Annotated in this window: 97 protein-coding genes (2 of these 97 cut by a window edge); 40 read left to right on the plus strand and 57 right to left on the minus strand. The window is 49.0% G+C overall.

The window, feature by feature from the left end; translation table 11 throughout:
* The 7 genes from M0L20_RS02920 to M0L20_RS02950 all read right to left on the minus strand — a co-directional run.
* Positions 1–627: the 5' portion of a T9SS type A sorting domain-containing protein gene (locus tag M0L20_RS02920; RefSeq protein ID WP_248475590.1), read on the minus strand. The gene continues 1,341 nt to the left of window position 1, outside the view; the window shows 627 of its 1,968 coding nt (coding positions 1–627); it begins with the start codon at positions 625–627; its stop codon lies off the left edge, out of view.
* A 23-nt stretch (positions 628–650) separates the two neighbouring features.
* A complete protein-coding gene (locus M0L20_RS02925; RefSeq protein WP_232559359.1) occupies positions 651–1,430 on the minus strand; it encodes a PASTA domain-containing protein in 780 nt (259 codons plus the stop codon).
* A 143-nt stretch (positions 1,431–1,573) separates the two neighbouring features.
* Positions 1,574–2,167: a riboflavin synthase gene (locus M0L20_RS02930; RefSeq protein WP_232559360.1), complete on the minus strand. Its 594-nt coding sequence runs from the start codon at positions 2,165–2,167 to the stop codon at positions 1,574–1,576.
* A 44-nt stretch (positions 2,168–2,211) separates the two neighbouring features.
* Positions 2,212–2,988 carry a class I SAM-dependent DNA methyltransferase gene (locus tag M0L20_RS02935; RefSeq protein WP_248475591.1) on the minus strand — a complete coding sequence of 259 codons (777 nt, stop codon included), beginning with the start codon at positions 2,986–2,988 and terminating at the stop codon, positions 2,212–2,214.
* Entirely contained in the window at positions 2,985–3,923 is a 939-nt protein-coding gene (locus M0L20_RS02940) for a glycosyltransferase family 2 protein (RefSeq protein WP_248475592.1), read from the minus strand. The genes M0L20_RS02935 and M0L20_RS02940 overlap by 4 nt, the downstream gene beginning before the upstream one ends.
* Positions 3,924–3,993: 70 nt before the next feature.
* Positions 3,994–5,085 (minus strand): DegT/DnrJ/EryC1/StrS family aminotransferase, encoded by a 1,092-nt coding sequence (locus tag M0L20_RS02945; protein WP_248475594.1) that lies wholly within the window; start codon positions 5,083–5,085, stop codon positions 3,994–3,996.
* The gene (locus tag M0L20_RS02950; RefSeq protein ID WP_232559364.1) at positions 5,082–5,489 is read right to left on the minus strand and encodes a sugar 3,4-ketoisomerase; all 408 of its coding nucleotides are present in this window, start codon (positions 5,487–5,489) and stop codon (positions 5,082–5,084) included. Before M0L20_RS02950 ends, M0L20_RS02945 begins: the two co-directional genes overlap by 4 nt.
* A 191-nt stretch (positions 5,490–5,680) precedes the next feature.
* Here M0L20_RS02950 and M0L20_RS02955 point away from each other — a divergent pair, with 191 nt between their 5' ends.
* The 8 genes from M0L20_RS02955 (at position 5,681) to M0L20_RS02990 (ending at position 14,668) form a co-directional block, all read left to right on the plus strand.
* Positions 5,681–6,316, plus strand: coding sequence for a DUF1684 domain-containing protein (locus M0L20_RS02955; protein ID WP_248475595.1), 636 nt, complete (start codon positions 5,681–5,683; stop codon positions 6,314–6,316).
* A gap of 96 nt (positions 6,317–6,412) precedes the next feature.
* Positions 6,413–8,842: a phenylalanine--tRNA ligase subunit beta gene (pheT, locus tag M0L20_RS02960; protein ID WP_248475596.1), complete on the plus strand. Its 2,430-nt coding sequence runs from the start codon at positions 6,413–6,415 to the stop codon at positions 8,840–8,842.
* Between the two features lie 111 nt (positions 8,843–8,953).
* The gene (locus M0L20_RS02965) at positions 8,954–9,262 is read left to right on the plus strand and encodes a hypothetical protein (protein ID WP_232559367.1); all 309 of its coding nucleotides are present in this window, start codon (positions 8,954–8,956) and stop codon (positions 9,260–9,262) included.
* A 21-nt stretch (positions 9,263–9,283) separates the two neighbouring features.
* Complete coding sequence (locus M0L20_RS02970; RefSeq protein WP_232559368.1) at positions 9,284–9,598, plus strand: cell division protein ZapA; 315 nt, start codon at positions 9,284–9,286, stop codon at positions 9,596–9,598.
* 97 nt (positions 9,599–9,695) lie between these two features.
* A complete protein-coding gene (rny, locus tag M0L20_RS02975) occupies positions 9,696–11,306 on the plus strand; it encodes a ribonuclease Y (protein ID WP_232559369.1) in 1,611 nt (536 codons plus the stop codon).
* A 183-nt stretch (positions 11,307–11,489) separates the two neighbouring features.
* Positions 11,490–12,140 carry a DUF4230 domain-containing protein gene (locus tag M0L20_RS02980; RefSeq protein WP_232559370.1) on the plus strand — a complete coding sequence of 217 codons (651 nt, stop codon included), beginning with the start codon at positions 11,490–11,492 and terminating at the stop codon, positions 12,138–12,140.
* A gap of 54 nt (positions 12,141–12,194) precedes the next feature.
* Entirely contained in the window at positions 12,195–14,195 is a 2,001-nt protein-coding gene (locus M0L20_RS02985) for a M1 family metallopeptidase (RefSeq protein ID WP_248475603.1), read from the plus strand.
* Positions 14,196–14,209: 14 nt separating this feature from the next.
* The gene (locus M0L20_RS02990) at positions 14,210–14,668 is read left to right on the plus strand and encodes a VOC family protein (protein WP_232559372.1); all 459 of its coding nucleotides are present in this window, start codon (positions 14,210–14,212) and stop codon (positions 14,666–14,668) included.
* A 76-nt stretch (positions 14,669–14,744) separates the two neighbouring features.
* Here the strand turns inward: M0L20_RS02990 and M0L20_RS02995 are convergent, their stop codons facing one another.
* Together M0L20_RS02995 and greA are read right to left on the minus strand one after the other, a co-directional pair.
* On the minus strand, positions 14,745–15,134 hold the full coding sequence (locus M0L20_RS02995) for an HIT family protein (protein WP_232559373.1): 390 nt from the start codon (positions 15,132–15,134) through the stop codon (positions 14,745–14,747).
* Positions 15,135–15,217: 83 nt separating this feature from the next.
* Entirely contained in the window at positions 15,218–15,691 is a 474-nt protein-coding gene (gene greA, locus M0L20_RS03000; protein ID WP_232559374.1) for a transcription elongation factor GreA, read from the minus strand.
* 311 nt (positions 15,692–16,002) lie between these two features.
* Here greA and fmt point away from each other — a divergent pair, with 311 nt between their 5' ends.
* On the plus strand, positions 16,003–16,926 hold the full coding sequence (gene fmt, locus M0L20_RS03005) for a methionyl-tRNA formyltransferase (RefSeq protein ID WP_248475605.1): 924 nt from the start codon (positions 16,003–16,005) through the stop codon (positions 16,924–16,926).
* A 105-nt stretch (positions 16,927–17,031) separates the two neighbouring features.
* Positions 17,032–17,553 (plus strand): dihydrofolate reductase, encoded by a 522-nt coding sequence (locus M0L20_RS03010; protein ID WP_248475607.1) that lies wholly within the window; start codon positions 17,032–17,034, stop codon positions 17,551–17,553.
* 43 nt (positions 17,554–17,596) lie between these two features.
* On the opposite strand, the gene M0L20_RS03015 is transcribed toward M0L20_RS03010, so the two are convergent.
* The 5 genes from M0L20_RS03015 to rimP form a co-directional block, all read right to left on the minus strand.
* Entirely contained in the window at positions 17,597–19,684 is a 2,088-nt protein-coding gene (locus M0L20_RS03015) for a BatA domain-containing protein (RefSeq protein WP_248475615.1), read from the minus strand.
* Positions 19,685–19,770: 86 nt separating this feature from the next.
* Positions 19,771–20,475 (minus strand): metallophosphoesterase, encoded by a 705-nt coding sequence (locus tag M0L20_RS03020; protein WP_248475617.1) that lies wholly within the window; start codon positions 20,473–20,475, stop codon positions 19,771–19,773.
* Positions 20,476–20,672: 197 nt separating this feature from the next.
* Complete coding sequence (infB, locus tag M0L20_RS03025) at positions 20,673–24,083, minus strand: translation initiation factor IF-2 (RefSeq protein WP_248475619.1); 3,411 nt, start codon at positions 24,081–24,083, stop codon at positions 20,673–20,675.
* 168 nt (positions 24,084–24,251) lie between these two features.
* Positions 24,252–25,496, minus strand: coding sequence for a transcription termination factor NusA (gene nusA, locus M0L20_RS03030; protein ID WP_232559380.1), 1,245 nt, complete (start codon positions 25,494–25,496; stop codon positions 24,252–24,254).
* Between the two features lie 77 nt (positions 25,497–25,573).
* Positions 25,574–26,086: a ribosome maturation factor RimP gene (rimP, locus tag M0L20_RS03035; RefSeq protein WP_248475621.1), complete on the minus strand. Its 513-nt coding sequence runs from the start codon at positions 26,084–26,086 to the stop codon at positions 25,574–25,576.
* Positions 26,087–26,272: 186 nt separating this feature from the next.
* Between rimP and M0L20_RS03040 the strand changes: the two genes are divergently transcribed.
* Positions 26,273–27,403, plus strand: coding sequence for an endonuclease/exonuclease/phosphatase family protein (locus M0L20_RS03040; protein ID WP_248475622.1), 1,131 nt, complete (start codon positions 26,273–26,275; stop codon positions 27,401–27,403).
* 22 nt (positions 27,404–27,425) lie between these two features.
* Here M0L20_RS03040 and M0L20_RS03045 read toward each other — a convergent pair whose 3' ends face one another.
* From M0L20_RS03045 to M0L20_RS03065, 5 genes are all read right to left on the minus strand, one after another.
* On the minus strand, positions 27,426–27,836 hold the full coding sequence (locus tag M0L20_RS03045; RefSeq protein WP_232559383.1) for a molybdenum cofactor biosynthesis protein MoaE: 411 nt from the start codon (positions 27,834–27,836) through the stop codon (positions 27,426–27,428).
* A 55-nt stretch (positions 27,837–27,891) separates the two neighbouring features.
* A complete protein-coding gene (locus M0L20_RS03050; RefSeq protein ID WP_248475623.1) occupies positions 27,892–28,140 on the minus strand; it encodes a MoaD/ThiS family protein in 249 nt (82 codons plus the stop codon).
* 150 nt (positions 28,141–28,290) lie between these two features.
* Positions 28,291–28,572 carry a hypothetical protein gene (locus tag M0L20_RS03055; RefSeq protein ID WP_232559385.1) on the minus strand — a complete coding sequence of 94 codons (282 nt, stop codon included), beginning with the start codon at positions 28,570–28,572 and terminating at the stop codon, positions 28,291–28,293.
* Between the two features lie 66 nt (positions 28,573–28,638).
* Positions 28,639–29,661 (minus strand): S1C family serine protease, encoded by a 1,023-nt coding sequence (locus tag M0L20_RS03060; protein WP_232559386.1) that lies wholly within the window; start codon positions 29,659–29,661, stop codon positions 28,639–28,641.
* Between the two features lie 49 nt (positions 29,662–29,710).
* Positions 29,711–30,301 carry an RNA polymerase sigma factor gene (locus tag M0L20_RS03065; RefSeq protein WP_232559387.1) on the minus strand — a complete coding sequence of 197 codons (591 nt, stop codon included), beginning with the start codon at positions 30,299–30,301 and terminating at the stop codon, positions 29,711–29,713.
* A gap of 144 nt (positions 30,302–30,445) precedes the next feature.
* Between M0L20_RS03065 and M0L20_RS03070 the strand changes: the two genes are divergently transcribed.
* The gene (locus tag M0L20_RS03070) at positions 30,446–30,649 is read left to right on the plus strand and encodes a hypothetical protein (protein WP_232559388.1); all 204 of its coding nucleotides are present in this window, start codon (positions 30,446–30,448) and stop codon (positions 30,647–30,649) included.
* Between the two features lie 385 nt (positions 30,650–31,034).
* Here the strand turns inward: M0L20_RS03070 and M0L20_RS03075 are convergent, their stop codons facing one another.
* From M0L20_RS03075 to M0L20_RS03085, 3 genes are all read right to left on the minus strand, one after another.
* Positions 31,035–31,292, minus strand: a complete 258-nt coding sequence (locus tag M0L20_RS03075) for a hypothetical protein (protein ID WP_232559389.1) — start codon at positions 31,290–31,292, stop codon at positions 31,035–31,037.
* A gap of 117 nt (positions 31,293–31,409) precedes the next feature.
* Positions 31,410–33,164 (minus strand): RagB/SusD family nutrient uptake outer membrane protein, encoded by a 1,755-nt coding sequence (locus M0L20_RS03080; RefSeq protein ID WP_248475625.1) that lies wholly within the window; start codon positions 33,162–33,164, stop codon positions 31,410–31,412.
* 64 nt (positions 33,165–33,228) lie between these two features.
* Positions 33,229–36,516: a SusC/RagA family TonB-linked outer membrane protein gene (locus M0L20_RS03085; protein WP_248475627.1), complete on the minus strand. Its 3,288-nt coding sequence runs from the start codon at positions 36,514–36,516 to the stop codon at positions 33,229–33,231.
* A 329-nt stretch (positions 36,517–36,845) separates the two neighbouring features.
* Between M0L20_RS03085 and M0L20_RS03090 the strand changes: the two genes are divergently transcribed.
* The 3 genes from M0L20_RS03090 (at position 36,846) to M0L20_RS03100 (ending at position 43,844) form a co-directional block, all read left to right on the plus strand.
* Positions 36,846–40,457 carry a CRTAC1 family protein gene (locus M0L20_RS03090; protein ID WP_248475629.1) on the plus strand — a complete coding sequence of 1,204 codons (3,612 nt, stop codon included), beginning with the start codon at positions 36,846–36,848 and terminating at the stop codon, positions 40,455–40,457.
* A gap of 104 nt (positions 40,458–40,561) precedes the next feature.
* Positions 40,562–42,109 carry an FG-GAP repeat domain-containing protein gene (locus M0L20_RS03095; protein WP_248475631.1) on the plus strand — a complete coding sequence of 516 codons (1,548 nt, stop codon included), beginning with the start codon at positions 40,562–40,564 and terminating at the stop codon, positions 42,107–42,109.
* Positions 42,110–42,176: 67 nt separating this feature from the next.
* Positions 42,177–43,844: an NFACT RNA binding domain-containing protein gene (locus tag M0L20_RS03100; RefSeq protein ID WP_248475633.1), complete on the plus strand. Its 1,668-nt coding sequence runs from the start codon at positions 42,177–42,179 to the stop codon at positions 43,842–43,844.
* 40 nt (positions 43,845–43,884) lie between these two features.
* Here M0L20_RS03100 and M0L20_RS03105 read toward each other — a convergent pair whose 3' ends face one another.
* The 4 genes from M0L20_RS03105 to M0L20_RS03120 form a co-directional block, all read right to left on the minus strand.
* Positions 43,885–45,099 carry a glycosyltransferase family 1 protein gene (locus tag M0L20_RS03105; protein WP_232559395.1) on the minus strand — a complete coding sequence of 405 codons (1,215 nt, stop codon included), beginning with the start codon at positions 45,097–45,099 and terminating at the stop codon, positions 43,885–43,887.
* Positions 45,100–45,245: 146 nt separating this feature from the next.
* Positions 45,246–46,844 carry a sensor histidine kinase gene (locus M0L20_RS03110; RefSeq protein ID WP_248475635.1) on the minus strand — a complete coding sequence of 533 codons (1,599 nt, stop codon included), beginning with the start codon at positions 46,842–46,844 and terminating at the stop codon, positions 45,246–45,248.
* Between the two features lie 326 nt (positions 46,845–47,170).
* Positions 47,171–48,268, minus strand: coding sequence for a glycoside hydrolase family 5 protein (locus M0L20_RS03115; RefSeq protein ID WP_248475637.1), 1,098 nt, complete (start codon positions 48,266–48,268; stop codon positions 47,171–47,173).
* 107 nt (positions 48,269–48,375) lie between these two features.
* Positions 48,376–51,093, minus strand: coding sequence for a DUF5686 and carboxypeptidase regulatory-like domain-containing protein (locus M0L20_RS03120; protein ID WP_248475638.1), 2,718 nt, complete (start codon positions 51,091–51,093; stop codon positions 48,376–48,378).
* Positions 51,094–51,310: 217 nt separating this feature from the next.
* Here M0L20_RS03120 and M0L20_RS03125 point away from each other — a divergent pair, with 217 nt between their 5' ends.
* Complete coding sequence (locus M0L20_RS03125) at positions 51,311–52,678, plus strand: M24 family metallopeptidase (RefSeq protein ID WP_248475651.1); 1,368 nt, start codon at positions 51,311–51,313, stop codon at positions 52,676–52,678.
* Between the two features lie 52 nt (positions 52,679–52,730).
* Here the strand turns inward: M0L20_RS03125 and M0L20_RS03130 are convergent, their stop codons facing one another.
* Both M0L20_RS03130 and M0L20_RS03135 read right to left on the minus strand, forming a co-directional pair.
* On the minus strand, positions 52,731–53,858 hold the full coding sequence (locus M0L20_RS03130; protein WP_232559400.1) for an efflux RND transporter periplasmic adaptor subunit: 1,128 nt from the start codon (positions 53,856–53,858) through the stop codon (positions 52,731–52,733).
* Complete coding sequence (locus M0L20_RS03135) at positions 53,842–57,159, minus strand: efflux RND transporter permease subunit (protein ID WP_248475653.1); 3,318 nt, start codon at positions 57,157–57,159, stop codon at positions 53,842–53,844. The genes M0L20_RS03130 and M0L20_RS03135 overlap by 17 nt, the downstream gene beginning before the upstream one ends.
* Before the next feature lie 439 nt (positions 57,160–57,598).
* Here M0L20_RS03135 and M0L20_RS03140 point away from each other — a divergent pair, with 439 nt between their 5' ends.
* A complete protein-coding gene (locus tag M0L20_RS03140) occupies positions 57,599–58,186 on the plus strand; it encodes a hypothetical protein (protein WP_248475654.1) in 588 nt (195 codons plus the stop codon).
* A gap of 75 nt (positions 58,187–58,261) precedes the next feature.
* On the opposite strand, the gene fbaA is transcribed toward M0L20_RS03140, so the two are convergent.
* Positions 58,262–59,341 (minus strand): class II fructose-bisphosphate aldolase, encoded by a 1,080-nt coding sequence (gene fbaA / locus M0L20_RS03145; RefSeq protein WP_248475656.1) that lies wholly within the window; start codon positions 59,339–59,341, stop codon positions 58,262–58,264.
* Between the two features lie 142 nt (positions 59,342–59,483).
* On the opposite strand from fbaA, the gene M0L20_RS03150 reads away from it, so the two are divergent.
* From M0L20_RS03150 to M0L20_RS03160, 3 genes are all read left to right on the plus strand, one after another.
* Positions 59,484–60,131: a hypothetical protein gene (locus M0L20_RS03150; protein ID WP_248475658.1), complete on the plus strand. Its 648-nt coding sequence runs from the start codon at positions 59,484–59,486 to the stop codon at positions 60,129–60,131.
* 61 nt (positions 60,132–60,192) lie between these two features.
* Complete coding sequence (locus M0L20_RS03155; protein ID WP_248475660.1) at positions 60,193–60,999, plus strand: sugar phosphate isomerase/epimerase family protein; 807 nt, start codon at positions 60,193–60,195, stop codon at positions 60,997–60,999.
* 98 nt (positions 61,000–61,097) lie between these two features.
* Entirely contained in the window at positions 61,098–62,660 is a 1,563-nt protein-coding gene (locus M0L20_RS03160) for a hypothetical protein (protein ID WP_248475662.1), read from the plus strand.
* Here M0L20_RS03160 and M0L20_RS03165 read toward each other — a convergent pair.
* A complete protein-coding gene (locus tag M0L20_RS03165; RefSeq protein WP_248475663.1) occupies positions 62,629–62,859 on the minus strand; it encodes a DUF2905 domain-containing protein in 231 nt (76 codons plus the stop codon). The two genes, M0L20_RS03160 and M0L20_RS03165, sit on opposite strands and share 32 nt — an antisense overlap.
* Before the next feature lie 530 nt (positions 62,860–63,389).
* Here M0L20_RS03165 and M0L20_RS03170 point away from each other — a divergent pair.
* Positions 63,390–65,432, plus strand: coding sequence for a DEAD/DEAH box helicase (locus tag M0L20_RS03170; RefSeq protein WP_232559408.1), 2,043 nt, complete (start codon positions 63,390–63,392; stop codon positions 65,430–65,432).
* Between the two features lie 58 nt (positions 65,433–65,490).
* On the opposite strand, the gene M0L20_RS03175 is transcribed toward M0L20_RS03170, so the two are convergent.
* Positions 65,491–66,576, minus strand: a complete 1,086-nt coding sequence (locus M0L20_RS03175; RefSeq protein ID WP_248475664.1) for a zinc dependent phospholipase C family protein — start codon at positions 66,574–66,576, stop codon at positions 65,491–65,493.
* 91 nt (positions 66,577–66,667) lie between these two features.
* Here M0L20_RS03175 and M0L20_RS03180 point away from each other — a divergent pair, with 91 nt between their 5' ends.
* The 3 genes from M0L20_RS03180 to radC all read left to right on the plus strand — a co-directional run bounded on the left by M0L20_RS03180 (position 66,668) and on the right by radC (position 68,252).
* On the plus strand, positions 66,668–67,063 hold the full coding sequence (locus tag M0L20_RS03180) for a Dabb family protein (RefSeq protein ID WP_248475665.1): 396 nt from the start codon (positions 66,668–66,670) through the stop codon (positions 67,061–67,063).
* Between the two features lie 107 nt (positions 67,064–67,170).
* Entirely contained in the window at positions 67,171–67,437 is a 267-nt protein-coding gene (gene rpsT / locus M0L20_RS03185; protein WP_232559411.1) for a 30S ribosomal protein S20, read from the plus strand.
* Positions 67,438–67,556: 119 nt separating this feature from the next.
* Positions 67,557–68,252, plus strand: a complete 696-nt coding sequence (radC, locus tag M0L20_RS03190; RefSeq protein WP_248475666.1) for a RadC family protein — start codon at positions 67,557–67,559, stop codon at positions 68,250–68,252.
* 15 nt (positions 68,253–68,267) lie between these two features.
* Here the strand turns inward: radC and M0L20_RS03195 are convergent, their stop codons facing one another.
* The 4 genes from M0L20_RS03195 to M0L20_RS03210 form a co-directional block, all read right to left on the minus strand.
* Positions 68,268–69,419, minus strand: a complete 1,152-nt coding sequence (locus M0L20_RS03195) for a site-2 protease family protein (protein WP_248475667.1) — start codon at positions 69,417–69,419, stop codon at positions 68,268–68,270.
* 57 nt (positions 69,420–69,476) lie between these two features.
* Positions 69,477–70,094, minus strand: a complete 618-nt coding sequence (locus M0L20_RS03200) for an HAD family hydrolase (protein WP_248475668.1) — start codon at positions 70,092–70,094, stop codon at positions 69,477–69,479.
* Positions 70,095–70,193: 99 nt separating this feature from the next.
* A complete protein-coding gene (locus tag M0L20_RS03205; RefSeq protein WP_232559415.1) occupies positions 70,194–71,147 on the minus strand; it encodes an acetyl-CoA carboxylase carboxyltransferase subunit alpha in 954 nt (317 codons plus the stop codon).
* Positions 71,148–71,223: 76 nt separating this feature from the next.
* Complete coding sequence (locus M0L20_RS03210) at positions 71,224–72,669, minus strand: MBL fold metallo-hydrolase RNA specificity domain-containing protein (RefSeq protein WP_232559416.1); 1,446 nt, start codon at positions 72,667–72,669, stop codon at positions 71,224–71,226.
* Positions 72,670–72,812: 143 nt separating this feature from the next.
* Between M0L20_RS03210 and dacB the strand changes: the two genes are divergently transcribed.
* Positions 72,813–74,342, plus strand: coding sequence for a D-alanyl-D-alanine carboxypeptidase/D-alanyl-D-alanine endopeptidase (gene dacB / locus M0L20_RS03215; protein WP_248475669.1), 1,530 nt, complete (start codon positions 72,813–72,815; stop codon positions 74,340–74,342).
* Between the two features lie 63 nt (positions 74,343–74,405).
* On the opposite strand, the gene M0L20_RS03220 is transcribed toward dacB, so the two are convergent.
* The 4 genes from M0L20_RS03220 to M0L20_RS03235 form a co-directional block, all read right to left on the minus strand.
* Positions 74,406–74,870, minus strand: a complete 465-nt coding sequence (locus M0L20_RS03220) for a response regulator (protein ID WP_232559418.1) — start codon at positions 74,868–74,870, stop codon at positions 74,406–74,408.
* Positions 74,824–76,311: a sensor histidine kinase gene (locus tag M0L20_RS03225; RefSeq protein WP_248475670.1), complete on the minus strand. Its 1,488-nt coding sequence runs from the start codon at positions 76,309–76,311 to the stop codon at positions 74,824–74,826. The genes M0L20_RS03220 and M0L20_RS03225 overlap by 47 nt, the downstream gene beginning before the upstream one ends.
* 97 nt (positions 76,312–76,408) lie before the next feature.
* Positions 76,409–76,948: an ATP-dependent protease subunit HslV gene (gene hslV, locus M0L20_RS03230; RefSeq protein ID WP_232559420.1), complete on the minus strand. Its 540-nt coding sequence runs from the start codon at positions 76,946–76,948 to the stop codon at positions 76,409–76,411.
* A gap of 96 nt (positions 76,949–77,044) precedes the next feature.
* Entirely contained in the window at positions 77,045–77,524 is a 480-nt protein-coding gene (locus M0L20_RS03235; RefSeq protein ID WP_232559421.1) for an Lrp/AsnC ligand binding domain-containing protein, read from the minus strand.
* A 489-nt stretch (positions 77,525–78,013) separates the two neighbouring features.
* Here M0L20_RS03235 and lepA point away from each other — a divergent pair, with 489 nt between their 5' ends.
* Positions 78,014–79,801: a translation elongation factor 4 gene (lepA, locus tag M0L20_RS03240; protein ID WP_232559422.1), complete on the plus strand. Its 1,788-nt coding sequence runs from the start codon at positions 78,014–78,016 to the stop codon at positions 79,799–79,801.
* A 55-nt stretch (positions 79,802–79,856) separates the two neighbouring features.
* Here lepA and M0L20_RS03245 read toward each other — a convergent pair whose 3' ends face one another.
* Together M0L20_RS03245 and M0L20_RS03250 are read right to left on the minus strand one after the other, a co-directional pair.
* The gene (locus tag M0L20_RS03245; protein ID WP_262923842.1) at positions 79,857–80,996 is read right to left on the minus strand and encodes a 5-(carboxyamino)imidazole ribonucleotide synthase; all 1,140 of its coding nucleotides are present in this window, start codon (positions 80,994–80,996) and stop codon (positions 79,857–79,859) included.
* 100 nt (positions 80,997–81,096) lie between these two features.
* Positions 81,097–81,798, minus strand: a complete 702-nt coding sequence (locus M0L20_RS03250; protein ID WP_248475672.1) for a head GIN domain-containing protein — start codon at positions 81,796–81,798, stop codon at positions 81,097–81,099.
* A 278-nt stretch (positions 81,799–82,076) separates the two neighbouring features.
* On the opposite strand from M0L20_RS03250, the gene M0L20_RS03255 reads away from it, so the two are divergent.
* Entirely contained in the window at positions 82,077–82,757 is a 681-nt protein-coding gene (locus tag M0L20_RS03255; protein ID WP_232559424.1) for an ABC transporter ATP-binding protein, read from the plus strand.
* Between the two features lie 83 nt (positions 82,758–82,840).
* Here the strand turns inward: M0L20_RS03255 and M0L20_RS03260 are convergent, their stop codons facing one another.
* The 4 genes from M0L20_RS03260 to M0L20_RS03275 all read right to left on the minus strand — a co-directional run bounded on the left by M0L20_RS03260 (position 82,841) and on the right by M0L20_RS03275 (position 91,524).
* Positions 82,841–83,227 carry a DoxX family protein gene (locus tag M0L20_RS03260; protein WP_232559425.1) on the minus strand — a complete coding sequence of 129 codons (387 nt, stop codon included), beginning with the start codon at positions 83,225–83,227 and terminating at the stop codon, positions 82,841–82,843.
* Between the two features lie 124 nt (positions 83,228–83,351).
* Positions 83,352–86,678: a VCBS repeat-containing protein gene (locus tag M0L20_RS03265; RefSeq protein ID WP_248475673.1), complete on the minus strand. Its 3,327-nt coding sequence runs from the start codon at positions 86,676–86,678 to the stop codon at positions 83,352–83,354.
* Between the two features lie 93 nt (positions 86,679–86,771).
* Entirely contained in the window at positions 86,772–88,325 is a 1,554-nt protein-coding gene (locus tag M0L20_RS03270; RefSeq protein WP_248475674.1) for a SusD/RagB family nutrient-binding outer membrane lipoprotein, read from the minus strand.
* Between the two features lie 19 nt (positions 88,326–88,344).
* On the minus strand, positions 88,345–91,524 hold the full coding sequence (locus M0L20_RS03275) for a SusC/RagA family TonB-linked outer membrane protein (protein ID WP_248475675.1): 3,180 nt from the start codon (positions 91,522–91,524) through the stop codon (positions 88,345–88,347).
* Positions 91,525–91,719: 195 nt separating this feature from the next.
* Here M0L20_RS03275 and M0L20_RS03280 point away from each other — a divergent pair, with 195 nt between their 5' ends.
* The 8 genes from M0L20_RS03280 (at position 91,720) to M0L20_RS03315 (ending at position 98,063) form a co-directional block, all read left to right on the plus strand.
* Positions 91,720–92,424 carry a DUF1361 domain-containing protein gene (locus tag M0L20_RS03280; protein ID WP_248475676.1) on the plus strand — a complete coding sequence of 235 codons (705 nt, stop codon included), beginning with the start codon at positions 91,720–91,722 and terminating at the stop codon, positions 92,422–92,424.
* Between the two features lie 81 nt (positions 92,425–92,505).
* On the plus strand, positions 92,506–92,871 hold the full coding sequence (locus M0L20_RS03285; protein WP_232559430.1) for a diacylglycerol kinase family protein: 366 nt from the start codon (positions 92,506–92,508) through the stop codon (positions 92,869–92,871).
* Between the two features lie 93 nt (positions 92,872–92,964).
* Positions 92,965–93,612 carry a hypothetical protein gene (locus tag M0L20_RS03290; protein WP_232559431.1) on the plus strand — a complete coding sequence of 216 codons (648 nt, stop codon included), beginning with the start codon at positions 92,965–92,967 and terminating at the stop codon, positions 93,610–93,612.
* Complete coding sequence (locus M0L20_RS03295) at positions 93,609–93,905, plus strand: winged helix-turn-helix domain-containing protein (RefSeq protein ID WP_248475677.1); 297 nt, start codon at positions 93,609–93,611, stop codon at positions 93,903–93,905. The genes M0L20_RS03290 and M0L20_RS03295 overlap by 4 nt, the downstream gene beginning before the upstream one ends.
* A gap of 49 nt (positions 93,906–93,954) precedes the next feature.
* The gene (locus M0L20_RS03300; RefSeq protein ID WP_248475682.1) at positions 93,955–94,830 is read left to right on the plus strand and encodes a glycosyltransferase family protein; all 876 of its coding nucleotides are present in this window, start codon (positions 93,955–93,957) and stop codon (positions 94,828–94,830) included.
* Between the two features lie 30 nt (positions 94,831–94,860).
* Entirely contained in the window at positions 94,861–96,084 is a 1,224-nt protein-coding gene (locus M0L20_RS03305) for a low temperature requirement protein A (protein ID WP_248475683.1), read from the plus strand.
* Between the two features lie 25 nt (positions 96,085–96,109).
* Positions 96,110–97,471: a cytochrome P450 gene (locus tag M0L20_RS03310; RefSeq protein ID WP_248475685.1), complete on the plus strand. Its 1,362-nt coding sequence runs from the start codon at positions 96,110–96,112 to the stop codon at positions 97,469–97,471.
* 214 nt (positions 97,472–97,685) lie between these two features.
* A complete protein-coding gene (locus tag M0L20_RS03315; protein WP_232559436.1) occupies positions 97,686–98,063 on the plus strand; it encodes an HPF/RaiA family ribosome-associated protein in 378 nt (125 codons plus the stop codon).
* A gap of 63 nt (positions 98,064–98,126) precedes the next feature.
* Here the strand turns inward: M0L20_RS03315 and metK are convergent, their stop codons facing one another.
* From metK to M0L20_RS03340, 5 genes are all read right to left on the minus strand, one after another.
* Positions 98,127–99,404, minus strand: coding sequence for a methionine adenosyltransferase (metK, locus tag M0L20_RS03320; protein WP_232559437.1), 1,278 nt, complete (start codon positions 99,402–99,404; stop codon positions 98,127–98,129).
* 254 nt (positions 99,405–99,658) lie between these two features.
* A complete protein-coding gene (locus tag M0L20_RS03325; protein WP_248475692.1) occupies positions 99,659–99,826 on the minus strand; it encodes a hypothetical protein in 168 nt (55 codons plus the stop codon).
* A 101-nt stretch (positions 99,827–99,927) separates the two neighbouring features.
* Positions 99,928–101,079 carry a lycopene cyclase family protein gene (locus tag M0L20_RS03330; RefSeq protein ID WP_248475695.1) on the minus strand — a complete coding sequence of 384 codons (1,152 nt, stop codon included), beginning with the start codon at positions 101,077–101,079 and terminating at the stop codon, positions 99,928–99,930.
* Positions 101,080–101,167: 88 nt separating this feature from the next.
* Positions 101,168–102,046, minus strand: a complete 879-nt coding sequence (lipA, locus tag M0L20_RS03335; RefSeq protein ID WP_232559440.1) for a lipoyl synthase — start codon at positions 102,044–102,046, stop codon at positions 101,168–101,170.
* A 148-nt stretch (positions 102,047–102,194) separates the two neighbouring features.
* A complete protein-coding gene (locus M0L20_RS03340; RefSeq protein WP_248475696.1) occupies positions 102,195–102,980 on the minus strand; it encodes a hypothetical protein in 786 nt (261 codons plus the stop codon).
* Positions 102,981–103,157: 177 nt separating this feature from the next.
* Here M0L20_RS03340 and M0L20_RS03345 point away from each other — a divergent pair, with 177 nt between their 5' ends.
* Positions 103,158–103,586 (plus strand): OsmC family protein, encoded by a 429-nt coding sequence (locus tag M0L20_RS03345; protein WP_232559442.1) that lies wholly within the window; start codon positions 103,158–103,160, stop codon positions 103,584–103,586.
* A gap of 121 nt (positions 103,587–103,707) precedes the next feature.
* Here the strand turns inward: M0L20_RS03345 and M0L20_RS03350 are convergent, their stop codons facing one another.
* Complete coding sequence (locus tag M0L20_RS03350; protein WP_248475697.1) at positions 103,708–104,697, minus strand: GlxA family transcriptional regulator; 990 nt, start codon at positions 104,695–104,697, stop codon at positions 103,708–103,710.
* A 303-nt stretch (positions 104,698–105,000) separates the two neighbouring features.
* Between M0L20_RS03350 and M0L20_RS03355 the strand changes: the two genes are divergently transcribed.
* The 4 genes from M0L20_RS03355 (at position 105,001) to M0L20_RS03370 (ending at position 109,657) form a co-directional block, all read left to right on the plus strand.
* Positions 105,001–105,579 carry a dihydrofolate reductase family protein gene (locus tag M0L20_RS03355; RefSeq protein ID WP_248475699.1) on the plus strand — a complete coding sequence of 193 codons (579 nt, stop codon included), beginning with the start codon at positions 105,001–105,003 and terminating at the stop codon, positions 105,577–105,579.
* A 134-nt stretch (positions 105,580–105,713) separates the two neighbouring features.
* Positions 105,714–107,999, plus strand: coding sequence for a glycoside hydrolase family 20 protein (locus M0L20_RS03360; protein WP_248475701.1), 2,286 nt, complete (start codon positions 105,714–105,716; stop codon positions 107,997–107,999).
* A 102-nt stretch (positions 108,000–108,101) separates the two neighbouring features.
* A complete protein-coding gene (locus M0L20_RS03365) occupies positions 108,102–108,809 on the plus strand; it encodes an SIR2 family NAD-dependent protein deacylase (RefSeq protein ID WP_248475703.1) in 708 nt (235 codons plus the stop codon).
* A gap of 122 nt (positions 108,810–108,931) precedes the next feature.
* Positions 108,932–109,657, plus strand: a complete 726-nt coding sequence (locus M0L20_RS03370; protein ID WP_232559447.1) for an endonuclease III domain-containing protein — start codon at positions 108,932–108,934, stop codon at positions 109,655–109,657.
* A 56-nt stretch (positions 109,658–109,713) separates the two neighbouring features.
* Here M0L20_RS03370 and M0L20_RS03375 read toward each other — a convergent pair whose 3' ends face one another.
* The 6 genes from M0L20_RS03375 to M0L20_RS03400 form a co-directional block, all read right to left on the minus strand.
* Positions 109,714–110,373 (minus strand): helix-hairpin-helix domain-containing protein, encoded by a 660-nt coding sequence (locus tag M0L20_RS03375; protein ID WP_248475709.1) that lies wholly within the window; start codon positions 110,371–110,373, stop codon positions 109,714–109,716.
* 70 nt (positions 110,374–110,443) lie between these two features.
* Positions 110,444–110,941, minus strand: coding sequence for a helix-hairpin-helix domain-containing protein (locus M0L20_RS03380; RefSeq protein WP_248475710.1), 498 nt, complete (start codon positions 110,939–110,941; stop codon positions 110,444–110,446).
* A gap of 78 nt (positions 110,942–111,019) precedes the next feature.
* Entirely contained in the window at positions 111,020–112,003 is a 984-nt protein-coding gene (locus tag M0L20_RS03385; RefSeq protein WP_248475711.1) for an OmpA family protein, read from the minus strand.
* 196 nt (positions 112,004–112,199) lie between these two features.
* The gene (locus M0L20_RS03390) at positions 112,200–113,141 is read right to left on the minus strand and encodes an ROK family protein (RefSeq protein WP_248475712.1); all 942 of its coding nucleotides are present in this window, start codon (positions 113,139–113,141) and stop codon (positions 112,200–112,202) included.
* A 103-nt stretch (positions 113,142–113,244) separates the two neighbouring features.
* Positions 113,245–114,858: a hypothetical protein gene (locus M0L20_RS03395; protein ID WP_248475713.1), complete on the minus strand. Its 1,614-nt coding sequence runs from the start codon at positions 114,856–114,858 to the stop codon at positions 113,245–113,247.
* Between the two features lie 97 nt (positions 114,859–114,955).
* Positions 114,956–115,343: the 3' portion of a carbon-nitrogen hydrolase gene (locus M0L20_RS03400; RefSeq protein ID WP_248475714.1), read on the minus strand. The gene runs 485 nt beyond the window's last position; only the last 388 of its 873 coding nucleotides appear in the window; its start codon lies beyond the right edge, outside the window; its stop codon occupies positions 114,956–114,958.

The raw sequence follows: 115,343 nt of genomic DNA on the forward strand, positions 1-115,343 counted from the left end.
ACTTACCGGCACAAACACCTGAACAAAATTATTATTCGTGGTATCGCCTACTGCTGCCCACACCTTTCGCCAGGCGTTATCACTACCCAAAAATTGAAGTATTAGGGAGTCACCCGGTTGGGTGACGATGGTATCAAATCGCGTAATCGTATCACCAGCAACAACGGATCTACTCGTTGTTACGGATATGCTGCCCGCATCCGGCGATTCGCCTAACCCTTTGATCTGATAAAAGAAACTCAGGTAAACACCGCTGGCCGTTGTTTGCCCAGCCAGATTAATTGGTCGAGATGTAAGCGTATCCGTGTAACCCTGGGCAAGCTGGTTATTCTGAACGTAGGGCATTCCATTAGCCCGTAACCCATCAAACGTCGCCACGTTGACAGTAGGCTGATTAATCCCCATCGTATTATTGATGTAAACGCCACTACCGGGTTGCCAGAGTGCTGGATTTGGCTGCTGACCATTTGTGCCGTACGTTTTTGAGAAATCGTCAAAGAAAGGCAAACTCAATGAGCTCTGAGCAACTCCCGTTGACGCTGACAGCAAGCAAGTTAATAGCAGCAATAGACTCGTCAGCACACGTAGCCTGTGCTGACAAAGATAAACAGGTAGCGATTTATTCATGTATAATCGGTTCCCGAACCGGGTTATTCCTGATTGGGTTCAATCGGTCCCACGACCCACAAATCCATCGTTTCGCCAACACGGATTCGCTCACCCGACCGGGCTTCAGGCCGCTGACGAACGACAGTACCTACTTCTTTCTCAGGATCTTCAACGGAAATTTTCGTACCAACTTTTAAGTTCGAACCGCGAATAGCCGCTTCTGCCTCATCAAGTTGCAACCCTACAACGTTTGGAACCGCAAACATCGTATTTCCTAAACCGTCACCGACCTCAAGATCAATTTTTGCCCCTTTTGGTACGGGTGTTCCCGGTGCGATTTCTTTGCCGTTATACAGTTGGCGCAGTACTGAGTTTTTGGCGACATCGGGCACGTAGGTCCGTTCGCCTTCAGCCAGTCCAAGCGATTCCAGCGTCCGGGCCGCACTTCGGTCGATCATATCAACGAGATTAGGCATAGACACCATAGGCGCTACCCGCTTTGTCACTGTGATGTAAATCTTACGGCCTTCTTTTACTTTAACGTTAGCGCGCGGATACTGCTGCACAACCGTTAGTGGCTGGGCTCCGGCTACAAACGTGCAGTCGCTTACTTCGTAGCGCAGGTTACGGTCGTCCAGAATGTTCTTCGTCTCATCAAGACTCAGTTTCGAGACGTCCGGTACGGTAATCGTCTGACCGTGATTGGTCGTAAACGGTAGATAAACAAAGAAAAAGCCCAGAAATAGAACGGCTACCAAAGCCGCAATGATGCCAATCTGAATCAGCAAGTCAGGAAAAGAACGGGTGCTGATTTTAGCCATTCAGGTGTTTAATTGCGTAAATAGCGGTAGTTTATTAATTGAGTAGTGAACACGTAAGCAAACGAGTGCATCAGGGTTACTCTACGTATCCACTTACCTGGTTACGTACTGATAATTGCAAATGTAGTAGAATCTGAAAACGCTTACCGATAGCCAACCAGCATTTTTTTGATGTACTTCCCTACAACGTCGAATTCAAGATTAACAATATCTCCCGGCTTCAGATCGCGGAAGTTCGTGTGCTCATACGTGTAAGGAATGATCGTTACCCGAAAACCGTCATCGTGTGAATTGAAAACGGTTAAGCTAACACCATTGATGCAGATAGAGCCTTTCTCGACCGTTACGTTACCGGCCAGATTGGGGTCATACTGAAAATCGAACAGCCAGCTTCCGTTCAGGTCCTGCACACTCGTGCAAATCCCGGTTTGGTCAACGTGCCCCTGTACGATATGGCCATCGAACCGACCATTAGCGGGCATACAGCGTTCGAGATTCACCTGCGCACCTACCTGAAGATTTCCCAGATTGGTTTTTTTCAGTGTTTCGTCAACCGCCGTAACGGTATAGCTCCCATCGGCAACGCTCGTAACGGTGAGGCATACACCGTTATGGCTAACGCTTTGGTCAATTTTCAATTCGGAAGCCATTGTTGACTCGATCCGAAAGGTCAGGTTCGTACCTTCTGACTCAATACCAGCCACCAGGCCAGTCGATTCTATAATTCCAGTAAACATTTTTCGAACGTAATAATACAGCCCCTGCGTCGCACCGTCAGCATCTACTCGACAGCCTGCGTGGGTTTCGAGACAATAAACAGCGAACTGCCAAATGGGGTTCGTTGAAACAGCTTTCCTTCAAGCCGCACAATCGTATACAGCATTTTGTTAACCCACGAACTAGGCAAATATACATCGGACTGCGCATTTTCGGCACGACGCCAGCCAAGTCGTAGCTGCCAGCTTTGCCATTGCCGCATTGCTACAATCAACGGTGCCAATAAAAAGCTCCAGTAAGTTGACCGCACAATGTTTAAACCTGTGGGTGGCATCAATCGGTCAAAATCGGCCTGGACAAACCGTCGGGTGCTGCCTACAGCTAGGTCGTGCTGTCCCTGAAAGATTCCAAACGCGTTGTTGTTGCTGATTAGAATACCACCGGGTTTAAGCCGACGCGCCAGTTGCCTTAATAAGCGGGTCAGGTCGTCGTTGTTGAAATAGCAAAAAACGTCGTTGCAAACAATTACATCATACAAGACGTCTGGCTCAAAACCGGTCAGTTCATTCAAATTCACCAGTTGGACGGGAAGCCCTCGTTCGTGACAGAAATCGACCGCATCCGATGAACCGTCAATGCCTCTTAGCGTTGTATAATCCCGTTTTCGCAAGAAATGCAGTAGCCCACCCGTTCCGCAGCCCGCATCCAGAATAGATACATCACGGCGACCGTTAAAAAAGTGGACGATCGTATCAACTACCCGCTCGTGCAGGATACGATACCACCACAACTGCTCCTCTATCCGGAACATTTTTTCGTATTCTTCCGAACGTCCAATCATGGCCTTCTGTCCATTAATTGCCCTCCCCGTTGACTTTTTTCGACATAAGGTGGCAATCCGCTATGAGCCATGAACAGTTTACCCAAGTATTCACCAAGAATACCAAGAAAAAGCAGTTGTAATCCGGTAGCAAGTACAACGACCCAGCCAACGACAAACCAACCGGACGGGCTCGTTATCCCGGTCAGCCAACTGATTCCCATAAAAATACCTGCCAGTAAACTCAAACTGAATAACAAAGCTCCGCTTATGGTAAAGATGCGAATTGGCCAGAGCGAATAACCGATAAATACGTTCAAGAACAAGGCTACCAATTTTTTGGCGGTGTAGTTTGATCGTCCTTCGGCCCGGCTGTTGTGCGGTACTTCTACCCTGCCAATGTTACGCGTTACGCGAAAAATCAGTCCGTCGATGTACGGATAAGGTCCTTTGTATTTGATAATCTCCTCGACCACTTCGCGACGGATCAGCTTGAAACTGGATAAATACAAGTCACGCGGCTTACCCAACGAGTAAGTCGTCAGGGTGTTTACCAGTCGACTGCCCATGTTTCTAAACCAGTGATGTTTTTTACTGGCGTAATAGCTGTACACTACGTCGAAACCTTCCGTAGTTGCCTTCGTAAGCAACGTTATGATTGCTTCGGGAGGATTTTGAAAATCGTCATCAATAATGACCACATACTGTCCCTTAGCGTGATTCAGACCGCACAGAACGGCGTTGAACTCACCAAAATTACGGCGCAGCGAGATGAAGCGGACATTGGCATAGGCATCGACCAACTGCTGACAAACAATTTCTGAGTTATCGCTACTCCCATCGTTTACCAGCACCACGTCAAACATCCGGCTCGCCAGGCAGGTTTGCAGCCGTTCCAGCAGCGGGCCAATCGTTCGCTCGCTATTATAGACGGGTATAACCACGCTTAGTTCCATCGAACACCGGGCAAAAAGGGTGAAGCAAGGCAGCGGCTTTGCAACAGGGGTTTCATCTGCTTTCGTCCGCTCATCCTCCGAATTGGTTTATGGTATCAATGATGTAGCTGACCTCACGTTCTGTTAACGCCGTATTCAAGGGCAAGCTGACAACTTCCCGGTGCAACTGCTCTGAAACAGGAAACGAATAGTGAGCATACTCTTTGTAGGCTCGCTGCCGATGGGGCGGAATCGGGTAGTGCACATCGGTGCCAATACCCCGTTCCTGCAAAAACAATCGTAACGCGTCACGACGGGGATGCCGTATCACAAACAAGTGCCAGACATCCTGCTCGACTTGATCCGTTGGGGGTAAAAGCACATCAGGATTGTCGATGCCCTGTAAATACAACTTAGCCAGCTTTCTCCGCACTTCATTTTCAGTCGTTAGATAAGGTAGCTTGGCGGCTAAAATAGCGGCTTGTAACTCGTCCAGACGACTGTTGTGACCAATGTAGTCGTTGACGTATTTCTGGGACGAGCCGTAATTGCGCAAAGAGCGCAATCGGTCGGCAAGGAGATCGTCGTTGGTTGTGATAGCCCCAGCATCGCCTAAAGCACCCAGATTCTTACTCGGATAAAAACTCCACCCTGATGCATCTCCAAGACTACCGGCCCGCTGTCTATCGTAAATGGCTCCGTGCGCCTGAGCCGCGTCTTCCAGAATAAGCAGGTTATAGCGTTCAGCTAACTCCCGGATCGGGCCCATAGCACAGCAACGACCGTACAGATGAACCGGTAGAATCGCTTTTGTCTGACCCGTAATAGCGGCTTCTATACGACTAGGATCAAGCAGATAGGTGTGCGGATCGGGTTCAACGAAAACAGGTGAGAGATTCGCCAGCGTAACACTCAGCAGTGACGCAATGTAAGCGTTCGATGGTACAATTACTTCGCTGTTCGCCGGAAAATCCCAAGCTTTTAGCACTAACGTCAAAGCATCAAGACCGTTAGCGACACCGATGCAATGGCGGGTGCCGCAAAAATGAGCAAACTGCCGTTCGAACTGCTCAACCTCTCGACCGGTTATGTACCAACCCGACTGCAAGACCCGGTGGGTCGCTTCCCGTACCCGCGCCTGATGGGGTTCATTGATACGCCCTAAATCCAGAAAAGGAATCATCGGGCATTGACCAGCTCCGGCTCATTAAGTCGGCGACTGTTTGGGTAAGGCTCATAGATGTAGTCGTCCTTGTCGTACAATGCGTTTGAAATAACGAGCAGGATTGCATCCGATGAGAAATTATCCATGATATGCCAGTCTTCGGGTTCTAACACCAGACACTTCGTAGGATTATCCAAAAAATAGGTATTTTCTACATACCCGTTGTGATTATACACTTGACAACTGCCATTTAGGCAAACGAGTGCATTCCAGGTACGGTGGTGACGGTGACCTGCGCGAGGGTTTTGGCCTGCTCCGTAGATGTAAAAAACGCGCTGAATCGTGCCAGGAATCACATTTTCAAAAACAGTCAGATTTCCCGTGTCAGAAATAAACGTTTTAAGCTCGTAAAGTTTCGCCATTAATTACGATCAACTCTTGGTTTTATGAAGAAAGTAGGAAGCTCTCAAATATAGAAAAAATGCCTTAATAGACGAATGAGCCCTATGTTAATATTACTCAGTGTACGGTTTTCTTATCAAAGAAGCGTCTAATTCGCCAAGGTTAGTATGATAAACTTACCTTTGTAGTTGACTTTTTGCTCGACATACTCATGCTAAAAAACAAATACCTGCTGGTAGGACTGGTACTATTAGGCTTCGTTATTGTGTACTTCAGTTTTTTTGACGGCGCGGGTTCCAGCTCTTCGGCAGCGCTTGACGCGTCGGTCGATCGTGAAGCCTATAGCCAGCAGATAAAGCAGGAGCGGGAAAAGAAAGATCAGACATTCAAGACCGGTGCAGATTCACCGCTACCGGATAAAGCTAGCTTCAACGGTCTTTCCTATTTCCCGGCTGACCCTGCCTATCGCGTCACCGCCCGTCTAGAACCCTTTGCTGATAAAACCCAAAAGCTTGTCGTGCGGATGAGCGACGGTTCCGAAGAGGTGTATGATAAGTTTGCGCATGCGGTATTCAATCTTAACGGCGAGACATGCAGGCTACTGATTGTACGCGTTCAGGATACGTATTCGATCCTTTTCCGCGATGCGACTTCGGGCCAGGAAACATATGGTGGAGGTCGCTATCTGGAAATCAATCCCGCGCAACTGACCGATTCGCAAGTGTTGCTGGACTTCAACACGGCTTATAATCCGTATTGTGCCTATAACCCGACTTATGCCTGCCCACTGCCTCCGGCGGAAAACAAGCTGACGACGGCCGTAAAAGCCGGCGAGCGCTATCACTAATCTGAAATCTGGTAGAAAAGACAAACTGAGGAACTCTTGTTTCCGCTTCCTTCCTAATTCTCCTTACCTTTACGGCATTTATCGTATTGGCATTCTATGGAAGTTTCCTATAAATGGTTACAAGAGTATATTGAGTTACCTGAATTACCGGAGGAAGTAGGCAAAATCCTGACGGGAACAGGACTTGAAGTTGAAGGCATCGAAAAGATTGAGGCCGTTCCGGGCGGCCTGGAAGGCGTCGTTATCGGCGAAGTGTTGACCTGCACTCGTCACCCCGACGCGGATAAGCTTAGTCTGACAACAGTAGACGTTGGCGCCGATCAGCCGCTTTTGATCGTCTGTGGGGCTCCCAACGTGGCTGCCGGGCAGAAAGTAGTGGTTGCTCTGGTAGGTGCTACGCTTCATCCAGCCTCCGGCGAAGCATTCCAGATCAAAAAAGCAAAAATTCGGGGTGCGGCTTCGGAAGGGATGATCTGTGCCGAGGATGAAATCGGTTTGGGTGCTTCTCACGCGGGTATTATGGTTCTGGATACCGACCTGCCCAATGGAACACCAGCCGCCCGCTATTTCAACCTGGAAGCTGATTACCAGATTGCCATTGGGTTGACCCCAAACCGCATTGATGCGGCTTCGCATTTCGGGACAGCCCGAGACCTGAAAGCTGCTCTGAACCGTCCGTTAACCATGCCGTCCGTAGACGGTTTTTCGGTAAGCAACCATGATCTGACGATCGATGTCCGCGTAGACGACGTGGCAGCCTGCCCCCGCTACGCCGGTTTAACGATCACGGGATTGACCGTAGGTGAATCGCCCGATTGGTTGAAACAGCGGTTGCTCAGCATCGGTCTTAACCCGATCAACAATGTAGTTGACGTAACAAACTTTATCTGTCACGACCTCGGCCAGCCACTTCACGCTTTCGACGCGGCTAAGATCGCAGGAAATCAAATTGTCGTTAAAACGCTGCCCGAAGGTACTCCTTTCGTTACCCTTGATGGCGTTGAGCGCAAACTAAGTGCTACGGACCTGATGATCTGCGATGCCGAGAAGCCAATGGCGATTGCCGGTGTATTTGGTGGGCAAGACTCCGGCGTAAGTGACCAAACGACTCGTATCTTTCTGGAGTCAGCGTACTTCTCTCCTACCTCGGTTCGAAAAACCGCGCAGCATCACGGCCTTAAAACCGACGCTTCTTTCCGGTTTGAACGGGGAACGGACCCCAACATGCCCATCTTTGCCTTGAAGCGGGCGGCTTTGCTGATTCAGGAAGTGGCAGGCGGAGCAGTAAGTTCGGCGATAAGCGATTCGTACCCGGAACCCATTCAGCCGTTCAGAGTCCTGGTTCGCTACCGAAACATCGACCGACTGATCGGTATTCCGATTGACCGGACAGAAATTCACCGCATTCTGAATGCACTCGACATTGAAGCGGACGAGATGAGTCCTGACAGCTTTATTGCCGTCGTTCCGCCGTACCGGGTAGACGTTACCCGCGAAGCCGATGTGATCGAAGAAATCCTGCGAATTTATGGCTTGGATAACGTGCCTCTGTCGGTCAATCTGGCCGCGGACTCGTTGTCGGAATTTCCCAAGGTCGATCCGAATCAGTGGCAAAGCCGCGTAGGACAGTTGCTGGCGGCTAACGGTTTCTACGAAATTCTGACCTTGTCGCTTACTCGTCCCACCTACAACGACGCAATCCGGTCGACGCTTTCCGGCGCGGACGTAACCTTGCTCAACCCGTTGAGTGAAGAATTATCCGTGATGCGGCAAACACTGTTGTTTTCTTCGCTCGAAACACTCGTCTATAACCTGAACCGTCGTCAAAAAGACCTCAAGACGTTTGAGTTCGGTAAGGTTTATTCCAAAACACAGGGTGAAGACGGCACGAGTAAGTATACCGAACGGATGCGCCTGAGCCTGGCGATGGTTGGCAATCAGGAAGCAGAAAGCTGGCTGCAAAAAGGGCAACCAGTAGCTTACCATGATATGGCAACGGCCGTGCAGCGGGTGCTGAATCTGTTCCGGATAAAACAAATTGATACACAGCCAGCTGACCCGGCGTTGTTCCAGTATGGCTTGACTTATCTGGTTAATAAGAAACCACTCGTCAGCTTAGGTATTGTGCAACCAAAACTAACAAAACTGGTTGATCTAAAGCAGCCTGTTTTTTACGCTGACTTTGACTGGAGTGCTCTGCTTAAACTAGCGAATACGAAAACCCGTTACGAAGAAGTACCGCGTTTTCCGGAAGTTCGTCGCGATTTGTCGCTGGTGATCGATAAGACTGTTACATTTGAGCAAATCAGTCGGCTAGCGCATCAAACGGAGCGTAAATTGCTGCGTTCGATAAATGTTTTTGATGTGTACGAAGGGGAAAACCTGGGTACGGATAAAAAATCGTACTCCGTGAGCTTTACGTTGCAGGACCCAACTCAGACGCTGACCGATGCCGCTATCGAAAAAACGATGCAACGGCTCATGAGCGGTTTCGAGCGGGAATTAAGCGCAGTCATTCGAAAGTAACGTTTCGTTGGGTATAAGCATACGTTTTTGTGTACGCTTGACTTAGCTTATACTCAGTTACTCTATCATACAGGCAATAACGTGGTCAGTGAGCATCAAATCGTAGCCTTAATGGAACAACTCGAGCGGAAAGTCGGGTTGTTGAAAGGTGTATGCGACGATGCAAAACGCCACATAAAGCAACTGGAAAGGCAAAATGACGACTTAAACGATCGTCTAAAAAAAGAACAAACCTTAACAAAAGAGTTACAGAAAAAACTAGATAATTCAGCGAAAAAGGTTCTAAAGTCAAAAGACTTTGGTATTATTGTAAGTAACAATCTGTCTGTGACAGATACGAATGCCGAATTAAAAAAACAACTCGACGAGTATATCCGGGAATTAGAACGGTGTATAGCTCACTTGAGTAGTTTGTCATAAACCCAAATTGGCTCCGGGCCTATGGTCCAATCTGAGCCGACTGCAGCGATGGAAGAACTGTCTATTCGCGTAAAAATTGCCGACCGGTCCTACAAGTTGTTTGTAGAATCGGAGTCGGAATCAATCGTGCGTGAGGCCGCCAAACTTCTTCAGGACGAACTGAAGCAATACCGCGACATGGGTATTAGCGACACGCAGGACGCTCTGGCGAGGATAGCTTTCGATTGCCTGATTACCAAGCTCAGAGGAGAACGACAAGTGCAACGATTACAACAGATGGTGTTTGACAAAATAACTCAGTTAGATCAGGTCGTCACGCCGGCCATAACCACATAAAAACGGCGGGTCACCCACCCCACAATGCCCCGGACAGGGCACTCGTATCGCGGCAGGTTGAATGGTTTATTTGTTCACCCCAAACGATATAAGTACAATGGATATCCCACTTTGGTTAGCCGTCTTTGCCGTCCTCGCGGGTGGCGGGATTGGGCTACTGATCGGTCGCCGGACAATGGCGAGTGATCATGCCAAACGCGAACAGGAAGCGGAAGAAAAAGCCGCTTCTATATTGAAGAATGCCGAACTGCAAGCCGAAACCATCAAGAAGGATCGGATGCTCGAAGCAAAAGAAAAGTACCTTAAGTTAAAAGCTGAATTTGAAGAGAACACCAATCAGAAACGAAATCTACTTCTTCAGAACGAAACAAAACTTAAACAACGCGAACAGCAACTGAACCAACAGGCGGATCAGCAACGTAACCGTGAAAATGAGTTAAATCAACAGCGGAACGAGCTTGCCCAGCAGAAAAATAGTGTAGCGCAGCAGGTTGAAGCTCTCAACCGACGCCGGGAAGATGTTGACCGCCGTCAGCAGGAAGCGGAACGCATGTTGGCCGATCAGGTAGCGCAACTCGAAAAAATAGCCGGTCTCTCCGCTGATCAGGCGCGTGAACAACTGATTGATACGCTAAAGGCCGAAGCAGAAACGCGAGCGTCATCGTTCATCAAAAATATTGTCGAGGAAGCTAAACTAACGGCTACCAAAGAAGCCAAAAAGGTGGTTATCGAAACCATCCAACGGACGGCTACCGAACATGCTATTGAAAACTGCGTTTCCGTATTTAACATTGAATCGGACGACGTAAAAGGTAAAGTAATTGGCCGCGAAGGCCGTAACATCCGGGCGCTGGAAGCCGCTACCGGCGTTGAAATCATTGTTGACGATACTCCCGAAGCCATTATTATCTCCGGATTCGATCCGGTTCGTCGCGAGATAGCCCGCTTGTCGCTACACCGGCTCGTGCAGGACGGTCGTATTCACCCGGCCCGCATTGAAGAAATTGTTGCCAAAACCCGAAAAAATATTGAAGACGAGATCGTGGAAATTGGCGAACGTACCGTCATTGATCTGGGTATCCACGGTCTTCACCCCGAACTGATCAAGATGGTGGGTCGGATGCGTTTCCGGTCCAGCTACGGTCAAAACCTCCTTCAGCACTCCCGCGAAGTGGCTAAACTCTGCGCTACGATGGCTGCCGAGTTGGGCCTCAATGCGAAACTAGCCAAACGCGCCGGACTGCTCCACGATATCGGTAAAGTTTGGCCCGAAGAAGCTGAATTGCCCCACGCCATTCTGGGCATGGAACTGGCTAAAAAATACAAAGAGAATCCGGAAGTCATCAATGCCATCGGCGCTCACCACGACGAGATTGAGATGACCAGCATGATTTCGCCTATTGTGCAGGTTTGTGACGCGGTTTCCGGGTCACGTCCTGGTGCTCGTCGGGAGATGATGGAATCGTACATCAAACGGCTCAAAGAACTGGAAGAACTGGCTGGTAATTTCCCCGGCGTTACGAAATGCTACGCAATTCAGGCTGGTCGTGAACTACGCATTATGGTCGATGCGGATCACGTTTCGGACGAGCGGGCAGGTGTATTGTCATACGAGATTTCGCAGAAGATCGAAAAAGAAATGCAGTATCCCGGCCAGATCAAAGTAACTGTTATTCGAGAAATGCGGGCAGTAGCCTACGCTAAATAAGACAACCACAAGTAGTGACAAGCAAAAAGGGGGCCTCGATGGTCCCCTTTTTGCTTGCAACAAACTTATAGTAAATCGGTTTCCTCCCTACAGTGACGTGTGCTTCGTAACCTTTTGCCGGCAAGCGTATTGGCGTGACATATTCCCGGAGTAGTCGTCAAACGATCATTTGATTTTATCCCTATGGATTTTTTAACAACCGTTTTATTGTTACTCGTCGGCGTCGGCGGGGGTGCTGCCCTTGCCAATGCGCTACGCAGTCGTTCCGGCGTTACCAACGTTCGTCATGAATCGACCTTGCTGCTGGAACGCATTGAGAAGGTATTCAAGGTTGTGATGGCTGAAGGCTATTTTTCGGAGATTTACAATTATCAGGATCAAAAGAAAATTCTTTACCTGCTTAACGATCCCAAAAAAGCAATGGTCATTGCGAAGTCTAAGGTTCTGGTCGGATTCGACTTCTCCAAGGTTCGGATTCGTCCCTCAGAAAACGGAGAAAAGAAGTTAATTATAGAAGCCTTTCCGAAACCCGAAGTACTGTCGATCGACACCGACTATAAATTCTACGATATTCAGGCGGGCATCCTCAATCATTTCAGCGGAGCCGATTATACCCAGATTCTTGACGAAGCAAAGCGGGCTATGAACGAACGGGCCTTACAGAGTGATCTGCCTAAAATCGCCAACAATCAGATTCAGTACATGATGTATCAGCTTGCCAGTTCGATGGGTTGGCAGCTTCAGCTCCCCGAAGCTGAACAACGTCAGCTCGACGTGTTGAAAGCGCAGGCAGACAATACGACCAATTACAAACAACTTACTACGGGTGAGTAACTTTCTACTACGTTCAACGTTTGGGGTATAGCATCTTATCTGTGCTTCCTGACTATGCGTTTTTTCTACTTCATCCTTCTCTTCTTTCCTTTTCTTGCCCAGGCGCAACTTCCTATAAACACGTCGGGTGGGGCCGCTTGTCAAGAGCATAAAGCGGCCTATTTCAATCGGATCACATCCAACCCTAAAGCCCGAGTTGCCTACGCCGGTGACCCGAGCATTGATGTTACTTACTATGGACTTGAGCTGTATTTGACCCATACACCCAATTACCTTCGCGGGGCCGCCACCGTTACGCTTAAAAGCACAGCTGCCATCAGTAGCTTCTTCCTGGATCTAAACTCGACCACAGCCACCACTGGCACAGGACTTCGGGTTGATTCGGTGAAAGTTGGTAATCAGAAAATTTCCTACCAACATGCGCAGAATAAGCTGACCGTTACTCCCGCTCAACCCCTATCAACCGGACAGGCCCTGACGTTACTTGTTTATTACCAAGGCGTTCCCGCTGGTGATGATAGCTTTGTTTTCGGCAGACACGATACCACCAATGATCCGGTAATCTGGAGTCTAAGCGAGCCGTACGGCGCTCCGGACTGGTTTCCCTGCAAGGACAGCCCTGGTGACAAGGCCGACTCATCGGCGGTCAGGATTACAGCTCCCAACCAGTTTGTGTCGGTATCGAATGGCATACTGGTTAGCACAACGAGCAATTTGGATGGTACACGTACATATCACTGGCGAAATAGTTATCCAATTGCGCAGTATCTTATTTCAGTTGCATCGACGAACTATGAGCGATACGACACGCCCGCAACACTCGCGACCAGCGGAACGACCTTACCCATCACCCATTATGTTTACCCCGAAACATTAACGCGAGTAAAAGCGTCGTTGGATAAGACTCCGTCGATGGTTCAGCTGTTTACTAATCTTTTTGGCCCGTATCCGTTCCTGCGGGAAAAATACGGGCATGCGCAGATCGGTCGGGGCAATGGAGGCATGGAACATCAGACGATTTCGTCGATGGAGGAGAACGCGTTTGCGTCAGACGTGATCGCGCATGAACTGGCCCACCAGTGGTTTGGCGATAAGATTACCTGCCGCGACTGGCAAAATATCTGGCTTAACGAAGGCTTTGCCTCTTACGCGGAAGCACTCTACGCGGAATCGGCAAATGGTCAGGCGGGTTATCAATCGACTATGACCAACTTCATGACCAGGGCACGAAGAGCGCGTGGGTCAATCTACGTTCAGGACATTACCAACTTCGGCAACATTTTTAGCCCTGACCGTAGCTACGCCAAAGGAGCCGTTGTGTTACACATGCTTCGGGCTGTTGTTGGTCAGGAAACATTTTTCTCTATTCTTCGCGCGTACGCAGCCTCTCCTACGGTTGCCTACAAATCAGCCGTTACGGAAGATTTTCAGGCCATTGCCGAACAGGTCTACGGGCAATCGCTGAATTATTTCTTTAAGCAATGGATCTACGGCGAAGGGTATCCGAGTTACAGAGCTACCGTATCGACCAATCCCGGAACGAATACCGTAAGCGTACGACTTCAACAGCGAAACGCAATTGCAACAAATCCTGGCAGCTTCACCATGCCCGTACAAATGCGTATTCAGTCGGCAGCGGGCGATACGACAGTAACCGTCTTCAATGACCAGGCCGATCAAACGTTTACCTTACCAGCTCGCGGAGCCGTAACAGGGTTGCTTATTGATCCTGCAAACTTGATTCTCAAGACGGTTGAAACGTCTACGATTACGCCGATCACCGCGGTTAATGAACCTCTGATGGGCAATCTACGGGTATACCCTAACCCAACCGCCGAAACATTAACCGTTGACTTTTCAGTATACGCATCCGGCCCTGTCACATTAAGCCTCACCAATATGCTTGGCCAGCGGGTCCGAACGTTAACCGAATCAACGCTTGGCGTCGGTGACCATACACGAACCATCAATCTAAGGGATCTAGCCAGTGGCCGTTATACCCTCACTATCCTCCAAGAAAGTGGGCAGTTTAGTCGGGTAGTTTTGATTCATTGATTACTTTCGTTTCTATGAAGAAACAACTCATTTTAATGCTTATCATGGCTGGTGCGCTTCTCTCCAGCACTGTTTTTGGACAAGACAAATTAGGCATCATACGACATAATCACCTGTCTATTCACGTGAAGGATGTACCCAAAAGTGCCGCCTTTTACCGTGACGTAATGGGCCTGAAGCCGCTTCCTGTTCCTGATAACCTGAAAGCAATCCGTGCCTGGTTTGACCTGGGCGACGGTCAGCAGATCCACTTGCTGGATGGCCGAACAGCTCAGATCAACCACGATAAAAATGGCAGTCACTTTGCTTTGTTTGTCGCTGACATTAACAAATCCGAGCAATACCTGAAAGAGCAGAATATTCCTTATCACCGGCAGGTACGCTTTGATGGCATCGTCCAAGTCTATTTTTCAGACCCTGACGGCTATCTATTCGAGTTGAACGAAGGAGCGAAACCTACGAAAGCGTACTAGATCATAAAAGAAAAATCCGTTTGAGAGAAGCGATAAAGCCTTTACTCAAACGGATTTTGTATTTGTGTTTTTTGCCTTAAATATACTGCCGAATCGTTGCCGCCGTCTCCGCCAGCTCTTCCTGAGTTGGCTTCATTTTGTTATGAAAGTTCATGTCAGCCATCGAGTTAAGCGGAATCAGGTGGACATGCGCGTGAGGTACTTCCAATCCAACAACGGCAACGCCAATGCGCTTGCACGGAATGGCTTTTTCAATGGCCGGTGCTACCTGCTTGGCGAATGCCATTAACCCAGCATATAGATCATCGTCCAGATCGAAAATATAATCGACTTCTTTTTTCGGGATGACCAGTGTGTGCCCCGTGGTGGTCGGCATTACGTCCAGAAAAGCCAGATAATCGTCGGTTTCGGCAATCTTGTGGGCCGGAATTTCACCAGCAACGATACGGGAGAAAATAGAAGGCATAATCAACTTTTAGCGTTTGGTAGCTTTCCGATTCCGGAACAAAATCAGCTAGACTTTTCAGACTGAAACGGATAAGAAATTAATTACCGCGCAATCTCAACCACTTCAAACTCCATAATTCCGGCCGGAACTTTGATTTCAGCGGTGTCACCAACGCGCTTACCCAGTAATCCTTTACCAATGGGCGATCCAACCGAAATACGCCCCGATTTGAGGTCCGCTTCTTCTTCCGAAACAAGCGTGTAAAGCATCTCAGCGCCGTTCTTTTTATTCTTGATCTTTACTTTCGAAAGCACCGATACCTGCGAAGCGTCAATGGTTGATTCGTCGAGAATACGGGCATTAGCCAGCACCTCTTCCAGTTTTGATATTTTTAGCTCATGAAGACCCTGTGCGTCCTTAGCCGCGTCGTATTCCGCGTTTTCGCTAAGATCCCCTTTGTCACGGGCTTCAGCAATCTGGCGGGCAATTTCAGCCCGGCCTTTAGTTTTCAAATCACTCAGTTCCGCCTTAAGCCGGTTGAGTCCTTCTTCGGTATAATATGAAATCTTTGCCATAATACTTACATACTTACTCGTTTATTCATATTGGGCTAGGATCGCTCCTAAAAACAAAAAGAACGGTACACCGACCGTTCTGCAACCAAATTGGTTTTCTTTGCAGCCGTGTCAGTGTCGCCGTCGGATAACCGAAGCGAGCGCTTTGGGAATATAGTAATTTTTTCGTCGCATGGGTAGAACCGTTTGCTAATCGATCAATCCTGACTTAGTCCGTTTGGGCAACGCATCACTGAGACAAAAATAGAAATACTTCCCGGCTATATCAACACTTGATTCATCAGCTAGGGTAAAAACTGAGTTATCAAATTATGGATAAACCACTTCGCATCGTGTTTATGGGTACGCCCGATTTTGCTGTTGCCAGCTTACAGCGGCTATTGGGCGGTGGTTGTCATGTCGTTGCCGTTGTTACTGCGCCAGACCGACCATCCGGACGTGGATTGCAGCTCACTCCGTCCGCCGTTAAGAAAGCAGCAGAAGCAGCTAATTTACCCGTGCTACAACCCGAAAAGCTTCGTAATCCGGCGTTTCTGGAACAACTGGCTAGCTATCAGGCTGATTTACAAATCGTCGTGGCTTTTCGAATGCTGCCCGAAGTTGTCTGGTCTATGCCTACTGTCGGTACGTTCAATTTACACGGTTCTCTGCTACCTCAGTACCGGGGAGCCGCTCCCATCAACTGGGCCATCATCAACGGTGAAACCCAAACGGGCGTTACCACTTTTTTCATCGAGAAAGAAATTGATACCGGTCAGATGATTTTTCAAGACAACGAACCCATATACCCCGACGATACAGCCGGAACAGTGCACGACCGGTTGATGGAACGCGGTGCCGATCTGGTCCTAAAAACGGTTCGGGCTATCGAAGCCGGAGACTATCCACGTACTCCCCAGCCGACAACCGACGAGTTGAAAGCAGCCCCTAAACTTAGCCGGGAAACCACCGAAATAGACTGGAATCAGCCAACGATAATCATTCGAAATTTTGTGCGTGGCTTGTCGCCTTATCCAGCCGCATGGACAACGATAAATGGCAAGTTCTTTAAGGTTTATGCCGTTTCGCTAGCCAACGAATCGCCCTTCACGGCTGAAGTTGGCGAAGCTTATACCGATAACAAAAAGACGATCTTAATCCGGGCTACCGATGGCTGGCTCAGTCTTGATTCGCTACAGGCCGAGGGAAAACGACGCATGACAGCCGAAGAGTTTTTACGAGGTAATCGCCTTTGATTGTTGGTAGTACTGAACGGTGAAGTCAGTTTCTCTAAACCGATTCCTACAAAGGCGCAAACAGGTGAGCGTAATTAACAGTAGACCAAGTCTCAACTTATTTGTATGAAAATTAGTTTGATTGCCGCCGTTGCGCAAAACGGTACTATCGGGCGTGACAACGACCTGCCCTGGCACTTGCCGGATGACTTTGCTTTCTTCAAGCGTAAGACCAATCATCACCCCATCATCATGGGTCGTAAATCGCTCGACTCGCTCGGGAAGCCTTTGCCAAACCGCACCAACATTGTCATTACGCGCAATAAGGATTTTTCGGCAGATGGGGTTATTATCGTGCATACACTCGACGATGCGATTGATAAAGCAAAAAAAGCGCTCCAACACCACGCGGAGCATCAACCGACGGACGAAATCTTTGTGATTGGGGGTGCGGAGATTTACGCGATGGCCCTGCCTATTGCCACGACGCTCTATCTAACCGAAGTCCAGAAAGCTTACGAGGGCGATACCTCCTTCCCTTCTTTCAGCAAAAACGATTGGCAGGAAGTTAGCCGACGCCCGCATCCAGCCGACGAACGACATCAGGTTTCGTTTGACTTTGTAGAGTACGAACGAAAAAGCAACTGATCAGGCATCAGTTGCTTTTTACGAGGTCAGAATTCAGCAGGCTCTAGCCTTTCATAAACCGTACCAGGCCAACTTCGATCAGCAGGAACGCTAAGGCCGCCAGCAAAAAGTATTTCCATAAGCTGCGCCCTAAGTTTTCCTGCTCCAGAACCTGCACAAAATCGCCGTCCTGAATACTATCGAAGACTTCGACGTTAGGCTGATTAGCAAAAGCCCGGCGCAACTCGTCAGCCGAATAAAAATCCATAACGGATTCTTTGTTGCCGTGGTTGAATGCCAATAAGCGCTCGGTTTTACCATCGAGTTGCAGTTCGTAATAGCCCGCTTCTACCGCCTGCCCCGCCGACAACTCGTTACTTTTAGGCATTTCAATCAACAGTTGGTTTCCTACCGTGCGCTGCACCGGAATAATTTCCAGCTTGTCGTGTTTCAACTTATAAACCGCCCGCTCCGACGGATTTGAAACGGGAATTGTGATCAAGTTATCCTCGAATGAATAAGCTGTCCGCTGTGCCCGAATGCTAAGAGCGGCCATCTTATACATAACCGGCACAAAAAGAGCGTGTTCGGCCAAATTACCATAAGTGCTTGCCAAGGGATTAGCCAGAATATACACACTTCCCTGACCTGTTCTCGAGCGCGTCAGCATCGGATTCCCATCCCGTAAGCTAAGCAACCGCTCACCAGCACTCCACCGCCAGACCGGGGCCGCGCTAGGCATATTCAATGGCTCCGACTGGTAACTTTGTTGGAAAACATCCCGAAAAAATGGGTTACTCCGGTCGGGGTCGGCAATAGGTAAGCTTGATGGATTCGCGCCGGCAGCACTCACCGTACTTTGCGCATTACCGACGCCGAGTGTGTTCAGAAACGGCTTGTACGAAGCCATATCGGGGTTTGTAGGCGGAATAATTGTCAAACTACCGCCTTGCTGAACAAACCGTTCTAACTCCGTGCGCAGCGCCCCGTTGACCTGGGTAACACCTTCCAGCACGACTAAATCTGTTTCTTTGAGCTGACCAACATCGAAGTTCTGTGCGTTAAAACTCCGGCGAACAAACAGGCTGTCATTCGAGTAAACCGCGTCCACATAATCCGTTGGGCGACCGGGAGCCCCCGACTTTTGTTCAAACAAGTGCAGCACCCGAACGGCGGGAGATGCTTCAATGACAAAGAAATACTGATTGTCGAAGGTTATCGGAAAATCCTCGAAGACAATCCGTCCCCGATGGTATCCTTTCTTGGTCACGTTGAAGTTTAGAGATACGGTAGCCGAACCGCCCGGTAGCAACGTTGCCGACGCCGTTGACGTCTGGGCATCGTCCAGATACAACCGCACAGGCAAGTTCTTGACGTTTTCACGACCTCCGTTATTTAGTTTTACGTTCAAGCTGTTGTTCTGTTGTTCACGAATGAAAGGCGTACTGAGCCAAACGGAGTCCACGTAAACATTCTTTGTAGCCTGTGCATCCAGTGGGACAATAAACACGCGATCTGTAGTATCGATTGTCAAGCGAGACAAATCGCCGACGGTGCTTTTCTGAAAATCGGAAAACCAAAACAGTTGATTACGCCCCCCTGGATTAAGACTAGCTAGCAGATTTCGTTGACGCCGGTAAACCGTTTCGAGCGTTCGGGGTGTATGGGCAAACCGCACGGACGTAACCCGGTCGCGCACAGACTCCGCAGAGCCCGTTTGCTGCTCCGCCGTCGAGAAATCGTTGGTGAGCAATTGTAACGATGTCGCATTACGAAACAGCGTCAGTAACTCGTCTAGCCTTCCGGTAGCAATGTCCAGATACCGCTTCGTATTCCGCTCGTTCTGCATACTGTATGAGTTGTCCAGATAAAGGCTCGTAACGCCCTGCCGCGATAAGCCCAGCTTGTTTTTACTTGGAATAAACGGCTGCGCAAACGCTAGTACCAGACAAATCAGGAATAAACAGCGAGCTACCAGAATAAGCCAGTGCTTTAACCGACGGAACGACTTTGTTTCGGTCTGAACGGTACGCAGCAGAGCAACATTGGTAAAGAACACCCGACGCGTTCGACGGAAGTTGAAAAGATGAATTGCAATGGGAACCGATACAGCCAGCAGGCCGAAAAGGAACGAAGGATATAGGAAATTCATTCAGGGTGTTTCAAGGAAATGAGTGCGCGAACGCGGGTCTTACTTAGTAACGACTCAAGCTATGAATTTGGTTTTTACAACCCAAGTTAATCAGGGATTATGACTTCATAAAATGCTGTTTTGGTCTGTAACACGTCTGTATACGTTATCGAGCTGATCGCATCGCCAATTGTTCTGAACGTATCCGTTGGTGTATGCCCGACGATCTGGTGAAACCCCTGTAGGTAGTCGACAATAGTTTCTGAACGATCAGCCCAGACAGGACCGCTGAAGACGTCATTACCTCCACGTTTTGGCCCGACCTCAAATAAAATCCGTTGCATCTCCCAGGGTTGTTTGTGGACAGCGTTAAGTAATCCCGCCAGGTCGTAACCAGGCTCAATTGACATTGCCTCCTGCCCAGCTTTCGCCAATAGTTGTGCCAACCATTTGTTTGTTACGCCAGCATGGCTAAATAAATAGGCACCAAGCTGATAAGACACCTGAAACAGATGGTTGTATTCTCGAAACATCGCGCTTAACTCTGGCTGTGCATTGCTGCGGAAGCCAGAACACCGGTAATGCGGGTAATGCAGGTATTGAGCGTCGTGGTTTCCGATGAGCAGTATAAACTTGTCAGGCGTTTGACTTTTAAGCTGGATGATCGCTTTTAAATTCTCATAGATGGTTGAATCGTCGAAAACACGACTATCCGTGTAATCACCTAAAAAAATAACTTGATCATGGTCGGCAATAGCGGCTTCCCGCCATATAGTTCGTCCGTGCAGATCACTTATCACTAACATTTTCATCGCTGCTCCCCGCTTATTTGTCTCTATCCAATCGCTTACTCCAATGTTTGTACCAATAGGAAGTACATCACTAAAACAGTTCTACCCATGCTTGCTATCATTTAACGTACCTTTCCAGTAACTAAATCATAACCACAAAAAAAGCCCCAGTCGAAAAAAACGACTGGGGCTACCTTGAGAACGTTGGTTGAGATGAATTACAACGTACGCTTCACTTCTTTTATTTCGAACGCTTCGATCGTGTCTCCCACTTCAATGTCATTGAAGTTTCGGACGCTCAAACCACATTCGTAGCCTGAACGCACTTCGTTAACGTCGTCTTTGAACCGTTTCAGCGCGCTGATTTCACCCGTATGAATCACGATAAAGTCGCGGATAACCCGGATTTTATTGTTCCGTTTGATGATACCGTCCGTCACATAACAACCGGCTACTGTACCGACTTTGCTGATCTTGAACACATCACGGACTTCGATATTACCAGTCACAACCTCTTCTGTGGTTGGTGCTAGCAGACCTTCCATAGCATCTTTGACTTCGTTGATCGCGTCGTAGATGATTGAGTACAGACGAATTTCAATCTGTTCCTGTTCTGCCAACCGTCGGGCATTAGCCGATGGCCGCACCTGGAAGCCGACGATAACCGCATCCGAAGCCGATGCCAGCAGAATATCTGACTCGGAAATCTGTCCAACCGCTTTGTGGATGATGTTCACCTGAACTTCTTCCGTAGACAGTTGCAACAAGGAATCCGACAAGGCTTCGACCGAACCGTCCACGTCACCTTTCACAATCACATTAAGCTCTTTGAACGAGCCAATCGCTTTCCGACGGCCAATCTCTTCGAGTGTAATGTGCTTACGGGTACGTAGCGTTTGTTCGCGCAGCAGCTGCTCCCGTTTGTTAGCAATTTCGCGGGCTTCGCGCTCCGTTTCCATCACGTTAAACTTGTCACCTGCCTGCGGAGCACCTGGCAACCCAAGAATCTGAACGGGTTGTGCTGGTCCTGCTTCTTTGATCCGCTCACCCCGGTCATTTGTCATAGCCCGAATGCGACCGTAGTGCGCACCGACAAGCATGACATCTCCCTGACGCAACGTACCATTTTCAACCAGTACTGTCGATACGTAGCCACGGCCTTTGTCGAGCGATGCTTCGATAACGGTACCAAGCGCCCGACGGTCCGGATTCGCTTTCAGTTCAAGTAATTCGGCTTCGAGCAGTACTTTTTCAAGCAGATCGTCAACGCCCATACCTGACTTAGACGAAATTTCCTGAGCCTGGTACTTACCACCCCATTCTTCAACGAGGAAGTTCATAGCCGATAGCTCCGTCCGTATTTTGTCAGCTTCGGCACCCGGCTTATCTACTTTCGAGAAAGCAAATACAATAGGTACACCGGCTACTTGTGCGTGGTTGATTGCTTCACGCGTCTGCGGCATCACGCTGTCGTCAGCCGCAATTACGATAATAACGACGTCGGTTACTTTCGCACCCCGTGCCCGCATGGCCGTAAAGGCTTCGTGACCCGGTGTATCAAGGAACGTGATCATCCGGTCGTCAGTCGCTTTCACGCTATAGGCACCGATGTGCTGCGTGATACCACCGGCTTCACCGGCGGCTACTTTTGCACGACGAATGTAATCAAGCAGCGACGTTTTACCGTGGTCAACGTGACCCATGATCGTAACGATTGGCGCACGAGGCTGAAGTTCATCCGGTTCGTCCGCTGTTACGTCAATACCCGCTTCCGTTTCATCTTCTGCCGATACAAACTGTACATCGTAACCGAATTCATCCGCAATAACCGTGATCGCTTCCGCATCTAACCGCTGGTTGATCGAGACAAACATACCCAGGTTCAAACAAACCGAGATAACTTCGTTGATCGACACGTTCATAAGCGAAGCCAGATCGTTTGCCGATACGAACTCCGTTACTTTCAGGATTTTTGCTTCCAGTTCCTCCTGTTCGCTGGCTAAACGATCACGTTCAGCCCGGTCGGCCCGGCGGTCACGTCGGCGGTCAGCTCCCCGGTTGGGCGAATTACCCTGCATCCGGGCGTTTGTCTGCTGAATCGACTTACGAACATCAGCTTGCGTAGGTGCTTCACGACGGTTTCCTCCGCTACGGCCACTGTTGTTGCCACCACCTGCCCGATCACGGTTTCCACCGCTACGACCATTGTTGTTATTACCACCACCTGTCCGGTTGTTGGTATTTTGGTTGTCTGACGAAGGCTGGCTCTGAGCGTTCCGATTTTGGTTACCCTGACCTTGCGGCTGGGCGTTATTGTTCGAATTCGCAGAACGGTTTGCCGGTGCCTGGTTACGATCACCCTGTGGTCGGTTGTTATCCCGTTGTCCACCTTGGTTGCGATCACCCTGCGGCCGGTTGTTATCCCGGTTTACAGGACTACGATCACCTTGCCCGTCACGAGGTCCACGGTCATTCCGGTTTTGATTACCTTGGCCTTGTGGCTGATTACCGCCTTGATTCGGCTGGTTGGTACCACCAACAGCTCCATCGCGACCACCGCGAATGCGTTTCCGTTTTTTCTTATCGGCGTTGCTATTGCCACCACCACCCTGACGCGGGTTGTTGACAGGCAATTCAATCTTGCCAAGAATTTTCAAACCACCAAGTTGATGGCTACCAGCCGCCCGAATTGTCTCGGTTTTAGCTGCTGGTTCCTCAGCGTCATTCGCGACTGGAGGAGTTGGCACAGGGGCAGCAGCTTTTGGCTGACTGCTTGCAGTAGTATCACGATTCTCCTGACGCGTCGGTTCCACCTTGGCAACTGGATTATTTACAGGTTCAGCTGGTTTAGGGGTCTCCACACGAGGAGCTTCCGTACGAGCTACTGGCTGCGCTGGTTCAGGCCGTGGCTGAACAGGAGCGACCGGAGCTGGCTCGATTTTAGGCTGCGCAACGGGTGCTGGTTGAGGAGTCTCCACTTTGGGAGCTACCGCAGGAGCAGGGGTTGCCACAGGTGGTGTAACGGTAGGCTTAACCTCAGCAGGTTGAACCGGCTTCGGTGTTTCTACAGGCGGCTGTGCAACTACCGGTTGTGGTGTTACTGGTTTGGCAACCTCCGCTTGAGCTGGCTCTACACGAGGTGTTTCTACTGGTTTCGCTACCTGCGGAGCCGGAGCTTTAGCCGCCGGAGCTGGTTTCGCGTTAAGATCAATTTTGCCGATCACTTTTAGCCCTGGCAAACCGGTTGCTGCGGTTTGCGGAGCTGGTTTTGACTCGGCTGACACTGGTTTAGGAGTGTCTACCCGAGGGACGTCTGTTTTAGGGGCGTCCGCCTTCGCGTCCGAAATAGGACGACCTGCGTCATCACGACGGTACAAAATAACCTCTTCCTCCCGACGACGCGGTGGCTCGGCGACCGCAACCGACGGTTCGGACCGGCGAGCTCCGTTCAGGAGTTCCGTTGATTTATACTCCTTCGCTAACACCTCCAACTGTTCCATGTTGATTTTGGTGTTAGGATTAATTTCCACCTTAAACCCTTTGGCAGACAGACTATTCGCAACAGAGGAAAGTCCTTTGTTGAGAATTTTTGCCACTTGGCTCAGGCGCATTGACTTATCTTCTGCCATACGTTCGGTCTATATTCGGCAAATTTAATGGTTGTTGATATGGTATGAACAACAGTTAGGGCAATAAAAATCCCTTTTCCTGATAATGAAGAATGAAAAGTTAAAAAGTGAGGACTAACTGCGTATTATTTCAGCCTTCATCTCTAACTCGGCAATCGTTTATCAGGCCTACTCAAATTCCTGCTTGAGGATATTTACAATCTCCTCGACAGTGTCCTCCTCCAGATCGGTACGACGCACCAGTTCTTCTTTGCTCAGGGCAAGTACACTCTTGGCGGTATCGAGACCAACTTTACGAAGTTCATCAATCATCCACTCGTCGATTTCGTCGGAGAACTCCATCAAGTCAACGTCTTCGTCGTCTTCATGGCCTTCGTTATCCCGGAAGACATCAATTTCCATGTCAACCAGTCGGCCCGCCAGTTTAATATTCTGGCCACCTTTACCGATTGCCAACGAAACCTGATCAGGCTTCAGGAAAACAGATACGCGCTTCGTATCGCGGTCGATTTGCATCGAACTGATCTTGGCGGGGCTCAACGCCCGGCTTATCAGCAGTTCGAGGTTTTCGGTATAGTTGATAACGTCGATATTTTCGTTACCTAGCTCGCGCACAATACCGTGTATACGCGATCCTTTCATCCCAACACAGGCACCTACGGGATCGATACGATCATCGTACGACTCAACAGCTACTTTAGCCCGTTCGCCCGGCTCCCGGACGATCTTACGAATCGAGATTAAGCCGTCATAAATTTCCGGAACTTCGACTTCAAATAACCGCTCCAGAAAAACGGGAGAAGTGCGCGACAGAATAATCTTGGGTGTACCGTTGAGCATGTCAACACGGCTTACAACCGCTTTTACGGGTTCGCCTTTGCGGTACCGGTCCTTCGAAATCTGCTCTGTCCGAGGTAAGCTCAGCTCGTTATTTTCCGAATCAACCAGGATGATTTCGTGCTTTAGGAGTTGATACACCTCAGCCGTAACCAGATCACCCACCTGATCCTTATATTTCTGATAAAGGAGTTCTTTCTCCATATCCTTTATCTTCTGAATCAGCGTTTGACGAGCGGTTTGTACGACCCGACGGCCAAAATCTTCCAGCTTCACTTCTTCGGCAACCTGTTCGCCAACCTCGAAGTCGTCCTGGATTTTGCGAGCCTCAGCGAGTGGAATTTTATCATAATCCCAAATATCCTCTGAGTCGTCGTCCACAATTTCCCGCGTTCTCCACATTTCCAGATCACCGCTTTCGGCGTTGATGATCACGTCAAAGTTCTCATCGGTACCGTATTTTTTGCGAATCATCGTCCGGAAGACATCTTCCAGAATGGCGATCATGGTGGGGCGGTCAATGTTTTTCGACCGGGCGAAATCGGCAAACGATTCGATTAATAATCCACTGGTCATGGTAGTGTTTCGTCTAGTTTCGTAAAGCGTTCATCAACGAGTGTTTGTACCTTCGTTAATGGCTAGCCCTTACGACTTCATTTGAATGATATTTCTACGACAGCCTTCTTGATCTGTTCAAACGGCACTGACACGGGGCCAGAAACGGGGGTTTCAACAGTCAGATTTGCTTCTTTCTTCTTTTTGCTCTTAGGTTTCTTTTCCGGCTCAATAATCAACACAATACCCGTGTCATCTGCTGATTCCAGTTTGCCCTTATAGGTTGTACCATTGGTCAGCAAAACGGCGAGGTTTCTGCCTATATTACGAATATACTGCCGTGGAAACGTTAATGGAAAATCGACACCCGGCGAAGAAACTTCGAGTGTAAATGGAGCTTCGCCGAAGAAATTTGACTCATCCATCTGTAAACCCAGCCGACGGCTGATGTCAGCGCATTCGTCAATGGTAATCCCAGCATCGCTGTCCAGCAGAATGGTAACCTTAATTCGACCACCCTGCCGGCCAACTACCTGAACATCAACAATGTAAACTTGTCCATTGTTCAGGTAAGGCTGTAATAGTTCGGTTATTTGTGCTTTATCGTCCATAAGGTAGGGCTAACAAAAAAGGGAGTTTGACTCCCTTTTTTCACTAACGCCATACGGTAATTATGGGGCAAATATACAGTATGTTTTGCGGTTTTGCAACTCCCTCGTCGGCGTCACATAGCGTGTTTGTCTGGCTAATGCCCTAATTTTAGCCCGAAAACGAATTTTGGGCTGCTCAACAACGCTATGTCGGTACGTTTCCAACTTGGTCGACTCGTTACATTTTTTTTTCGATCTTTATTCTGGTCACTCAATTTACTACTTGCTTTATATACCCTGTTAAGCTACTGGCTTTTACACTCGCTGCCTACAGAACACTGGACAGCCAGCATGGTCATGATTTCAATACCTGTAGCCTGGCTTCTCAACGGTATATGCATCATACTTTGGCTTACCTGGCGTCCCTGGCGGAGTTGGCTATCGGGTTTGGTACTTATTATCGGGGTGTTGTTATTTGGCCAGCGAACCTTTGTCTGGAATTCGCCGGGAGTGTTGACCAACAACTATATCCCGCTAAAAATATTTAGTTATAATGTCCAGTCGTTTGGACTGGATACTGAATGGGAGCGGATCGGCAGATCGCCTAGGGTACGACGAATAATTGATTACACCGTAAGGTATGATGCTCCGGTTAAGTGTTTTCAGGAGTTTTTTTCGTCAACAACAACACCCGACTACGACGCCGTTCGGAGATTACGCGAAGCTGGTTATAGCTATTCTGCTTTTCTGCATCCCGAGATGACCAACGTGCCCAACGGATCGGTTGGCGTAGCTATTTTTTCTATTTACCCAATCGTTCACTCGGGACGGGAAATATTCAGCAGAGGAAACGGCTTAGTTTGGGCCAATATAAAAGTGGGGAATGATACCGTACGCGTCATCAACGTTCACCTGCAATCAATGGGCATCCGGGTTGGGAAAGTGCTTCGTCAGGAAAAACTGACCGGTGTCAAACACGAAACGCACGGTGTTCTCAGTGCCCTCCGCTATGGTTTCATCGAGCGACGTAAACAGGTGCAACAGGTTGAACGACACATCCGGGAAAGCGAATTTCCGGTGATCGTCACGGGCGATCATAACGACACTCCCTACAGTGTCGTCTATGAGCGCATGCGTCGCATACTTCCGAATAGTTACGAAGATGCCGGTCGTGGTTTTGGCTTCAGTTATAATAAACTACCAGGCTTTATCCGCATCGACCACCAGTTCCACGACCCACAGATTTCTTTGCTAAACTTTGAGACGATTAACTACGTCAGCTATTCAGATCATTATCCAATTGCGGGTACGTATTTAATCAACAAAGCGAAGAAGTAATCCACCAGATGCTTCCGTGGGTTTAGGGGTGCGCGTTGACCCAGACTTCACCATCCGTAAAAACCTCTTTTTTCCAAATCGGCACGGTTTGTTTGATCGTGTCGATCATGAACCGACATGCGTCGAAAGCATCCGCACGGTGCGCAGTTGCGACCCCGATGAAGATAGCCGTTTCGCCAATGGCTAATACGCCTTTTCGATGAATGATTGTATAGCGCAGGATAGGCCAGCGACGATGCGCTTCATCCGCAATTTTCTGCATTTCGCTGATCGCCATACGATCATAAGCTTCGTATTCCAGCCGGTCGACCGGGCGTTCCTGTGTGTTGTCGCGGACAACGCCTAGAAATAAGTCAAGTGCTCCCGCCTGATCGGATTGCAGATACGTAAGAGCCGAAGCAACATCAATGGGATCGCTAGTTAGAGAAATCATGGTACAAGAAAAATTACCAGTAGAAGAAAAGTGGGCTACAGTAACCGGATTACAACTAACCTCCGCTAACGGGCGGAATCAGCGCAATCTCGTCTTTGCTGGTAAGCACCTGATCTACTTCCGCATACTCGCCATTGACAGCAACCAACAAGGACCGAATGCCAGACAATTTGGGGTATTCCTGATAGAGTTGATCAAGCAGGTCACTCACGCGGGCGCCTTCACTAACCGGCACAGACACAGCTGATTGACCGGTCAGGTCACGAGTAATACCAAACAGAAGTACCGAAACTGGGGTGTTCATCAAGTAAAATAAATTATATAGGATGGTAAGCAACGTTGTGGTGATAACGTTGCGAGGGCAAAATGAAGTTTCTCAGTTGGCCAATAAAAAACGGTACCATTACTTTATAGTAACGGTACCGTTTTACTCTTAAAAAACGACAAAGATTCGTTATTTCGAGTTATCCATTTTGCGTTCGGCTTTTTTCATTTTCCGATCCGCTTTGTTAAGTGCTTTGTTTGTACCGTCTTTTACGTCTTCGGCCGTATTTTTAGCGGCATTCGATACCTTCCGGCCAGCTTTTTTTGTCTCACGACCTGCTTTATCAGCCGCAGCATCAACTGTCTGACCTGCTTGACGAGCCGTTTCTTTTGCGTTTTGTTTTGTGTCCTGAGCTGAAGCAACGGTGATCGTGAACATCAGTGAAGCAGCCAGCAGCATTAATTTTTTCATAGTAGTTGAGTGTTTGTGAACTTACCTCTATAAAACTATCAATACCGTAAATTGTTCGAGAAACCGCTACTCTTTATGCTTGAAGACTTTCACCTGATACACGTACGCTTGCATCCGTTTGATCTGTAATTTACGGGGTAAGCGAGCAAGGGTATTTTTATGGTTCAGCCGTATGGGTAACCCTTTTAGGGAATCGCCCGGAATATTATTCAGCGCTTTGAGCAGGTAGTTTGTTTTGACAGCGAAGCTTACCCCTTCCGACGTTGTCTGCTTGCCACTGATTATGCCAATCACGTTCCCTTTTTCGTCTAACAGCGGTCCACCTGAGTTACCGGGATTGACGCCAATAGCGACCTGATAAGCCGTTGTATCGCCCCTGTATCCAGTACCGGAGCTAAGGTAGCCCTCGCCATAAACGATTTCTTCACGCGGATAGCCTAGGGTAAAGACGCGTTCACCCAGATCGCTCTGGCTGTTCTCGAAGCTATACGGTAACGACGGTAAAGCGCGAAACGCACTGTCGTCACAGAGTTGTAGAAAAGCCAGATCGTACGTCTGGTCGGCGTGAACAACCCGCGCTTTGTACACTTCACCGGCAGGACTCTGCACGTACACCGAATCAGCTCCCCGAACAATGTGATTGTTGGTAACCATATAACCATCGGCTGTCAGCATAAATCCAGAACCGGACACCTGGGCCGGATTGACAAACAACGCCCGGCCTCTGCCGTTAAGATCATTCATCAATTTGCGTTGAGATGATTTGACGGCCTGAATTTCTTTACTGAGCAAACTGTATTGCTGTTCCTGTTGCTGATGGCTCTGCCGATACGAATGATACAGAAAGATAGACCCGAACGTGGTAATAGCGGCTACGGTAGCGGCAACTGCCAGTGTCGTACGGTAGGTGCGCCACAACGAACGAACCTGACCCGATGGCTCTTGCTCCATGCTGTACGTACTTACCTCTTCCCGCACAGCATCCATATCCAGACTCGAATGAATGGCGGCTAGTTTCTGCCGAAGTCGGTTCCGTTCGCCATAAGCGTGTAAGGCTGCTTCGATATCTCTTTCCTCATTAGTTTCCATTGTTGTCATCGTTCGTTAAGTACACAGATACCAGGGTACGGAATACTCCTCAATTTTGTTTGTACTCTGAAAAAAACAATCGCTTCAGTCGCATCAGGCATTTGTATTTCTGCGTCTTTGCGTTGTCCGCGTTGGTGTAGCCAAACTTATCCGTTATTGCCTGCATGCTTAGATGCCGGATATAAAAATCTTCCAGCAGTGTGCGGCAGGGCTCACCAAGCTTTTCGAGCGAATCGGCCATTAAATCAAACTGTCGATCCCGCTCTTCATGCTCATTTAAATCACTGTCAATCTGCTGCCCCGCATCGTCATCGACGGCGGGCGTTTCTACGTCGCGAACCAAAAACCGATTGCGCTGCGTCAACTGCTTTAGCCAAAGACGACGGCCAACAGAGTACAGGTACGTTTTCAACTGACAATGCAGCTCTAATGAACCGCTTTGCACTTTCTCGTATAAAACAACGATGGCCTCCTGGTAAATATCTTTAGCATCGTCTTCGCTTCCGCTATTGCTTGTAACCAGATGCAGCACCATTGGAAAATACCGTCGGTACAGTTGGTTAAGCACATCATCGGAACCCGTAGCCAAGCCCGCCAGCAATTCATCGTCGGTTAATACGGGCCGCCTACTTTCCTTCATCGCCTTGGCTCATTACTTAATACAAAATCAATTTAAACGTAACCCAAAAAAAAGTTAAAAAAAGTTGGGTTACCTTTTTCCCTATCGAGTATTAACGTCGACATTGGTTTATTAATCACCCGTAAACAAAAACGCCCCAAAACTATGAAAGCAATTACGAAATCTGCCTTCTTTTTCATGGCTATGATCGCCCTTGCAACCTCTTGCAGCTCGAAAAAGACTGAAACTGAAACGACTTCGACCGATTCTACGTCAACCATGATGTCTGATTCATCGTCTACGATGGCTACAGATTCTTCGATGGCTGGTGATTCGGCTTCGACGATGTCATCTGATAGCGCGAAGTAATTTTTGCTAAGGCACAACTGCCGGTACTAAATACCGACAACGCTATAAACGTATGGAAGCCCCTCGATAGTCGAGGGGCTTCTTTTTTTATCTGAATACAAATAGAATAAAAAAGCGGTTCATTAAAAGCCTTTCACGGATTCATTAGCAAACGAATCCGTGAAAGGTGTATTTTATTGTGCAGCGTAGCGCATCTGAGTAGCCCTTTTCGACAATCGATCAGTCGGTCCCAGAAATAAGCAGCGGCAATAAATCTTAAATCTAACGATTTTAGGCTTAACGAATAAGTCCACTCAATGCGCGATATACTGCATTGAGTGGACTTGTATTTTTGGCATCGTCATTGACTTGCCCCTACCTATTACACGAAAACAATTTTACTGAGTTACCGGCTTCCATTCCGACTACCACTGTGACCGGAGTGGCCATGCCCTCCGCGTTCATAAGCAAGCTCTGCTGTGGTTTTATTTTCCGTCGAGTGATCGTCTTCCGGTCCCTGTTTGCTTTTATTCGAGCTTGTCATTTCTCGTTCAGCATTTGGGCGGTCTTTACCGGTGTCATGGGCTTCCTGATTACGGGTCCGCTTGTGATTTGCCTGCAAATCTTTCGAACCGGGCTGATCTGTGGTTTTGTTGTGAGCCATGATAGTAATCTTGTTGTTGAGTAGGATAATAACAAACCACTAATCCGATTGTTTTTACAGCAAAAATCCACACCGGTACCGGTGTGGATTTTTGTTAAAGTAACTAACTGTTTATGCTTAGTAGCCAGGATTCTGTTTCAGAATAGCTGCGCTACCATTTTGCAGGTCAAGCTGCGTTTGAGGAAGCGGCAGATACTCGTTCTTACCGGCTGTAAAGACCGCACCGCTATACGCATTCGACAGTTTCGTTTTCTCGTACGTCAGGAACGCCGTCAGCGTAGGCGCAGCAATACCCCAGCGTACCAGATCGAAGAACCGCTGTCCTTCTTGTGACAGCTCTAGCTTACGCTCGAACCGAACCGTGTTACGAGCTACATCCTGCGACGAGAAAGCCGAAGCCGGATATGGGCTGATTACGTAGTTAGCGGCTGGCTTACCATCCGACGTTGTTACGAAACCGGCAGGATTGGCCGCGCGATTCCGTACCAAGTTAACGTATTCCATTGCCTTCGATAGACTTCCTACTTCTACCTCCGCTTCAGCAGCCATCAGTAGAACATCCGAGTAACGCATTAGTACGATGTTCGTCGCCGACCAGCCTTTCGTCCAGTTCGATACGTCAGCCACTTTGCCTTGTTGAGCTAGGTAGAAAACGTATTTTTTCGTCGAGTACGGACCGCCAAAGCCTTGGTTACGAGTCCAGGCGCTGGTGAAATTACCATAATCCAGATAAGGAATACCGCGACGGCCAACCGTATGGTCAAGACGTGGATCGACGGTTTTGGTGTCAGGCGTGAAAGCATCAGCTGGCAGAAGCCCCATATCTGTTTTCAACTCGTTGGTAGCGTTATCGTACGCGCCGTTAGCCTGAGCCATATCGACCGGTAGACCATTTGCACCCGTACGGAACGAGTTAGCCGCATCGAAGCTTGGCTTAAAGAAGTCGCAGCAAGTAGCGCCGATACCCGCACTATACGGATAGTTCAGGTTCAAGTCGCCCGAGGCAGCATCCGAACTACCTGCGTTTGCTACGTTCTGAGTAGAGAATACGGCTTCTTCGCTGTTTTCGTTAGCAGAGTTAAATACCTGAGCAAACTGCGATACCAGACCATATTTTTTGCCATTAGTAGTTTTACCATTAGCAATAATCAGATCATACAGCTTTTTGGCTTCTGCGTATTTCTTCTCGTACATATACGTTCTAGCCAGGTAAGTGGCCGCAGCCCACTTGTTAGCGCGTCCTGCCTGAGAATTGGTTTCAGCCAAGTTATCGTACGCATACTGAAAATCTGCCTCAATTTTTGGCCAGATATCCACGTCGTTTTTCACGGTCGCAATACCCGTACCGTAATCTACCGTCTCATCGATGTACGGAACCATGTTGAAGGTCCGCTTGAGGTCAAAGTAATAAAGGCCTCTCAAGAAACGTGCTTCGCCAGAAACCTGCTGTTTAACCGCAGCGGTTACCGTAGCATCCGCAGATGGCAAGGTACGTAGTACCGAATTAGCCCGGCTAACCCCTTCATACAGGGCGTTCCAGCGCGAGTTTACTTCAGCGCTAGCTGAGTTGATCAGGTACGTTTCAAACGGCGTGATTGCGTTGAAATCAGATGGATCCGACCCTTTGTTTGCATCCCCCCCCATGATACTACCGTACACCCAGTTCGTAGGACTGGCTGTTTGCGAGAAGCCCCGTCCATTCAGCTGTGCATAGGAGCTGATGAGCAAACCTTGCAGCCCCGCCGTATTCGTTAAGTTCGTACCTGTTAACTGCCCTGTCGGCGCTACGTCCAGGAACGTATCCTTACAAGCTACTGATATTACAGTCAAAAGTAGTGTAACCCCCACTCCTTTTGTGATTATCTTTTTCATATTATAATAGTTCTAAGAACAGAATTGTACTATGCTTTAAAAAGCTGTTCACTTTTTACTTTACTTAAAAACCAATGTTCAGGCCCACATTGTAGCTCCGTGTGATTGGATAGTTACCGATATCAATACCAAAGTTTTGGTCAGCTGCACCACCAACACCCGGATCCAGACCTTTGTAGCCTGTAACGGTGAAGACGTTGTTAGCCGCAAGCGAGATCCGAACCCGGCTCAGGTTGATTTTATTCAGCAGCGTAGCTGGCAAGGTATAACCAAGCGTAATATTCTGCATCCGTAGGAACGATCCACTCTCAACATAGAACGAGTTAGGAACTGTGTTGGTACTTAGGTTTGCTACATCTTCAAAAATTGGCTGTGTAGTATTCGTATTTGTTGGCGTCCATGAATCTTTTACGCGCGCGCTAACAGCCGCTCCCGAAAAAGATGGATAGAAATCCGTGTACCATTTGGAGAGGTTAAATATTTTACCACCCAGTGAAGTATATAAATACGTAGCCAGATCAAATCCTTTGTACGTAAGGCGCAAATTCATACCGCCCGTGAACTTAGGTACTGGACTGCCGATAAAGGTACGGTCATTATTGTCGATTATACCATCGGGGGTTCCGTTAGGTCCAGAAACGTCTGCGTAACGGAAACGGCCTAAGCCAGCGCCTTCCTGCTTTGGTGCGGCATTGATTTCTTCCTGCGTGTTGAAGAGACCTACTACTTTATAGCCATAGAACGCAGCAATTGTTTGACCAGGCTGGTTACGAGTAGCTGGTAACGAAAGACGGTTCGAAGCAGGCGTAACGTCAAAGTAAGGTACGCCCGGTGCTAACGATTGAATCCGGTTGTACAGGAAGCTTCCATTTACGTCAACTTCGTAGCCAAAATCATTCGCTACTTTACCACGCGTGATAACCTGAATGTCGATACCCTGGTTTCTCATGCTGGCAATGTTTACCGAAGGAGCTGTTGCACGGCTACCTACAACACCCGCAATGGGTACCTGATACAACAGATCTTTGGTATCCTTGCGCCAAACATCGAATACGACATCAAGTTTGCCGTTCAGGAACGAACCATCGATACCGATGTTTGTCGTTGTACTCGTCTCCCACTTGGCATTTGGGTTACCGATCCGGCTACGGAAGAATCCGGGGTCTACACCCGAGTTGCCACCGGAAATATCGTACGAGTTGGCGATGTTCGACTGGTAGAGGCTGTACTGGTTGTTTGGGTTTACATTGTTCGAGTTACCCATTTGTCCCCAACCTCCGCGAATTTTCAAATCCGTGATAAAGGGTAGGTTTTTCATAAAGTCCTCACCCGATAACCGCCACGCGGCCGAGAAAGCAGGGAAAACCCCATAGCGGTCAGCAGCACCAAAGCGAGATGAACCATCGCGACGAACTACCGCCGTAAAGATGTACTTATCCATCAGGCTGTAGTTGACACGGCCGAACTGTGAGTAGAAGTTTACACCACTGAACAGATCGCTGTTCGATTGACGACCAGAAGCCTGTGACGTTGAGATACTAGCATATGCAGGGTCAGTTGAGAATGGGTTCAGACCCACACCACTGATGTTCCGGCCAAATCCGTCGTTCAATGCTTCAATACCAGCTAACAGATCAAGGTGATGAATACCAAATGTCCGTTTGAATTGAGCAGTGTTCGTGAACGTCCAGCCAATGGTGTAGCCAGCTCCTTCATTGATGCGAAAGCCGCCGTTGTTTCCTTCAGCATTTTCGTAGGTATTACGAGAGGTTGTTTTGTTATAAAAGTTTGACAGGAAACCACCAATGCTGCTGCGAATGGTCAAATCAGGAATAACGTCGTACTCCAGATAAGCGTTTCCGAACATGCTTACGTTGAAGTTCCGGTTGTTTTTAGCCGCATCACGGTTTGCTCTGGGGTTAGCGGGGTTGTTGAAGCCTCTGGCAGCCGTACCTGCGTAACCACCAAATACGTCATAAACGGGGATGATGGGAGCCATCCGGAAAGCAAGCAGGATATCGTTTTCCTGCTGCGATGCGTTTTGTCCGTTATTATCACCGAATTGACCAGTATTGTCGATATAAGTAGCCTGCAAATTTTCACCAAACCGCAGTTTCTTATTTTTCAGAATGTCGAAATCCGAGTTAGCGCGGAAGGTATACCGGGCAAAGTTGTTGTTCAGGATGATACCCGGCTGCGATTGCTGGCTGATACTTACGTAGTAACGACCGCTTTCGCTTCCGCCTGAGAAACCAAGAGTATGACGCATCAGGATGGGTACCCGTGTGATTGCTCCGTACCAGTCGGTTCCTTCTTTATTAGCACGCGTTACCTGGTAAATTGGTCCCAGCGCTGCATTAACATTATACTTCGCCTGCTCAGCCGCCAGATCAACACCACCCGTTACACCGAAGCGGTTGCCAACCTGTAGATATTCAGGAAGAACAGGTGTTGTTCCAGAACCATACTGACCACCAGCAAGACCGGTAAAGCTGTCGGGTCCAATTGTTTCGCCGTTAGCAATACGCCGGTTGCGAATAGCATTCCAGGTCCAGTCCGCCTGTTCTTGTGGTGTCAGCAGAGCGGGTGCATGACCGGGGTCTGTAATACCATACAAACCATCGTAGCTAACGCTCAATTTCTGAGCCCGGCGCTGGCCTTTCTTGGTGGTAATAACAATCACACCGTTCGCAGCACGAGCACCATAGATCGAAGCGGCAGCCGCATCTTTCAGTACTGTTGTTGACTCAATATCGTCTGGGCTTAAGAAACCACTACCCTGGGTTGGCACCCCATCAATCACATATAGAGGCTGGTTACCACCGAAGGCACCAAATCCACGCACACGAATGGTGTTGCTGGCTCCGGGCTGTCCACTGGCAATAACGGTTACCCCGGCAACGCGCCCTTGCAACTGGGTTTCAACGTTTGCCGAAGGAACGGCCGCTAAGTCCCGCGCTTTTACCGTGGCAACAGCACCCGTATTGTCCCGTTTACTGTCCGTTGTATAACCTGTTACAACGACTTCATTCAGCGTAGAGGATTCTTCTTCGAGTTGAATGGCAACAGCCGTTTGGCTACCTACAGTTACCTGCGTTGACTTAAACCCAATTGCGGATATCGTAAGTACATCATCCGCTCCGCGCACAGACAAGGTAAAAGCACCATTGGCATCCGTCGATGTACCGATGGTCGTACCCTTAATAACTACGTTAGCACCCGGAACCGGATCGGTATTGCTACTCACTGTACCAGTGATCCGACGGTTCTGAGCAAAAACGGTTGTGCCCCACAGAAGCACCGATCCCCACAGCAGTAAAAACTGAAAGGTCTTGTAAAAATTTGTGTTCATAAAATTTGGCCTCATCAATTATTTCAAAACGGATCAATATTAATGAGTCGAATTAATTTTTCAAAGATCAATTTGTCATTTTTTAACGTTAACCTAATTTTATACTAACAAATACGTAAAAAACACCATGCGTATATTTACCAATCAATTGATTGTCAGAATATTGTATTTCATCCTTGTGAAATGATAATCTTTTGAGAATCTATAAATATTTTTTAATATTATGCCGTTATTCTCCAGTGAATAACAAAGGCGCAATCCCCTTTGTCTACACAAGAATCAGTTTATTATACTAACGTCTAGCCGCTGTTTTTTTCATAAGTATTTTTATGACCTACCGTTATCTGTATTTTGTATTATTCTTTTTATCCAGTTACCTTATTACCTCCTGCCAGTCTTCGTCAAACCGATTATTTTCTTTGCTACCCGCTTCCGAGACGGGCATTACGTTTGCCAACCGGATCACCAACACTGACTCTACGAGTATTCTGGATGTTGAGTATTTCTATAATGGTGGTGGCGTGGCGTTAGGGGATTTTAACAAAGACGGACTACCCGATGTGTTTTTTACCGGTAACCAGGTTGCGAACCGGCTTTACCTGAATAAAGGCGATTTCAAGTTTGATGACATTAGCACATCGGCAGGCATTACCGGGAACGGTAAGTGGTGTTCTGGTGCGACGCTGATCGATATCAACAATGATGGTTGGCTGGATATTTATGTCAGTGCGACACTTAGTAAGTCTGATAAGCAGCGCGAAAATCTGCTGTACGTAAACCAGGGGCTACGTGATGGCAAGCCTGTCTTTCGCGAAATGGCGCATGAGTACGGCATTGCGGACGACAGCCATACGACCAACGCAGCCTTTTTCGATTACGACAACGACGGTGATCTGGACCTGTATTTGCTTACCGACCGCATCGATGAGTCGCCGAATGTGTACCGTACCAAAGTTAGCGATGGCTCTTCGCTGAATGCGGACCGACTGTACCGTAATGATTTTGACAAAAAACTCGGTCATCCTTTTTTTACGAATGTTTCGAAGCAGGCTGGGATCGTACACGAAGGGTACGGATTGGGCCTAAACATTACGGATATCAACCGGGATGGCTGGAAAGACATTTACGTAACGAACGATTACGTTTCGGATGACCTAATGTACATCAATAACCACGACGGTACGTTTACCGACCGGGCTGCCGAGTATTTCAAGCACACCAGCAACACGGCCATGGGGAATGATGTAACGGATATTAATAACGACGGCTTGGTTGATGTACTGGCGCTGGATATGTTACCCCGCGACAATTACCGAAAAAAGATGCTGCTGGCTCCCAACAACTACCAGACGTATCTTTATAATGACGAATATAAGTTCAACTACCAGGTCGTACGCAACACGCTTCAGCTTAACCAGGGGCCGCGTCCTAATTCGAATACTCCGGCATTCAGTGAAATCAGCTTATTAGCCGACGTAGCCGAGACCGATTGGAGCTGGACACCGATGGCCGCCGATTTTGACCACGATGGCTTTCGCGACCTGATCATCACCAACGGATTTCCGCAGGACGTTACCGACCGTGATTTTATGACGTTCATCACCGAGAACGCCAACATTGCGACCAAAGATTATAAGCTTTCCCAGATTCCGGTAGTCAAGATCAGTAATTACGCGTTTCACAACAACGGTGATCTGACGTTTTCGGACGTTACGCAGAATTGGGGCATTGATAATCCTTCTTTCTCGAACGGGGCGGCTTACGGTGATCTTGACAACGACGGCGACTTGGACTATATCGTTAACAACATCAACGACTCCGCTTTCGTCTATCGGAACAACCTTATCGAGCGTAAGCCGGAAAAAGCCAATTACCTGCGCGTAAAATTTGCGGGTCCAACGTCGAACCCGATGGGCTTAGGCGCTTTCGTTGAATTGCACTACGGCGAAAACAACGGGCAACAGCAGGTATATGAGCACAGCCCATACAGAGGCTACTTGTCAACGGTTGAACCAGTCGCTCATTTCGGCTTAGGCAGCGCAAAGACAATTAGTGAAGTCCGCATTATTTGGCCAGCCACCGGAAATCAAGCCGCACGGCAGCAGATCCTGCGAAACGTCAAAGCGAATCAGGTGCTAACCGTCGACAGTCGTAACGCGCATGAGCCTGTACCGGCTATCAAGCAACCGGCGAGTCTTTTCCACGAAGTAACCGACTCGCTAAAAATAGCATTCCAGCATGAGGAACCGGAATACATTGACTTCAACAACCAGAAACTATTACCGCATAAGTTTTCGCAGTACGGTCCCAGCGTATCGGTTGGCGACGTTAACGGTGATGGTTTAGATGACTTGTTTATTGGTGGCTCCAAATCGAAAAAAGGCCATTTCTTAATTCAGACAGCGGCCGGTTCGTTCGTTGACCGAGATTTATTGCCCGAACAGAAAGGTCCGGAGGATAAGCCGGAAGAAGACATGGGGACGCTGCTTTTCGACGCCGATGGCGATGGCGACCTGGATTTGTACATTGCCAGCGGTAGCATAGAAGGGCAGGCTAATACAACTGCTTTTCAGGATCGACTTTACATCAACGATGGGCCTAAAGGATCGGGTAAATTTATCCTGAGCCCCGGTGCAATTCCACAAAATGTGGTCAGCAAATCGTGCGTCAAAGCAGCCGACTTCGACCGGGACGGGGATCTGGACCTGTTTATCGGGGGACGTGTCGAGCCCGATCATTATCCAAAACCGGTATCGAGCTTTATTTTACGCAATGATGGCGGTTCATCGAAGACAGGTACACCTCACTTTACGGATGTTACAAAAACAGTAGCGCCAGGTCTGCAAACCATAGGGCTCGTGTGCGATGCGCTCTGGACTGATTCGGATAACGACGGTTGGCCCGATCTACTACTGGCCGGCGAGTTTATGCCGTTGACATTGCTGAAAAACCAACGCGGCAAACTAGAGAAAACCACTTCTGGTCTCGAAGCGCAGAAAGGCTGGTGGAATTCATTGGTAGCGGGCGATTTTGACCGGGATGGCGACATCGATTACATAGCGGGCAACTTGGGTCGTAACGCCCGGATGCGGGCCAGCGATACGGAACCAGTGCGTGTCTACGCCGGAGATTTCGACAATAACGGTTTTTACGACGCTATACCGACGATTTTTATTCCCGATGCGGACGGAAAACGAAAAGAGTATTCCTTTCACGGGCGCGAAGATTTGATCAAGCAAATGATCGCCATGCGTCGCCGGTTTCCGTATTTCAAGGATTTTACAACGGCCAGTATCGACCGGCTGCTTACGCCGGAAGAGCGACAGAGTGCGCTGGTCCTGGAAGCCAATTACCTGGAGTCTGCTTACGTAGAAAACAAAGGTGACGGCACATTCGCACTGCATACGTTACCGACGCAAGCTCAGTTGGGGCCCATCTTTGGTATGGTTGCCGAAGACGTTGATCGTGACGGCAATCTGGATGTTGTGCTGGTTGGTAACGACTATGGTGGCGAAGTTTTTGCGGGTCGGTACGACGCTTTGAATGGTCTGGTACTTCGTGGCGACGGTAAAGGAAACTTTATCCCCCAGTCGATTGCTAGTAGCGGTTTATTCGTACCGGGCAACGCGAAAGGGCTAGCTCAGTTTACGGATAGCCGAGGACGGGAGTTGGTAGTAGCCACGCAAAATCGGGGTCGGCTATGCTTGTTCCGAAACAGTAAACCGGCTGCCAGCCTGCGGCTACGCCCTACCGATGCGTCGGCGTTGCTTACTTTTGCGGATGGCAAGAAACAAAAGGTAGAGTTTACGTACGGCAGTTCGTTTTTGTCTCAATCGGCACGAACGTTACTGCTAAGTCCGTTGGTGAAAGCAGTCGAGATAACGGATTCACAAGGCCACAAACGGCAGGAACGTCCTCGCGTTGACGTAGCCTTAAAGTAAGTAAGCCGCTTCACCCAAATCACTTGTCTACACCGACAAGTGATTTGGGTGAAGCGGCACATTTTTCATACTGCCCAGCAGTAAAAAGAAGGGTACATCGAATAGTGGCTTATAATCATCATTTCTTTTTTCGGGCGTACAGTAAGTTAGTCGTCATTGCAGCCCTGGGAATTGCTATTTACAGTTGTCATTCAGGAGCCAGTGATCAGTTGGATAATCCGTTGGTTAAGGCAGGGCAGCAACTAGCGATCAAGCACTGCGGTTCGTGTCACCTGGTTCCTGAACCCAGCATGCTCGATCAGGAAACCTGGGACACCCACGTTTTACCCGCGATGGCTCCTATGCTGGGCATAGAATCGTACGGAAACGGCTATTATTTCGCGGGGCAGAAAGCGGCTGTCTCGTACGATAACTGGCAAAAAATAATGCTTTATTACAAAGCATTGGCACCCAGAAAACTTAAACCCGCCGACGTATCTACTTCGAATGACTGGTCCATTTTTTCGCTGACAAAGCCGCAGCGAGATACGACACAAACGTCGGAGACGACGATGGTTGTTATGGACTCAAGCCGTACCCATCTGTACTCCGGAGATGGAATACGTAATGACTTGACCTGCTGGGATCAGCAGCTACACCCGGTATGGCGAAAGCAGCTTAAGTCCCCACCTGTCAACGCAGCCTTTTACCGGGACAAGCAAGGCAACGAACGAGGAGTGTTTACGGGTCTGGGTACAATGGTGGCAGCCGATATTGCAAAAGGGGAACTACTTGATTTACCGCTTTCCGGTAAGCCACGTAATGACTCATCCACAATTTACAGCGATCTGCCCCGCCCGCTGCAATCACTAGCCGCCGACATCAATCGGGATGGACTAACCGACTGGATTGTATGCGGATTCGGTCACCTACGGGGTGGCTTGTACTGGCTGAAGCAAGAGAAAAATGGGCGGTTCACAAAACTGCCTATTAAAGAAATTCCGGGTGCTATTCAAGCCACCACGGGCGATTTTAACGCTGATGGCTGGCCGGATGTCATGGTTCTCTTCGCCCATGCCGACGAAGGAATCTGGCTTTTCTTAAACGATAAAAAAGGAGGATTCACTCAACAAAACCTGCTCCGATTCCCATCTGTCTACGGCTCAACCAGCTTTCAACTGGTCGATTTCAACAAGGATGGAAAGGTCGATATTCTTTACACCTGTGGTGACAACAGTGATTACTCTCAAATTTTCAAGCCTTACCACGGGGTGTATGTTTACCTCAACCAAGGTAATTTTCAATACAAGCAGGCTCATTTTTTAGCCGTCAACGGTTGTACAAAAGCCATCGCCAACGACTTCGATCAGGACGGCGATTTAGACATTATCAGCATTTCCTTCTTCGCGGATTTTAAAAACAATCCGGCAGAAGGCTGTCTGTATTTTGAGCAGCAAAAAGCCTTTGAGTTTAAGCGACATGCGCTCCCCGTTAGCGACTATGGCCGCTGGATTTGCATGGACGTGGGCGACTGGGATCATGATGGCGATTCGGACGTAGTGTTAGGCAACTTTTCGAAGGGATTTCTCAACGAGCGCGATTTCAAACCCACCTGGGATACACACTTACCGTTTATCATCCTCACGAACACAACCAGAGATAAGAGCCGCTAAATATTTTAGGCAAAATGAAATGAGAAGCTCGTAAGCGGGGTTTTATAAGCTCTACCTTTGCCCGATTATGCATACGAACTATTATTTCCTTCGTCAACTGGCTCCCGCTCTTGAGGCTCTATTGACCGGCCTCCGGTTTGTTGAGTGCTTCAGCCAGGATCGCGATGAAGTGGTGCTTGTCTTTGCCCAGGCCAAGGGAAAACAGAATTATTACAAGCCGTTTTACATAAAAGCCGTTTTACGACCCGACTTTTCGGGGCTGTTGTTTCCTCAGACGGTGCAGCGCGCTCGTAACAATAGCGTCGATTTGTTTGAAGAAGTAACGAATTCACTACCAGGGCAGGAAGAGGTTCAGGGAAATAGCGACGAAACAGTAGAAGCAAATCGGCCGGGACGCGCGGTTATCGGTGTCCGCTCGTTTCTAAATGAACGATGCCTGGCTATCTTGCTGGAGGATAAGTACACCATGCTGTTCAAGTTTTTCGGCAATCGTCCTAATCTCCTGGCGTTTCACGAGAATACGGTTACCGATCTGTTCAATCAAAAGCTGTTGACGGATCGTCAGCTCGTGCTCGATGCCCTTGACCGACCTATTGATCAATCCTGGGAAGCGTTTGAAAAAGCAGGGTACGATCATCGAAAATTGTTTCCCACTTTCGGTAAGGTTGTAAACGAGTGGCTGAATGAACAGGCCGTCAATAATACGCTAACAACCCCGGAGGCCAAGTGGACGCTGATCCAGCAAACCTTACAGCAACTCGAACAGCCTCACTATTATTTAACCAAGCTTCATCACAAACCGACGCTTAGTTTGTTGCCTCTGGGCGATATACAACGTGAGCTTATGGACCCGGTCGAAGCCGGCAACCGTTTCTTTATTACGTACAATGGCCTGACTGCCTTTGAACACGAAAAAGGGAACCTGCTTCGACTGCTGGAAAAGAGACGGAAGCGAGCTGAAGCCTTAATCGAAATTAACCTGCAACGCATCGTTGATCGGGAGGAAGGAGCCAGCCATGAAGAGATGGGTCATATTCTGATGGCTAACTTACATGACATTCCTGTGGTGTCTGGAAGTAAATCGCCCGAAACCGTAACATTAACCGATTTTTACCGGGATCAACCCATCACGATTCGACTGAAACCAGACCTGAGTCCACAAAAAAACGCCGAGAATTACTACCGAAAAGCGAAGAACGAAAAAATTGAGGAAGACTATTTAACCGGACAGATCACGGCTCGAGAAGAAGAAATTACGCTTCTCGACCGGCAGAAAGCGGATCTTGAAGCCATTCAGACATTAAAGGAGCTACGTCGATACAGCAAGCAGCATAATCTACAGAGCGACCAGTTGGCTAATCAACTGGCAAGCGGTGACACAACGAATCTTTTTAAAGAGGTAATCATCGATAAGTTTCGCATTCTGATCGGACGAAACGCAAAAAACAATGATCTACTGACGCAAAAATACGCGTACAAAGAAGATTTGTGGCTTCATGCCCGCGACGTTGCCGGTTCGCACGTCATTGTAAAATATCAGGCCGGTAAACCGTTTCCCAAAAACGTGATTGAGCGAGCAGCCGAGCTAGCCGCCTGGTACTCAAAACGGCGAACGGACAGCTTGTGTCCGGTTATTGTGACGCCGAAAAAATACGTTCGTAAGCCCAAAGGCCTCGCCGAGGGCCAGGTGATTGTGGATAAGGAAGACAGCATTCTCGTTGTACCCCGCGAATAAAAAAATGGGCTAGGATGTCCTAGCCCATTTTCGCTGTAGTTTACTGCTCGATAGCAAGGCTTAGGTTGGCGACCATCAACCGGTTCATATCGTTCCAGGTGTGGTTCCAGGAATTTTCCATCAGGAAGCTGTCGATGGCGGCCCAGTCGGCTGGGTGTCCTCCGTTGAGCGCTTTCTCGATGGCCGCTTCGAAGGCATCCGCCGAATCAGCAATCTGGACGAAATCGGCGTTGCCATAGGTACGCACTACATCACGAATTGGCGTAGACACAACGGGCAAGCCACCAGCTAGATACTCAGGCGTCTTAGTCGGGCTGATGAATCGGGTTGAATCGTTGAGTGCAAAAGGCAGCATCGCAACGTCCCAGTTACCGAAATAAGCTGGTAGATCTTTGTAGGCTTTCATGCCCAGGTAATGCACGTTATCTCCTTTCGGCAATAAATCCCGGCTGATCTTAACGATTGGACCGAGTAAGATAAACTGCCATTCGGGCCGACGCTGGGCTACTTCACCAAGCAATTTGTAATCAAACCGTTCGTCGATAACTCCACTAAAGCCAATCCGTGGGTTGGCTAGCGAACGCTGATCTGCCGGATCAGGCTGCGGCTGGCGAGCTGCCGAAAAATGCGAGAAATCGATACTGCTTGGGAACGCGAATACCTGCGAATGCCGGTTGCGCTTGGCTTCGTACAGGCTATGGCCGCCCGTAAATACGATATCGGCTTTGTCGATGAGTCGCTTTTCTTCGGCCAGCAATTGCGGAGGAGCTCCCCAGAAAGCCGACAGTTCGTCCATGCAATCGTAAATCGTCAGGCGCGGTTGCAGATGATCACTGAACAACAGAGCCATCGGAGTGTAATACCAAGCTATAAAATTCCCAATACGTTCGTTCTGCAAAAACTCATCCAATAGCTGACGCTGTAAGCGAATGGCTTCGTCAGGCTTCGTTCCATGAGGAAGATGCGGCACCAGCACGGTTAGCCGGTCGGTCTGCTGACAAGTAGTAAGTCGTGTTTCGTTACTCCAGATGGGCTCCTCAATAAACCATACACGGTAGTTTTTCGTAGCTCGGGTCAACAGATGTTGCGGACGTTGATAAACGAAGTTCCACCGTAAGTGCGAAAAACAGATCAGATCATGGACATCATCGACTGAGAACGAGGAGGAAGGGCGATTTGTACTAGTCGTCGTTGATGGGCGGCTAGTTAAATTAAGAGCATTTGCTGAATCAGGCGTTGCGTCCGTAATTTTCATAAGCTGTTAGCAGAAGAAGGGTGACAAATTAGAATGGCCAATAAAACACCAAACTTATATCCTTCTTCTGCGAAAACCTGATGTGTAACAAAAATGTTGATCAGCCGAAAGATTTATTGAGGCAGTGGCCCCTGCAAGAGTAGCCTCTACGCTCTAGGCAGAAAAACACGAAATATTGCACCGTTACCTTCCTGACTGCTCGCCGTAATGTAGCCGCCGTGAATATCAGCCACTTTTTTGCAAATGGCTAGACCCATTCCGGTTCCGTCGTACTGCATTCGGCCATGAAGCTGCTGAAAAATGGTGAATATTTTGTCCAGATAGCGCTCATCAAATCCGATTCCGTTATCAGCGACGGTCAGGACCGCAAACTGCCCCTCCGCCGACGGCCCATCTAACAGCGTTGCGGGCAAATCGGATTCCGTTGCTACATAGCCACTGATACGAACCTGGGGAGGAATCGGCGTTCCGGCAGAATCGATTTGCTGAAACTTCAGCGCATTACTGAGCAAGTTCTGAAACAACTGACGCAGCAAAGCTACGTCGCCCTGAACCATGGGTAGCGGATCGACAGTAAGCTGTGCCTTGCAATCATAAATCGTTAGTTCGAGATCGTCAGCCACTAAGTCAATCAGCTTGTTGAGATCAACCGGACTAAACGTTTTAGCATCTCCCGATAACCGGGAAAAAGTGAGCAGATCTTGAACCAATGACCGCATACGCCCCGCCGAGACCTGCATGCGCTGGATCAGATCGGTTGCAGCCGCACTCAATTCTTCGGTAAACTGATCGTTCAGCACGTCACCGAATGAAACAATTTTCCGCAGCGGCTCTTGCAGATCATGCGACGCTACGTAAGCAAACTGTTCCAGGTTATGATTCGACCGGTGAAGTTCCTGCACGGTTGCCTCCAGCTGCTGCTGCAATTGTTTGGCCTCCGTTACATCTTGTATTGTAGCAACAAATCCATCGTTCAGGTGATTGAGGGTAACGTTGAACCAGCGATCCAGCGACGGAGCATATTCTTCGAAACAAATGGCGTCTCCCGTATCGAGCATATGCCGCAACTGCTCCATCCATTCCGGTTTTACTGGATAAATATCGGTCAGCAGTAACCCCGTAAAATGCATGGGAGTCTGGCTGATCAGCCGTTCGAACTGTTGATTAGTGAGTGCAATGCAAAAGTTTAGCAGGTTGTGCTGGTCGTCGCGAACCGCTTCAAAGACGACAATGGCATTAGGCGAAGAGTTTAATACACCATTGAGTAGCGTGGTTTGGCGGGCTAATCGACGGGCGGCATGGTGCAGATCACTGGTTTCGCTGTAAGAAAGTAGCAGGCCGTCGCGACCAAACGGAGCCGCCGACTGAACGATCCACACGTCGTGGTCACCGACCTTATAAGTCTGCTCAACCCGCTGCGCTTCATTCGTTTCAATTACCTTGATGTAGGTCTGCCACAACTTTGTTTCGCGAACTGTCGGAAAAAAATCCGTTAGCAGTCGTCCTGTGATATCGGCGCTTTCTTCGTGGTTGTTACCCAGTGTATCGCGTAGTGCTGTATTATTGGCAAAACGATATTGAAAATTGACGATTGGTCCATCGGGAGAAACCCCTTCGCGAACGGCCACAAGTCCTACTAAGCCGTTTATGGAATGATTCAGTACTTGTTGCCAGAGAAAGGCGCGCTCGTCAGTAGATAGTTCAAATCCGGGAGGTGCAGTTTGATAAAGAGACAGGTTAGTCATGAAGGTTACGGTACGATATTGGACAGCTACTTAATTATAAGAACTTCAGGATTAATGATTTCGTATAAATAGTTTAGTAGCAGGCAGAAAATAGGCGATTTTAGGTAAGTTGACTAGAGCGCACAAACAGAAGTCAGGCAGGAATTTCAGACACTTGTAAATCAGCCATTTACGCATACAAGTGCTTATCCATCGAAACTAGCCATTTCGACGTTCAAAGATGAGTAACTGTTTCGATATATTGTTTACCGATGAATAGATACGGTCTGACCGCACCAGTGGGGTCTGACTACTCGCTATGGGCCTTTCTGCAACAGGCGGGACTACTAATATTTTTGTAACAAAGTTAGCATTCGTTCATCCAGCAGCATCCCCTGATGCTCTTTGTAGGTTACGTCGGCTCGATCGCTGTTGAGAATACCGAATGCGCCCCGAAAATTCCAGAGCGCCCAGCCCCATCCGGCCTCTTTCCAAAGCTTCAGGTGATCTTCCATATACCGCAACGCAACGTCGTGGGGCGTTTTATTGTAACAGCCCCACTCGCCAACGTGAACGCCTACCCCTTGCTTTTGTAGTTTCTTCCAGGGGTCAATGGTAATTTTTTTCAACGTCTCGGCGTTCCAGACCACGTTCATCCAAGTGTTCGGCCAGGTAGGCGAAGGTGCGTCTTTCAGCATGGGCACCCATTCTGCCTTGTAGTGGCTCACGTTCATCGGTAGGTAACCGCGCGTACTCTGACCAACATGCAGATTAGCCAGGTCAAATACGGGCTGGTTACCGTATTGCAAGCCATCAACAATAATCAACCGGTTAGGGTCAACAGAACGAATTCCTTCGACCAGCGCCGTTACGACGCGAATGTATTTTGCCTCGTCGGTATTAGGCTCGTTGATCAGGTCGAACGAAACCTCCCGGTTAGGGCGTCCTTTGTAACGCTCGGCCAGATGCTTCCAGTGAAAAACGGCAGCTTCCAACGCCCGATCATCGGTCCAGAGATCGAGTGGTTCGGCGGGCGGGTTCACGCAGTAGCCGGGAATCCGGTGTAAATTTAGATTGACGTGAATTTTATGTTGCTTTCCGTAGTCAACGGCCTGATCTACTTCTTTCAACACGCGCTCGTTTAGTTCGGTCCAGTGTGCCGGATCGGGCGTAGCCCAGCAATGGTACGACATAGGCAACCGAACAAAATTGAAGCCCCAGTTTGCAATCCATTCGAAGTCCCGTTCCTGATACGGTCCGGCAGGTTCGGGACCGGTCGTACCCGCAACAAACTTTTCGAGTAGGTTAAATCCCCGCCAGCGCGGCAGCTTGCCCGGTTTTGGTTCCGGTAAAATTGACGAATCAGCGTCGGCCATAACGGATGTTAATTGGTTCAACCCAACGGCTGCGGTTAGCGATGTTTGCAGAAACAGACGACGCTCCATAAGCGATGTATACTGTAGGATGGCAATTGTATGCTAAACCATTCCGGCGATCAATAGGATTTTAATTAGCCGAAATAATAAGCTTGCCTCCCAATCGTACGTCGTTCTTACCGCCCGAACTTAAGCGTCGTGCCTACCCGGAAACCCAATCCCTGGTACTTCGCATCCTGCCACTGCGAAACAATTTCTACCCGAAAAAAAGGAAACACCTGCGGAATCAGACCGTCCAGTCCATAGCCTACTTCGGTATAGTTTTTGGAAACGGGCGTGTACAGGTAATGCACAAACAGATTTTCTTTCATGCCGAGCAGCCGCATAAACGTTACCTGCGTAAGAAGAAACTTACGGAACTCGGCCAGCACGTGTCCTTCTACGAAACGCTTGCCGGTACTGTACTGGTAATACGGCAGCATTCGGAATGTTGACACAACATCGCCCTGCTGCAAGAAAAACTGGTTACCAGCGAAGTGCTTGAAATCAGGAAAATATAGTTGCTTATCATTCAGGAAAGCGCCGGCTCCGATTTGGTAATTCAGACGGCTTCGAATACCCGTTTCGAACGAATGACTGATACTTGCCTGCAAGAAATCGTAGTCGACAGCGGAATTAGCAATGCCGTGAATGCCTTTCCGGTAATTGACGCTCAGCAATGGGCTTTCGTTATTGCGTAGCGCAGTACGCCGTCCGTTGCGCATTACATACTGCATAGCCCCCAGTCTAGCCGATGCCGTCAGATTTAGGACTACTGCATTGTGTGTTGGGAAGCCTGTATTGGCCAACTCGTTATTATCGGGTCGGTTTGCCGTAAACTCCCGCCTTGGCGAATCGATCCACGGTTTCAGATCCTCCCGATAATTCGCCAGTTCGGTCCGCTGGGCGTACTCTAACCCGCCCGTCAGACTGACGCGCTGCTTAAACGGTGTTGCCGTAACGGATAGATTCAGAAAATCTTTCTGGTACAGTTTGGCAAAGTTCTGCTCGAACAGCAGCGTCGTCAGCGAGTTCAGGAACGGGCTAATCGGATTGTTGGGATTGAACTGGTACAGATACCGCCCACCCGACAGACTCACGAGCGTATTTTTGTGCTGATAACTAGCCAACCCATACCCCACGAATTGCTTACGCCCAAACTGATAACGGCCCGTTCCGCCGATATTCCACTCCCCCAACGGAATTTTGCGGAATCGATTGATCGAGTCAACTCGGGCCTGGTACCGGTAATTAAGCGCCCCTTCCAACGTGTAGCCTTCTACGGTGTTGTATTCGATTCGCGTGATGGGGCTGGTATAAATTAGGGAACTCCGTTTGTTGAACCGCCAGGTATTACCACCGATCAGCTGCCCTACCGAAAACGCTTTTGACTTCTTTTGTTGTGTGGTGTCGCGTCCGGTGGTATCTTTTGTTCCGGGTGCTTTTATTTCCCGTGTCAGGCCCAAACTATCAGCCTTGCGGTAGCTCTTAACCTCGGCAGATGTCAGGGGCACCGACCGTAGTGAATCCCAGAAAACGTTAGACCGTTTACGCGCCAGGGAATCGACCTCCAGTGAGTCGTCACGCACTACCGTTACATCCTCTTTGCGATTTTTCCGGGCCTGCTTTTCCTGCTTCTCGTATTCTTTGACAAGCTGCCGTAAGTTCTTGGTCGAAAATTCTTTCTGTTTCTTGACTAGTTCATCAAACTGCTTTCCCTTGATATCGCTCTTGGCAAGCGTATTCGCGGGAGCGCCTTTTTTTTCATCGGCCACTTCGATATCCTCCACAAAAGCCGGGTTGACCACAAATTCGGTGAATGTCAGGTTACGGATGTAATACCCATTCCCTTTTACGCCCAGGTAGGAACCGCTGCCGCTGAACCGTTGGTTGGTTGGCATCCAGACACCCTGAATTGGTGTACATACGTGCCGGATACTGATCAGGATACCGATGTTGTTGACCGTTTCCAATTGCAGGCTATGGATTGCCCAGGTGTTTTCAATGATGTAAATAGTACCCCGAAAAACGCCCTCACCCCACTGCCGGGGAATAACCTGAATCTTACTAATCTCGATTGCTTTTCCATCCGGCCCATTCTCCCGAAATGTGCCCTTGTATTCGAACTTATAATAGGCAAACGCTTTGGGCGATAACGGAGAAACCGTTCCGGCTATGGTTGGGTTGTAGAAGCTGGCGTTGTAGAACTGGTTAGGACTTAAGAAATCACCCTGTGAGTTGCGGTTGGCGATAATGCGCTGCCGATACGTATTGGGCTGACTAAACGACACTTCAGCAACGGTTTCGTTCAGCATCGGCACCCCCACCTTAAAATTGGCTTCTTTCTCCGCTTCTTTCAACTGCTTCCGAAACGCCATTTCGGCCAGGTTCGGCAAATCCGTTACGGTGAAGGATGACTTCGTGTACACCCGCGCTTTGAACCGCTGTACCTGCAACTGATGGAATCGGCTCTTGGCAATCGCCCGGCGCATAATGGTGTAAGCTGGATCTTCGTTACCCGCCTTCGTTTCCACTTCCGCGAGTCGCAGGGCCTGTTCTTCCAGCGTCACATCCAGGCTAGTAAAACCGGTTCCTACTTCTATTGATTTTTGAACAGTTTGAAAACCCAGGTACTGAAAAACAACAACGTAATGTCCCGGCGCAAGCCCAATCTCGTACCGTCCTTCTGCGTTCGTAATGGTCCCGTTGGGCGTACCTTTGATCACAACAGCGGCATACGGTAAAGCCTCTCCCTGGACGTTTTTGACGACGCCCCGCAGGCCCGTGCTGCTCGTCTGGGCTAGAACGAATGTCGAGTAAAAAAAGGCAATGAATAGTAGTAACGTGGACTTCATACACGAATAGGTTGGTATTCAAATGGGTATAGCAAGCTAACGAACGAAAGGCACCATTCTATGCTTCAAGAGAAGATTTCAACTCGCGTGCCAGCCATACGCGAAGAGTGCTTTTGTCAACAGATGCGCGAATAAACGCAATGGTTGGCAGTAGACACTGTTAAAAATCCATAAGGTCTTGCGTATCTTGCCACAAACTGCTCACAACCTGAACACTATGCATCGATCATTACAGTTTCTTCTTTTATTTTTCGTACTCTCATCTACCCTATCCATTGCTCAGCCGTCTGCTGTGCTGACCGAACGCGAACGAGCGCGGGTGGTTGATGACATTTTGGATGACCGCTTCACGAATCTGCTGCCCCAACTTATGCGCCGGGAAGGCATCGATATGTGGGTGATTATCTCCCGCGAGTACAACGAAGATCCTGTTCTGCGGACGATGTTACCGTCAACCTGGCTATCGGCCCGCCGACGTACCATCATCGTCTTTTTCGACCAGGGGAAAGATGCAAAAGGAAACGATAAGGGCGTCGAGAAACTAGCCATCGCTCGCTACGACGTAGGTAATTTACTCAAAGGAGCCTGGGATATCGACGTTCGCCCGAACCAGTGGGAAGCCCTATCGAAGATTATCGAAGAGCGAAAGCCGAAGAAAATCGGCCTGAACAGTTCCACCAACTACGGCCATGCCGACGGACTGTCGTTTACAGAACACGAAGAATTTTTAAAGAAGCTACCAGCCGATTACCAGAAGCGGATTGTTTCGGCGGAGAAAATAGCCGTTGGCTGGCTCGAAACGCGGACCGAGAAAGAAATGGCGATCTATCCGCTTATTTGCCGTCTGTCGCACCAGATCATTCAGGAAGGCTTTTCAGAACAGGTCATTCAACCCGGCGTTACCACGACCGACGATGTCGTCTGGTGGTTTCGACAGCGCATCACGAATCTTGGTCTCGACACGTGGTTTCACCCGACGGTTGATGTACAACGCGCCGACGAGCAGGATTTTAACCATCTGCGCACGTTTTCGAAGCGACCCGACAAACAGGTGATCATGCCGGGTGATCTGCTCCACGTCGATTTTGGCATTACCTACCTGCGCCTGAACACCGATCAACAGCAACACGCGTACGTGTTGAAGCCCGGCGAAACCGATGTACCGGAGTCGCTTAAAGCTGCTTTCAAGCAAGGCAACCGGTTGCAGGACATTCTCACCGAACAATTTAAAGCTGGAAAAACGGGCAATCAAATGCTTCTGGCCGCGCTGGAGCAATCGCAGAAAGAAGGTATCAAAGGAACCATCTACTCCCACCCGATTGGCGTTCACGGCCACGCGGCTGGCCCAACCATTGGCCTGTGGGATCAGCAGAAAGGCGTTCCCGGCGCTGGCGATTATCCACTGCTGGCCAACACCGCCTATTCGATTGAACTGAATGCCGCCGTCGAAATTCCGGAATGGAAGAAAGTGGTGCGGATCATGCTCGAAGAAGACGGTTTTTTCGACGGAAATACGTTCCGTTACATCGACGGTCGACAAACGGAAATTTACACCATCCCCCGAAAATTGGGATATGTCAAATAACTAAAGAGCCGCAAGGGATGACTTGCGGCTCTTTTTGTTTACTTCGGTATTACTATTTCACATTTACCGGCGTACCATCGCGAATCTCTTCGTTGGCTGCCGTAATAAACTGATCGCCTTCGGTCAGCTGGCCAAATACTTCTACTTTGTCGTTGGCCTCAATTCCTCGTTTAACCGGCACATATTCCGCTTTCTTGTCTTTAACCCGAATCAGAAAAATGCCTGTTGTCGAGTTCACAACCGCCGATTTTGGGACAATAAACGTGCTGTTTTTAGTGGGCAGCGGTATGTTAACCTCCGCGATCATACCGGGCAACAACTTCTTGTCATTATTGATCACATCGACCTCGACCCGCTCCGACCGTAGTCGTTTGTCCAATGCGCCGGCCAACCGTTTCACTTGCCCGGTAAAGGTCTTATCGGGGAACGTCTTTACCGTAAAGCTCACCTGGTCGTTCTGATCGACATAGCCCGTGTACGTTTCGGGAACAGAAACTACCAGACGCAACCTTTTTTGCTCCGTCAACACAAAGAGCGGGAATTCAGACCCTTTGCCCGCTGGTCCGACATACGCGCCTGTGCTGGCATTCCGCGCACTGATAACGCCATCAAACGGAGCCCGGATTTGCAGGTATTGTCTCAGATCAGCCACTTCCCGATAGGCCGACTTAGCCGCATCCAATTGAGCCAGATCGGCATTGCGTTTGGCTAGTGCCTGATCAACGTCATTCTTCGAAACGGCCCCGGAAAATTTACTGGCTTCGAGAATACGCTCGTAATTGGCTTTACTAGCGATAGACAAAGCCTCCTGCGCTTTCAGCTTTGATTCCGCCGACGCAAGCTGAGCGCCTAGTTCGGGAGCTTCGGCCAGGGCCAGCAACTGCCCTTTTTTTACTTCCGAACCGACATCCGCGTTCAGCGTTTTGATGTAACCCGTCACTCGGGCGTAAATATCGACATCCCGAAATGCTACCAGTTCGCCGGGTAACTGTAGCGACGAAGCCAGTTTTCCTTTGGTCAGGCTGAACACCTCCAGAGCGGCTGGGGCTTCGGGAGCTTCGGATTCAGCTTCTTCTTCCTTTCCTTCGGATGAATGACAACTAGATAGAGCACTGAGCAGGAGTATTCCCCCCACAAGGGTAAGCAAACTACGGTATGGTTTATTAATGAACTGGTTCATAGGAGGATGGAATATAAAACTTACTTTCTTTGTCTTCAGGATCAAGCGATACCGACTCGGTCGAGGTGTTACCCTGTACCCAGGCAAATACCATCGGAAGAATAAACAAGGCCGCAAACGTCGATGCAATCAGACCACCAATCACGGCACGTCCCAGCGGAGCCGCCTGCGAACCACCTTCACCCAAACCTGATGCCATCGGAATCATCCCCACTACCATCGCAACACTCGTCATCAGAATAGGCCGTAATCGGACCGAAGCGGCTTCTTTGGCCGAAAGCAACGCATTGCCGTTTTTCAGGCGCAGTTCTTCGGCATTCGTTACCATCAGTACGGCGTTAGAAATAGAAACCCCCACCGACATGATCATACCCATGTAGGACTGCAAGTTAAGCGTCGAACCAGTCAATATCAGCAGCAGCAGCGAGCCGAGCAATACCGCAGGCACCGTACACAAAACAACCAGCGATACTTTGAACGACTGGAAATTGGCAGCTAGCATCAGAAAAATAACGATGATGGCCGTGAACAAGCCCGTTTGCAGACTGTCCAGCGTTTCGATCAATACTTGTGTCAGACCCTGCATTTTTACCGTCAATCCACGGGGTAGTTCGCCCAGCGAATCGATGGCTTTCTGCACATCGTGCGCAGCGGTTCCCAAGTCCATATCGTTCAGGTTGGCCGTAACCGATAGCACCGGAATAGCCCCGACATTGTCGTTTTCGCCGTAGGTCGTTCCGGTCCGGATGGTCGCTACATCGCTTAGTACCGGCCGGTTGGCGTTTGGCGTAATCGGAATTTCACCCAGATCGTTGACGCTTTTCATCTGGTTTTCCGGGACCTGCACCTGTACACTATAGCTCTGATTCGACTTTGGATCGATCCACACGCTTTTCTCGGTATAACGCGACGACGAGGTCGAAGCAATCAACGAACGCGATATAGACGACATATCGGTTCCCAACTGGGCAGCGCGGGTCCGGTCAACCGTTACGTTGATCGTTGGATACTTCGTAGCCTGCCCGATCTGCACATCACGCAGGTACGGAATCTTCTGAAGTTTTGCGATGACCTTGTTCGCGTACTCTTCGTTTTGTTTTTTGTTTTTCCCCGTCAGCTTTACTTCAATCGGCGTTGGTGACCCCTGACTCAGGATCTTATCGGTCAACTCAATCGGTTCAAACGAAAGCTTAACGTCAGGTAACGCTTTGTTAATGCTGGCTCTGAATTTGTCTTTCAGTTCATCCAGGTCAACGTCATAGTCTCTTTTCAAACTTACCTGCAAAACGCCTTCCTGCGGTCCCGCCATAAACAGATAAATTGGACTCGTCGAAAACTGAGCACCGTGCATCCCAACCATCGCCGACGTGATTTCGATGTTTTCCTTACCGACCAGCTTGTTCAGCACATCGATGGTTTTGAGCATGGTGGTTTCGGTTTTTTCAAGCCGGGTTCCGTCGGGATTCCGCAATCGAACCTGAAACTGTCCCCCACCCGCTTTGGGCAACACGTCCCGGCCAATCGTCGTGATCAGCAGTCCAGCAATCGCCAGTGAGCCAACGACATAAACCAACACGATAGGCTTCCGGTACGGCATCGACCGCTCCATGAATCGCATGAAACGAGCCCGTACTCGTTCGAAGAAGCTGATTTTACCGTCGTTGTTCGCGTCGATCCGGTGCGCCATTTCTTCTTTCTGACTCAATATATCGTCGTGCGAATGATGACCATTCGAGCCGGTTTTACCGGTCCCATTGACCGATATACGCTGCCCGTTTGCCGCTAGCACATCCTGTTTCGTGCCTTTTCCGTTCCCAACGGCATTGTGCTCTTTCATAAACCAGTTAGCCAGAACAGGAACCAGCGTCTGCGCCATCAGGTACGAGGTGATCATCGAGAAACCAATCGCCAGTGAGAGCGGCAGAAACAAGGCACCCGGAATGCCCTTCATGGTAAAAGCGGGTGCAAACACCGCCAGAATACAGAACAGAATCAGCAGTTTCGAGAACGCGATTTCCTTACAGGCATCCCAGATGGCTAGCGCTTTGGGTTTGTGCATGTCCATATGCTGGTGGATATTTTCGATGGTTACCGTACTTTCATCGACCAGAATCCCGATAGCCAGCGACAACCCGCTCAGGGTCATAATATTGATCGTCTGCCCGAATAAGGACAGGAACAGAACGCCCGAAATAATACAGGTAGGAATGGTCACGATAACGATCAGCGCCCCGCGTAAATCACCCAGAAATAGGAGTACCATCAACCCCGTCAGGATAGCACCAATGGCGCCTTCCGTTATCAAGCTTTCTACGGCATTGATCACATAGACCGACTGGTCAAACGTATAGGTAAGTTTTACATCCTCTGGCAATAGAGCCTGAAAGCGCGGCAAAGCTGCTTTCAAGTTCTGAACAACCTCCCAGGTCGATGCATCCGCCGACTTGGTAATGGGCAGATAAACCGAGCGTTTTCCGTTGACCAGCACGTAACCCTGCGTGATATCAGCGCCATCTTCAATGGTGGCAACGTCTCTCAGATACAGGTTCTGCACGGTACCGGTGTACAGCGGAATATTACCAAAATCATCAATTGTCTTGATGGTTGTATTGGCCGGCGTAAAATAGTTTAGATCGCCCACCCGCACGTTTCCGGCGGGGGTTGCCTGGTTGTTGATACGCAGAGCAGCTACCAGCTGATCGGGGGTCAGGTTATGCGCCCGCAGTAGAGTCGGGTCTGCTTTGATAACCACGGAACGCGAGTTACCGCCGAAGGGCGCTGGCGATACCAGACCCGGAATCGACGTAAAGCCGGAACGAATGTAAACGTTGGCTAAATCCTGTAATTCGTTGTTGGATCGATTGGGGCTGCTCAATACCAATTGCCCGACCGGCAACGTGGACGCATCGAAACGCAGAATAAACGGCGGCTGCGAACCGGGCGGAAACACCGCCTGTGCTCGGTTGGAGTAAGCCGACACTTCCGCAGCCGCCTGCGCCATATTGGTGCCTTCGTAGAACGACAGTTTAAGCAGCGTTATCCCCTGAATATTTTTGGTTTCAATACTTTTTACCCCCGATACATACAGGAGCAAGTTGACATACTGCTTACCAAAAAATGCCTCCATCTGGTCGGGGGTGTACCCACCAAACGGTTGAGAAATGTAAATAACCGGCAGATTCAGGTTTGGGAATATGTCAATTTTGATGGTACGAACGGCACCTACGCCGAAGTAAAATAAGCTAGCTACGATAACCAGAATCGTAATTGGCTTACGCAACGCGGATCGAATTAAATTCATTACTCGACTGAGCTAGTTAAATTGTTTACCTACAGATTGCATCCGAATCTGAAGCGTCACCCGGATTCTTACTAGTTTTCCAGAAAATATTACATTTCCCAGAATTCGATCTCAAAAGTTACGAATTTGACTGGTACTTTCCCAGGCTTATCAAAATGCTTTATAGCCTGACTGACCGTGTAAAAAATTTCCGCAACCCTCTATGCATGATCTACTTATGCATATATACCGAGTAGAAATCCTTAGTGTTTATTGTAAGCTTTGGTGATACTCAGCAACTTTGGAAGAAGCTGATCTGATTTGTACTAGACTAGAAAAAAGTATTATTAAAAAGAGTTCAATGCTACAATTATAATTATGCGCATAAAGATCAATACATACCCTATATTTGACCCCGTTTTAAACAATCAATTCTCATTAGTTCATTTTATCATTCACCATGCAACGTAAAGTTTATTTACTTCTATCCACTCTGTTCACTGCCACCTTATTAAGCTGCTCGAAGTCTGATGACAACGTAACTCCCGCCGTAACCGTCACCCCTAAATCGCTGGCACGCTCTTGGTCTTTCTCTGATGTTAGCGTCAAGACACAGGCTAAATCGTATGTGATTCCATCTACCATCATAAAATCAGCAGATCAGAGAATATTTGGAGATGACAATACTATAACTATCGATTCAGCAGGTACATTTAGCTATTTGGAAGATGGCAACAAAGTGACTGGCAAATGGAAGTTAGCGGATGCAAACACATTAGTGCTGACAGACGTCGACGGTGAAAAATCGAACTGGAAAGTCAATAGCATCACCAGTACGGACATCGAATTGGCCAGTGTTAATGTGGATCTTACAAAAGGCATGACCAACGGTAATACCACTGTTTACTCGGATGAAGAAAATAACGTTGGGTTCTTGTCCCTTGTGCTTCTAACTTCCCTTGACAAGAAAGTGGGTGGCCCCTTTGACATGACCAATGAGCCGCAGCCTACGAGTGTTCAGCTGATTATGAAGGGTAAAGCGAAATAAGCTTCCTTTATTTAACAGCTTCTAAATAAAAAGGGCCTGTACAGTGTACAGGCCCTTTTCGTTGTTCGTATACATTTACGCCAGACGGTTGATGCAATTCAGATCTTCGAATGCTACTTTCAGGCGTTGTACCATGCTTTCTTCACCTTTACGAAGCCATACCCGTGGATCGTAGTATTTTTTGTTTGGCGAATCCGCTCCTTCGGGGTTACCCAGCTGCGATTGCAGATAGCCTTCTTTCGCTTTATAATACTTCAGGATACCTTCCCACATGGCCCACTGCATGTCCGTGTCGATGTTCATTTTCACGGCTCCGTAGCGGATCGCTTCCCGGATTTCGTCACGGCTCGAACCTGAACCACCGTGGAATACGAAGTTAACAGGCAGTGGTCCGGTGTTGTATTTCTCCTGGATGTAATTCTGTGAGTTGTTCAGAATAATCGGCGATAACTTCACATTACCGGGTTTGTACACACCGTGTACGTTTCCGAAGGCCGCAGCAATCGTGAAGTTTGGCGAAATTTTGCTTAGTTCTTCGTAAGCATAAGCGACTTCCGAAGGCTGGGTGTATAGTTTCGAATCGTCAACGTCTGTATTGTCAACGCCATCTTCTTCACCACCCGTTACGCCCAATTCGATCTCAAGCGTCATACCAATCTTGGCCATCCGCTCGAAATATTTTGCGCAGATTTCGATGTTCTCTTCGAGAGGCTCTTCCGATAGGTCGAGCATGTGCGATGAGAAAAGCGGTTTACCTGTCTGGTCAAAGTGTTTTTCGCCAGCCGTGAGCAGACCGTCGATCCAAGGCAGCAATTTCTTGGCGCAGTGGTCCGTATGCAGAATTACGGGTACACCGTACAGTTCGGCAACGTGGTGCACGTGTAATGCTCCCGAGATAGAGCCTACAATAGCAGCCTGTTGTTTGTCGTTGGGCAAGCTTTTTCCAGCGTAGAAGATACCTCCTCCGTTCGAGAACTGGATGATTACCGGCGAGTTAACAGCTTTGGCCGTTTCTAACACGGCATTGACGGAGTCCGTACCGACAACATTGACAGCCGGAAGGGCGTAATCATTTTCGTTGGCGTGGCGGAAAATTTCGGTGACGCCTTCTCCGGTTACAACGCCGGGTGCAAAACGTGTGGCTACTTCGCTCATAGCTAGGGCTAAATTTTGGATTCGTTCAAGAAATAGTTTACCGAAAGATATTCGATTTAACTATTTGATTTCAGGGACAAAATTGCGGATATTCTGTAAATATTGCTACTATTACTTGATCTTACCTGTAATTCATCAATCCATGCCTTTTGTACTACTTTTTGCTTTTCTTCTGGCTATCCAAAGTCAATTTGCTCACGGTCAGAAAGTCTATCCTGAATTGCCAGAACAGGACTATACTGTCTACTCCGCCGTTATCAATGAATACGCAAACTGTGGCGATACCAAATATGCTTCCCAGCAAAATCAGTTGATCTTTGTGAATACCGTTACCGAAGTCAAAACCCGGCATGGCTTTAGTTTTGACTTCGTAAACATACCGCAGGAATTAAACGAGCTGCTGCCCGCTCAATCCACCTTTCAGAATGAGCCGGCCTGGAAACAATTTATTGCGTCGATTGATACGAGTGCCTTTACTAAAAACACACTTACACGACCCATCAAAGCGCAGTGTCAACAGACCCAACTGTGGACGGATGCGCAGAACGCGTATTATTTTAGCGAACAAACAGCGCCACAACGAGGCTATGATGCCCTGCAAAAAGACTACGAAAACTTCGGCGCTATCGTTAGTTTCTCCAAAGTTGCTTATTCCAATGACCGTTCAAAAGCCGTCTGCTATTACGCCAGCGTACGTGATGGCTCAGCGGGCTCCGGCTATATTCTTTTTCTGGAACGATCAGGTACTTCCTGGAAAATAGCAGGTCGGGCAATGCTCTGGATAGCCTAGTTTGTTTTCAAATGCGTTTTTCTACCAACTTTGACGTACTAAACTAAGTCCTGAAACCGTCTTGAAAACCTTATTTTTTTGCCCCTTGTGGGGAATGGAAAGTTTATCGTATCCCGAAGCCGCCCGTCGTGTAAAAGCCGCCGGTTATGACGGCATGGAAATTTCGGCGGGGCCTGACAAGCGCAAAGAAGCGGTTCAGGTAACGCGCGATCATGGTCTCGAACTTGTACTGATGGCGTTCGGTGGGGGCAGCAACTTCCCTGAACACAAAAAGAAATACCGCGACGACCTTCTGGACATTGCTTCGCATAAGCCGCTCTTTATAAACGCACACACGGGTCATGACTACTTTACGTTCGAGCAAAATGCGGAGTTGATCCAAGTAGCAACCGAGGTGCAGAAACAAACCGGCATTCGTATTTTGCACGAAACCCACCGGGGACGGTTCTCGTACAGCGCTCCGGCCATTCAGTACTACCTGCTCAAAATTCCGGAACTTCGTCTGACCGCCGATTATTCACACTGGGTCAACGTAGCCGAGTCGTATTTAGGCGATCAGGCTGACAACGTGAATCGCGCTATTGCGGTCAGTGATCACATCCACTGCCGGGTTGGCCATCCCGAAGGGCCACAGGTCAACGATCCCCGAGCCCCCGAATGGAAGGACGCCCTCGAAAGCCACGCGAAGTGGTGGGATGCGATTCGAGACCGCTTACAGAAAGCCAATACCTCCACCCTAACCGTCACCTGCGAATTTGGACCAGCCGGTTATCTGCCAACCCTGCCGTACACCCAGCAGCCGATTGCTAGCCAGTGGGACATTAACGTGTTTATGAAAGATTTTTTGAAAAAACGGTGGCAAGTCTAGCCGTTTTCTGGTTCTCCATATACGTAGAGTTCGGCCAATGCAATAAGATTTCGCCGGGATCTGTGTAATTGGAAAACGTGCTTCGTAAATTCGGCTATATGACTCGACTTTTTATCATATGCTTTCTGCTTCTGGCCGTTATCCAGCGTCCGGCAAAGGCTCAATTGGCCCAGTCACTCCGAATTGAGATCCCGTCGGACCCCAACGAGTCAGAATCCTTTGACGTAACTCCGCTGGCCGAACGAGGGGTACTGATGACTATCCAGTCGGGCGGTTATTACGACAATGCCCCAATCCTGTTCAATTTCCAACGCTACAACAACGATCTCAAACAAATCTGGCGCACTGAGTTCAAACAAGACATCAAATTCCGATCTGTTCTTTCCTATAACAACGATCAGTACGTTTATTACCTTTTCCGGGAGTACGATACCGATAAGTTTCAGTTTCTGCGGCTACACCTTGACGATGGAGGTATTGAAACATTTGACGGGATCTTGCTCGATCAATTTGACATTCGACAGTTCAAAGTCATGGGTGGGCAGGCTTACGTCGGAGGCTATCACCACAGTCGCCCGGTCGTGATGTCGTTTTCTTTCTTCGACCACTCAACGAAGGTGCTGCCCGGCATGTACGTCAACCACATGGAAATCAGCAGCCTCGAAATTGACGAAGCGCGGCAGGAAGTTAACGTACTGGTTCACTCGACAAAGCGCCATTGCCGGTTCTCAATCCGGACGTACGCGTATGATAGTAAGCTGGTAAGAACAATTGATTTTGATAAAGCAAAATACACCCTGATCTCTGGCAAACTCTTACCGGTCAGTCAAAATGAATCGGTACTCGTCGGTAATTATTCAACCGACTGTACGCCTTATTCGCAAGGGATTTACGTAACGCGCATCCATCACGGCGATCAGGTCGATGCATCAACCGAAGCGGTAAACAACACGCAATACATTGAATTTTCGCAGCTTCAGAATTTCTTTAATTATATGAAACCCCACCGGCAACAGAAACTGCTGGCACGGGCGATGAAGAAGAAAGAAGAAGGCAAAGATTATAAGTTTCGGTATCGGCTGCTTGTACACGATCTACAACCCACGCCCGACGGGTTAACATTGGTTGCCGAAGTGTATTACCCGCAGTATCGGGGCAATACGCTGGCGTACAGCGGTTACCTGCGCGGAGCTGATCGCTACGAAGGTTACCGGTACACCCACGCTTTTATTTGTGGGTTCGATCTTCAGGGAAAACTGCTTTGGGACAACTGTCTTCCGATCAAAGAACTGCTTAGCCCGGAGTTAACCGAAATGGTTCAAGTATCGCACCAGGGCGACCGAATGGTACTTGCCTACCCCAACGACGGCGAAATTACAACGGAGGTCATTCAGGGGAATAAGGTTCTGAAAGAAACGGAAAAGTTTAAGCTTCAAACCAACACGGAAGACGAGAAAGTGACGTATTCAACGCAGGAAAATCTGATGGCCTGGTACGACCGGCATTTTCTCGCCTATGGCTTCCAGAAGATTGCGCCTTCGAAGAATTACGCCAGTCAACGGGAAGTCTTCTACCTTAATAAACTTACCTATACCCCAGAACCTGTCGACACAAAATCAGCCAACGCAGCTAGCCGAAGAAACGGCGGATCAGAACGATAACCAGGTTCAAGACAATACTAACAACGATACAAGTCACGATAGGAAAGTAAAACCCTCCACCGTCTTTCCCCTCAATTCGGATGTCGCCGGGTAGGCGGCCTAACCAGTTCAGTTTGTCGCCCAAAAAGTAAACGACAATCCCAATGACCATCAGTACCGCCCCAATGGCGATGATGTATTTAGCGATACCTGCGTTCATGCGGTCTGTTCTAAGGAGTTTGAAACACTAACAGTCAGCGATGGGCAAATGATTTCAGCGCTTAATTGCCAATATTATTAATACATCAGGAGTTTGAACTTTTTTATTCGACCAGCGTGTTATCAAGACGTAAACATTCTGAAATAAGTCCAATCATTTTAAGCCAAATTTGCTTTTTTCGGGATTATTTCTTAGTTTTGCACTAGATTTTTACAAGCGACATCCGTCGTTTCTCTGTTTCTCTCCTTTTTTATACGCTGAGCTAGGTCTGACAGAGTCCGGTATGGATGTACAGGATGGGTTTCTGTGTGGATTCTCTTGCGCGTGGGCTAATCGTCTAATTGTTCGGGTCAGTAGCTGACTTATTGTCGTCCTCCTTTGCTAGGGTGTGACCAGGCCGCAGAAGCGGTTTGTGGTCCTTGTTGGGTCGTTTGGGCAATCGTTCGTTGGGCAATTCTTGCAGTATCGCGCCGTTTATGGCCACTAACTCGTCTTCGCTTGGATGATTATGACAATCTTTTTCCAAGTTAATGAACACGACAAACACAAACATTGACGGTCAGGACGAAAACCTGATCGTAGATCAACAAACAACCGACGTTGCACAAAACGACGCAAACGACGTAGAAACGCCGGTTTCGAACACGGAGGTTCAGCAGGCTGTCGCCGAAGTAGTTTCTGTAGAAGACGCTCCTGTAGATAGCGCTCCTAAAGCCGATCCGAACAAGCCTTTGTTCTCTAGTCTGGACATTTCCGATGAACTGTTACAGGCGGTTACCGATATGGGTTTCACTAGCCCATCGCCCATTCAGGCCGAAGCGATTCCACCGATTCTTGCTGGACGTGACGTTATTGGACAGGCACAGACGGGTACGGGTAAAACAGCTGCTTTTGGTATTCCGGCTCTTGAATTGATTGATGTTCAGGACCGTTCGGTCCAGACACTGATCCTTTGCCCAACGCGTGAGCTGGCTTTACAGGTTGCCGATGAGATCAAAAAATTGGCAAAATACAAGCGTGGTGTTCGCGTTGAAGCGATTTACGGTGGTGATTCCATCGAGCGGCAAATTCGTTCGTTAAAGAGTGGTGTTCATATCGTGATCGGTACACCAGGCCGGGTTATGGACCACATGGAACGGAATACCCTCAAGCTTGACCACGTTAAGATGATGATTCTTGACGAAGCGGACGAAATGCTGGATATGGGCTTCCGGGAAGATATCGAGAGCATTCTGGACGAAATGCCCGAAGAGCGTCAGACGATCCTGTTCTCGGCTACGATGTCGAAGCCGATCATGCAGATCACGCAGAAATTCCAGAAAGATCCGGTGCTGGTGAAAGTTGTCAAGAAAGAATTGACAAACACCAACATCGAACAGGTTTATTTCGAAGTAAAACCAAAGGCGAAAGTTGAGGTTATGTGCCGTCTGATCGACATGTACGACCTGAAACTGCTGCTGGTTTTCTGTAATACGAAGCGGAAAGTCGACGAGATCGTTGAAGACCTGCAAATCCGGGGCTATCAGGCCGAAGGGTTGCACGGTGATCTGCGTCAGGCACAACGCAACAACGTCATGAGCAAATTCCGGTCGGGTACAACCAGCATCCTGGTTGCTACGGACGTGGCTGCTCGTGGTATCGACGTTGACGATGTAGACGCGGTAATCAACTTTGACATTCCGCTCGACGAAGAATATTACGTACACCGCATTGGCCGGACGGGCCGCGCGGGCAAATCGGGCCGGGCGTTCTCGCTGGTTGGCCGGGACGAAAAATACCGTTTCCGCGAAATCCAGTCGTACACCAAAGTACGCGTTGAAAAAGGCGTAATTCCTTCTTTTGAAGATATCGTTGGTGTCCGCAAAGCCCGGTTCATCGAACAAATCCGGCAGACCGTTGCAGACAGTCAGGATCTCGACCTGTACACGGACATGCTTACCCAACTGCAACACGCGGGCTTCTCGACCGAGCAGATCGTAGCCGCCCTTGTGAAACGTAGCATGGGTCTGGAGAAGAACGAATTTGCTGATCAGAACCTTGGTCTGGAAGATGACCGTCGTCGGGAACGCAATGAAGGTCGTGATCGCTATGCTGATCGGGGCCGTGGTGACCGGGGCGAAAGCCGCTTTGGCGATCGTCGGGGTCGTAGCGAAGGAGCGGGTAGCCGCTTTGGCGATCGGGATCGCAATGATCGGGGTGGCTCACGCTTCGGTGATCGGGATCGTAATGATCGGGGTGGTTCTCGCTTCGGTGATCGCAACGAAGGTCCACGTGATGGAGGTGGCCGCCGTGGTTATTTCGACCGCGACGATCAACGTGCTCCCCGCGAACGTGATGCGAACATGACTCGCCTGATGGTAAGCATCGGTCGTAAAGATTACGTGCGTCCGGGCGACATCGTTGGTGCCATTGCTGGTGAAGCTAATATTCCCGGCAATACAATCGGCAGCATCGATATTTTCGACAAGCACACCTACGTTGACGTTCCGAAAGAAGTTGCCAACCGCGTTCTTGACGTGATGGAAGGCAATACAATTAAAGGACGCCGGGTGAACATTGAGATTGCTCGGTAGTTTTAAACCATAGAAGTACACAAAAAGCCACCCGAGAAAGGTGGCTTTTTGTTTTTAACTAATCTTCGCTTCGGGCGGAGAAAAGGCGCTTAAGCCAGCTTTTCTTTTCGTCGTCGTCTTCTTTTCGTTCCTGTTCAGTCAGGTCATACTTCGCCAGCGACCTTAGATCGGGTTGTCCGGCATCGACCCAGCAGGTATACCAAAAATCGCCGACCATTTTGACCGACGCGCGCATCTGTCGCTCAACCTGCCCACTAAGCCGCTCGTGATACTGTTGCGAAAAAGCAGACGAATAAACTTTGGTAGTAACCCCGTTACGCTCTTCAAAACCAAATTTGCGGCTTTCGCTAACCTCGGTCGTTAGTTGCTCCTCAAAGCGCAACACCGAATCCAGCGCAGCATTAGCGTTAAATACAGCTCGCCAGGCCGCTTTCTGAGGAGAATAGACATACTCGGCCTGCCCGGTCAGAAAATCGTACTCAGCACTGAACAGTTCGGGCAAACGCGACTCCCAAAAGCCGTGAATACCCTGCTGATTCGTCAATTGTCCATTGTAATTTCGGGTTGTGTGTAATGGCACATTAGCATCAGCAATGTAATGGCCAAGATCGGCGGCTACGCGTAGAATCCGTCGGATATTTCGTTGTTTAAACGCTTCTGTTAGCTGATACTTGGTCAATTGGATCTGCCAGGGTACCAGACCATGCAACGCCAGCGAGTCCTCCCTGTAACGTTCGGTGGCTTGTTTATAGAATCGAGGCAGCGTGGTAGCCGATGTATCCGGGTAGGCATCCAGATCTATGAAATGCTTTGGAGCCTCCCCTACCACCGCATAGCGCCGTTTGTCAGGATTAACAGCATTATCCGTTAAAAACTGAATGTGCTTTTTAAAGAACGGCATCATCTCGGCGGACAGTGTAAAAACGGCTAGCCGGTTAATCTGCTGATGCGCATAAAACCCCCATACCGGTCCTCGATCTTCTACCCAAAGGTGATTAGTACTTTTCCTTGATTCGTTCGAATGAGTGGGGGCAAGTTCGCATATCTTTTCTGCCTGAGCAGCATAGCCGGTGAAAAGGCTTTTACAAAAAAGAACAGAAAAATAGGTCAGCCAAATAAAACGACTGTATATTTGATAAAGCATGGTACTTTACAGTTAAAATATTTAACTATTTATAACAATCTCCATGCCAAAGCAAATAAAATTCTAATAATTACATAAATTACAACTGATCATGAATGCCAAATCCCGGGGCTATGCCCTTATTGTTGTGCTGCTGTGTGCTTTCGCTTTGACAATCTACGGTGCCTATTCACCCGCAAGAAAAGCGCAGAAACAGCAGATTGTCTGCATAAAATTTAAAAAAGGGGTCGAAACCGCATCTGTTGAACAGCATATGCACAGTTTTGCAGCCCTAAAGCACGAAATTCCACAGATCGTCAATTACACATCAGGTAAGACGATTTTGCCCAATCAGGCCGTTGCCGACTACGATGTTGTGCATTATCTGACCTTTCAGAGTGAGGCCGACATTCGTGCGTTTGAACAAAGTAGCGCCTACAAACAGTTTGTTGCGCAGAGCCAGGCCATTTGGGATAAAACCTTGATCGTCAACGCTGATATTCGGTAGTTGTTGAGCAAAACTTAGGGAATTTTGGCGGGAATTATTGATAATTCCAATCAAAATTCCTATTTTTGCGCCCTCATATCGCGATAACGATTTTATAATACATACAAATGGCAAACCATAAGTCAGCAAAAAAAGCCATCCGGTCGAGCGCCAAGAAGCGGTTGTTGAACCGTTACCAGCACGTAACGACTCGTAACATGGTAAAAAAACTACGTACCACGACCGATCACGCAATGGCGGTTGAATTGTTCAAGTCGGTTTCTTCAGCTTTGGATAAACTTGCAAAACGCAACATCATCCACAAAAACAAGGCTGCTAACAATAAATCGAAACTGGCTCGTTTCGTAAACGGATTGAAAGTAGCTACCGCTTAGTATAAAGTAAGCACTTCTCGTTTGTAAACAACTTTTTTGGTTATGAAACCTTATCTCTTTGCGGATAAGGTTTTTTTATGCACTTTGGAAGCGTAATACCCCGTAACAAATCCGCTTTCATGGCTTACGAAAACGCTGGTACCATTCAAAGCTGGGCTGAAGAAGACCGGCCCCGCGAAAAACTCATGCTCAAAGGCAAAGCCGCGCTTTCTGAAGCCGAGCTTGTTGCCATTCTGATTAATTCCGGCACAGTTGACCTGACTGCCGTAGACGTAGCTAAAATTATTCTTAAAAGCGTTGGTAACAACCTTAATGAACTGGCTAAACTCAGCATCAAGGATTTGTCTAAATTTCGGGGAATCGGCGAAGCAAAGGCCATTAGCATCGTGGCGGCACTCGAGCTGGGCCGACGTCGTAAAGAACAGGATCGCCCCCAGCGAGCGCGGATAACCTGCTCTCGCGATGCCTACAACGAGTTACGCCCACACCTGCTTGACAAACCGCACGAAGAATTCTGGATTTTACTCCTGAACCGAGCGAACGAAGTTCTCCGACCGGCTCAGATCAGTTCGGGTGGCGTATCGGGTACGGTTGCCGACGCCAAACTTATTTTTAAGCAGGCCGTTGAGCATTTGGCTTCGGCAATAATTCTTATTCACAACCACCCGTCTGGAAATCTTACGCCCTCGCAAGCTGACAAAGACTTAACGCGTAAATTAAAAGAGGCAGGTCGGGTATTGGAAATTCCCGTACTCGATCACCTGATCTTTACCGACAAAAGTTATTTCAGTTTTGCTGATGAAGGGTTGTTGTAATAAAGGTCAAGGTGCTTATGAAATTAGGAAAGGCTTCGGACTAAAGCAGAGTATAAAAACAAGCAATGCCAGCCAGCCTAATACCTTTCGCTTAGTATCGAGTGGTTCCTGGAGTTCAGTTTCGGGGTGATAGACGCCCAGGAAACGCCCCAAGACAAACACAAATACCAGAAAACCAGAGTACCCTTCCCACTGAGGCTGAATCCACGAAAAGATTAGCTGCATAACGACTACGCTCAGGGTAATCAACAACGAGGTCATGCGGCTTTCGCTGATGCGTGAAAAAGCCAGGTACAAAAAGGTAATGTAAAGCCCGAACGAGACTAATTCCGAGAAGAAAGCATCATCATTGGCCAGGGCAAAATCCGACGGTTTAAACACGCCCAATCCGGCATAGAATGCAAAAACAATAAACAGTGACGGAGCAACCCACCGGTACGAGTCACGACCTATGAGCGCATACAAAATATGCCCGCCGTCCAGTTGTCCGATTGGAATCAGGTTGAGAGAAGTAAAAAAAAGTGCCAGATACCCTGCCAGCAAATACGGGTAATGAATCATTTCGTACCTATGTGGTATCCGCGCAGGATCGGCTACATACGTTTTAAAGAAGGTAAACAGTAGGTTATCGCCTAAACCGACTGCTCCGCCCGGCGGAAGGTTTTGGTAGGCATACTGTCCGTAATCCAGTCCCCATTTCTGGTACTCCGGGTGGATGGTAAAAATAAATTCGGGTGGCGGCAAATGCGAAAACCCGTACCAAAGCACTACTAAAGCTAGTACAAACCCGGCTAGTGGACCAGCAATGCCGATATCGAAGTATTTTCTACGGCTATTAATGTAATCCTTAATGCGGATAAACGCGCCCAGCGTCCCGATGCTTTGTCCGATACCTAACCAGAGCGGAATATAGTACGGCAGCGAAACGCGTACGTTGTTGGCCCTCGCCGTGAAGTAATGCCCGAATTCATGGACAGTCAGGATAGCCAGAAATGGAATAGAGAACTGAAACCCGTCCACAAACTCCTTCCAGCCCAGCGTTGGCATATTCTCGAACGGAATAAACAACCGGCCATACATCCACTCTGCTCCGGACATCGTGGTTGTAATCAGGGTAATTAAAAAAAGACCTCCTTGTAGGAGGTACGTTTTTGTACGTTGGCGCATTAATGCTTTATGCTGTATATGATCTACGATGTAGCCGTATGTCGTACAGGCAATACACTATAGATTTTCGTTTAAGTAATCCAGAATCGTCTTAGGTGGCTGAACCTGCACAGCCCGAATACCTAACTCAGCAGCCGCCCGGATGTTCGCGGCATTGTCATCAAAAAAGGCCGTTTCCTCGGCAACCAGGCCAGCCTCACTTAGCACATGCTGATAGATTTCGGGTGACGGCTTAGCTATCCGGACTTCATAGGAATAAAAGACCCGTTCAAAGAGTTCATCCAGTCTTGGTTGGCCCATAGCAGTTAGCACTTCGTTAACGCGCCGAATATGGATAGGACTGGTGTTACTTAGCAGAAAAATGCGGTAATGCTGTTTCAGCTCTTTGATGCGCTCAATTCGTTCGACAGGCAGATCAAGCAGGATGGTATTCCAGGCCGTATCGATAACCTCATCGGCCCAGGCATCATTTTTCAGCAATTGCCGGATGTGGCTCCGAAAGCCTTCATCGTCGAGGATACCTGTTTCGTAGTGATTGATGAAATCGTACTGCTGCCAAATTGTTTCGACCTCAGCCTCGGGTAAGTTAGCCAGCGTAGCAAAGTTCCGAATAGGCGCCGTCAGATCAATTGGAATAATAACGTCGCCGAGATCAAAAATAAGGTTATGAAGCATGGGGCCAGAATAGTATCGTAAAAACGATTACGCTGATAACGATGATTATAACAATCATTTTAGCAGCGTAATGCGGTAATAGAAAGAAAAAGATCAGCGCTATTCGATGACAACACCCATCGAACAGAATTTATCGATACGCTGGCTGATTCGTTCCTGCGGATCAATTGCATTCAGTTCGCCCAGTGCATCGAGAATAACTTTTTTGAGCTGGTAAGCCATCTGCTGATGGTCGTTATGAGCGCCACCCAGCGGCTCTTCAACAATACCGTCAACCAGTTTGTACATCTCCATATCACGCGCGGTAAGCTTCATGGCTTCAGCCGCCTGCTCTTTGAAATCCCAGCTACGCCAGAGGATCGTTGAGCAGTTTTCTGGCGAAATAACCGAGTACCACGTATTTTCAAGCATCAGCACACGGTCTCCGATGGCGATACCCAATGCGCCACCCGACGCCCCCTCACCAATGACGATGCAGATAACCGGTACGGTAAGCATGAACATTTCTTTGAGGTTACGTGCGATAGCTTCGCCCTGTCCGCGCTCTTCCGCTTCCAGCCCTGGAAAAGCGCCCGGCGTATCGATCAGCGTAATGATTGGCTTGTTGAATTTCTCGGCTAACTTCATTAGCCGCAGCGCTTTCCGATAACCTTCCGGGTTTGGCATACCGAAGTTACGGTGCTGACGCTGCTTGGTGTTACGTCCTTTCTGCTGGCCGATAATCATAACGGTTTGACCGTCCAGTTCACAGAATCCACCCACCATCGCCGGATCATCACGCACAGTACGGTCACCATGCAATTCGACGAACTGCTCGCACATGAGCGAAATGTAATCGAGTGTATAAGGCCGGTCTGGATGGCGCGACAGCTGAACCCGTTGCCACCGTGTCAGGTTCTGGAATATTTCCCGGCGCAGTTTATCAATACTTTGCTCCAGTACACCAACGGCCTCACTAACATTTACATTACTGCTTTGGGCTAGTCGTTTGGTTTCTTCCAACCGCGCTTCCAGATCAGCGATGGGCTTTTCAAAATCAAGGTATGTTCTCATAAACTGGTCATTCGGAGGGAGACAAGAGCCGAGAAACAGCGTTAACCGTTTCTACTCCCCATTTCTGCCTCCCACACTATAAGTCAAAGCTCTCGCCTTTTTTGGGAATAACAACCTGCGGATAACCTGCTTCGGCCAGTGTAGCCTTGAAGGATTCCATGCTTTCGTATTCACCGTGGACGAGGAAAATATTTTTAAGCGTTTCGGGCGACTGCATCTCGACGAAATTCATCAGATCATTCCGATCACCGTGCCCGCTAAACACGTCAATTTTTTCGATGTTAGCCAGTACCTGATGGTCTTTGCCTTTGATGCTCAGCGTTTGTTGCCCGTTTAGCAACCGCCAGCCGAGCGTTCCTTCGGCGCAGTAGCCAATAATAAGAATTGTCGAGTACGGGTTGCTGATGTTTTCGGCAACGTGGTATTCGACGCGTCCGCCCTGGACCATGCCCGACGACGAGATAATGATGCAGGGTTCGCCGTAATTCGATACCGCTTTGCTGGCCTTGGACGATTCGAGAAACTGAAAGTTCTGGAAGTCAAACAGCGCTTCGTTCTCCGCGTAAAACTCCTTGGCTTCGCCGTTCAGCATTTTAATGTGCTGCGAGTAGATCTTTGAACTCTCGAACGCCATAGGGCTATCCGAGAAGACCCGTATCGGTGGGAAGTCACGCTCAGTATAGAGCCGATTCAGCGTATACAGCAACGCCTGCGTACGCCCAACGCTGAACGAAGGAATAATGAGACGCCCTGGAATGTCAATGCAGGTTCGCTGGATAATATCGGCCAGCGCATCTTCCGGCGACATCAGATTCTCGTGGAGCCGATTGCCGTAGGTGCTTTCGCAGACCAGGTAATCAACCGGTGGTACGGGTGCGGGGTCAACCAGCAACGGATAGTTTTTCCGACCTATATCCCCCGAAAAACAGATGCTTTTCCGAACGCCATTCTCGAACACATTGATGACGATATGAGCCGCTCCGAGCAGATGCCCCGCCGGAATAAAGGTAACATCGACGCCGTCGGCTACTCTAAACTTGCGGTTGAAAGCAATCGGGACGACATTCTCCATCGTTTCGCGTACCTGCCGATCCAGAAAAAGATCTTTCTGCATCTGTGCTTGCCGATCCTTGACGCGCTGTTTTTTACTGGCGTTCAGTTCGTTAATCCGCTTTTGATTGAGCGAAGCCGCATCTTTCAGCAGTACATTCGTCAGCGCAAACGTGGGTTCTGTGCATAGGATCTGCCCTTCGTACCCTTCCCGAAAAAGGTTAGGCAGGTTTCCTGAATGGTCTACGTGCGCGTGGGTCAGCAGCACTAAATTTATACTTGAAGCCTCAAATGGGAAAAAACCCATGTGAGGAGTGGTTTGGGCGATATCCTGTGATCCGGCCTGCCCGTTGGACTTGGGCCGTTCCATGTCCGACCCACAGTCAATCAGGATGCGGTAATCATCCTCCAACTCCAACAGGTACATGCTGCCTGTTACCTGTCGGGCCGCCCCCATAAACGATAATTTCATGCGTACAGCTTAAAAAACCTATGTCGTTTGTTCGATGTCTCGTAAAGGGTGGGAGTTAACACAAGCTAGGTGGTCAGTATTACGTAAGTTTGCAAAAGTACGAAATACAGCCCGAATCCCCTAACTGTCTCCAAACGCTCTTTATGCCCCGCTTGTTCCTATTTATTTTTTTATTAACCAGTCTGTTCCACTGTTCTGTTTCAGTAAACGCATTTTCCGGCTCGAATTCTACTACCGACTCACTGGCGACTCAGCGTTTGTTGGCCCGTGTCGAAGCGTTTCAGTCAAGTCCAGCCGCTCGGTTTGGCACTGTAGCTTTGTCGGTTCGTCGGGTAAGCGATGGGGCTGAGATTATTGGTTATAATGCCCGCCTAAGTTTACCCTCAGCCTCTACCCTGAAGCTTATCACAACAGCTACAGCAATGATTGTACTGGGCAGTAATTACACATACACGACAACACTGGAATACGATGGCATACTAAAGGACAGTACATTGACGGGCAATCTTTACATTCGCGGAACGGGCGATCCTTCGCTGGGGAGTTGGCGGTTTCCAGCTTACTACGACCTGAGCGCTTTGCTGAAATTCTGGTCGGGAGCGGTTAAAGCGGCTGGCATCCGCCGGATTCAGGGCGCGGTAGTAGGCGATGCCCGCTTGTATACCGATTTGACCACGCCCGATACCTGGCCTTATGGCGATCTGGGTAATTATTATGGGGCTAACCTGAGTGCGTTGAACATCAACGAAAATTTGTATCGCGTATTCTTTAAAACCGGCAAATCAGTCAACGTTCCGGCTGGCGTATTACGAACCGACCCATCCCTACCCTACCTCACGTTGCAGAACAGTGTTGTTACAGATGCCGCTCGTACCGGCGATCAGGTTACTATCTATGGAACACCGTTTATGAATCAGCGATGGTTGACGGGCAAAGTACCCATTGGTGAGCCAGCCAACGAATTCGGCGTGAAAGGATCGCTTCCCGACCCGGCCTATTTTGCGGCTTACGCTCTTCAGGAGCAGCTACGCCAAGACAGCGTAGCGATCAGCGGTTTACCCATATCCGTCGGCGGAGGATTGACCAGTACTATTACCGAAAACGGTAAGCGAACAGCATTAAATCAGCATCGATCGCCCACGCTGGCCGAGCTAATTCAGCAAACCAATTTTCAGAGTATCAATCTGTACGCCGAAGCCCTGTTACGAACAACGGCGCTGACGTTAAAGAAGTCGGTTCGTTCGACTAGCGCTAGCATTGACGCGCTCACTGAATTCTGGAAAGCCAAAGGGGTAGATGTATCCGGTTTCCGGATTCGGGATGGCAGTGGTTTATCAACTGTTGGCGCCCTTACCGCCGACAACATGACGGGTATCCTGAGCGTGATGGGTCGGGAAAAATCGTTTCCCCAATTTTATGAAACGATTCCGGTAGTCGGCCAGACAGGAACCGTTAGAAGCCTGGCGCGTGGTACAGCCGCAGCCGGTAACATTCGGGCAAAGAGTGGCTCTATTGAAGGCGTCCGGGCCTACGCCGGTTATTTTACCGCAGCAGACGGCGAACGGATGACATTTTGCGTGTTGGTCAACAAATTCACCCCTGGTCAAAACCGCACCGTAACGGCAGAGTTGGAAAAGATTTTTGTGGGACTGGTTGGGCTGAGTGGAAAATAGCCGATAGCTGTTTGGTTTACACAACCGTCGATCCGGACCGTTGTAAACCAAACAGCTACGTTTTTATCCTTCTACTTCATGATCGCAAACGGTAACGACATTGAACCAATACTGGCCAATGGCTTTTGTCACTTCGCTGAGCCGCTGAAAAGTAGGCGGTTTGGTAATGAAGCTATTCGCTCCGTTAAAATAGGATGTCTCGATATCATCTTTTGCATCAGAAGTCGTTAGCACCACAATGGGAATGTGGCGAAGCTCATCGTTCGCTTTGATTTCCCGCAAAGCCTCTCGGCCGTCTTTACGGGGCATATTCAGGTCCAGCAAAATCAGCTCAGGCAACGTATGGCCCGATTGCGCATAGCGTCCCTTGTAGTTCAGAAAATCAAGCAAATCTTCCCCATCTTCCGCGAACGAAATACGGCTGGATGGGTAATGCTGATGAAATGCTTCACGAGTGAGGTAACGATCGTCCTCATCATCGTCAACTAGCAGAATATGAATAGCTCTCTGTTGGGTTTGATCGGTCATAATCTTGTAGTGATTGACTTTCAGGCAAGACAACGATAAACGTTGTTCCCTGTCCTGGCTGACTTTTAGCGGTTATGTATCCGTGGTGCGAAACCGTGACCCGCTTACAAATGGCTAGCCCGATACCAGTACCTTCAAATTCACTCTTGCCGTGCAATCGCTGGAAAACTTTAAAAATATGGTCTAAATATTTTTCGTCAAAACCAATTCCATTGTCCTGAACCGTGATTTCCGAGTAAAGACGCTCTGAAATTAATTCAGGGTAGGCTGACCCCTTCACAGAACGGGCCTGTATTCGAATCAACGGCTGCACATCCGGCCTGGCGAACTTCAATGCGTTGGAAATCAAGTTCGTAAACAGATGGTCCATCTGGCTGCTGATAGCCGGAATCGTTGGCAAGCTGCCTACTTCGACCAGAACATTTAGCCCCTTGATACGCAATTCCTGATCGTCAAGGATACGCTGAATAATCATACCCAACGGCACCGGTTTGAATTCTTCCTGATGGTTGGAGATGCGGGAAAAATTAAGCAGATCCTTAATCAATTTTGACATACGCTCAGCAGAATGAACAATCTTGTTCATAAACAAGAGGCTGTCGCCATCAAACAAGTTACCGTAACGATCCGTAATCAGGTTGGCAAACGACTGAATCTTCCGGAGCGGCTCCTGCAAGTCATGGCTGGCAACGAACGCAAATCGCTCTAACTCTTCGTTAGACGATTCCAGTTGCCGGATTTGCTCCCTCAGTCGCGCTTCGTATGCTCTCAACTGGTCTTCGTTCTGCTGCCGTCTGGCTAGCTCCTGTTCCAACAGTTGATAAGAAACAACCAGTGATAAGAATGTAAGCAGCGATAAAGCGAATATGATGATAAGCGTATTGCGGAATGAGCGGGCCGCCTGGCGGTTTCGGGTTTCCATCAGCGACCGTTCGGTATCGACCATAACGGCAATATGCCGTCGGAGCACATCCATTCGGCGCTTACCCTCCCCGTTTAAACTGCGGGTGTAGGGCACATTCATCGAGCGATTTTTAACGCGCAACTGCGAAAGCGCCAACTTATCCGCTACCAAATGATCGAGTTTACCCGCCCGTTGTATCTGTACGGTATTGTCATTGTCGGCCATGAGGGTGTGTAGCTGCTCCAGTCGGCTTGGAAGCACCGTTATGGCCACCTGATAATTGTCCAGGTAAGCTGAATCGCTGGTGATAATGTAGCCTCGCGATCCCGTTTCAACGTCTTTGACCAACGATAAAATACTTTCCAGTGAACCGACAACCTCGTAGGTGTGGCGAACGCGTTCAGTATCTGTACGATACTGATTATAACTGTAAAATGACAAAGTGAACCCTGACGCAATGAGAACCATCGCCACGAAGAAGCCCAGCGCAATGCGTCGGTTCATAATCTTCGGGGCCGATTGTTTAAGTAATTTCATTACGCTAATAAAATCTATAGACTGCAAATATAAATAAAGAAATGGGCAAACTTGCCTTTGTTAAGCCGTCTATAGAGGGTTGATCACCTGGCACTTTCTAGAGTGTTTCGACAACTAAATTGTGATTCGTGTAAATACACACATCAGCAGCAATGTGTAGGCTTTCGCGTACCATTTCTTCGGCGGACAATGAAGACGCGTGTTTCTTGAGGGCTACGGCCGCCGATTGGGCATACACCCCACCTGACCCAATGGCTGCAATCTCGTTGTCAGGCTCAATAACATCACCCGTACCTGATACCAGCAGCAAATCATCTTTGGTAGCGACAATCAACATCGCTTCCAGTTTGCGTAAATAGCGGTCTGTACGCCACTCTTTGGCCAGTTCGATAGCCGCTCGCTTCAGATTACCGCCGTAAGCGTTCAGCTTTTCTTCAAATCGTTCAATCAACGTAAAGGCGTCAGCCGTTGAACCGGCAAAGCCAGCCAGCACTTTACCGCCCATTAGTACGCGAACTTTACGGACATTACTTTTGGCAACGGTATTGCCCATGGTGGCCTGGCCATCGGCGCCTAGTGCGACTTGACCATTGTGCCGGATACCGACCACCGTAGTTGCATGAATTATAGGTTGCATGGAATAAAATTGTTAGCTTCTATAACGCACAAAAGCCTGTTTACGGTTCATGTAGTGCCGTTTGCTCATCTCCCATAAGGCGTCGTGATGCAGAAGTCATTCTTTAACTTCGGCAAATGGGATAGGCCGATTAACGCTCTCTTCCAGGGATATAAACGTTTCGGTGCGTTGAATACCAGCCACTTTTTGAATCTTGTCGTGCAATACTTCACGCAGATGTTGCGTGTCGCGGCAGACGATTTTGGCAAAAATGCTGTAGATACCCGTTGTGTAATGAACGTTAACTACCTCCGGAATTTTTTCCAGTTGTTCGGACACTTCACCATACAGCGAGCTTTTATCGAGGTAAATTCCAAGGAAGGCGCTAATGTCCCAACCCAGTTTGGCGTGATCGATCACCAATTGCGACCCGCGAACGATACCCATCTGCTTTAACTTGTTCATTCGAACGTGAACCGTACCTCCCGAAACAAAAATACGTTTACCGATTTCGGTGTAAGGCATGTTGGCATCCTGCATTAATAAACTCAGTATTTTTAGATCAGTATTATCAATTTCTAAATTTTTCTCGGTCATTTTTAGTTTGTTTTTGATAACTGTTAACAATAATAGCCATTTTTTAAATAGATTATAAATTTTGCGAATTTTTTATATGAAATTTGCAATAGAGCAATAGGCTGTATTATCTTTGCATTGTCAAGTTGATCGAGCGGGGTCACACGCCGGTCTTCTTGATAACTTTTCTCACACTGTAGGATGTCGAAATTGGCAGACGTGCCCTCCTGTCTCGGGGGTGGTGATAAAGGATAAACGCAGCATAATGCCGCCTGCAAAGGCGACTGGGGTTGACCACCAGAGTTGTACTGTGGCTAACTGCACCGTGGGCGGTTCGAGTCCCCCTCCTACAGCATTTGGTTTTTAGTTTGTTGATGAAGTGTAATTGAACACGCCGGCTCCCTGATGAGTCCGGCGTTTGTTTTTTTGTGCCCGTTTAGATATAAGCGAAAGGCGGACTTTTTTAGTTATTTTTGCCGTTTAGTAGTAAAGACTCCTCCGTTTTACAACGTGAAACATATCCGTAATTTTTGCATTATTGCCCATATCGATCACGGCAAAAGCACGCTAGCTGACCGACTGCTCGAATTTACCAAGACTGTAGGGTCCCGCGATATGCAGGCTCAATTGCTCGACGACATGGATCTGGAGCGCGAGCGGGGCATTACCATCAAGAGCCACGCCATTCAAATGGACTATATGTACAATGGTGAGTTGTACACATTGAACCTGATTGATACGCCTGGTCACGTCGATTTTAGCTACGAAGTATCGCGATCCATTGCTGCCTGTGAGGGTGCGCTGCTACTTGTCGATGCCTCACAGGGTACAGAAGCGCAAACCATTTCCAACCTCTACCTGGCGCTCAACAACGATCTGGTCATTATTCCTGTATTGAATAAGATTGATCTGCCCGGTGCCATGCCCGAAGAAATTAAGGATGAGATGGTCGATCTGCTGGGTTGTGATCGCAATGACATTATTCCAGCATCGGGTAAAGAAGGCATTGGTGTTCCAGAAATCCTGGCGGCCATCGTCGAACGGATTCCCCCACCAAAAGGCGATCCCAACGGTCCTTTGCAAGCGCTGATTTTCGATTCGCATTTCAACTCCTACCGAGGTATCGAAGTTATTTTCCGTGTCAAGAACGGCCGCATTCGCAAGGGTGATAAGGTAAAGTTCATGAACACCGGTAAAGAATACTTTGCCGATGAAATCGGAACGCTACGCCTGACCCAGGAACCCAAAGACGTTATCGAGTGTGGTGACGTAGGATACCTGATCTCGGGAATTAAGGTAGCCAAAGAAGTAAAGGTGGGTGATACCGTTACAACCATCGATAACCCCGCCAGTGCCGCCATTCAGGGTTTCTCGGAAGTGAAACCGATGGTCTTTGCCGGTATCTATCCGGTAGAAACCAGCGAGTTTGAAGACCTGCGCGACGCGATGGAAAAGCTGCAACTCAATGATGCAGCTCTGGTTTGGGAGCCTGAAACATCGGCGGCTTTGGGTTTTGGATTCCGGTGCGGCTTCCTGGGAATGCTCCACATGGAGATTGTACAGGAGCGGCTGGAACGCGAATTCAATATGACCGTTATTACCACCGTACCGTCGGTGCGGTTTGAGGTATTGACAACCAAAGGTGAAGCTATTCAGGTGTCGGCACCCGCTGACATGCCCGAACCAAACCTAATCGATTTCATTGAAGAACCGTTTATTCGGGCGCAGATCATCAGCAAGTCCGAGTACGTCGGTGGCATCATGAGTTTGTGCATGGACAAGCGAAGCATTCTCAGAAATCAGGTTTACTTGACCGCCGACCGGGTAGAACTTCAGTTTGAAATGCCACTAGCCGAAGTTGTCTTTGACTTTTTCGACAAATTGAAGACGATCTCGCGTGGCTACGCGTCGCTTGATTACGAATTCATGGACAACCGCGAATCGGACATGGTGAAGCTGGATGTGATGCTCAACGGCGATAAAGTCGATGCGTTATCGGCCATTGTCCACCGGTCGAAGTCGTACGAGTGGGGTAAAAAACTCTGCGAAAAGCTTCGCGAACTGATTCCTCGTCAACAATTCGAAATTGCCATTCAGGCCGCTATCGGTCAGAAAATTATCGCCCGCGAAACGCTGAGCGCCCTTCGGAAAGACGTACTCGCGAAGTGTTACGGCGGTGATATTTCCCGGAAACGTAAACTGCTTGATAAGCAGAAGAAAGGAAAGAAACGGATGCGTCAGGTGGGTAACGTCGAAATCCCGCAGGAAGCATTTATGGCCGTCCTTAAGATAAATTAAAGCCGTAAAAAAAGCCCCGTTGATCGATCAACGGGGCTTTTTGTTTTTATGAGCGTTACTGACTTACTACTTTGATAGCTCCCTTCACGTCGGAGACTTTCTCGCGTAGTGCTTCCAGTGAGGTGTCCATAACGGTTACGTGCCCCATTTTACGAAATGGTTTGGTAATCGCTTTTCCGTAAAAGAATGGAAACACACCAGGCATAGCCAACAGATTTTCCAATCCTTCGTACACCGCTGGTCCCGTAAATCCATCTTCGCCCAGCAGATTAACCATGGCAGCAGGTTGATAATCCGCTGTATCGCCGAGCGGATAATTGAGAATAGCCCGCCAATGCTGCTCGAATTGAGAGGTCACGTTAGCCCGGATGGTGTGGTGACCGCTGTTGTGCGGACGCGGAGCCACTTCGTTAATCAGCACATTGCCGGACTTATCGAGGAACAATTCAACGGCTAGCAAGCCAACGATTCCAAACGCTTCGGCAGTGCGACGGGCAATATCCTGTGCCTGCTGGTTTATCTCCTCCGAAATTTCAGCGGGCGCAAACAGGTATTCGACCAAATTCAATTCGGGGTGAAAAACCATTTCAACGGTTGGGAATGTCTGCACGTCTCCCCGTTCGTTGCGGGCAACAATGACGGCTAGCTCTTTCTCAAAATCGACGGCTTTCTCCAATACGCCGGGCGCGTCAAAGGCTTTACCCACATCGGCGACCGACGAAATGCGTTGCACTCCCCGTCCGTCGTACCCATCGCGGCCTAACTTGTGAAAGGCGGGGAAAAAATCAGGCTGATGTATTTCAACCAACGCTACGTCAGCGCGGTTTTCGGTCAGGATAAAATCGGCAGTAGGCAGGTTGTGATCGCGGTAGAACTGTTTCTGAAGCCGCTTATCCTGAATAACCCGGATAACCGAAGGTTGCGGAAAAACTTTCTTTCCTTCGCGTTCGAGCGCTTCGAGTGCTTCCACGTTCACACGCTCGATTTCGATGGTCAGCACGTCAACCGTTTGGCCAAACTGGTAAACCGTGTCATAATCAATCAGCGATCCCTGCGTAAATTGCGTGCAAAGGTGGCGGCAGGGTGCTTCGGCGTCGGGGTCGAGAATATTGACGCGAAGATTCCAGTCGATAGCGGCCTGCAATAGCATCAGACCGAGTTGGCCCCCGCCAAGAATACCAATGGTAGGTGTCAAAAGAGTAATTGGTTGATTAGAAATTTATAGTGCAAAATTACCGCAATCAGCCAATTACCCTAATTACTCGGTACACACAAAGACGCTTTTAGGCGCTTTCTTAGTTCTTTTGTGTAATATCAGATCCACCCGACTTGCTCTTTGCCAGCACTTTAGCAGATCCATAATAGTATATATCTGAACCGCCCGATGCTTTCATGCTTAATTCCCGAGAAGCATTAACGTACACGTCAGAACCACCTGACGAGTTTGCATTGCAGGTTTCAACGGTCAGTTTACGCGCGTCGAGGTCAGCTCCGCCCGAGCCGTTTGCATTGAGCGTCCGCGCTGAGCCCTGAATGATGGCGTCGGCTCCACCCGATGCCGATACGTTCAGTTCATCGGCTTTAAGCTCTAGTTTCACGTCGGAGCCGCCCGACGCTTCCACGTTCAAATCATCAAACGATAACCTGCCTTGCCCAAACACGTCAGCCCCACCGGATGCGTGCAGATCCGTCAGCTGTTTAAACGTCAGGTACGCTTTGACGTATGTGTTCTTTCCAAAGCTCCAGTTCATCACACCTTTGCGGTCAATGTACAGTTTCAAAACGCCGTTTTTCACTTCTGACTTCACGTCCTCTTCATCAACCCCTTTGACATCAAAGGTTAGTTTTTCGGAACCGCCCTGGGAGAGATAAACATCAATACCGCTACTAACGCTCAACCCCGTAAACCCCGACACAGTGCGATCTTTTTTCCAGTCAGTGCTAGCCGAATGCATGCCAGACGCTACAACAAACAAGGATAGTACTATTGCTTTCATGCTTTAAGAAACGAGTTGGTTTATGTGAAGATGTAACAAAAGCGCATTAAGTTGCACAACTGCTCAGAAAATATGTCCGATTTCAAAAGTAGCTTTGTCCGCTGCCGGACGAGAAGTCGGAACGATCTAAACCTAATTTGTTATTAGACAACCACTTACAAACGTGGCACGACAGTTGAGATTGAGTGAGACAGACGCAGACTTTGCAAGCGCAGGTATTATTCACGCAGGGCACCTAAATTCTCAACCTCGACTAACGCATTCAACGATAACCGATTATGATTCAGCTTAATAACGTCGCTAAATATTACCCCGCTGGCTTTGGCCGAATTTACGTACTCCGCAATATCAATCTGGAGATTGCCCAGGGTGAGTTTGTGTCTATCATGGGGCCATCGGGTTCGGGAAAGTCCACATTACTGCACATTCTGGGACTGCTCGAAGAACCGTCGGAAGGGGAATATTTATTTGATGACCAGCCGGTTCAAAAACTATCCGAGAAGAAACGAACGGAGCTTCACCGCACGCAGATCGGGTTTGTGTTTCAGGCGTACCACCTGATCGACGAACTGACCGTTTACGAAAACATCGAAACGCCCCTGCTTTACAAAGGACTAGGCGGTTCAGAACGAAAAAGCCGGGTAGCTGAACTCCTCGACCGCTTCAATATCGTTGCCAAAAAAGACTTATTCCCCGCGCAACTATCGGGTGGCCAACAACAGTTGGTAGGTATTGCAAGGGCCTTAGCGGCTGAGCCGTCGGTGATTTTCGCCGATGAGCCAACCGGTAATTTGCACTCTGATCAGGCGCGCGACATCATGGAAATTTTCAGCGAATTGAACAAAAAGGATGGTGTTACCATCGTACAGGTAACCCACTCGGAAGCCAACGCGGCCTACGGTTCGCGGATCGTCCGGCTGAAAGATGGCTGGCTGGAACCTGAAGAAGCTAAAGTATAGCTTGACAAAACAGGAAGACTACGGTGTCGGTTTTGAGAAACCGACACCACACGATACCCGAAACTGACACGCAAGGCCGGGCTTTACTTCTCCGTACTTTTTAACGCCCAATAGATAAGCGCTGGCTGGAAAAGCAAACGAACAAAGCGTTTTCTGTCGGTATCTAAACCGAACGCACTTCGGTTGTTGACGTATTGAGAAATGTTTCCGGGAAAAACAGCCGCAAAGAACGCAGCCGCCACCTTACCAACCGTTTCCTGATGCTCTTCATCGGTGAAGATGAGGCTACTTCCCAGGGCGATTTCGGCGATGCCTGAATAAACAACTGTGTCATCTACATCAAGGGGAACCCAGTCCGGGACTTGTGCCCTGAAATCTTTTCTCAAAAAGGTCAGGTGGCCTATTCCGGCAAATAGCAGGTTTGCGCCAAGCAGAAGTCTCGCTGCTTTTTTTACGTTTTTCTCGGTCATAACGGTGAATTGTTTAGCACTGGTATTGAGCCGGTCATGTACCTAATAAGGCTACCACAAGGCTCGGTATGTTAACCGTACACCCTTCCGATTGTTGGCAGTCTCTAATGACAGCGCAATAGGTTTACTTCATGGTATACGTTCTCACGGGTTGACCCGTTACCCCTACCAAGAGCTCGGTTTGTCCAGCCACACGTACAACAGAGAGATCGCGAACATCACCGCTCCAACACAAACCCGACTGTGGCATGGGTACGTAAGCAAATAGGGGCTTTCCTGGTCGAGATCGGTTCAGAAACAGTTGCCCTCGATTGGCATCCGACTTACCCAGCCGAACCCGATTGTACTCGCGGTTACCGCCAATGATCAGGTCGAGCAAACCGTCCTTATTTACATCAACAGCGGCCAATGCGTAAGCCGGAGTAACCTGCGCTTCTATGGGCAACGGTTGCACAATAAAGCGGTTCGACTCATTGTGAAACAGCACCGTTCGTAGCTCGGCAGCCTGAAGCTTTTGCGCCCTTTTTAGCTCATCTTCCGTAAACAAATCGGTAATCGTAGCTTTTGAGTAGCTCGTATAGTCGGTGAACTTCTTGCGTAGCGCAACTACCTGATCAAGCATTTCGTCGCGGGCGTTGAAAGGAAACGGTTCTTTGGGTGATTTAGCATTTCTATCATAACCGGCCAGCACGGGTAGCTGATTTCCGGTGATGCTTTCCATTCCGTACAAGGTTAACGGGTGGTTTAGGTCGGCCCGCAACTGGCTATTTAAACCGGCATTAGCCGCTATGATATCGGGCTTTCCATCGTTGTCGAAATCGCCCACCAGCAGCCGGTTCCAGCAACCCGTTACAGCTGACAAACCGTTGTTCAACGGCTGCATCTGCCCTTTCTGAAACGTAAGCGTCTGAATTGGTCCAAAGTCTGTCGCCACAATTAGTTCAGGTTTACCATCCGAGGTTAGATCGGCAAAAACAGCATCGGTGACCATACCAAGTTGCTTCAACGTGCCCTGTTGCGTCGTACCATCTGAGAAATTTCCTTTGCCATCGTTCAGCAACAAATGACTCACTGGCGATTCTGGATAGCGGCCCGACACAACCCGCGCGCCAATGAACAGGTCACGGTCGCCGTCGCCATCCACGTCAGCCGTGCGCACACACGATGCGCTAACAAGCACATCAGGGAAAGCATTAGCCTTCGTCAGTTTTCCGGTACCATCGTTCAGATACAAGCGCGCTTTCAGTCGAGCGTCATCGGCAGGCAGTTCATAACCGGCGCTTGCGACAACCAGATCGAGGTCCCGGTCTCCATCCACATCTACCCATTCGGCTCCGGCATCTTCACAAGCCCGGTCGGCGACGAGCGCGGGCTGCGAAAGAGGAATAAAACGTCCCGCGCGTTGTACGAAAACCTGTCCACCCTGCCCGCGTCCCCCACCAACAAATACATCATCGAGTCCATCGCCATTGGCATCACCAACCGCAAAACGGGGACCTGTCTGCGACAGCATGTATGGTAATAATGGCTGAACTTTGAAATCATTGATCGTATCTTCCCGATGCAACGCGGGTAGGTTTTGCGTAACGTCCCAGTACGGTTTAAGAGTAGCCTTTAAAACAGTTTTCGTAGTAGGTTTGTACGGAATAATTAATTGCGGCTTTCCGTCGGACTGAACACGCTGCGTTTTCCCATCGGCCCACCGAACCGTGACCGAATCAACGCGTGTCGTATTTCCCAGGCCAAACAAAAAAGGGCCATACATCGCCGACTGGAATCCCCGAACCGGCATGAATTCCTGCATCTGCATTCGTCCACCCGCCCAGACACTCACGCGCGATCCGATCAGCTTAGCCGGATTAGCGCCCGCCAGTTGAACCGACAAATAATGATTTGATGCGTTTTTCTCCGCGTGATTCTCGTAAACAGTAGCTTCCGCGTTGACATTGTTGATGACTAAGTCCAGGTCACCGTCGTTATCCAAGTCCGCGTATACAGCCCCATTCGATAGTGAAGGCTCTTTAAATCCCCAGTCGGTAGTTTTGTTTTCAAACGTTAGCTGTCCTGTATTGCGAAAGATGTAATTAGACTCGTCAATGCTGGGCATTTTGGCAATTACCGCCATCGGGTCGGATGACTTGCCAGTTTCGCGCGTTTTCAACTGTTCATCCATCGTGAACTTCAAAAACTCCATGTTCGTGTAATCGCGGGCGTAGCCGTTGGTAACGAACAGATCTTTCCAGCCGTCATTGTCAAAATCGGCGAAGAGGCCAGCCCAGCTCCAGTCCGTGTTTGAGACACCCGCTAATTGCCCTATTTCGCTAAAAACAGGAACAGCAGGTTTCGTTTTTCCCCCACTATTCGCTTCTGGTTGATCACCCACGTTCAATTGAAGCATATTACGCATCGTCTGGTGGTGAAACCCAGCGCGTAGCAGTTGCTCATATTTATCGTAATTATCGTCGCCCGACGTTAGTTTGATCCGCTCGTTATTTTCCGGCAGCATGTCGAGCGTTAGCAGATCCGTTCGGCCATCGTTGTTGATGTCAGCCGCGTCGGAGCCCATCGAATACAGTGACGTGTGCCCCATCGCATTCCGCACCACTTCCTGAAAGCTTCCATTCTGCTGATTGGTGTACAGATAATCATTTTCGTTGTAGTCGTTGGAAACGTACAGATCGGGCCAGCCGTCGTTGTTGAAATCGCTCACCGCTACGCCAAGACCAAAACTAAGCACGTTGGAAACCATACCCGCTGATGTTGATACGTCAACGAATTTACCGTTCTGGTTCTGGTACAGTTTGCTTGAATAGTTGGGGTTGTTCTGCTGTTTATAACTGCCGATCATACGGCTGAATCCGGCAAACTCCTGCACCGAGTGGTTCAACAGAAAACAGTCTAGATCACCGTCGCGGTCGTAATCGAAGAAAGCGGCCTGGGTCGAATAGGCCGGATCATCTAACCCGTATTCAGCAGCTTTTTCCGAAAACGTTAAATTTTTGTTGTTGATGAACAGTAAGTTCCGGCGCAATCGAACATCGACAGCCGCTGACCGACAAACGTAAATATCGAGCCAGCCATCGGCGTTGATATCGACTAGCGAAACGCCGGTGTTCCACCCATCGGCGGCACCAACGCCCGCTTTGTCGGTAATATCCTCGAAGGTTATTTCGCCGGAATCCGGTTCCGTCTTGTTTAGATACAGTTTGTTGGCATTGAGATTACCGGTAAAATACAGATCCGTCAGACCGTCGTTGTTGAAATCACCAGCGGCCACCCCGCCCCCGTTGTAGAAATAACCATACTTCAGGACGTTAAACTCGGGGGCTTCATCGAGTGTATTCTTGAAGGTGACGTTCGTTTGGGATGATGAAAGTTTCTCGAACAACGTATCGTTTTCCTGACAACCAGCCAGCAACAATATAAGCAAACCTAGTTGATACGTCTTCATTGAATGCAATTTACAGGTACGGTTGGCCTTAAATCGTGAAAGCGGACGAGTTACCGCCCGCTTTCACGACCTATGTACTAAAGATAACGTCAATTAATTTTTATCCCACCATAATGGCGTAGTCACTTTATCGGGTCCATTCAGCAACGACTCTGCTTTTTTGGCTTCGACGGCGTTGGTCTGCTGCTCGACGAGCAGAATAGGTATCCGGCGCAGTACGCCACCCGCCGGAATATCCGGGTTGTCGGAGTTGGCGACCGGGTACAATTTCGGGAAACGCGTCCGGCGGTACTCGGCCCAGCCTTCAAACCCATCCGGGAAAATAGCCAGCCATTTCTGCGTACCGATCTGCTCCCGCTGGATAGCTTCGGTGCTGCCCCAGGCAACCGGAATGTTGCTCAACGGACTTGATTTCAGGTAGTCATTTGGCGCTACGGGCGTTTTGGTGCTATTCTGATAAGCTGTAATAGACGCGGCATCCGTTACACCCCACTGCTTTAAGGAGTTTTCGATTCCTTTGTTATACAACTCCTTCGCGGTTCCGCCCATTTTCCAGCCGTTCAGGGCTCCTTCGGCCATCAGGAAATACGCTTCGGCAGTAGCCATCACGTTTTGAGCCGTTCCCAGACCGGTTGAAGTCCAGCGCTGGCCTACGTGCGAATTGTAATCAGCGGTATTGGTTGGATCGGTCAACTGAGTCGTCGTCAAACCGTTCCGCAGCCCTTCGTAGCTATTTGTTTTCACCGCCGGTAGAAAGTAGGTCGGCAGCCGTGGGTCTTCATACCCTTTGAGCACCGACTCCATAGCCGCACTCATCCGAAACTCGTTCCAGTCCGACATGATGGCCAAACCATTATTGTCGCCACCTTTCGTGCTACGCTGCACCAGGGCATCGTCGTCGGGGCTAGTCGTCAGGATTCCACCCGCAACGGCGGCTTCCGCTTCTGATTTAGCGCGGGTCGGATCAACTTTAGAGATCCGTAGCGCCAACCGCAACCGGATTGTATTGGCAAACTTGATCCATTTGTTCACGTCACCGCCGTAAATCAAATCAAACGAGCCGTAGGGCTTCTCAGCCGTTTTCGCTTTCAGAACCGTCGTGGCAGCGGCTAATCGCTTGAAGAAATCGTCGTAGATCTTGTCCTGCGCGTCGTAAGCAACCGAGGTGGCCGGTTCACCCGCTTTGAAATACGGAATAGGTCCGACATAATCTGTCCAACGGTGGAATGAATATACCCACCAGATGCTTGCCAGCGCATTTTCCGCCGAACTGGCATCGGTACTCGACAGAATAGTTTTCAACTGCGGGACAACCTCCGTGTACTGAGCGGTCCAGGGGCCTTGTAGCCAGTCCATGCGAATGACGAACCGATCTGATGGAAAGTACGTAGCGACGCAGGCAAAATACTGCGCGTACTGGTCAGAGAAAAGATTCTGCCCAACCTGGTAATTACCCGCCGGAAGCGTCGCTGCCGATTGCGCTTTGGAAAACAGGTAAGGAATTTCACCCGTACCAATGATGGTTACTTTTGTTTTGTTGGTATTGATCTCGTCAAAATTGTTGGTGCAGCCAACCGCCCAGAACAAAGGGGCCGAAAGAGCAGCTGCCACAACAGACTGACGTAGCCGTTTTTTATAGGAAGTCATAGTGACAATAGTTTCAAGTTTAGAAAGAAAGTTTCAGGTTTACGCCCAGACTGCGGTTGGATGGCAGCGTACCATACTCAACGCCCTGAAAGTTTCCGTTACCGATGTTAACGTCCGGATCAAACCACATCGTACGCTTGCCAACGCCGGGGATATCCAGTAGCGACTTACCCCGGTAAATCCAGAACAGGTTACGAGCGACAAACGACAGCTGTGCCGATTTGATGAAAATGTTCGACGGCACCGGAATTCGGTAACCCAGCGAGAGTTCGCGAACGCGGAAGTTGGTAGCATCGTAAGCGAAAAATTCACCCCAGCCGTAACGCTTACCCGATACGGTCTGCCAGAATTGCTCAGCCCGGATTGCCTGCGTGTTTTCTCTGCCGGCCCCTTCGATCGTTGTACCATCCGCACCCGTAACACCCCCTGTTACCGCTGGCAGTACCCAGTTTCCTTCCCGCTTCTGAGCGGTTGCTTCCGTGATACCGCTGAATGCGAGGTTCATTTCTGTACCCGACACCGCAATACCGCCTAACCGGCCATCGACCAGTACGCGGAGTGAAAAGCCTTTGAACGTGAAGCTATTCGTCAGACCCAGGAGCATCTTCGGATTAAAGTTACCGATGTATTCCTGATCTTTCGTGGCAATTGGTAGTCCCGTAGACGTAATTGACCGGCTTCCATCGGCAGCCGTTATTGATTGAGAGGCAACCACGTAGCGGCCATTCGCATCACGCTGCCAGCGGTAAGCGATCAGATCGCCGTAAGAACCGCCTTCCTGCACGATTGGCGACGCCGACCGACCAAATCCACCCGACAGGAACGCCGTTTTGATATCGGGCGACAGACTAACGATTTTGTTGCGGTTCAACCCCATGTTGAACGTCAGGTCCCACGAGAAACGGTCGTTTTTGATAGCCGTTCCGTTGATTACAACCTCAAGTCCCATGTTGCGAATATCGCCCGCGTTGATGTACTGCTCTTTGAATCCGGATGCCGGAGCCAGACCCAGTTTCAGCAATTGGTTAATCGAGTTCGTTTTATAGGCCGTAATCGTTGCCCCCAGGCGGTTACTCAGGAAACGGGCGTCAATCCCTATCTCCAAACTTTTCGTGATCTCCGGTTTGAGGTTACCGATAGCCTGCGTTCCGTCCCGGCTGATAAATCCAGAACCAGCCCCCTGCGAGTACGAGTAGTTTGTTTGCAGCAGGTAAGGATCTGCACTGTTACCCACTTGGGCGTACGATGCGTTTAGTTTCAGGAACGATAATGGTCCCGATAGTTTCAGCAGATCGGACAACACGACCGAAGCACCGACCGACGGATACTGGAATGAGTACGGTTTAGGCAGCGTTGATGACCAGTCATTACGCAAACTGGCATTGACGAAGATAGCATCCCGCCAGGCCAGCGATGCCTGTCCAAACAGCGACTGCGTCTGTACGCGCGTAAAATCGTCCGTCAAGCTCTGGTTCGTACCAAAGTTCAGGTTAAACCGGTTTGGTACATTCAAGCCATCCGCCAGCGCGTATGTCGACTGATAGCGGGTGTCTTGGATAATCGCACCAGCTTGATAATCGAGCGAAAAATCACCGCCGATTTTGTTTCTACCTTCGATCAACAAATCATACCAGCTTTGCGTATTGACAATGTTGTTGCGGGAGAATTTACCACCGGCCTGATTGGCCCACAGGATCGTACCCTGCGAGTAGCTTTCTTCATTTTTGTCGAAGTACTTATCGAGGTTAGCCCGTCCCTGAATACTCAAGAAATCGGTTAGTTGGTATTTCGCCAGAACGAATCCGATAACACGGTCACGATACTGGTTGATAGCGGTCTGGTTCAGCATCCAGTACGGATTCTGGTAGATCGAGTTCAGCGTAGAAGGCCAGGCCGTTGGCGTCGGCTGGTCGAAGGCGTTGGGAGCCGCGTAATTCTGGGCATTAGCCAGACTAACGTTCCGGGGAATCTGGTAGATGTCCATGACCGGCGCGTTTTCTTCGCCCGTACGGGGCTTGTTCAATACCGACTGGTTGATGTACGTTACTTTCGCGTCGGTCGACAACTTCGAGCTGATCTGGTTTGATAAGCGCAGGTTGATCGTGTGCCGCGTCAGGTTGTTGCCCGGTACCGTTCCCTGTAGCGCGTTGTTGGTGTACGACAAATACGTCTGCGATTTGTCCGATCCACCCGTGATACCAACCGAATTGTTAAGGCTTACGGCGGTCCGAAAGAAATCACGGATGTTGTTTGGCTGAGCCGAATACGTATCCTGCTGGCCGAGGTAATTTGTGTACGACTGACCCGTCATGGCTGCTCCCCAGCTGTCGCCTTTTTCGGCGTTCAGAACACCACCCACACCTTGTCCATACTGGTTTTGTACCATGGGCAGGGCAAAGGGTTTGTCAACAGAAACGCCCGAGTTCAGATCGACCGAAACCCGCCCCGATTTACCTCGTTTCGTTGTAATCAGGATTACGCCGTTGGCCGCCTGGCTACCGTACAACGCAGCAGCCGAAGCACCACGCAGCACCGTTACGTTCTCGATGTCGTCGGGGTTGATGTTCGACGCACCGTCCGAATTGGCAACGCTACCAAAGTCGCTCGTTGCTTGTCCGAACGTGCTGTTGTTGATTGGAACACCATCGACGACCATCAGAGCGTTGTTCGTTCCCTGGATAGAGCGGTTACCACGCAACACAATGCGTGAACCCGAACCCGGACCACCGGACCCCTGCGTAATGTACGCGCCCGCAATTTTGCCCTGCAATGTGTTCAGGACGTTACCGTCGCGCACTTCGTTGATTTGCGCAGGCTTGATGGTCTGCGTGGCATAACTCAGCGCTTTTGATTCCCGCTTAATCCCCAAGGCCGTTACGACTACCTCACCCAGCACCCGGTCGTCAGACACCAACGATACCGTAATCTGCGATTGGCCGGGCGTCAACGCTACATCTTTCGTTACGTACCCTACCGATGAAACGGTTAACACGACATTTCCGCTCGGTACTGTCAGCCGAAAATCACCTGCCGCGTCGGTCGTTGTACCGCGTGTGGTTCCTTTGATGACTACGTTCGCCCCGGTGATAGGTTGCGTCTGATCATCGCGAAGTGTGCCGGTTATCTGCCTGTCCTGCGCTAACGCTAGGCGCGTCGTGGCAACTATAAGCAGCACACAAAAAAGTAAGTATTTTTGCATAGGACGTCAATCTGGTTTGGTTAAGTCAATATTTTAAAAAATATACAAAATGCATAGCTACAAATTTTAAAATTTTATTTTATCTGCAATCCATAAGAACCAAACTTTTTTATGCCGAAAAAAATATTTTCCATGTACTGCTTGACAGAGTGATATTTTCGCCCTTTACTTTGCAAAACAAAGTACTTTAAATACATGCAACAATCACTCTACCTCGCTGCTCGTCGGCCAGACGATCAGTACAGTCGCCCTAAAGTGGGTAAAGGTTTGACCGCACTAGCGGGCTTAACGGTAGCCGGTTTATGCTTAGTTGTCACGCGCGGGCTTCTCACTGGCAACTGGTGGTTTTTTATCATGCTGACCTGGAATCTGTTTCTCGCTTTTTTTCCATTAGGCGTGGTCCTTATCCTACGTGATTTGCGGTCGGCTGGCTTTACCAATCGTTGGCTACTCGGAAGTGGTTTGGCGCTCTGGCTGGCCTTCTTACCCAATGCTCCTTACATTATTACCGATCTTTTCCACATCAAACATGTGGATAACCCACTGCTTTGGTTCGACACGATGACGCTTTTTCTGTTCGCGCAGACGGGGTTGCTGGCGGGTTTGTATTCATCTTTGGTCGTGCACCGGCTATTGCGCCCGCTCATCGGCACTCGGCTAACCTGGATTGTAGCACTATCCAGTCAGTTGCTATCCGGTTTTGGCATCTATCTCGGACGGTTTGGCCGGTGGAACAGCTGGGATGTCCTGACCAAACCATTGGCTTTGTTTGATGCGATTGCCGGGGCTGCCGATAACCACTTGAGCTTAAAATTGACAGTAGCCTACGGCTTCGTCCTGGTGGTACTGTATATCGCTTTCTGGTGGTACGTTGACTATGAGCGCGATCAGGCCAATTGATACCGACTCATGCGTTGCGTCATGTAAACCTTTTCTTGATTAGTCAACTACCACTACCCCATTTAGTACTATGTTTGCCTCATGATTAAGGTTCGTAAAGTTTGGCGTAGTTTTGGGTTTGCGGGGCAGGGTATTGTCGATTTGTTCCGTTACGAAAACAATGCTAAAGTCCATTTACTCATCGCAGCCCTGGTCGTTGTTGTTGGGTTGTGCTTACAAATTAGCCGGTTGGAGTGGGCCGTTATTCTAACGCTGATCGGGCTAGTTTGGGCAGCCGAAGCCTTTAATACAGCGATTGAGAAGATTTGTGACTTTGTGTCGCCAGGTTTGCACCCTCAGATCAAAGCGATCAAGGATCTATCGTCTGGGGCGGTACTGATTCTGGCGATTACTGCTGTACTTGTCGGCTTGATTATTCTGGGCGGCAAATTGCTGACGATGCTTTGACGTTTATTTTTTGAGTAAGGTCTCCTTTTTTATTCCTATCAATCAGGACCTACCATTACAACCGTACGGGCGATCCCGTAACTATTAGTTTCCATGCACGAATCGCGCGAACATCTACAGACGCTGACGGAAATCCGCAGTCTGATGGAACGCTCCTCAAAATTTCTCTCCCTCAGCGGTTTATCTGGCGTATCGGCGGGAATTATTGCGCTCATCGGGGCAGCTGTCGTTTACCTTCGTCTACAGACCGATACCTTTCAGCTGTTGAACTATCAGCGGCTTGAGCTTTACGATACAGCAGCGCACCAGTCCATCCGCGAGTTTTTATTAATCGTGGCGTTTAGCGTCTTACTCGCTGCGCTGTTAGCTGGGAGCTATTTTACAATCCGAAAAGCCCGTCGGCAGGGAGCAAGCGTCTGGAATGCGTCGTCGCAACGGCTGGTCTGGTCGCTGGCCGTGCCCTTGGCAACAGGCGGCTTCTTTTGTCTGGCGTTACTGCATTACGGGCTGATCTGGCTGGCCTTCCCGGCAACGCTTATTTTTTACGGATTGGCGTTGCTTAATGGAAGTAAATACACCATCCGTGATGTCGAATCGCTCGGCTACTGCGAAATCGGGCTTGGTTTATTATCGTTGTTCTGGCCGGGATACAACCTGCTGGCCTGGACAGTCGGCTTTGGCGTGCTGCACATCGTGTACGGACTAGCCATGTATTTTAAATACGAACGTAACACTGCATGAAAGATCTGCTGGCTCAGTTTAATAAAGCTTTTGAGAGTAAAGCGCGGCTGAATATCATGTCAGTACTCATGGTTAACGACGCCATGAGTTTTAATGCGTTTAAAGAACTGCTCGGCCTAACCGACGGGAATCTGGCGACTCACCTGCGGGCGCTGGAAGAATCAGGTTATGTAGCCGTCCAGAAACAATTCATTGGCCGAAAGCCTAATACCACGTATTCGACTACCGACGCGGGCCGACAGGCTTTTGCCGATCATCTTACCGCGCTGGAGGAGTTTATCAAGAATATGTGATCGTCCCGCCGTATGACTAGTATCTTTACGGCAGCGCCATTTATACATTATGAAAGTAACCGGTTTCAGCATTGTCCGAAACGCCATCAAGTTCGATTACCCCATCGTAGAAGCCATTCAATCTGTTCTGCCTCTTTGCGATGAATTTGTCGTAGCAGTCGGTCAGTCAGACGATGACACGCTCGCGTTGATCCAGCGTATTAATTCCACTAAAATCCGCATTGTCGAAACGGTTTGGGATGATTCGCTACGATCAGGTGGTCAGGTTTTAGCCGTTGAAACCAATAAAGCCTTAGCTGCCGTTTCAGCCGATACGGACTGGGCTTTTTACATTCAGGGGGATGAGGTTTTTCATGAGCGGTATATCCCCGCTGTCCGACAGGCGATGGAACGGTACCTTGATCAGCCTGACGTAGAAGGGCTTCTGTTTAAGTACCTGCACTTTTATGGTTCGTACCAATACATCGGTGACTCTCCGCAGTGGTATCGCCACGAAATACGCATCATTCGCAACACGGGCAATGTGATTGCTTACCGGGATGCTCAGGGGTTTCGCACCAAAGACAATCAGAAACTGCATGTTAAGCCTGTCGATGCTTACGTTTATCACTACGGCTGGGTAAAGCCGCCTGAGGTGCAGCAGGAAAAAATAGCCGGTACGCGACGATTCTGGCACAACGACGATCAACCCGCCCAACCGCAGCAGGCCCCCGATCCGTTTGATTACAGCACGATTGATGCGCTGGCCGAATTCAAGGATTCCCATCCAGCCGTTATGCAGCCCCGCATCGATGCCCAGCACTGGCAGTTTAACTTCAACATCCGCGAAAAAAAGTATTCATTCAAAAATCGGCTCAAAATCGTCGTCGAACGGCTAACCGGCTGGCGCATGGGCGAGTATCGCAACTATAAATTGCTTCGGTAGTTTGATAGACAACTACTACTGAACAACTTTATGGCCGACAGCCAGCAGCAAACGCCTGCCAAGCCCCAACTACGGTCGATGGACGCGGACGGAGAACGACGGGCATCCTGGGCTGAACTACTCAACGACCTGGTTTTTACGGTGATCATCATGCAGTTGGCCCAGCGGCTGTTGACTTCGCTAACGGGTGAATCACTCGCTGAATTTCTTCTACTATACGTACCTATCTGGTGGCTCTGGAATGGAGAAACCCATTATTCTACCCGCTTCGACAATGAGCGGGACGTTGTCCATCGGGTGCTTAGCAGCCTGCAACTACTCGGTCTGATCATATTGGTGGCTTCTATTCCCAGAGCCCTTGAATCGAATCTATCCTCTGTTGTTTACGCGCTAAGCTATTCCTTTACCCGGCTGATTTTGCTGATCGAGTACGGTCGCGCCTGGTTTTACATTCCTAAAGCACGCCCTTACATCCAGCATCTTACGACTGGTTTTGCCGCTTCAATTCTGCTTTGGGTTGCCTCGACCTTCGTCGAAGCGCCGTATCGATACATTCTATGGGGCGTTGCGGTGCTTATTGAGCTAGGCACTCCGTTGACCACGTCGGGTAATCGACTGTACAAAGATTTACCTCCTGATGTACGTCATCTACCCGAACGCTACGGATTATTTACGCTACTCGTTCTGGGGCAAACGGTTAGCAGCGCAGCCCAGGGCTTGATCGAAAGCGGCTTCGATCTTAAAACAATTGTCGCAACGCTGCTTGGTGGCATCATCATTATTGGGCTCTGGTGGGCCTATTTCGACCGCTTAGACGACGATGCCGTCCGCCAGGTCAGAGAAGGAGGTGATACCCGCTTGTACACAGCCTGGCTATATTTGCACCTGCCATTGACCGTTGCGTTGACGACGACAGGCGTTGGTTTAACGTTAGCTATAAAACATATCAACGCTACTGAACTCCCTCCTTCGACACACTGGCTATTCATCGGTTCGGTATCTGCTTATTTACTAACCGAGGGATGCATCAGTTTAACGACCTTAAAGGCTGGACCACCGCATCCAAGCTTTACGCGGGGTATTTATACACGACTTGGTATCGGTATTTTTCTGCTTGTCGTTGGCGTACTAACTTCACTAAGTGCAATGCAATTATTGCTTCTTTCAGCAGTTAGTATCACAGGACTTATTGTAAGCGATCAACTTGGGCCGGAAGCTCCCGAAAGTGCCGAACGTATCGGGGGCACAACGTAACGTCTGGCTTCGTTTTAGTTTTGCTATGGAAACTACACATTCTCCCATTCGTCCAATTCCCGTTCATCCGGGTTTACCCGTTATAGGCAACACGCTTGAGTACCTACGCGACCCACTAGCATTTTTTCGGCGGCTCCAACGGGATTATGGACACGAGCGCATGGTACGCATCAATGTGGGTGGTCGTGCCACAACGCTCATGCTTAAACCCGAAGAAACCAAGCAGGTCGTTCAGGAAAATAACCGCAACTATGGCCGAGGCAAATCCTTTGCGATCTTAAAAACGTTTCTGGGCAATGGCTTATTAACGAGCGAAGGCGACTTATGGCGTAAGCAGCGTCGACTGGCTCAACCCGCTTTTCACCGGCAAAAACTGGCAATCCTGGCCGAAACCATGATTGAAGAAGCGGTAGCCTGGGCCGATCGCCTAGAAAAAGTAGCGGATAATAAACCCGTCAATTTCTCCACGGCTACTACCGACGTTACCTTACGCATTGTCACAAAAACATTGTTTGGCAGTAGTCTGGGCGACCAGCTAGACAGTCTTTCTACTGCCCTGGCGAATCTGAATCATTTTGCAATCAATGCCGTCGTTAATCCGATTCGCGCGCCGAAATGGGTACCGACGCCCAGTAAACGTAATTTTGAACGCGCAACAACGCAGGTCAATAACCTGATTTTCGGCATCATCGAATCCCGGCGCAAGACAGGCGAAACCCGCGACGACTTACTCGATATGCTGCTGCGCGCTACTGACGAAGAAACGGGAGAAGGCATGTCAGACGAACAGCTTCGAGACGAGATGGTAACGCTGTTTACGGCGGGCCACGAGACCACAGCCACGTCAATGGCCTGGACGCTGTACTTGTTGGCGCAACACCCCGGCATTCTTCAACGAGCAAAAGCCGAAATTAGGGCAACACTTGGAGAGCGCAGTCAGCCGTCGGCGGACGATTTGCGGGCAATGCCCTACTCATCGCAAGTTATTAATGAGTCATTACGGCTTTATCCGCCCGGCTGGGTAATGAGCCGACTGTCGCTTGGACCGGACCGCTTTGGAGACCACGCCATAGCCGCTAACGAAGGTGTACTGCTCAGCCCTTACGTGTTGCATCATGATCCGGCTAGCTGGCCCGACCCCGAACATTTTGACCCTGAGCGATTTGCGCCCGAACTCAGTAAAGAAAGACATCCATACGCCTATATGCCTTTTGGCGGAGGGCCACGGCTGTGCATTGGTAATCAGTTTGCGCTCATGGAAATGCAGGCCCTATTAATTGTTTTACTGCATCGCTTTGAGCTACGTCCTGTACCCGGTTTACAGGTTACGGCTCAGCCACTCATTAGTCTTCGCCCAAGGCAGGCGGTCCAGATTTATCTGTCTTAAAAATTAAAATTATATTTTCTAAAGAATCTTAATATGTAACCGTTCCACGGCAATTGCTAAATCATTAAAAACTAAGCGGTACGGTTACTTCTTGCTCTAGTAGCGTGAAACAGAATTGTATCTTTCGCAGCCAGTATTGACATTGTGGTCAAGATGCCCAAACTTAGGTAGTCCATTGATGTTCTTATTTCAATTCACTTTTAAAAGCGACACAATGAGACTACAAATTAATGCAGTGCGGTTCACCGCTGATCAGAGCCTGTTAGACTTCATTCAGGCCAAGTTGAACAAGCTAGATACCTTCCACGACCGGATTATCGGTGGAGAGGTTTTCCTTAAGTTGGATGGGGCTGATTCTAACAAAGTCAAAGAGAAAGTAGTCGAAGTTCGGCTCACGATCCCCGGCAAAGAACTGTTTGTAAAAGAACACGACAAAAGCTTCGAGAGCGCAACCGACAAGGTACTTGAGGTCTTGAAAGACAAGCTTGTTCGCTGCAAACAAAAACGGAATGATATTTTCAGCCCGGCTATTACCGAAGCCAAATCCCGAATGAGCGACGAAGAAGAGGTTCTCGAACCCGATGAGTTATAAAAATCCCCTAAAAAGCGAAAGCCACTCTACGCAGAGTGGCTTTCGCTTTTTAAGAACATTGTATTACAGGCTAAAGGCTTCTTTTACTTTGTCAACAAAGTCAAGCTTTTCCCAGGTAAACAGTTCTACTTCCATTTCTTTGGCGTTACCGTTCGACCCAAATTTCTTTGTTACGATCTCGTTCTTACGGCCCATGTGTCCATAAGCAGCCGTTTCTGAATAGATCGGATTGCGAAGCTTCAGGCGTTGTTCAATGGCATACGGACGCATATCGAAGATCGCTTCAACTTTCCGGGCAATGTCGCCATCGTTCAGGTCTACTTTAGCCGTACCGTACGTGTTTACGTAAAGGCCACAAGGCTGAGCGACACCAATCGCATACGACACCTGTACCAGTACTTGGTCGCACAGACCAGCTGCTACCAGGTTCTTCGCGATGTGACGAGTCGCATACGCAGCCGAACGGTCTACTTTCGACGGATCTTTACCGGAGAAAGCTCCACCACCGTGCGCGCCTTTGCCACCGTAAGTATCAACAATGATCTTCCGTCCTGTCAGTCCCGTGTCACCGTGAGGACCACCGATAACGAATTTGCCCGTTGGGTTGATGTAATACGTAATATCGTCGGTAAACAGGCTATGCAACTCAGCTTTCTGAGCGGCTTTCACCCGAGGGATTACAATATTGATGATATCCTCTTTAATTTTATTCAACATTGTCTCATCATCCGCAAAATCGTCATGCTGCGTTGATACGACAATGGTATCAATTCGGATTGGCTGGTGATCATCCGAATATTCAATCGTTACCTGCGACTTGGCATCGGGCCGCAGATAGGGCATCAGCTGGCTTTCGTTGTTGCGGATGTTGGACATTTCACGCAGGATAGCGTGCGCCAGATCCAGCGGCAACGGCATGTAGTTGTCGGTTTCGTTGGTTGCGTAACCAAACATCATGCCCTGATCGCCTGCTCCCTGTGCGTTGGCTTTTGTTTCGAAGTCATCGTTGGCTACTTCGCGGTCAACGCCCTGATTGATATCAGCTGACTGGTCATGGAGAGCCGAGAAAATACCGCACGAGTTAGCCTCAAACATATACTCGCTCTTGGTATAACCAATTTTGCGAATCACATCACGAGTGATCTTTTGAACGTCTAAGTACGTATCAGTCTTGATTTCACCGGCTAACACTACCTGTCCGGTCGTAACCAACGTTTCGCAAGCTACTTTACTGGACGGATCAAAGGCCAGAAAATTGTCAATTAGCGCGTCGGAGATTTGATCAGCGACTTTATCGGGGTGTCCCTCAGAAACAGATTCGGATGTGAAGAGATAAGGCATTACTACTCCGTATGAGCTTGGTTTAACTATGCAAATCTACGAGATATTCCATACCGAGCAAGAATTCAGGACTTTGGGAGTACAACCTTATTATCCGGCTAAAATCTCACTCGCCAATTTTTATTTCTTCTCCTAATAATGCTATAACCATACCTTACCCATGCACATCGACTTTTTCATGGCCGAGTGTTCGCCGAACGACTTACTCCATTCCGATGGCTAAGCAAGCAATGGGATGACAAACCAGAAAGCTCTCAACGAATTTTGTTTCGGTTGGCCAACTGTTCTGTTTTCACGAGTGGCTTTATACGTTGGTGATCGCGCAGTAAAAAGCCAAGCACAAAACCCGCTCCGGCGGCTAACAAAAGGCAGGCTAACCAGACAATCAGATAGAAAGTGTCAGGCTGTAAGTAGTAGTTCACGGATAGTACGTTTGGCTTGAAGCGAACAACGATACGATTTGTTCAGCTAGCTGTTAGGACTCCCCTATTTACTTACGGTAACGAACCTTGTCAAACTTTCTTTATCCAACTATTTTTCGGCGTAGTACATCAAACAAAGCCGCCGTAAACGGCCACCACGGCATCGTTGTAAACAGTCGAATCTCATCGATTAGCCGGGTATCTTCATCCAGAAATGTAAAGACGCGGGGAGAATTTTTTGTGTAGATTTTGGTAAAAATGTCGTCGGCGGGGTGACGATGTTTCTGGAGAACGTTCAGAAAAATACTATCATAAAGCTTGAACCGTCCCTTAAACCAGGACCTCTTCCGATGAGGCTTACCCGTCTGATGTAAACTATGAACGATGTCCTGAAGATACCGTTGTGTTCGTTGGAATGTGTAGCCCGTTGACGCCTTTGTGTAACCGCCCGACGTGCCAATGCGGATAATGTGATCAGATGGGTTCTCTGTAGTCGTCTCGTCAGACATTGGAATTACGCCATACTCGGTTTCGCTGATTCGGTACGCTCCCGTATCCAGATACCGGTCGATATACTGCCTCAAGTCAGCTTCGTACTCCTCCTGCGAGAGAAGCTTGTCGTTGAAAAGCGTAAACTCAACCAGGGCTGTTTTTTCGTTGAATGGTAAGACGTAGAGAAAACGGCAGTCGCCGTGCTGTTCCACCCGAAAATCCATAATTTCGGGATAGTTAGGATCGAAACACGCCTTTTCGGTAGTGATTACCCAGCCTTTGAAGTGCTGGAGTAGGTTATGATTTTCGGGCTGATCTAACTTGAGCGCAAACGTGCTGTCAAACACGTAATCGGCAATGTATGGCTCATCATCGGCAATGACAAATCCGCCCTGTGGCGTGTCTTTTATGCGATTGATAGTTGCTATTTTGCGCTCTACTGTCGGGTATTTAGCGAGTTCAGCCTCTATAAATGCGTAGAAGTCAATGCCTCGCAACATTTTATAGTGGTAGTCCACCATATCAATCGGCCCGGAGTACGTAGTACCGTGAAAACTAACGGTCTCCCATTTACGAAATACGATGGACTCGAACGGCCCTTGTCCTTTCTCCCAAAAACACCAGGTTCGATCGTTCTGGTTTTTAACATCACGATCAATAATCAGGATCGAGCGGTCGCGCAATGAGGACTGCGTTAGGTAATAAGCCAGACTCAAGCCTGCCATACCTCCCCCCGCAATGATGAAGTCGTATTTTTTCATGCACTAAACAAAAAGTCCGGACGAGCCGCCCGGACTTAATTAGTAAATAACAGGAACACTGAATTGTTTGCAAACAAGTAGACAAACTTTATACGTTCACGTGTTTTTCGGCGTGGTAACTTGAGCGAACAAGTGGTCCTGATTCAACGTATTTGAGTCCCCGCATCAAGCCTTCTTCCTTGTACATAGCAAACGTTTCGGGATGAATCCATTCGATTACTTCGTGGTGCATTTTGGTCGGCTGCAAGTACTGACCCAGCGTGAGAACATCCAGGCCATTAGCCGCTAAATCGTCCATCGCTTTAAAGACTTCATCGTGCGTTTCGCCCAAGCCAAGCATAATCCCCGATTTGGTACGCTGACCGTATTCTTTCGTACGCCGGATCTGCTCCAGACTACGTTCGTAGCGGGCCTGCGGCCGAACACGACGGTAGAGCCGTTCAACGGTTTCCATGTTGTGAGAAACCACTTCCTGCCCCGCTGAAATCATCCGCTCAAGCGATTCCCAGTTGCCTTTTGTGTCGGGAATCAATGTTTCGATCGTCGTTGTGGGCGACGATTCTTTGATAAGTCGTACGGTCTGGTACCATATCTCAGCACCCCGATCTTTCAGTTCGTCGCGATTCACCGACGTAATGACAGCGTGCTTCACTTTCATGAGCACAATGGCTTCTGCCACGCGACGAGGCTCATCGGTATCATATTCGTTAGGCCGTCCTGTAGCTACCGCGCAGAACGTACAGCTGCGGGTACAGACGTTACCCAGAATCATGAACGTAGCCGTACCTGCGCCCCAGCACTCACCCATATTCGGGCAGTTGCCGCTCTCGCAAATCGTGTGGAGCTTATGCTCGTCTACTAGCTTACGCACTTTGGCGTATTCTGGCCCGATCGGCAATTTCACACGCAGCCAGTCAGGGCGTTTTTTCCGTTGTTGCTCGGAGGGTATTACTGGTAGTTCAATCATGGCTCCTCAATCCTTTCCAACAGAATTCGTTTTTCCGCCTTAAAGTTCAGCAAAAAAATGGAGAAAGCCGTAGTCAAGCAGTGAGGAAATGGCTTGCTGAACAAGAACCTCATCCCTCTGCTTCACCACGGCTTTCTCTACGAATTTCTTATTTTTTATTGCCAAAAAACAGCGTTATGTAGCCCGAAGTAAAGAAATTCCGATTCCCATCTTCACGGCTGCCGTTGGGTCCTGGATTCGGAATAATAATGACTTTGTTCGGAAAGACTTCTGCCAGAAAGCCAATTTCAACGCCCGTAGTGTTGTTGCGAAAGGTACTTAACTCAAAGCTCATGGCGGCTTTTACGTTCAGACCAACCGTCAGCTTCGATTCGCCAAGCCCCTGAAAAAATCCACCCGATCCAATGGGGGCACCCTGTGGACTTCCTGCACCCTGGTTCAACGAACTGAAAGCAACCGAACGGGTCTGGTTGCCTTCCTGAATTTTAACGTAGTAAGGCTTGATGATACCGATTGTCGGACCGGCAGCGAAGATACCGCTTACGGCAATGCCGTCATCGCCACTGCGGTCGAACAGTTTGATCTCACGTCCGTACTGCCCCCGCAAGGCAAAGAGGTAGTTCTCTTTACCATAAATGTAGCGCGAACTGGCAAAATTGCTGGTCGTCTGAAGCTCCTTTGGGTGTTTGACGTTAACGAGTTCAATGCTCAGATAACGGTACTGCGGCAGGCCAAAAAAGTCGTCCGACAGCAGCTTAGACTGTCGGAATGATAAGCCGCCCAAAATACCAGAGTTCGTATTGGACGTAATGCCATAGGTCGTAATGACTCGATACGTTTCGTCCTCCGAGTCCGTATTTTGTGCCCATGCCTTGCCGCCAATCAACAACCAACTCGTTAAAGCGATTGCCGTCAATTTGTATATCGTTCGCATTTTGTATAATTCTTGATTAAAACTACATAATATACATTAAATCCCGCTAAAATCATTCGGCACATTAGCGTAACCAGCTGATATTTTTTATGTTTAGGCAAATTAGTCAGTAGATAAAGCGGATGCGTTGCGGCCCCTTTTATTGATTTACTGGCTTACAAACTTAATTACTACTTCATGGCTACAATTCACATTGACTACCTGGGCGATCTGCGCACCGACTGTACCCACCTGCAATCGGGCACTCATATCAATACCGATGCACCTACCGACAACCAGGGACGGGGCGAAGCGTTTTCGCCGACTGATTTGATTGCCAACGCCCTTGGCACCTGCATTATTACAACGATGGCCATCTTCGCCCGGCGGGACGGTATCGAACTGAAAGGCAGCGAGCTTGAAGTGACGAAGATCATGAGTAGCCAGCCACCACGGCGTGTCGCTCGGATCGAAATTGATTTGACCCTCCGGGCTGAGGTTTTGCCGGACGAGGCTACTCGTGCTAATCTAGAAAAAATCGCCCATACGTGCCCCGTCGCCATTAGCCTCCACCCCGATCTCGAACAAGCAGTAACGATTCGGTGGGAAGAAGCGGTGAATGCATAGATTGACCGATTGTAAGCAGTATAATGTCCGTTTTTTTACATTATACTGCTTAGCTACCCTCACGTTATGAGCCTGCAAAAAATTCACAAAAGCAGTTGATTACTCCTGTTATACGTCCGCTTTAATTATCAGAAAATAAAGCTTCTTTATTATATTTATTTCTATACTCGATAGGCGACAAACCCGTGATTTTTTTGAATACTGTCCTGAATGATTTTGAATCGGAATAACCGACATCAAACATTACTTCATTAACATTTTTCCGGCTTATTTCTAAGTCTTTCTTGGCGGCTTCTATCTTAACCCGCTGGATGTATTCGACAACGGTATTAGCAGTAGCACTTTTAAAACGACGTTCCAGACTCCGGCGTCCTAAAGCCAGCAAATCAGCTAATTGATCAACGGTTATTCGATCCTGAAAATTAGCTTCTATATACTCCTGCGCTTTTTTTACGGATTCGTCTTCATGCGCTTTCTGCCCTTGAAATATAATGAAGGGAGATTGACTGTTTCGGTCGATGTCGATCATAAAAGCCTTAGCAATTAAAATAGCCACATCACGACCAGCATGTTTCTCAATCAGGTAAACGAGCAGGTTCAGGTACGAGTAAGCACCACCACTGGTATAAATACCATCCTCCTCGGTCATAATCTTATCATCGACCAGATTTACCTCCGGAAACATCGCTCTGAACTCGTTCGCGAGTCGCCAGTGCGTCGCACACTGCTTGCCGTTCAGCAAGCCGGTAGCCGCCAGAAAAAAGGCCCCAATGCAAAAACTGGCAACTTCTGCCCCTGCTTTGTACTGTTCTACAATCCAAGGAATCAGCGCTTGATTACGGGTCAGGGCGCTGGTCTGGTCGCCGAAGAGAGCCGGGATGATAATAAGATCCGTCCTTTTCACTTCCTCAATGAGCAGGTCAGGAGCAATTGTAAACAAGCCGTTTCGCTGCCTTGCTTCACGGGACAGCCCAACCAGTTGAATAGTAAATAAAGGCGCTTTCCCCATGGCCTTTTGTGTCTCATTTACTTCGGCCAGAATTTGGTAAGTACCTTCAATGTTGGTTAAGCTGGTGTGCCCACCCGGAACAAGTATCGATACGTGTTTCATATACCAAAAATAAGAAAACCCTGTCGGAATCAACCCTGCTATTGCCGGAAATCACCCCGGACACCCGAAGTATTTTCGTCTACATTTGTCTTATAAAATTAACGATTAATCCCTTGTTATTCACGAAACAAATCACACAATTACCGCTGAGTCATTATCAAAGTTTTTTCGAGAAAAATCGACTTCTTACTCCTGATTTATCAGTAAAGAACGTCTGGAACATTGATGCGGGATATTTCCTGTTCAGTGCTTCACTTGAGGAGCTTTTAATTCACTTTAGAATCAATATTTCACGTACATCACATGAGAAAAGTAAAGTTACAGATGCAGCTATCCTTGGATGGGTTTGTCGCTGGTCCGAACGGAGAAATGGACTGGCTGGTATGGAACTGGGACGACACGCTTAATCAGTATGTAACGGACCTGACCGAATCAGTAGACTGCATCTTACTTGGTCGAAATCTGGCCCAGGGTTTTATTCCCGCCTGGGCATCGAGAGCCCAAAACCCTGAAACCGCTGACGCTGGCACGCATAAGATGAACGATTTACCCAAAGTCGTTTTCTCCAAAACACTGGACACTGTTGAATGGACGAACGTAACGCTGGCAAATGGCGACATTACGGAAGAGGTGAACCAGTTAAAACAGTTACCGGGTAAAGATTTGATCCTTTATGGTGGCGCCGAACTAGCATCTTCCTTCATCCAGCGTGGCTTAATCGATGAGTATCACCTGTTTATCAATCCGACGGCTTTAGGCAGCGGGATGACAATATTTAAGAAATTAACTGACAGGCTATCGCTGAGATTAATAAAAAGCCAGTCGTTCAGCTGCGGTATTGTCGCCCTACACTACGAACCCGTGCGGGATTCAATCGCCTAGAGTACGCTTTCCCGGCAAACTAATTGTGCGTTTGATTCGGCTTTATAGCCTTGGCCTTCCCCGACCGGAAGGTCATTTGTTTTACGCCCTTTCTAAAATCATCGCTATTTTGCCGTCTGAACTACCCGTCACGAATGAAATACCTGCTTTTTTGTCTGCTTTTTTCCTTCTCCGCGTTTGCCCAAACCAACAATCAATACAATCTGATCCCTTTTCCAGCGCGATTTGTCGGGCAGGATGGTCAGTTTACGCTTACCGCCAGCACCCGGATACTGGTTTCACCCGCTACCGATGCCACCGTTCGCGCTGTAGCGCAAACCTTTGCTAGTCAGGTTAAAGCCGCGAACGGTTTATCGCTGGCCGTTGTACCGGCCAGTACCGCTCTGGCGAAAGGGGCTAACATTTCATTAGCAATCAACAAAAAACTAGCGCTTGGTGACGAAGGCTATAAACTAACCATCACTTCGGGTCGAGTAACGGCCGAAGCGTCTACATCAAAGGGGTTGTTTTATGCGGCCCAAACGATGCGTCAACTGCTGCCACTTAGCCAGTCGGCTCCCCTGACGATGCCAGCCTGTGCTATTACCGACAAACCCCGCTATGGTTACCGAGGATTGCATTTGGATGCATCACGGCACTTCATGCCAGTAGCCTTCGTCAAGAAGTACATCGACCTGATGGCGATGCACAAACAGAATACATTTCACTGGCACCTGACGGACGATCAGGGCTGGCGCATCGAGATTAAAAAATACCCGAAGTTGACGCAGATCGGTAGTAAACGCGCCGAAACGCTCATTGGCCAGTACAGCCAGAACTACCCGCAGCAATACGATGGGAAGCCACACGGTGGGTTTTATACGCAGGCCGAAATTCGGGATGTCGTACGCTATGCGCAAAGCCGGTTTGTAACGATCGTTCCCGAAATTGAAATGCCAGGTCACGCGCTGGCAGCGTTAGCGGCCTACCCCGAACTCGGTTGTGAACCTACGAAAGCCTATCAGGTAGCCACAAAATGGGGCGTTTTCGATGACGTTTTTTGCCCGTCAGACAAAACGTTCGGCTTTCTACAGGATGTAATAACCGAAGTAATGACCCTTTTTCCCGGTAAATACATTCACATCGGAGGGGACGAATGTCCTAAAACGGCCTGGAAAAATAGCGCATTCTGTCAGGAGTTGATGAAGAAAAATAACCTCAAAGACGAGCATGAACTGCAAAGCTACTTTATCCGGCGTATCGAGAAATTTGTCAATAGTAAAGGGCGGGCCATCATCGGCTGGGATGAAATTCTCGAAGGCGGCCTGGCTCCGAATGCGACGGTGATGAGCTGGCGCGGTACAGCGGGCGGTATTGCGGCTGCCAAGCAGAAACACGCGGTTATTATGACACCGGGCGAAACGTGTTACCTTGACCACTATCAGGGCAATCCGGCTACTGAACCACTCGCTATCGGCGGTTACCTTCCGCTCGATCAGGTATACGGCTACGAGCCGACGCCCGCTGAACTCTCCCCCGCTGAACAAAATTATGTGCTGGGTGTGCAGGGAAATGTGTGGACGGAGTACATGCCTACGTCCGAAGATGTTGAGTACATGGTATTCCCACGGGCTATTGCGCTAGCTGAAATCGCCTGGATGCCGAAGGGACCGCGTAATTTTGAAGACTTCGCCCAACGGCTCAAGAACCACTTGCCGCGTTTGAACCCAATTCCGGTCAATTATGCCAAACGTTTGTTCGACATTACCGCCACCACGCAACCCAACGAGCAGGGGCAACTACAGGTGAAACTGAGTAAACTCGACAGCGACAGCCAGATTTTTTACACGACTAACGGCAAAGAACCTAACGAGCGCAGCAACCAGTATATTGGCCCGATTACGTTGACCAAGACAACCACCCTTCGGGCGATGACTCCTACGGGCGGCCAGTTAACACAGACGTTTACACTGCACAAAGGCAAAAACAAGTCATACACGTTTGCTACCCCAACCGGCAATAAAAGCGATCCAAACAGCACGAAGCTGACAGATGGTGTACGGGGAGAAACCCCGCGTGACCGGCGGCAGTGGGTCAACTTCTTCGGTGATATGGATGTAACGGTCGATCTGGGCGACATAACGAGCGTAACTAAAGTATCGCTTAACTTCCTGAAAGTAATTCTAGACAAAAGTTTCCCCCCAACGTCGGTATCCATTGCCATTTCCCGCGACGGTCAGGATTATAAAGAAGCGATCGATCAACCTGTTAAGTATGAACTGACTGGCCCCTGGGACATTTTACCGGTCGTGGCTGACTTCAAAACTGCCCGCGCGCGCTACGTTCGGATTCGGGCGAAGAATGCGGGGGTATGCCCGAACGACCATCCTAACGCAGGCGAAAAAACCTATTTTGCTACCGACGAAATCGTTGTTGAATAACGCGGCTTTGATCGTCGAGTAAAAAGAGCTTCGGCGTAAATTTTGACCAAATCAAACGGGCCTTTAGTTACGCCGAAGCTTCACAGATCGAATAGTAGAAATATGGAATCACGTCAGAAAATAGTTGTTTTATCGGGTGCAGGCATCAGCGCAGAGAGCGGTATTCCCACCTTTCGTGCGTCGGACGGGCTTTGGGAAAACCACCGGATTGAGGACGTAGCAACCCCTGAAGCCTGGCAACGTAACCCCGATCTGGTACAGGATTTTTACAACCAGCGTCGAAAAAAAGCACTAAGCGTCGAGCCAAACGCGGGTCATGTTGCGTTGGTAAAGCTGGAAGATTTTTTCGACGTAACCATCGTTACGCAGAACGTCGACAACCTCCACGAAAGGGCTGGATCCTCAAAGGTGATTCACTTGCACGGAGAGTTGTTCAAGTCGCGAAGCACCAAATACCCAAACCTAGTTTACGATATTGACGGTTGGGAGCTTAAGTTGGGAGATCTCTGCGAAAAAGGTTCGCAATTGCGTCCACACATTGTTTGGTTCGGTGAAGCAGTGCCGATGATGGATGTTGCTCAGGACATAACCGAACAGGCCGACATTTTTATCGTTGTTGGTACGTCCCTGAATGTTTATCCCGCTGCCGGTCTCGTGTACGCAGTTCGAAAAGGGGTTCCTGTCTACGTAGTAGATCCCAACAGTCCAGCCGTTCACGGACGTTCGAACGTGACGTTCATTGCAGAGCCTGCCACAACCGGACTCACTCAACTCGCTGATCAACTGATAGCCGGTACCCTTTCATCGTAAGCGTACGAAGTCTACCAGTAAACCGGGTCATTTACAGGGCGATTGTTTTCTCTCTGCTAAAGCAGTCAGCAACATTTCTCTTAAAAACGAGGTTCACCACGAACGCTCAACGTTTGTGATTTATGGAACCCACTGCTGACTCAAGGACCCGAACATTGTCGGCACACGCCCGCCTAAACGACCTTTACGGTGAACAGGCTGTCTATGGCCGGGCTGATCCGATGCACGAACTGGTCGGAACGATTCTGTCCCATCGCACGACACATGCCAACGAAGTAACCGCTTACCGGACCATGCGCGAACGCTACCCTACCTGGGAAGCCGTTCGCGATGCTCCGCTCGCCGACTTGATCGACGCCATCAAAACAGCCAATTACCCGGAAGTCAAAGCTCCTTACATTCAGAACCTGCTGACCCAGCTGATTGGGGAAACAGGAGCGGCCAACATTGACTTTTTGGCTGACCTATCCACGGAAGATGCAATGAGCTGGCTCACCAATCTCCCTGGAATTGGCCTTAAAACGGCAACGCTAGTCTTACTTTTCAATTTCAAAAAACCCGTGTTGCCGGTAGACACCCACGTTCATCGGGTGACTCAACGGCTTGGCTTAATTGGCCCCAAAGTAAGCGCAGAAAAAGCGCACACCATTCTGCTGTCTTATTTGCCGCAGGACGCTACGGTACTGTTCAATTTTCACAAGCACTTTTACTGGCACGGTCAACGAGTCTGTACGTGGTATTACCCAAAATGTAACGAATGCGTCTTACGCGATCAGTGTGACTTCTATCGATTAGGCGGCAAGATGGTACTGAGTAGTACACCGGTCAGAAGCAAGTCGGTTAAATAACGAACGGGTTGCTGGACAACTGCCAACAACCCGTCTTTTCGCTAAAGAAAGCTTTGTCAGCTGCTAGCTCCGTATTTCCGTTCGTGAAACTGTTTCGACTGTCCTACCCAATTGTCCCGTTCGATGCGACCGGGGAAGAACTCGACAATTTCATTTACTTTATCAATATCCTCTTTAGTGAAGTTCGCAATCTGACGGAATGTGTAAATGCCTAAGCTGTGTAGTTTGCGCTCTAGAAAAGGTCCGACGCCGACAATATCCTTTAAATCATCCGCTTCTACAGCAGCCGCTCGCCCGATTCGGTCAAAATTAAGTTCGTCGGCTCGGGCAGCAATGCGGCTTAATACAGCGGCTTCCGGATCTTGACTAGTTGCCGGATCATCGGCGTAGCTACCAGACAAGTCTGTTGGGTTCTCCTCTACTAATATCTCCGGTGTATCATCGAGCGTAAGAGCGGGCAACAGCGGATCGGCATGCACGAACGAAGGGGGCGTTTCAGCCGGACGCCGAACAACTGTCCCTGGCCCACCCGTTTCCTTCGCGCGTCGGCATTCGTCTAGTTCTTCTTTTTGCTTGGCGACAGCCGCCCGTAAGGAACTAACGCGACCACTGAGTACCAGGCGGCCAAACAGCCAGCCAACAAAAGCAATAAACGCTAACAGCAACAGGATTTCAGTAACTGCTACGGACCGACTTAAGGGATCTAATCCAAACATGATAGGCTTACGGTGTAGTTAAGTCTTTACGATTAATAACGATTCTCGCGATTTCCACGGTAGGTATAAGTCACAAATTCGACTTTTTGGCCAACTGAGCGGCCTGACCGACCCAATTGTCCCGTTGAATACGACCAGGGAAAAACTCGATTATATCGTTTACCTGATCGATATCCTCCCCAGTAAAGTTTGCAATCTGACGGAATGTATAAATGCTGATTGCATGAAGCTTTTTTTCCAGAAAGGGCCCAACACCAACAATTTCTTTCAGATCATCAGCCTCTGCGAGTGAAGCGTAGCCAATACGATTGAAGTCGATTTCGTGGATACGGCTACTGATTCGGTTTAATACCGAAGCTTCATCATTGCCGCTACTAACCACGACAGCGGGTGTACGATAACAATCCTCAACGTTGCGCTTAACGATAGCTAACTGGCTTTCAAGTTCACGGACAAGGTTCTGCCGCGATGCATAGCCAATAATAAAACCTAACACCAGCGTAACGACTCCCATGACCAGGTGTTGAAGTGAAGCGTCAGGGAGATTAAGCGGATTTAACTCAAACATGGTTTCCGAACTTTATGATTTAGCTTCTGTTCCAAACAGGTGTTAGGATACCAAAAGCGTAAACGGTTAAAACTAAATTTATTCAACCACGACCGATACCCGCCGATTTGCTTTACGACCAGATATCGTACCGTTATCGGCCTTTGGCTCACTTTCTCCTTTCGCTTTCACCGTAATTTGATCCGAATTGATACCGGACTTGCGTAACTTATTTTTTACAGCGTTGGCCCGTTCCCGGGAGAGGTTCATATTTACGTCGTCAGGACCTGAGTTGTCGGTATGACCAGTAAGGATGAGTTTTTTATCCTTGTGATCGCGTAAATACTGAACAGCTTCGTCAAAAAACTTTTTTGTTTCGGGCGTACGAATGTAGTTAGCTTCGCCAAGTAAGAAATACAGATCGATTGGCTCAAAAACCGATTTAAACTTCTCGGAAGCGGCCAGTTCCGTTTCTGTGGTAGGAGCCGTCATCGTAAGCGGAGCGGGTGTAGTAGTTGTCGCTACCGTTAGCGGCTCAGGGCTGCTTGCCTCAATCTCTCCAAATGCAAAGTCAAGACCTCCCTTTAGCGAATCCCCGTTGGCGATAAAGGAAAGGTTGCGCTCAATTCCTTTCGTCGTTAGTGATGCAGCTGGAATTCCTTGCTGGATAAGGTACTGCTTTATTCCTTCGGCACGGGCAAGTCCCAGGTTGGCAAATGTAGTTGTGTTGCTTTCAGTGGGCGAATAGTAGCCGATGATTTCGAGCGTACGATTCGGGTTCGTTTTCAGGTAGGTCAACAACGGTTCAAGCGATCCCCTCAGGGTATTCATGTTGGCGTCGCTACCAGATTTGGCAAAGCTGAAATTACCGGGCAGGTCAAGCCGAAAGCTATTTCCGTCCGCAATTGTGTAGCCGTCGGCTCCGGGTGGCGTTGTTTCGAGAGACGGATCGACAGGGACAACTTCGGAAGAAGGCTGGCTATCGTCAGCGCACAACTGTTTGATTTTACAGACATGCCACCACGTTGAGCCGATCATCCAGAGCACCAGCAGGACAACCCAAGGAGTTTTGTTGGCAAACATAAAAAATAGAGATTAAGTAAAGCGCACCTGCCAAGTATCTTACAGAGTAGTCACTTATTTGTAAGTCCAAAAATACAGGTAAGGCACACAAATTCAAGGATATTGGCCGTTATGACGTAAATCCAAAAAAAAGTCTCCATTTGCTGTATAAATTTATATAAAGCATATACAACTACCTGTAAACCAAAAACTACGCTTAAAGAGCGTTTGCCAACTGTAAGGCCCCAACGGGTACTGCATCTTCGCCCAACTTTGCCAGTAAAAGAATCGGCACCGGATGAAACGCTTTCATAACAAAGCGGGGTAACGCCTGACGAACGGCTGCCCGTAGCGGTTCACCGATCAACGATAGCCCTCCACCCAGTACAATAGCGTCTGGATGAAACAGGTGGATTACATGCGACAACCCCAACGCAGCTACTGACCCAATCTGTTCGATCAGCATACGGGCTACCGGATCGCTGGCCTCGTAGGCCGGGTGTAAAAATCGGGCTTCTCCCCCTACCTGATTAACTGCGTGCGCGTCCTGAACAAGCTTCTTTAAAACTGAATCGTCCGGCAGTTGTGCTAATAAATTACGAATTTGCTCATCGACGGCCCAACCCGAGATTGTCTGTTCTATCGTTTGCCCGGCTGACCCTGACTCATCGGGTGGTACCAGCCACAAATGGCCAAGTTCAGCCTCGCCCGGCACAGCTCCGTGATAAATCTGTTCCTGTTGCACAAACCCTCCACCAACCCCACTACCAAGCGTTACGTAAAAGACATTGTCAAAACCAGTGGCTACCCCCCGACGTGCTTCTCCCAAGGCGGCTACGTTAGCATCGTTATCGATCTGAACAGTTGCGCCCGGAACTCGTTCACGCAACCAACCCGCCAGATCGATGCCCGACCAACCGCCAATCTGGTGAGACGTAGCAATATGCCCTGTCTTCCAGTTGACGGGCCCTCCAAAACCGACGCCGATGGCAGTGGGTATCTCTGTTAACTGAGCCAATGTTGCTTCGATCTGGTTCAGAATACCCTTGGCCCCTTGAACTGGCTCAACTGTATAGCGAAACCGTTTGTCAATTTGACCACTCGCATCACCCGTAACCAGTTGTAGCTTCGTTCCGCCTATTTCAATGCCAAGATTCATGCTAATCAAAGTATAGTTCGTACCAGTCGGACACTAGCCGCCGATTCGTGCTTCAATAAAGTTACTGATTTAGCCAAACTACTAACCACACAACCTAATTCGTTTAACGACTCCCGGTACTACGACCCATCGTAGACCGGCCCAAAAAGATTTCGTCTCCTTTGAGCGAGAGCGTCGTGTAGAAATTATAGCCGTTTTGAATGTACCGCAGCATCACCTTGGTAGTTTGCTCGGGTCGGGCGTACGCTTTCGTAGCCGCTATTAAGATCTGATTTCCGTTGACGATGGCTCTTACAAAAGGCAAATTGCGTGTTTTAATCTGATTCGCGTTATAAGCGATCCATGTTTTACCACCATCGTACGAACACTCTGTTGCCTCGTTCAGATAAATTTCTTTGCCGTTGAACAGATCGCCGTGGTGTTTGAACAACCGCCAAAGACCATGCATGTAATGTTCATAACAAGCATAATTCCGATCGTTACCAAGTCCCTGCTGCTGTGGATCGGCGGGCGAAGGCTGATCAGGTACTAAGTCTTTATGATCGTCCCAGAACAGCACTCCGTAGGCACCTGTAAACCAGTAAAAGACAGCCATCCCTTCGGCCACAGCGGGGGGAGCAGCATGTTCGGCTTTACCACTCTTTGGGAAATCAGCACTCTGCGTATTGAAAACCCAATGCCAGGCAATCCGCTTCTTAGCCGATAGCTTTCGGTTGACTTCCTGTTCGGCCAATAAAGATGCTAGCCAGTGACGATCGCCATCACCCGTGTGTTGCGCCGAATAATCAAAATCTGGATAAAGGTAGTAGGTACCCGGCATCTGAAAATCAGCGTAATCAGCATAGGATTTGCCAACTATGTCGTCGGGCATACCGCGCTGTTTGCTGGTGTTGGTCTGACGGGCGGGTGTGTTCCAGAGCCAGTCCGGTTTGACCATGTAATGCTCTGCTTTTGAATTACCGAAACTGTTATGCGGTACGGGCGCGATGGAGCCAACCTCAGTTTGCGGGCTAACGTTATCCTTCAGCGTTTTCATCATGAAGGTGTACAGATTAGCCTGCTCCTGCTGGTTGCCACTACTGGTACCTTCATTTTCAATGTCGAGAAAAATTTTACTAAACGTACTCTTCATCGTGCCCTGCGGACAGTCACCAAATCCGTAACACCCACCCGCCAGTTCCGAAGATGCCTGAAATAGCGTGTTTCGCATGGCACGAGCCCCCGGAGGTGTCCGATACGTTACGTCGCGGGCCAGTTCGCTGTTCTGCGCCCAGGGCAGGTTGAAACTGTTCGCAAAATAAGCCTGATAAACAATCAACGATCGTTGGCTCTGCTGGAGACTACTTTTCCAGTTTCTCGGTGGATCACCATCGAGCCATATTTCAACGTTAGGTACCATCCGCGTCTGTTCGATAGCCGAAAAGCCCCGACGCAATAATTTCGTACGATCCTGCTGAACGTGTAGATTACGACCGGCTCCGCAAAATGTAACTGTCTTTGTCGGAGGAAGCATGAAGTCGCCGACTACGTCGATGTTGTAATAACCTTTGCGCGTACTTGGCGTAAACCGCGAACGAGGAGTTGGTGTGAGTGGTGATTGATTGGATAAAGGACCTTGCCACACTACCGCAACAGGATCGGCGGGTCTGGCAGGACGCGTGTACCAAAAGCCCAGACCAGCCAGGCTAGCTACTAAAAACGAGGCAGCTATTTTCATAGTAGGCTTCACGATGGATTTGGGAGTAGGATACACAGTCGTAGTTAAGCCGCACACCCAGAACAGAGCGACTTAACCACGAACAAAAGCAAGACGACTATTCGTCGATGTACCGTCTCGTAATCGGCTGGTAGGAATCAATGCGCCGATCCCGGAAATAAGGCCAGGTTGTCCGGTATCTTTCAGACAAACTCAGATCAACCTCCTGCACGTGAACGAGTTCCTGATCGTGCAGGGCCAAATAGAGCAATGAACCGAACGGATTTGCAACAAACGAGCCACCCCAGAACTGCTGATCAGCCTCACGCCCAACCCGGTTGACGGCCACAACGTGAACACCATTGGCAATGGCGTGACTGCGTTGAATGGTTTGCCAGGCATTGTACTGTTCGGTATTCTGAGCCGGATCGGGCTCGTTGGTATCCCAGCCAATAGCGGTTGGATAGAACAGCACCTCGGCCCCCATCAACGCCGTAATGCGGGCA

The sequence above is a fragment of the Spirosoma liriopis genome (assembly GCF_023196085.1).
Taxonomy (GTDB): Bacteria; Bacteroidota; Bacteroidia; order Cytophagales; family Spirosomataceae; genus Spirosoma; species Spirosoma oryzicola.

Bases quoted from the DNA above. Each gene is read 5' to 3' on its own strand.
- M0L20_RS03045 (WP_232559383.1), bottom strand. From the start codon at position 27,836: ATGATTTCTCTAACTAGCGATCCCATTGATGTTGCTTCGGCTCTTACG.
- nusA (WP_232559380.1), bottom strand. From the start codon at position 25,496: ATGACCAGTGGATTATTAATCGAATCGTTTGCCGATTTCGCCCGGTCG.
- M0L20_RS03300 (WP_248475682.1), top strand. From the start codon at position 93,955: ATGAAAGTAACCGGTTTCAGCATTGTCCGAAACGCCATCAAGTTCGAT.
- M0L20_RS03350 (WP_248475697.1), bottom strand. From the start codon at position 104,697: ATGAAACACGTATCGATACTTGTTCCGGGTGGGCACACCAGCTTAACC.
- M0L20_RS03310 (WP_248475685.1), top strand. From the start codon at position 96,110: ATGGAAACTACACATTCTCCCATTCGTCCAATTCCCGTTCATCCGGGT.
- M0L20_RS03120 (WP_248475638.1), bottom strand. From the start codon at position 51,093: ATGAAGTCCACGTTACTACTATTCATTGCCTTTTTTTACTCGACATTC.
- M0L20_RS03280 (WP_248475676.1), top strand. From the start codon at position 91,720: ATGCAACAATCACTCTACCTCGCTGCTCGTCGGCCAGACGATCAGTAC.
- M0L20_RS03135 (WP_248475653.1), bottom strand. From the start codon at position 57,159: ATGAATTTAATTCGATCCGCGTTGCGTAAGCCAATTACGATTCTGGTT.
- M0L20_RS03385 (WP_248475711.1), bottom strand. From the start codon at position 112,003: ATGTTTGCCAACAAAACTCCTTGGGTTGTCCTGCTGGTGCTCTGGATG.
- rimP (WP_248475621.1), bottom strand. From the start codon at position 26,086: ATGGACGATAAAGCACAAATAACCGAACTATTACAGCCTTACCTGAAC.
- M0L20_RS03330 (WP_248475695.1), bottom strand. From the start codon at position 101,079: ATGAAAAAATACGACTTCATCATTGCGGGGGGAGGTATGGCAGGCTTG.
- M0L20_RS03390 (WP_248475712.1), bottom strand. From the start codon at position 113,141: ATGAATCTTGGCATTGAAATAGGCGGAACGAAGCTACAACTGGTTACG.
- M0L20_RS03295 (WP_248475677.1), top strand. From the start codon at position 93,609: ATGAAAGATCTGCTGGCTCAGTTTAATAAAGCTTTTGAGAGTAAAGCG.
- rpsT (WP_232559411.1), top strand. From the start codon at position 67,171: ATGGCAAACCATAAGTCAGCAAAAAAAGCCATCCGGTCGAGCGCCAAG.
- M0L20_RS03150 (WP_248475658.1), top strand. From the start codon at position 59,484: ATGCCTTTTGTACTACTTTTTGCTTTTCTTCTGGCTATCCAAAGTCAA.
- M0L20_RS03275 (WP_248475675.1), bottom strand. From the start codon at position 91,524: ATGCAAAAATACTTACTTTTTTGTGTGCTGCTTATAGTTGCCACGACG.
- M0L20_RS02955 (WP_248475595.1), top strand. From the start codon at position 5,681: ATGCTAAAAAACAAATACCTGCTGGTAGGACTGGTACTATTAGGCTTC.
- M0L20_RS03085 (WP_248475627.1), bottom strand. From the start codon at position 36,516: ATGAACACAAATTTTTACAAGACCTTTCAGTTTTTACTGCTGTGGGGA.
- M0L20_RS03070 (WP_232559388.1), top strand. From the start codon at position 30,446: ATGAAAGCAATTACGAAATCTGCCTTCTTTTTCATGGCTATGATCGCC.
- M0L20_RS03305 (WP_248475683.1), top strand. From the start codon at position 94,861: ATGGCCGACAGCCAGCAGCAAACGCCTGCCAAGCCCCAACTACGGTCG.
- radC (WP_248475666.1), top strand. From the start codon at position 67,557: ATGGCTTACGAAAACGCTGGTACCATTCAAAGCTGGGCTGAAGAAGAC.
- M0L20_RS03060 (WP_232559386.1), bottom strand. From the start codon at position 29,661: ATGGAAACTAATGAGGAAAGAGATATCGAAGCAGCCTTACACGCTTAT.
- M0L20_RS02935 (WP_248475591.1), bottom strand. From the start codon at position 2,988: ATGATTGGACGTTCGGAAGAATACGAAAAAATGTTCCGGATAGAGGAG.
- M0L20_RS03265 (WP_248475673.1), bottom strand. From the start codon at position 86,678: ATGAAGACGTATCAACTAGGTTTGCTTATATTGTTGCTGGCTGGTTGT.
- M0L20_RS03040 (WP_248475622.1), top strand. From the start codon at position 26,273: ATGTCGGTACGTTTCCAACTTGGTCGACTCGTTACATTTTTTTTTCGA.
- M0L20_RS03105 (WP_232559395.1), bottom strand. From the start codon at position 45,099: ATGAAAATTACGGACGCAACGCCTGATTCAGCAAATGCTCTTAATTTA.
- dacB (WP_248475669.1), top strand. From the start codon at position 72,813: ATGCCCCGCTTGTTCCTATTTATTTTTTTATTAACCAGTCTGTTCCAC.
- M0L20_RS03270 (WP_248475674.1), bottom strand. From the start codon at position 88,325: ATGACTTCCTATAAAAAACGGCTACGTCAGTCTGTTGTGGCAGCTGCT.
- M0L20_RS03050 (WP_248475623.1), bottom strand. From the start codon at position 28,140: ATGAACACCCCAGTTTCGGTACTTCTGTTTGGTATTACTCGTGACCTG.
- M0L20_RS02940 (WP_248475592.1), bottom strand. From the start codon at position 3,923: ATGGAACTAAGCGTGGTTATACCCGTCTATAATAGCGAGCGAACGATT.
- M0L20_RS02970 (WP_232559368.1), top strand. From the start codon at position 9,284: ATGGTCCAATCTGAGCCGACTGCAGCGATGGAAGAACTGTCTATTCGC.
- M0L20_RS02965 (WP_232559367.1), top strand. From the start codon at position 8,954: ATGGAACAACTCGAGCGGAAAGTCGGGTTGTTGAAAGGTGTATGCGAC.
- greA (WP_232559374.1), bottom strand. From the start codon at position 15,691: ATGGCAAAGATTTCATATTATACCGAAGAAGGACTCAACCGGCTTAAG.
- M0L20_RS02950 (WP_232559364.1), bottom strand. From the start codon at position 5,489: ATGGCGAAACTTTACGAGCTTAAAACGTTTATTTCTGACACGGGAAAT.
- M0L20_RS03160 (WP_248475662.1), top strand. From the start codon at position 61,098: ATGACTCGACTTTTTATCATATGCTTTCTGCTTCTGGCCGTTATCCAG.
- M0L20_RS03075 (WP_232559389.1), bottom strand. From the start codon at position 31,292: ATGGCTCACAACAAAACCACAGATCAGCCCGGTTCGAAAGATTTGCAG.
- rny (WP_232559369.1), top strand. From the start codon at position 9,696: ATGGATATCCCACTTTGGTTAGCCGTCTTTGCCGTCCTCGCGGGTGGC.
- M0L20_RS03125 (WP_248475651.1), top strand. From the start codon at position 51,311: ATGCATCGATCATTACAGTTTCTTCTTTTATTTTTCGTACTCTCATCT.
- M0L20_RS03165 (WP_248475663.1), bottom strand. From the start codon at position 62,859: ATGAACGCAGGTATCGCTAAATACATCATCGCCATTGGGGCGGTACTG.
- M0L20_RS03210 (WP_232559416.1), bottom strand. From the start codon at position 72,669: ATGAAATTATCGTTTATGGGGGCGGCCCGACAGGTAACAGGCAGCATG.
- M0L20_RS03115 (WP_248475637.1), bottom strand. From the start codon at position 48,268: ATGGAGCGTCGTCTGTTTCTGCAAACATCGCTAACCGCAGCCGTTGGG.
- M0L20_RS03195 (WP_248475667.1), bottom strand. From the start codon at position 69,419: ATGCGCCAACGTACAAAAACGTACCTCCTACAAGGAGGTCTTTTTTTA.
- M0L20_RS03010 (WP_248475607.1), top strand. From the start codon at position 17,032: ATGAAAATTAGTTTGATTGCCGCCGTTGCGCAAAACGGTACTATCGGG.
- M0L20_RS03260 (WP_232559425.1), bottom strand. From the start codon at position 83,227: ATGACCGAGAAAAACGTAAAAAAAGCAGCGAGACTTCTGCTTGGCGCA.
- M0L20_RS03290 (WP_232559431.1), top strand. From the start codon at position 92,965: ATGCACGAATCGCGCGAACATCTACAGACGCTGACGGAAATCCGCAGT.
- M0L20_RS03015 (WP_248475615.1), bottom strand. From the start codon at position 19,684: ATGAATTTCCTATATCCTTCGTTCCTTTTCGGCCTGCTGGCTGTATCG.
- M0L20_RS03055 (WP_232559385.1), bottom strand. From the start codon at position 28,572: ATGAAAAAATTAATGCTGCTGGCTGCTTCACTGATGTTCACGATCACC.
- M0L20_RS03110 (WP_248475635.1), bottom strand. From the start codon at position 46,844: ATGACTAACCTGTCTCTTTATCAAACTGCACCTCCCGGATTTGAACTA.
- M0L20_RS03090 (WP_248475629.1), top strand. From the start codon at position 36,846: ATGACCTACCGTTATCTGTATTTTGTATTATTCTTTTTATCCAGTTAC.
- M0L20_RS03170 (WP_232559408.1), top strand. From the start codon at position 63,390: ATGAACACGACAAACACAAACATTGACGGTCAGGACGAAAACCTGATC.
- M0L20_RS03100 (WP_248475633.1), top strand. From the start codon at position 42,177: ATGCATACGAACTATTATTTCCTTCGTCAACTGGCTCCCGCTCTTGAG.
- M0L20_RS03225 (WP_248475670.1), bottom strand. From the start codon at position 76,311: ATGAAATTACTTAAACAATCGGCCCCGAAGATTATGAACCGACGCATT.
- M0L20_RS03020 (WP_248475617.1), bottom strand. From the start codon at position 20,475: ATGAAAATGTTAGTGATAAGTGATCTGCACGGACGAACTATATGGCGG.
- hslV (WP_232559420.1), bottom strand. From the start codon at position 76,948: ATGCAACCTATAATTCATGCAACTACGGTGGTCGGTATCCGGCACAAT.
- lipA (WP_232559440.1), bottom strand. From the start codon at position 102,046: ATGATTGAACTACCAGTAATACCCTCCGAGCAACAACGGAAAAAACGC.
- M0L20_RS03395 (WP_248475713.1), bottom strand. From the start codon at position 114,858: ATGAAAATAGCTGCCTCGTTTTTAGTAGCTAGCCTGGCTGGTCTGGGC.
- M0L20_RS02990 (WP_232559372.1), top strand. From the start codon at position 14,210: ATGAAGAAACAACTCATTTTAATGCTTATCATGGCTGGTGCGCTTCTC.
- M0L20_RS03080 (WP_248475625.1), bottom strand. From the start codon at position 33,164: ATGAAAAAGATAATCACAAAAGGAGTGGGGGTTACACTACTTTTGACT.
- fmt (WP_248475605.1), top strand. From the start codon at position 16,003: ATGGATAAACCACTTCGCATCGTGTTTATGGGTACGCCCGATTTTGCT.
- M0L20_RS03235 (WP_232559421.1), bottom strand. From the start codon at position 77,524: ATGACCGAGAAAAATTTAGAAATTGATAATACTGATCTAAAAATACTG.
- M0L20_RS03130 (WP_232559400.1), bottom strand. From the start codon at position 53,858: ATGAACCAGTTCATTAATAAACCATACCGTAGTTTGCTTACCCTTGTG.
- M0L20_RS03175 (WP_248475664.1), bottom strand. From the start codon at position 66,576: ATGCTTTATCAAATATACAGTCGTTTTATTTGGCTGACCTATTTTTCT.
- fbaA (WP_248475656.1), bottom strand. From the start codon at position 59,341: ATGAGCGAAGTAGCCACACGTTTTGCACCCGGCGTTGTAACCGGAGAA.
- M0L20_RS03360 (WP_248475701.1), top strand. From the start codon at position 105,714: ATGAAATACCTGCTTTTTTGTCTGCTTTTTTCCTTCTCCGCGTTTGCC.
- M0L20_RS03370 (WP_232559447.1), top strand. From the start codon at position 108,932: ATGGAACCCACTGCTGACTCAAGGACCCGAACATTGTCGGCACACGCC.
- M0L20_RS03340 (WP_248475696.1), bottom strand. From the start codon at position 102,980: ATGCGAACGATATACAAATTGACGGCAATCGCTTTAACGAGTTGGTTG.
- M0L20_RS03355 (WP_248475699.1), top strand. From the start codon at position 105,001: ATGAGAAAAGTAAAGTTACAGATGCAGCTATCCTTGGATGGGTTTGTC.
- M0L20_RS03180 (WP_248475665.1), top strand. From the start codon at position 66,668: ATGAATGCCAAATCCCGGGGCTATGCCCTTATTGTTGTGCTGCTGTGT.
- M0L20_RS03205 (WP_232559415.1), bottom strand. From the start codon at position 71,147: ATGAGAACATACCTTGATTTTGAAAAGCCCATCGCTGATCTGGAAGCG.
- M0L20_RS03285 (WP_232559430.1), top strand. From the start codon at position 92,506: ATGATTAAGGTTCGTAAAGTTTGGCGTAGTTTTGGGTTTGCGGGGCAG.
- metK (WP_232559437.1), bottom strand. From the start codon at position 99,404: ATGCCTTATCTCTTCACATCCGAATCTGTTTCTGAGGGACACCCCGAT.
- M0L20_RS03255 (WP_232559424.1), top strand. From the start codon at position 82,077: ATGATTCAGCTTAATAACGTCGCTAAATATTACCCCGCTGGCTTTGGC.
- M0L20_RS03345 (WP_232559442.1), top strand. From the start codon at position 103,158: ATGGCTACAATTCACATTGACTACCTGGGCGATCTGCGCACCGACTGT.
- pheT (WP_248475596.1), top strand. From the start codon at position 6,413: ATGGAAGTTTCCTATAAATGGTTACAAGAGTATATTGAGTTACCTGAA.
- M0L20_RS02985 (WP_248475603.1), top strand. From the start codon at position 12,195: ATGCGTTTTTTCTACTTCATCCTTCTCTTCTTTCCTTTTCTTGCCCAG.
- M0L20_RS03140 (WP_248475654.1), top strand. From the start codon at position 57,599: ATGCAACGTAAAGTTTATTTACTTCTATCCACTCTGTTCACTGCCACC.
- M0L20_RS03365 (WP_248475703.1), top strand. From the start codon at position 108,102: ATGGAATCACGTCAGAAAATAGTTGTTTTATCGGGTGCAGGCATCAGC.
- M0L20_RS02995 (WP_232559373.1), bottom strand. From the start codon at position 15,134: ATGCCTTCTATTTTCTCCCGTATCGTTGCTGGTGAAATTCCGGCCCAC.
- M0L20_RS03315 (WP_232559436.1), top strand. From the start codon at position 97,686: ATGAGACTACAAATTAATGCAGTGCGGTTCACCGCTGATCAGAGCCTG.
- M0L20_RS03380 (WP_248475710.1), bottom strand. From the start codon at position 110,941: ATGTTTGAGTTAAATCCGCTTAATCTCCCTGACGCTTCACTTCAACAC.
- M0L20_RS02945 (WP_248475594.1), bottom strand. From the start codon at position 5,085: ATGATTCCTTTTCTGGATTTAGGGCGTATCAATGAACCCCATCAGGCG.
- M0L20_RS03220 (WP_232559418.1), bottom strand. From the start codon at position 74,870: ATGACCGATCAAACCCAACAGAGAGCTATTCATATTCTGCTAGTTGAC.
- M0L20_RS03375 (WP_248475709.1), bottom strand. From the start codon at position 110,373: ATGTTTGGATTAGATCCCTTAAGTCGGTCCGTAGCAGTTACTGAAATC.
- M0L20_RS02930 (WP_232559360.1), bottom strand. From the start codon at position 2,167: ATGTTTACTGGAATTATAGAATCGACTGGCCTGGTGGCTGGTATTGAG.
- infB (WP_248475619.1), bottom strand. From the start codon at position 24,083: ATGGCAGAAGATAAGTCAATGCGCCTGAGCCAAGTGGCAAAAATTCTC.
- M0L20_RS03200 (WP_248475668.1), bottom strand. From the start codon at position 70,094: ATGCTTCATAACCTTATTTTTGATCTCGGCGACGTTATTATTCCAATT.
- M0L20_RS02980 (WP_232559370.1), top strand. From the start codon at position 11,490: ATGGATTTTTTAACAACCGTTTTATTGTTACTCGTCGGCGTCGGCGGG.
- M0L20_RS03250 (WP_248475672.1), bottom strand. From the start codon at position 81,798: ATGAAAGCAATAGTACTATCCTTGTTTGTTGTAGCGTCTGGCATGCAT.
- M0L20_RS02925 (WP_232559359.1), bottom strand. From the start codon at position 1,430: ATGGCTAAAATCAGCACCCGTTCTTTTCCTGACTTGCTGATTCAGATT.
- M0L20_RS03065 (WP_232559387.1), bottom strand. From the start codon at position 30,301: ATGAAGGAAAGTAGGCGGCCCGTATTAACCGACGATGAATTGCTGGCG.